Annotated in this window: 101 protein-coding genes, 1 other RNA gene and 3 pseudogenes (1 of these 105 running past the window's edge); 57 read left to right on the top strand and 48 right to left on the bottom strand. The window is 66.2% G+C overall.

Features of this window, described 5'->3' with window-relative positions; genetic code table 11:
- From DIE15_RS22015 to DIE15_RS21980, 8 genes are all read right to left on the bottom strand, one after another.
- Positions 1-653 carry the 5' portion of a glycosyltransferase gene (locus DIE15_RS22015; RefSeq protein WP_124834337.1) on the bottom strand. Its footprint begins 1,792 nt before the window's first position, so the window shows 653 of its 2,445 coding nt (coding positions 1-653); it begins with the start codon at positions 651-653; its stop codon lies off the left edge, out of view.
- 19 nt (positions 654-672) lie between these two features.
- Complete coding sequence (locus tag DIE15_RS22010) at positions 673-1,257, bottom strand: hypothetical protein (protein WP_124834336.1); 585 nt, start codon at positions 1,255-1,257, stop codon at positions 673-675.
- Between the two features lie 67 nt (positions 1,258-1,324).
- A complete protein-coding gene (locus tag DIE15_RS22005) occupies positions 1,325-2,560 on the bottom strand; it encodes a glycosyltransferase family 2 protein (protein WP_124834335.1) in 1,236 nt (411 codons plus the stop codon).
- A gap of 63 nt (positions 2,561-2,623) precedes the next feature.
- Positions 2,624-3,280, bottom strand: a complete 657-nt coding sequence (locus DIE15_RS22000; RefSeq protein ID WP_124834334.1) for an ABC transporter ATP-binding protein — start codon at positions 3,278-3,280, stop codon at positions 2,624-2,626.
- A 1-nt stretch (position 3,281) separates the two neighbouring features.
- Complete coding sequence (locus tag DIE15_RS21995) at positions 3,282-4,097, bottom strand: ABC transporter permease (RefSeq protein WP_124834333.1); 816 nt, start codon at positions 4,095-4,097, stop codon at positions 3,282-3,284.
- An 11-nt stretch (positions 4,098-4,108) separates the two neighbouring features.
- Positions 4,109-5,113: a polysaccharide biosynthesis/export family protein gene (locus DIE15_RS21990; protein ID WP_260428302.1), complete on the bottom strand. Its 1,005-nt coding sequence runs from the start codon at positions 5,111-5,113 to the stop codon at positions 4,109-4,111.
- 144 nt (positions 5,114-5,257) lie between these two features.
- Positions 5,258-6,376, bottom strand: coding sequence for an ABC transporter permease (locus DIE15_RS21985; protein WP_124834331.1), 1,119 nt, complete (start codon positions 6,374-6,376; stop codon positions 5,258-5,260).
- Positions 6,377-6,419: 43 nt separating this feature from the next.
- Entirely contained in the window at positions 6,420-8,537 is a 2,118-nt protein-coding gene (locus DIE15_RS21980) for a glycosyltransferase family 2 protein (RefSeq protein ID WP_260428301.1), read from the bottom strand.
- A 128-nt stretch (positions 8,538-8,665) separates the two neighbouring features.
- On the opposite strand from DIE15_RS21980, the gene DIE15_RS21975 reads away from it, so the two are divergent.
- Entirely contained in the window at positions 8,666-9,997 is a 1,332-nt protein-coding gene (locus DIE15_RS21975) for a capsule biosynthesis protein (protein WP_260428300.1), read from the top strand.
- On the opposite strand, the gene DIE15_RS21970 is transcribed toward DIE15_RS21975, so the two are convergent.
- On the bottom strand, positions 9,939-11,999 hold the full coding sequence (locus tag DIE15_RS21970; protein WP_260428299.1) for a capsular polysaccharide biosynthesis protein: 2,061 nt from the start codon (positions 11,997-11,999) through the stop codon (positions 9,939-9,941). The two genes, DIE15_RS21975 and DIE15_RS21970, sit on opposite strands and share 59 nt — an antisense overlap.
- A 663-nt stretch (positions 12,000-12,662) precedes the next feature.
- Here DIE15_RS21970 and DIE15_RS21965 point away from each other — a divergent pair.
- Positions 12,663-13,769, top strand: a complete 1,107-nt coding sequence (locus tag DIE15_RS21965) for a hypothetical protein (protein ID WP_244104944.1) — start codon at positions 12,663-12,665, stop codon at positions 13,767-13,769.
- On the opposite strand, the gene DIE15_RS21960 is transcribed toward DIE15_RS21965, so the two are convergent.
- On the bottom strand, positions 13,672-14,454 hold the full coding sequence (locus DIE15_RS21960) for an SDR family oxidoreductase (RefSeq protein ID WP_124834327.1): 783 nt from the start codon (positions 14,452-14,454) through the stop codon (positions 13,672-13,674). The two genes, DIE15_RS21965 and DIE15_RS21960, sit on opposite strands and share 98 nt — an antisense overlap.
- 281 nt (positions 14,455-14,735) lie before the next feature.
- Here DIE15_RS21960 and DIE15_RS21955 point away from each other — a divergent pair, with 281 nt between their 5' ends.
- Positions 14,736-15,548: a mechanosensitive ion channel family protein gene (locus DIE15_RS21955; protein WP_057926693.1), complete on the top strand. Its 813-nt coding sequence runs from the start codon at positions 14,736-14,738 to the stop codon at positions 15,546-15,548.
- A gap of 77 nt (positions 15,549-15,625) precedes the next feature.
- Here the strand turns inward: DIE15_RS21955 and DIE15_RS21950 are convergent, their stop codons facing one another.
- On the bottom strand, positions 15,626-16,309 hold the full coding sequence (locus DIE15_RS21950; RefSeq protein ID WP_057926694.1) for a DedA family protein: 684 nt from the start codon (positions 16,307-16,309) through the stop codon (positions 15,626-15,628).
- Positions 16,310-16,484: 175 nt separating this feature from the next.
- Between DIE15_RS21950 and mutL the strand changes: the two genes are divergently transcribed.
- A complete protein-coding gene (gene mutL, locus DIE15_RS21945; protein ID WP_124834326.1) occupies positions 16,485-18,491 on the top strand; it encodes a DNA mismatch repair endonuclease MutL in 2,007 nt (668 codons plus the stop codon).
- Positions 18,488-19,462, top strand: coding sequence for a tRNA (adenosine(37)-N6)-dimethylallyltransferase MiaA (miaA, locus tag DIE15_RS21940; protein ID WP_124834325.1), 975 nt, complete (start codon positions 18,488-18,490; stop codon positions 19,460-19,462). The genes mutL and miaA overlap by 4 nt, the downstream gene beginning before the upstream one ends.
- A gap of 66 nt (positions 19,463-19,528) precedes the next feature.
- On the opposite strand, the gene DIE15_RS21935 is transcribed toward miaA, so the two are convergent.
- Both DIE15_RS21935 and purM read right to left on the bottom strand, forming a co-directional pair.
- Positions 19,529-19,924, bottom strand: a complete 396-nt coding sequence (locus DIE15_RS21935; protein WP_057926697.1) for an SgcJ/EcaC family oxidoreductase — start codon at positions 19,922-19,924, stop codon at positions 19,529-19,531.
- Between the two features lie 108 nt (positions 19,925-20,032).
- Positions 20,033-21,088, bottom strand: a complete 1,056-nt coding sequence (purM, locus tag DIE15_RS21930; RefSeq protein ID WP_057926698.1) for a phosphoribosylformylglycinamidine cyclo-ligase — start codon at positions 21,086-21,088, stop codon at positions 20,033-20,035.
- Positions 21,089-21,335: 247 nt separating this feature from the next.
- Between purM and hda the strand changes: the two genes are divergently transcribed.
- Genes hda through panB form a run of 6 tightly spaced genes read left to right on the top strand, consistent with a single transcriptional unit; the run spans position 21,336 to position 26,410 of the window.
- Entirely contained in the window at positions 21,336-22,070 is a 735-nt protein-coding gene (gene hda, locus DIE15_RS21925) for a DnaA regulatory inactivator Hda (RefSeq protein ID WP_057926699.1), read from the top strand.
- A gap of 11 nt (positions 22,071-22,081) precedes the next feature.
- Entirely contained in the window at positions 22,082-22,759 is a 678-nt protein-coding gene (locus tag DIE15_RS21920) for an HAD family phosphatase (RefSeq protein ID WP_124498266.1), read from the top strand.
- A 5-nt stretch (positions 22,760-22,764) separates the two neighbouring features.
- Entirely contained in the window at positions 22,765-24,291 is a 1,527-nt protein-coding gene (gene pcnB, locus DIE15_RS21915) for a polynucleotide adenylyltransferase PcnB (protein ID WP_124834324.1), read from the top strand.
- A 35-nt stretch (positions 24,292-24,326) separates the two neighbouring features.
- The gene (folK, locus tag DIE15_RS21910) at positions 24,327-24,869 is read left to right on the top strand and encodes a 2-amino-4-hydroxy-6-hydroxymethyldihydropteridine diphosphokinase (protein WP_057926702.1); all 543 of its coding nucleotides are present in this window, start codon (positions 24,327-24,329) and stop codon (positions 24,867-24,869) included.
- On the top strand, positions 24,866-25,552 hold the full coding sequence (locus tag DIE15_RS21905) for a deoxynucleoside kinase (protein ID WP_057926703.1): 687 nt from the start codon (positions 24,866-24,868) through the stop codon (positions 25,550-25,552). Before folK ends, DIE15_RS21905 begins: the two co-directional genes overlap by 4 nt.
- A 42-nt stretch (positions 25,553-25,594) precedes the next feature.
- Complete coding sequence (gene panB / locus DIE15_RS21900; RefSeq protein ID WP_124834323.1) at positions 25,595-26,410, top strand: 3-methyl-2-oxobutanoate hydroxymethyltransferase; 816 nt, start codon at positions 25,595-25,597, stop codon at positions 26,408-26,410.
- A gap of 149 nt (positions 26,411-26,559) precedes the next feature.
- Here panB and DIE15_RS21895 read toward each other — a convergent pair whose 3' ends face one another.
- The 5 genes from DIE15_RS21895 to grpE all read right to left on the bottom strand — a co-directional run bounded on the left by DIE15_RS21895 (position 26,560) and on the right by grpE (position 32,997).
- Positions 26,560-28,479 carry a chorismate-binding protein gene (locus DIE15_RS21895; protein WP_057926705.1) on the bottom strand — a complete coding sequence of 640 codons (1,920 nt, stop codon included), beginning with the start codon at positions 28,477-28,479 and terminating at the stop codon, positions 26,560-26,562.
- Positions 28,480-28,483: 4 nt separating this feature from the next.
- Positions 28,484-29,620: a molecular chaperone DnaJ gene (dnaJ, locus tag DIE15_RS21890; RefSeq protein WP_057926706.1), complete on the bottom strand. Its 1,137-nt coding sequence runs from the start codon at positions 29,618-29,620 to the stop codon at positions 28,484-28,486.
- Positions 29,621-29,873: 253 nt separating this feature from the next.
- On the bottom strand, positions 29,874-31,826 hold the full coding sequence (gene dnaK, locus DIE15_RS21885; protein WP_057926707.1) for a molecular chaperone DnaK: 1,953 nt from the start codon (positions 31,824-31,826) through the stop codon (positions 29,874-29,876).
- A gap of 147 nt (positions 31,827-31,973) precedes the next feature.
- A complete protein-coding gene (locus DIE15_RS21880; RefSeq protein WP_124834322.1) occupies positions 31,974-32,441 on the bottom strand; it encodes a thioredoxin family protein in 468 nt (155 codons plus the stop codon).
- Positions 32,442-32,451: 10 nt separating this feature from the next.
- Positions 32,452-32,997 carry a nucleotide exchange factor GrpE gene (grpE, locus tag DIE15_RS21875; RefSeq protein WP_057926709.1) on the bottom strand — a complete coding sequence of 182 codons (546 nt, stop codon included), beginning with the start codon at positions 32,995-32,997 and terminating at the stop codon, positions 32,452-32,454.
- Positions 32,998-33,348: 351 nt separating this feature from the next.
- Here grpE and DIE15_RS37090 point away from each other — a divergent pair, with 351 nt between their 5' ends.
- Positions 33,349-33,510: a hypothetical protein gene (locus DIE15_RS37090; protein ID WP_006476841.1), complete on the top strand. Its 162-nt coding sequence runs from the start codon at positions 33,349-33,351 to the stop codon at positions 33,508-33,510.
- Here the strand turns inward: DIE15_RS37090 and DIE15_RS21870 are convergent.
- The 3 genes from DIE15_RS21870 to hrcA all read right to left on the bottom strand — a co-directional run bounded on the left by DIE15_RS21870 (position 33,482) and on the right by hrcA (position 36,119).
- Positions 33,482-33,889, bottom strand: coding sequence for an RNA-binding S4 domain-containing protein (locus DIE15_RS21870; RefSeq protein ID WP_057926710.1), 408 nt, complete (start codon positions 33,887-33,889; stop codon positions 33,482-33,484). The two genes, DIE15_RS37090 and DIE15_RS21870, sit on opposite strands and share 29 nt — an antisense overlap.
- A gap of 5 nt (positions 33,890-33,894) precedes the next feature.
- Positions 33,895-34,959: a ferrochelatase gene (gene hemH / locus DIE15_RS21865; RefSeq protein WP_124834321.1), complete on the bottom strand. Its 1,065-nt coding sequence runs from the start codon at positions 34,957-34,959 to the stop codon at positions 33,895-33,897.
- A 137-nt stretch (positions 34,960-35,096) separates the two neighbouring features.
- Positions 35,097-36,119, bottom strand: a complete 1,023-nt coding sequence (gene hrcA, locus DIE15_RS21860) for a heat-inducible transcriptional repressor HrcA (RefSeq protein ID WP_011544637.1) — start codon at positions 36,117-36,119, stop codon at positions 35,097-35,099.
- A gap of 130 nt (positions 36,120-36,249) precedes the next feature.
- Between hrcA and DIE15_RS21855 the strand changes: the two genes are divergently transcribed.
- Both DIE15_RS21855 and recN read left to right on the top strand, forming a co-directional pair.
- Positions 36,250-37,152 (top strand): NAD kinase, encoded by a 903-nt coding sequence (locus DIE15_RS21855; RefSeq protein ID WP_057926712.1) that lies wholly within the window; start codon positions 36,250-36,252, stop codon positions 37,150-37,152.
- A gap of 19 nt (positions 37,153-37,171) precedes the next feature.
- Positions 37,172-38,821, top strand: coding sequence for a DNA repair protein RecN (recN, locus tag DIE15_RS21850; RefSeq protein ID WP_124834320.1), 1,650 nt, complete (start codon positions 37,172-37,174; stop codon positions 38,819-38,821).
- 137 nt (positions 38,822-38,958) lie between these two features.
- Here the strand turns inward: recN and glnE are convergent, their stop codons facing one another.
- Complete coding sequence (gene glnE, locus DIE15_RS21845) at positions 38,959-41,760, bottom strand: bifunctional [glutamate--ammonia ligase]-adenylyl-L-tyrosine phosphorylase/[glutamate--ammonia-ligase] adenylyltransferase (RefSeq protein ID WP_124834319.1); 2,802 nt, start codon at positions 41,758-41,760, stop codon at positions 38,959-38,961.
- Between the two features lie 228 nt (positions 41,761-41,988).
- Between glnE and DIE15_RS21840 the strand changes: the two genes are divergently transcribed.
- The 3 genes from DIE15_RS21840 (at position 41,989) to tldD (ending at position 48,627) form a co-directional block, all read left to right on the top strand.
- On the top strand, positions 41,989-46,185 hold the full coding sequence (locus DIE15_RS21840) for a YhdP family protein (protein WP_124834318.1): 4,197 nt from the start codon (positions 41,989-41,991) through the stop codon (positions 46,183-46,185).
- Between the two features lie 54 nt (positions 46,186-46,239).
- Positions 46,240-47,067: a carbon-nitrogen hydrolase family protein gene (locus DIE15_RS21835; RefSeq protein WP_124834317.1), complete on the top strand. Its 828-nt coding sequence runs from the start codon at positions 46,240-46,242 to the stop codon at positions 47,065-47,067.
- Between the two features lie 93 nt (positions 47,068-47,160).
- Positions 47,161-48,627: a metalloprotease TldD gene (gene tldD, locus DIE15_RS21830; protein WP_057926717.1), complete on the top strand. Its 1,467-nt coding sequence runs from the start codon at positions 47,161-47,163 to the stop codon at positions 48,625-48,627.
- Positions 48,628-48,737: 110 nt separating this feature from the next.
- On the opposite strand, the gene DIE15_RS21825 is transcribed toward tldD, so the two are convergent.
- Positions 48,738-49,025 (bottom strand): hypothetical protein, encoded by a 288-nt coding sequence (locus tag DIE15_RS21825; protein WP_185734528.1) that lies wholly within the window; start codon positions 49,023-49,025, stop codon positions 48,738-48,740.
- Here DIE15_RS21825 and aroG point away from each other — a divergent pair.
- The 3 genes from aroG (at position 49,024) to DIE15_RS21810 (ending at position 50,874) form a co-directional block, all read left to right on the top strand.
- The gene (gene aroG, locus DIE15_RS21820) at positions 49,024-50,097 is read left to right on the top strand and encodes a 3-deoxy-7-phosphoheptulonate synthase AroG (RefSeq protein WP_057926718.1); all 1,074 of its coding nucleotides are present in this window, start codon (positions 49,024-49,026) and stop codon (positions 50,095-50,097) included. The two genes, DIE15_RS21825 and aroG, sit on opposite strands and share 2 nt — an antisense overlap.
- 136 nt (positions 50,098-50,233) lie before the next feature.
- Complete coding sequence (locus DIE15_RS21815) at positions 50,234-50,488, top strand: type II toxin-antitoxin system Phd/YefM family antitoxin (protein WP_124834316.1); 255 nt, start codon at positions 50,234-50,236, stop codon at positions 50,486-50,488.
- On the top strand, positions 50,485-50,874 hold the full coding sequence (locus tag DIE15_RS21810) for a type II toxin-antitoxin system VapC family toxin (protein ID WP_124834315.1): 390 nt from the start codon (positions 50,485-50,487) through the stop codon (positions 50,872-50,874). The genes DIE15_RS21815 and DIE15_RS21810 overlap by 4 nt, the downstream gene beginning before the upstream one ends.
- Positions 50,875-50,952: 78 nt before the next feature.
- Here DIE15_RS21810 and hmpA read toward each other — a convergent pair whose 3' ends face one another.
- Positions 50,953-52,161 (bottom strand): NO-inducible flavohemoprotein, encoded by a 1,209-nt coding sequence (gene hmpA / locus DIE15_RS21805; protein ID WP_124834314.1) that lies wholly within the window; start codon positions 52,159-52,161, stop codon positions 50,953-50,955.
- 95 nt (positions 52,162-52,256) lie between these two features.
- Positions 52,257-52,808 carry a cob(I)yrinic acid a,c-diamide adenosyltransferase gene (locus DIE15_RS21800; protein ID WP_057926722.1) on the bottom strand — a complete coding sequence of 184 codons (552 nt, stop codon included), beginning with the start codon at positions 52,806-52,808 and terminating at the stop codon, positions 52,257-52,259.
- 140 nt (positions 52,809-52,948) lie between these two features.
- Between DIE15_RS21800 and DIE15_RS21795 the strand changes: the two genes are divergently transcribed.
- The 6 genes from DIE15_RS21795 to proC all read left to right on the top strand — a co-directional run bounded on the left by DIE15_RS21795 (position 52,949) and on the right by proC (position 60,074).
- The gene (locus DIE15_RS21795; protein WP_124834313.1) at positions 52,949-54,358 is read left to right on the top strand and encodes an FAD-binding oxidoreductase; all 1,410 of its coding nucleotides are present in this window, start codon (positions 52,949-52,951) and stop codon (positions 54,356-54,358) included.
- Positions 54,359-54,395: 37 nt separating this feature from the next.
- Positions 54,396-55,889 carry an FAD-linked oxidase C-terminal domain-containing protein gene (locus DIE15_RS21790; protein ID WP_057926724.1) on the top strand — a complete coding sequence of 498 codons (1,494 nt, stop codon included), beginning with the start codon at positions 54,396-54,398 and terminating at the stop codon, positions 55,887-55,889.
- Between the two features lie 182 nt (positions 55,890-56,071).
- Positions 56,072-57,160, top strand: coding sequence for a glycolate oxidase subunit GlcE (gene glcE, locus DIE15_RS21785; RefSeq protein ID WP_124834312.1), 1,089 nt, complete (start codon positions 56,072-56,074; stop codon positions 57,158-57,160).
- A 3-nt stretch (positions 57,161-57,163) separates the two neighbouring features.
- Complete coding sequence (glcF, locus tag DIE15_RS21780; RefSeq protein ID WP_057926726.1) at positions 57,164-58,390, top strand: glycolate oxidase subunit GlcF; 1,227 nt, start codon at positions 57,164-57,166, stop codon at positions 58,388-58,390.
- Positions 58,391-58,512: 122 nt separating this feature from the next.
- Complete coding sequence (locus DIE15_RS21775; protein ID WP_057926868.1) at positions 58,513-59,211, top strand: YggS family pyridoxal phosphate-dependent enzyme; 699 nt, start codon at positions 58,513-58,515, stop codon at positions 59,209-59,211.
- Positions 59,212-59,261: 50 nt separating this feature from the next.
- Positions 59,262-60,074: a pyrroline-5-carboxylate reductase gene (gene proC / locus DIE15_RS21770; protein ID WP_057926727.1), complete on the top strand. Its 813-nt coding sequence runs from the start codon at positions 59,262-59,264 to the stop codon at positions 60,072-60,074.
- Positions 60,075-60,172: 98 nt separating this feature from the next.
- Here the strand turns inward: proC and ubiA are convergent, their stop codons facing one another.
- From ubiA to recG, 6 genes and pseudogenes are all read right to left on the bottom strand, one after another.
- Positions 60,173-61,036, bottom strand: a complete 864-nt coding sequence (gene ubiA / locus DIE15_RS21765; protein WP_124834311.1) for a 4-hydroxybenzoate octaprenyltransferase — start codon at positions 61,034-61,036, stop codon at positions 60,173-60,175.
- A 281-nt stretch (positions 61,037-61,317) separates the two neighbouring features.
- A pseudogene (dpsA, locus tag DIE15_RS21760) lies at positions 61,318-61,805 on the bottom strand (non-specific DNA-binding protein DpsA).
- A 120-nt stretch (positions 61,806-61,925) separates the two neighbouring features.
- Complete coding sequence (locus DIE15_RS37085; RefSeq protein WP_162840560.1) at positions 61,926-62,072, bottom strand: hypothetical protein; 147 nt, start codon at positions 62,070-62,072, stop codon at positions 61,926-61,928.
- Between the two features lie 104 nt (positions 62,073-62,176).
- Positions 62,177-64,363 (bottom strand): catalase/peroxidase HPI, encoded by a 2,187-nt coding sequence (gene katG, locus DIE15_RS21755; RefSeq protein WP_124834310.1) that lies wholly within the window; start codon positions 64,361-64,363, stop codon positions 62,177-62,179.
- A 541-nt stretch (positions 64,364-64,904) separates the two neighbouring features.
- Complete coding sequence (locus tag DIE15_RS21750) at positions 64,905-65,864, bottom strand: hydrogen peroxide-inducible genes activator (protein WP_057926731.1); 960 nt, start codon at positions 65,862-65,864, stop codon at positions 64,905-64,907.
- Positions 65,865-66,013: 149 nt separating this feature from the next.
- A complete protein-coding gene (gene recG / locus DIE15_RS21745; protein WP_124834309.1) occupies positions 66,014-68,380 on the bottom strand; it encodes an ATP-dependent DNA helicase RecG in 2,367 nt (788 codons plus the stop codon).
- Between the two features lie 167 nt (positions 68,381-68,547).
- Between recG and queA the strand changes: the two genes are divergently transcribed.
- The 5 genes from queA (at position 68,548) to secF (ending at position 74,615) form a co-directional block, all read left to right on the top strand.
- Positions 68,548-69,615, top strand: a complete 1,068-nt coding sequence (gene queA, locus DIE15_RS21740; protein WP_057926733.1) for a tRNA preQ1(34) S-adenosylmethionine ribosyltransferase-isomerase QueA — start codon at positions 68,548-68,550, stop codon at positions 69,613-69,615.
- Positions 69,616-69,785: 170 nt separating this feature from the next.
- Positions 69,786-70,973: a tRNA guanosine(34) transglycosylase Tgt gene (gene tgt / locus DIE15_RS21735; protein WP_057926734.1), complete on the top strand. Its 1,188-nt coding sequence runs from the start codon at positions 69,786-69,788 to the stop codon at positions 70,971-70,973.
- Positions 70,974-71,194: 221 nt separating this feature from the next.
- Positions 71,195-71,518 carry a preprotein translocase subunit YajC gene (gene yajC, locus DIE15_RS21730; RefSeq protein WP_006476868.1) on the top strand — a complete coding sequence of 108 codons (324 nt, stop codon included), beginning with the start codon at positions 71,195-71,197 and terminating at the stop codon, positions 71,516-71,518.
- Positions 71,519-71,624: 106 nt separating this feature from the next.
- Positions 71,625-73,646, top strand: a complete 2,022-nt coding sequence (gene secD / locus DIE15_RS21725) for a protein translocase subunit SecD (protein WP_057926735.1) — start codon at positions 71,625-71,627, stop codon at positions 73,644-73,646.
- A gap of 18 nt (positions 73,647-73,664) precedes the next feature.
- The gene (gene secF, locus DIE15_RS21720) at positions 73,665-74,615 is read left to right on the top strand and encodes a protein translocase subunit SecF (protein ID WP_124834308.1); all 951 of its coding nucleotides are present in this window, start codon (positions 73,665-73,667) and stop codon (positions 74,613-74,615) included.
- 155 nt (positions 74,616-74,770) lie between these two features.
- Here the strand turns inward: secF and DIE15_RS21715 are convergent, their stop codons facing one another.
- From DIE15_RS21715 to DIE15_RS21695, 4 genes are all read right to left on the bottom strand, one after another.
- A complete protein-coding gene (locus DIE15_RS21715; RefSeq protein WP_057926737.1) occupies positions 74,771-76,048 on the bottom strand; it encodes an MFS transporter in 1,278 nt (425 codons plus the stop codon).
- Positions 76,049-76,221: 173 nt separating this feature from the next.
- Complete coding sequence (locus DIE15_RS21705; RefSeq protein ID WP_057926869.1) at positions 76,222-76,803, bottom strand: YceI family protein; 582 nt, start codon at positions 76,801-76,803, stop codon at positions 76,222-76,224.
- A 65-nt stretch (positions 76,804-76,868) separates the two neighbouring features.
- Positions 76,869-77,429, bottom strand: coding sequence for a YceI family protein (locus tag DIE15_RS21700; RefSeq protein WP_124834307.1), 561 nt, complete (start codon positions 77,427-77,429; stop codon positions 76,869-76,871).
- An 8-nt stretch (positions 77,430-77,437) separates the two neighbouring features.
- Positions 77,438-77,998, bottom strand: a complete 561-nt coding sequence (locus DIE15_RS21695) for a cytochrome b (protein WP_057926738.1) — start codon at positions 77,996-77,998, stop codon at positions 77,438-77,440.
- A 258-nt stretch (positions 77,999-78,256) separates the two neighbouring features.
- Here DIE15_RS21695 and DIE15_RS21690 point away from each other — a divergent pair, with 258 nt between their 5' ends.
- The 8 genes from DIE15_RS21690 (at position 78,257) to DIE15_RS21655 (ending at position 87,424) form a co-directional block, all read left to right on the top strand.
- The gene (locus DIE15_RS21690) at positions 78,257-78,922 is read left to right on the top strand and encodes a paraquat-inducible protein A (RefSeq protein WP_057926739.1); all 666 of its coding nucleotides are present in this window, start codon (positions 78,257-78,259) and stop codon (positions 78,920-78,922) included.
- Positions 78,919-79,548: a paraquat-inducible protein A gene (locus DIE15_RS21685; protein WP_057926740.1), complete on the top strand. Its 630-nt coding sequence runs from the start codon at positions 78,919-78,921 to the stop codon at positions 79,546-79,548. The genes DIE15_RS21690 and DIE15_RS21685 overlap by 4 nt, the downstream gene beginning before the upstream one ends.
- Entirely contained in the window at positions 79,541-81,160 is a 1,620-nt protein-coding gene (locus tag DIE15_RS21680; protein WP_057926741.1) for an intermembrane transport protein PqiB, read from the top strand. The genes DIE15_RS21685 and DIE15_RS21680 overlap by 8 nt, the downstream gene beginning before the upstream one ends.
- Complete coding sequence (locus DIE15_RS21675; RefSeq protein ID WP_057926742.1) at positions 81,157-81,879, top strand: membrane integrity-associated transporter subunit PqiC; 723 nt, start codon at positions 81,157-81,159, stop codon at positions 81,877-81,879. The genes DIE15_RS21680 and DIE15_RS21675 overlap by 4 nt, the downstream gene beginning before the upstream one ends.
- A 494-nt stretch (positions 81,880-82,373) precedes the next feature.
- The gene (locus tag DIE15_RS21670; protein WP_124834306.1) at positions 82,374-84,497 is read left to right on the top strand and encodes a site-specific recombinase; all 2,124 of its coding nucleotides are present in this window, start codon (positions 82,374-82,376) and stop codon (positions 84,495-84,497) included.
- Between the two features lie 154 nt (positions 84,498-84,651).
- Complete coding sequence (locus tag DIE15_RS21665) at positions 84,652-85,950, top strand: class I SAM-dependent RNA methyltransferase (protein ID WP_124834305.1); 1,299 nt, start codon at positions 84,652-84,654, stop codon at positions 85,948-85,950.
- A 297-nt stretch (positions 85,951-86,247) separates the two neighbouring features.
- Positions 86,248-86,664, top strand: coding sequence for a VOC family protein (locus DIE15_RS21660; protein ID WP_124834304.1), 417 nt, complete (start codon positions 86,248-86,250; stop codon positions 86,662-86,664).
- Positions 86,665-86,737: 73 nt separating this feature from the next.
- Positions 86,738-87,424, top strand: coding sequence for a YafY family protein (locus DIE15_RS21655; protein WP_124834303.1), 687 nt, complete (start codon positions 86,738-86,740; stop codon positions 87,422-87,424).
- Between the two features lie 68 nt (positions 87,425-87,492).
- Here the strand turns inward: DIE15_RS21655 and DIE15_RS21650 are convergent, their stop codons facing one another.
- The gene (locus DIE15_RS21650) at positions 87,493-88,416 is read right to left on the bottom strand and encodes a carbon-nitrogen hydrolase family protein (protein WP_124834302.1); all 924 of its coding nucleotides are present in this window, start codon (positions 88,414-88,416) and stop codon (positions 87,493-87,495) included.
- Positions 88,417-88,496: 80 nt separating this feature from the next.
- Between DIE15_RS21650 and DIE15_RS21645 the strand changes: the two genes are divergently transcribed.
- The 4 genes from DIE15_RS21645 to DIE15_RS21630 all read left to right on the top strand — a co-directional run bounded on the left by DIE15_RS21645 (position 88,497) and on the right by DIE15_RS21630 (position 93,156).
- Positions 88,497-89,417 carry a LysR family transcriptional regulator gene (locus tag DIE15_RS21645; protein ID WP_124834301.1) on the top strand — a complete coding sequence of 307 codons (921 nt, stop codon included), beginning with the start codon at positions 88,497-88,499 and terminating at the stop codon, positions 89,415-89,417.
- 339 nt (positions 89,418-89,756) lie between these two features.
- On the top strand, positions 89,757-90,266 hold the full coding sequence (locus DIE15_RS21640; protein ID WP_057926749.1) for an NUDIX hydrolase: 510 nt from the start codon (positions 89,757-89,759) through the stop codon (positions 90,264-90,266).
- A complete protein-coding gene (gene mnmA, locus DIE15_RS21635; protein ID WP_124834300.1) occupies positions 90,263-91,417 on the top strand; it encodes a tRNA 2-thiouridine(34) synthase MnmA in 1,155 nt (384 codons plus the stop codon). Before DIE15_RS21640 ends, mnmA begins: the two co-directional genes overlap by 4 nt.
- A 119-nt stretch (positions 91,418-91,536) precedes the next feature.
- The gene (locus tag DIE15_RS21630) at positions 91,537-93,156 is read left to right on the top strand and encodes an FMN-binding glutamate synthase family protein (protein ID WP_124834299.1); all 1,620 of its coding nucleotides are present in this window, start codon (positions 91,537-91,539) and stop codon (positions 93,154-93,156) included.
- Positions 93,157-93,249: 93 nt separating this feature from the next.
- Here DIE15_RS21630 and DIE15_RS21625 read toward each other — a convergent pair whose 3' ends face one another.
- Positions 93,250-93,864 carry a glutathione S-transferase family protein gene (locus DIE15_RS21625; RefSeq protein ID WP_057926752.1) on the bottom strand — a complete coding sequence of 205 codons (615 nt, stop codon included), beginning with the start codon at positions 93,862-93,864 and terminating at the stop codon, positions 93,250-93,252.
- A 185-nt stretch (positions 93,865-94,049) separates the two neighbouring features.
- Between DIE15_RS21625 and DIE15_RS21620 the strand changes: the two genes are divergently transcribed.
- From DIE15_RS21620 to DIE15_RS21575, 10 genes are all read left to right on the top strand, one after another.
- Complete coding sequence (locus DIE15_RS21620) at positions 94,050-95,447, top strand: aminopeptidase P N-terminal domain-containing protein (protein ID WP_124834298.1); 1,398 nt, start codon at positions 94,050-94,052, stop codon at positions 95,445-95,447.
- A gap of 72 nt (positions 95,448-95,519) precedes the next feature.
- Entirely contained in the window at positions 95,520-96,707 is a 1,188-nt protein-coding gene (locus DIE15_RS21615; protein WP_124834297.1) for a UbiH/UbiF/VisC/COQ6 family ubiquinone biosynthesis hydroxylase, read from the top strand.
- Positions 96,708-96,851: 144 nt separating this feature from the next.
- Positions 96,852-97,919: a tRNA dihydrouridine synthase DusB gene (gene dusB, locus DIE15_RS21610; RefSeq protein ID WP_057926755.1), complete on the top strand. Its 1,068-nt coding sequence runs from the start codon at positions 96,852-96,854 to the stop codon at positions 97,917-97,919.
- A complete protein-coding gene (locus DIE15_RS21605; protein WP_006476892.1) occupies positions 97,916-98,149 on the top strand; it encodes a Fis family transcriptional regulator in 234 nt (77 codons plus the stop codon). The genes dusB and DIE15_RS21605 overlap by 4 nt, the downstream gene beginning before the upstream one ends.
- A gap of 44 nt (positions 98,150-98,193) precedes the next feature.
- Entirely contained in the window at positions 98,194-99,759 is a 1,566-nt protein-coding gene (gene purH, locus DIE15_RS21600) for a bifunctional phosphoribosylaminoimidazolecarboxamide formyltransferase/IMP cyclohydrolase (RefSeq protein ID WP_057926756.1), read from the top strand.
- Positions 99,760-99,910: 151 nt separating this feature from the next.
- Positions 99,911-100,453, top strand: a complete 543-nt coding sequence (gene ruvC / locus DIE15_RS21595; RefSeq protein WP_057926757.1) for a crossover junction endodeoxyribonuclease RuvC — start codon at positions 99,911-99,913, stop codon at positions 100,451-100,453.
- Between the two features lie 176 nt (positions 100,454-100,629).
- Complete coding sequence (gene ruvA, locus DIE15_RS21590; RefSeq protein WP_057926758.1) at positions 100,630-101,211, top strand: Holliday junction branch migration protein RuvA; 582 nt, start codon at positions 100,630-100,632, stop codon at positions 101,209-101,211.
- Positions 101,212-101,331: 120 nt separating this feature from the next.
- Positions 101,332-102,399: a Holliday junction branch migration DNA helicase RuvB gene (gene ruvB / locus DIE15_RS21585; protein WP_057926759.1), complete on the top strand. Its 1,068-nt coding sequence runs from the start codon at positions 101,332-101,334 to the stop codon at positions 102,397-102,399.
- A gap of 24 nt (positions 102,400-102,423) precedes the next feature.
- Entirely contained in the window at positions 102,424-103,377 is a 954-nt protein-coding gene (locus DIE15_RS21580; protein WP_124834296.1) for an oxygenase MpaB family protein, read from the top strand.
- A gap of 138 nt (positions 103,378-103,515) precedes the next feature.
- On the top strand, positions 103,516-104,637 hold the full coding sequence (locus DIE15_RS21575; RefSeq protein ID WP_124834295.1) for a ParB/Srx family N-terminal domain-containing protein: 1,122 nt from the start codon (positions 103,516-103,518) through the stop codon (positions 104,635-104,637).
- Positions 104,638-104,697: 60 nt separating this feature from the next.
- On the opposite strand, the gene DIE15_RS21570 is transcribed toward DIE15_RS21575, so the two are convergent.
- From DIE15_RS21570 to tyrS, 3 genes are read right to left on the bottom strand one after another with little or no spacing between them, the layout of a single operon-like run.
- Positions 104,698-105,360, bottom strand: a complete 663-nt coding sequence (locus DIE15_RS21570) for a histidine phosphatase family protein (protein ID WP_124834294.1) — start codon at positions 105,358-105,360, stop codon at positions 104,698-104,700.
- A gap of 23 nt (positions 105,361-105,383) precedes the next feature.
- Positions 105,384-105,842, bottom strand: a complete 459-nt coding sequence (dtd, locus tag DIE15_RS21565) for a D-aminoacyl-tRNA deacylase (protein WP_006751891.1) — start codon at positions 105,840-105,842, stop codon at positions 105,384-105,386.
- Entirely contained in the window at positions 105,839-107,080 is a 1,242-nt protein-coding gene (gene tyrS / locus DIE15_RS21560) for a tyrosine--tRNA ligase (RefSeq protein WP_057926763.1), read from the bottom strand. Before tyrS ends, dtd begins: the two co-directional genes overlap by 4 nt.
- A gap of 142 nt (positions 107,081-107,222) precedes the next feature.
- Between tyrS and DIE15_RS21555 the strand changes: the two genes are divergently transcribed.
- Positions 107,223-108,371, top strand: a complete 1,149-nt coding sequence (locus DIE15_RS21555; RefSeq protein WP_057926764.1) for an anhydro-N-acetylmuramic acid kinase — start codon at positions 107,223-107,225, stop codon at positions 108,369-108,371.
- 113 nt (positions 108,372-108,484) lie between these two features.
- Here the strand turns inward: DIE15_RS21555 and erpA are convergent, their stop codons facing one another.
- Genes erpA through rplM form a run of 4 tightly spaced genes read right to left on the bottom strand, consistent with a single transcriptional unit; the run spans position 108,485 to position 109,894 of the window.
- Positions 108,485-108,856 carry an iron-sulfur cluster insertion protein ErpA gene (gene erpA / locus DIE15_RS21550; protein ID WP_006751888.1) on the bottom strand — a complete coding sequence of 124 codons (372 nt, stop codon included), beginning with the start codon at positions 108,854-108,856 and terminating at the stop codon, positions 108,485-108,487.
- Positions 108,857-108,875: 19 nt separating this feature from the next.
- Positions 108,876-109,052 carry a hypothetical protein gene (locus DIE15_RS37080; RefSeq protein WP_185734529.1) on the bottom strand — a complete coding sequence of 59 codons (177 nt, stop codon included), beginning with the start codon at positions 109,050-109,052 and terminating at the stop codon, positions 108,876-108,878.
- Positions 109,053-109,061: 9 nt separating this feature from the next.
- Positions 109,062-109,454 carry a 30S ribosomal protein S9 gene (gene rpsI, locus DIE15_RS21545; RefSeq protein WP_011883283.1) on the bottom strand — a complete coding sequence of 131 codons (393 nt, stop codon included), beginning with the start codon at positions 109,452-109,454 and terminating at the stop codon, positions 109,062-109,064.
- Between the two features lie 11 nt (positions 109,455-109,465).
- Complete coding sequence (gene rplM / locus DIE15_RS21540; protein WP_009687896.1) at positions 109,466-109,894, bottom strand: 50S ribosomal protein L13; 429 nt, start codon at positions 109,892-109,894, stop codon at positions 109,466-109,468.
- A 312-nt stretch (positions 109,895-110,206) separates the two neighbouring features.
- On the opposite strand from rplM, the gene DIE15_RS21535 reads away from it, so the two are divergent.
- Together DIE15_RS21535 and DIE15_RS21525 are read left to right on the top strand one after the other, a co-directional pair.
- Complete coding sequence (locus DIE15_RS21535; RefSeq protein WP_057926765.1) at positions 110,207-110,512, top strand: DUF1090 family protein; 306 nt, start codon at positions 110,207-110,209, stop codon at positions 110,510-110,512.
- A gap of 433 nt (positions 110,513-110,945) precedes the next feature.
- Positions 110,946-111,410, top strand: a complete 465-nt coding sequence (locus DIE15_RS21525; RefSeq protein ID WP_124834292.1) for an OsmC family protein — start codon at positions 110,946-110,948, stop codon at positions 111,408-111,410.
- A 69-nt stretch (positions 111,411-111,479) separates the two neighbouring features.
- Here the strand turns inward: DIE15_RS21525 and rnpB are convergent.
- The 3 genes and pseudogenes from rnpB to pyrC all read right to left on the bottom strand — a co-directional run bounded on the left by rnpB (position 111,480) and on the right by pyrC (position 113,848).
- Positions 111,480-111,891: RNase P RNA component class A (gene rnpB, locus DIE15_RS21520), an RNA gene on the bottom strand.
- Positions 111,892-111,903: 12 nt separating this feature from the next.
- Positions 111,904-112,787 (bottom strand): annotated as a pseudogene (locus DIE15_RS21515) (DUF3025 domain-containing protein).
- Complete coding sequence (gene pyrC / locus DIE15_RS21510) at positions 112,784-113,848, bottom strand: dihydroorotase (protein WP_057926767.1); 1,065 nt, start codon at positions 113,846-113,848, stop codon at positions 112,784-112,786. Before pyrC ends, DIE15_RS21515 begins: the two are co-directional and overlap by 4 nt.
- 203 nt (positions 113,849-114,051) lie before the next feature.
- Here pyrC and DIE15_RS21505 point away from each other — a divergent pair, with 203 nt between their 5' ends.
- On the top strand, positions 114,052-114,969 hold the full coding sequence (locus tag DIE15_RS21505) for a class II glutamine amidotransferase (RefSeq protein WP_057926768.1): 918 nt from the start codon (positions 114,052-114,054) through the stop codon (positions 114,967-114,969).
- 269 nt (positions 114,970-115,238) lie between these two features.
- On the opposite strand, the pseudogene DIE15_RS21500 reads toward DIE15_RS21505, so the two are convergent.
- A pseudogene (locus DIE15_RS21500) lies at positions 115,239-115,343 on the bottom strand (amino acid ABC transporter ATP-binding protein); the annotation flags it as partial.

The following is a 115,343-nucleotide window of genomic DNA, read 5'->3' as shown; positions in this document are numbered from 1 at the left end:
ATCAACTCCGCTGCATCCTGCCCGACAAACTTGGGATGCGATGCCGATATTTTATCGAGAAGTCGATTCAGAGCCACGCCATCCGACACTTTTTCGATCCCCAGCCAATCCAGGGAGAATGCGCCAGCGCACTCCATCGGATCAAATCGCAATCCGATAACCGGTTTCGCGAGATAAATTAGCCTTTCAGATCTGACAGTTGATTTATACCGAATCGGGAGAACATCGTTTTCCGAAAAGCCATCGCCGAAATCCAAATAAAATTTAGCACAGTTCGCAATATTTTCTGAATTTATTTCGACGGAAAATCTATACCAACCAGGCTCCGATACAAAAGCCAGATCGTTCTCCGCGAACATAAAAGCCGGATCATTCCCAGACGAAATCCAGGAATTTTCCGAGATGTAATCTAATTCCTGACGGGAGCCTGTCGAAATAAGCAAATAGTTTCGGTTATCGATAACACTGCTCGAGAACTCCGAGGATGCGTTCTCACCCTCTTCAACCCATTCCGCGCATGGCTTCCGATTTAGAAGCAATCCATATCGACGAAAATGATCAACCGGCGACAAGCCGCTCAGTGCAACATCAGTGTATTGTTGCAAATACCACGCAGCATCCAAATGCTGTAATTTTTTTAGAAAAACACCCATCTCTCACTCTCCAGTTTTATTATTTCGAATTCCGACCTTCCAACATTCCGTGTCGGATGAAATGCAGAAAAGGAGGAATTCCTGACATGGCGACATCTGGGTATTTGTCCACATATCTATCACAGCTAAAATCCGGACCCGGATCGTGCCACTTTGTGAGACCATAATTCATAAAATACTGAATCGGATCAATCTCACTTTCCACAACCTCTGGATGATGGCTAACGTACCAATCCGTGTCAAAATAAGACGATTTAGTGATTAGACTTTTTAAATAGAAAGCCGAATTCGCACTCTCCTTCGAATTCGAGAGATTTTTTACTGTTCTACTTATTGATCTAGCAACTCTCAAGGAAAATGAACTCAAAATCGCACTCATTTTTCCTTCAAGCGAAAGACACGCCGATGTTGCCAAGAAAACTTGATGATTCCGCGCCTCAAGCAGCTTAGTCAATGCAGCTAGCTCCGAGAATCGAGTTTCAATGTTATTCCTGCAACTAGCAACTTCCGCACGCAACGCTTCGTTTTCAGCCTTCACCTGCTTGTATTGCTCAAGAAGGGTGTCATAATCTCCACACCCACCAGAATCTGCACTATTATTCACGCCGGCCCCAACGAATCACGGAATTAAAATACAAAAACAAGCACTCGAACTTTTCAGATGCTCGCAATCATTTGATCTTATTTGCAAGCGAGATAATGGCCCCCAAATTTTGCCGGCCAACGCCAACACAAAGCTCAATCATTGGAGCACCCTCTCGTTGCTTCACGTCGGTATCGATATCGAAAGTGCAAACAAACCCGTAACGATATTCTGGATCTAGCTTGTATGCTCTCGCGACGTCGGGACGAACCATACGGTCGACGCGTGTAGCGCGCATGACGCTCTTGTAATCGACCAGAATTTTAAAATCGAGACCCTCACATCCATCACCAACGATCCATCCTTTACACTCCACCTTCCCTACCGAGAGGCTTGCAGTGTCAACGCATATTTTTAGCGTTGGATTTTTCGCGGAGAAGAACAATTCATCATCGACCGGATTATCGGTCGTGTAATCAACTTCCTGTGCGAGCATCATGTAAATTCGCTCTTTCTCTGCACGCACAGACTCCGCAAACGTCAACGGGAATGCGTCGTCCTCGTCATTCATATCGTGCTGAGAGAAAAACTCGACCGGTCGCAACGATCCATTTGGTCGACCACGCGGCCGTTTTTTCGTGAAAAACTCACTTCTCGATTTCACGACATAATGATTGATTCTGAGAACGTCCCAGTTCACGTCATCCGTCAGCCCTCCGAGTTCGCCGGGAAGCAATTCTTTACCCGCGGGGTCCGCGTAGACATAATCGTCGGTCAGCGCAAATACGTGCGGATTCGTCCCAACTTCCTTATACGCAGCGGTTCGGACAATAGTTTTATAATGCCGATTAACCCCTCTCTCACGTACGCCCCTTGCCACGAATCGTTCGATAACCGCCTTAGAATTTGCCGTCACCCAGTTCGATGAACCATATACGGCCCAATTAACTGCGATCGCGCCAATTTTCGGATTTGACAAAGCACCCTCGAGTGCGTCGACCAAGTTATCGTCACAAATAGCCGGCCGCATAAACTCATCAGCATCAATAAAACAAAGCCAGTCGACCTGATCTTTGAACGTCTCCATCAACAACTGATAAGCTGCCAACTGCGGCTTTACGTCCGGCACGGTTTTATAGTTTACGCACTGCACGAGACCGACATCGGACAACGCCTTCAATAATTCGGAGGTACCATCATCACTCTCATTATCAGCAATAAAGAACTCAGATATGCCTAACACCCGATGATAAGCAAGCCACTCAACGATGAATGGGAATTCATTTTTAAAAACTGCTGCAACTCCAATTTTGTTTTGCCTCATAACAAGCCTCAAACAATCTTTATTTAAACAGAGAAACTGACATCAGATAAACTTCTGCGAATACTATACTTTCTGATAAGCAGCAATTCCCTCTTCAACATCATCAAATACCGTGATCGCACCACCGTTGAGAAGCATGACTATGTCGCACAGTTTTCTGACTTGAGCCATTCCGTGCGTCACTAGAATCATATTTGCCCGACCAACGCGCCGTTTAAATTCCGCTTCGGCCTTTTCTCTGAAGTGTGCATCACCAACAGACATCGCCTCATCGATCATATAGTAATCGAAGTCAAAGGCAAGACTCATTCCAAACCGTAGTCGCGAACTCATACCCGAAGAGTAGGTCTTGACCGGTTGATCGAAGTAATCCCCTAGCTCGGCAAATTCCTCGACATATTGGATCACTTTTTTCATCTCGTCCCCTTCGGCCCCGAGGGAACGGCAGATGAATTTAACGTTTTGCTTTCCGGTCAGAGAACCCTGGAACCCGCCACCCAAGCCGACCGGCCACGATATTCTCTTATCCGTGATGATTTTTCCACTATCGGGAATATCGGTTCCGCATAACAGACGCATTAACGTACTCTTCCCCGCGCCATTCTTTCCAATCAGAGCGATATTTTTGTCTGGCGGAATAGCAAAAGAAAAGTCACGGAAGACATATTTCCGACCTTGTTTTGTCACATAAGATTTAGTTAACTTTGACAGTTCTATCATTTTACGGATTTGGCGTGCGCATAACTTGACGCATACGTCTGTATGCAACCATTACAAAGAAGGTAAGTACTAACGCGAAAAACAAAGGATACCCAGAACTCAACCCTTTGGTAAGCGGATAGTTATCAAAGGTTGCAGCGCGAATATTCTCAATAACCTCGGCATATGGATTCCAGGCAATCATGAATAATTTATCCGCCGGCAAATTCCAGACCGGAAAAAAAACACCAGCCGTCAAATACAGCGGTATGAAAGTCAATTTACATATCCGCCCGGAATTAGGGATCAAGCGAGCAATCATGCCAAAAGCTATTCCAAGCGAGAAGGACACGAGCATCCCTACTGCCAACGCCCAAACCCACATCAATGGATCGCTAATCGAAACATCACGTTGAAGCCAAAATCCCAGCGCAAAACAAATAATAAGATACGCACAGGCATATGCGCATAGCTCGACCATCAATCGGGCTGCAAATGTATCGAACGGCATCAACTGACGATATGCGAACAACCCTTGATTGGCCTGCAATGCGTCAGTTAGCCGCCATGCAATACTGCGCAACATGTGAAACGGAACAATTCCGCTCACCATGAACATGATGAAATCCATGTTCTGCATCGGACTTGCATGGACGAACGCATGGAACCCTAGAATGATCACTAGAATTGCCAGTGGTTCCAAGACAACCCACACAAAGCCCATTCGTCTAGCGCCAAATCGAGTCTGCATTTCACGCAGAAATAATGCAAACAACACGGAACGAAAAATCTTCCATGGTGACCGATTTGCCTTAAATGGAGACTCAAAATCCGACATGAGATCCCTTATCAATATTGGCTAACATCACGTCCTAAGAGCAATACCTGCACAATCGGTGTAATAATTTTTTGCATCTCGTATACCGCAGCATTGGTTACGTAAACCGTATCATCCGGCTGTACAGAGAATTTCTTTGCCAAGAACATCGAAACTGGTTCTCGCATATCGAGACGAAATACTTCAGCCTCCGGAGTACCGCTATTCGCATTCTCTACCAAGCGAAATACAAATACTCCGCTGGGATTCGCGGTGCGTTCGCTCAATCCTCCCACCGATCCCAGTACTTCCAAGAGACTCGGCGTGGCGGAAGGAAAGTCGTGGAGGCCAGGCTTGGCGACAGCTCCCATTGCCACAAAGCGTTTGCGTGCGCGCTCCAGAACGATCTCAGAATTCGGAGGGATGGAAACATTGCCGCCTGACAAAAGATCTTGGTAGTTGTAGCTCCGTGCTGCTTTCCCCGTACGAAGCGTTACGGTTGTCAGATAGGGCTCCAGTACAGGTCCGCCAGCAAGGTTGATCGCGTCCAGAATCGTCAACGGTCCCTGCGATGCAGAAAAGCGGCCAGGGCTTTTGACGGCTCCTGCAACGAGGACGGAGCGGGATAAATCACCTTGTAGTTCGACGTGCACCTGTGGCTCAATGGCACGCCCCTTCAGCCCACGTCGGATGATATTTTCGGTCTCTGCCAAAGTAGCGCCACGCACACTCTCAGTTCCCAGATACGGTAGAGTAATTTTTCCTTTCGTGTCGACTGGAACTTGCCCGAACACCGTTCCGCCTTTTGCCAAAGGTGCGAATAGCGTGTTGTCTATTCCACTGTCATCTGAAATCATGACCTTGAGTACATCGCCAGGCATCAAACGAACCTCAGGCTCTTCCGGCCGCGCGACACGGTTCAATAGAGCAGCCTCTGGAGGGCGCATATAGCGCTCTATATTGGTTGGCGAAAGCTCAATCAGTTGATACGGGTACTCCGGATTCTGAGCGTTAGTTGGAGAAGTAACTTCAGACATCCGAGGTCCTGCTCCGGAGAGTGCGCCACAGCCACTCAAAAGCAAGAGACTACCGAATAACACTGTGCCGCAACTATAGCGCGCTCGCTTTCCGGCATAAATCGACCATGCATTTTTTGTAAACATACCTAACACTCTATACCCTTAGTCTCGGTGATCATTGATAGTCGCAATGACGAATTGAGCGATACCATAAGTCAACAGCAACATAATCAAAATCGTCAGCAAGCTATATGCTCTACGAGGGAACAAAGCCTCGTCCGGCATATTCGGACTCACAACAATTACCAGACTCCGCAGCTTTTTTGTCGCCTCAATTCGAGCACTCTCCAATGCAGACACTGATGCTTTGTAGGCATCCTGTGCGATACCTGCATTCAGTTCAAGGCTTTGATAATTTGACGCAACCACGTTCAACTGATCATCGGAATTCTTTGCAATGAGCTTCTTATTTTCAGCGGCAATTTGCTGTTGAATCGCCTCGATCTGGAATTTTTGCTGACGGACCTGTGGCGTATCCTCTCTGAGACTTGCTCGCAGAGCGCGCAAAGTCGCTTGCGCCTTAGTCAAATCTGACTGCAACCCTGCAATTACGTCATTGCGAGCCACCGCAGCCCGTTGCGCATCCAGTACATTGTTAGCGCCCTGAAAATTCAACATCGCTTTCCGTTTGGCTTCGTAGTTGAGACGCGAACGTTCCAACTCTCCTTCCGCAAAACTGACCTGCTCCCGAGCCAACCGATGCGAGATTTCGTTTACGAAATGCTCACTTTCAGAAATAATTGCAGAGACTGTGTCGTCGGCAAATTTTCTATCAAACGCTTGCACAGATATAGTTAACAAGCCAGTGGTCGCATCAAACTGGGCCGTCACCATTTTCTGATAATACTTGAGCAACTCCTCACTTGTCGCATTTGGTGACAAGTAATACGATGGATCGCGCCATTGACCTGAATAATGCTGACTCCAATGCATTTTCTTCTGCAAAACATTCAGCATATCCTGGGAAATTACATATTGTCTGACGTAGAGAGTTTCAGACGAATTACCGCCCGACAACCCTCCGCCACCCATCAACGCCGCCAAACCTGGTATTGGCGAAGAATCACTGGCGCTTTCGGACCCAACCTTATGAACCACCACTTGAGATGAGCTCACATAGCGGTCACGCGCGAGAAAAACATAATACACAATTGCCACAATCATCGGCGCAACCACCATACCCCAAAACAACCGATGCTTTTTGATGTTACTGATAATCATTTTTTACAGTTCTATGTATTATAACCAGATAAAAAACATCTCTTCAGAAAAACGTAAATACCCCCCTCCTCTGCCGAGATATTTTCAATCCATTTCCCGCCACCCAAGGGCGCAATACGGTCGGCATTGCTGATAGCAGAAAATCTGGCTGCAAGTAATTTAAGTTCGGATTGTAAAAGGGATCGTGGTGCATGATGTGCCGCCATCGATTGCGCATGTACTGAACCTCAGATCTAAACCGACGCCGCTGCGCAGGTATTTCATCTTTTCCACGCGAAACCGATTCATGGTGGTACAGCAGTGCGTGCGGGGTCCACACCACCCGGAACCCCCGATCGCGCACGCGCAGACAATAATCGACGTCGTTAAATGCAACCTTCAGGTTGCGTTCGTTCAATCCACCAACGTGCTGATACAAAGATTTCTTGGTCAACAAACACGCCGCCGTAACCGCAGACAAATCCTGTGCAACCAACGCCCTATCCGCGTAGCCTGGCGCGTCCTTCCCGATCCCACTATGCAAGTGATTCGCACATCCACCGGGCCCCACGGTATCGCCGGCATGCTGCACAGTACCGTCGCCGTATAGCAACTTGGCTCCAACAGCGCCCACACCCGCACTCGACAACACGCCAACCATCTCATCCAACCAATCCGGCGAAATCACCTCCGTGTCGTTGTTGAGCAGACACACCAGTTCGCCCTTCGCCTCGGCGATCGCCATGTTGTTGATGCGCGAGTAATTAAACGGCTCATCAAACGGCAATACCCGAACATTGGCTACCTGCCTCAAGCTCTGCAGGTAAGCCAATGTGTCGGGTTCGATGCTTTGGTTATCAACAACGAGGATTTCATACGGTCCATAGCGCGTCTTTTCCAACACGCTGGAGATGCAACGGCGCAGGTGCCCCAACTGATCGCGCGTAGGAACGACGATACTGACCAACGGTGCCGGCTCGGCTACCGGATAACGTACCCGGCAACGGCCCGGCCCCGTGCTCTCAACTTCTGCCGACACGCCCATGCGCCGCAGATGCGCGACCACCGCACGAACCGTCCCGGCGCCATCATCCTGTTCGTCCCGAGGTGTCATATGCCAGAGCGGTGCGGGTACGTGAACCATCGGCGAGCCGAGTTCGCTCAGCGCCAACAGCAAAGCGTGCATCACGTTGGCCTCTGTCACATCCACGCCGAATCCATGCAAGCGGTCCGCATACCGGCTGTTCCAGACAAAAGCGTCGCCGACATAGTTAGTGGAACGCAGCAGTTCGGGAGACCAGTCTGGCTTGAAAACGGGATCGCGCAGTTGGCCGTCAGTCCCTACGACGTCGTGATCCGCATAAGCTACAGCAGCATCGGGTGTTTTGATGACAGCATCCGCGAGGCAAAACAACGCCTGCTCTGAGAGTGTCACTCCAGCCCGGATAGCGAGGTGCCAGGAATTCTCAGCGGCCGGTGTCGAAATCAACCGGGTTAAATCATCTGAGAAATCGTCTCGCACCTCGACTTTAAAGTGCTGATATGTCTGCGCCTGCAAACTGGCACGCGTAGCATCGATATCAGCCTGCGTAGTTTGCCGGCTCACCCAGAGCGAAATATTAAATATTGGTGAATATTGCCAACGCTTCACGCGACGAGCCATCAACGCACGGTCCGCTGGCGTAATAGCATAGAACTCCTGATACCACCCTGCGTAACCTGCGCGATACACGTTCGCGCGAAAGCGGCACGCCACGTCGTATGCGTGATCAAGATCGCGGAAAAGGGTGACCGGCGTAAGTCCTGCCCGGGCGCAGCGCCGCATGGGTTGCTTGTACAGCGTATTCGCCGCCCGCCAGAACTGCCGCAAGCGGTACTCCGCGACACTCAGGCGGCGATGCTGAAGGAATCGGACTTGAAGGGCGGGTTCATCGCTGCCCATGATCAAATGGACAGTCCGCACGGCAGCGGGAGTCCTGACCAGTTCCTGGATATGGCCCTTACTGCTGATTAAGACTTTTAACGCCTGCGTGCGATCATCATGCATCGTCAGCACGACAGTCGCTACGCAGGCGTTGGAATTACCTACCACCTGCCCCTCTACAAGCCAAGCCGTGGCAGCACGCCAACTCCCCTTATGTACGATTTTAGCCACCACTTCTTCACTACCTGCCTTAACCATGACGCAACTTTGGATCCGCGATTATAATTCACAGCCAGAAAAGGAAGACTAGAAAAAACCTAGAAGTCTCAAACATGCGCAGATCCATACTATTTCTCCAGGGGCCTCCGTCGCTTTTTTGGCGTCAGTTGAGCGACCACTTCGATGCCGCACTCGTGCGCACGCATCGAATCAATCTTTCCTTGGGGGACTGGGCCTACTGGCGCAAACCGGGCGCGGTCAACTACCGCGGCCGCTTTAGCCGCTGGGCGGATTTTCTGCGCGATTATCTGGTGCGCCACGAGATCACCGACATCTTCTACTTTGCCGACCGCCTGCCCTATCATGCGGTCGCGCGCGAAGTCGCCGAGTCGCTCGGCATTCGCACATACTCGATCGAATTCGGCTACTTGCGCCCCGACTGGCTCACCCTCGAGCGAGGCGGCATGGGCACGCTGTCACACTTCCCCACCGACCCGAAGGCGATCCGCGCAATTGCCCGCCGTGTCGGGCCATTCAAGCCGGACACCAAGCACTATTCGCACAGTTTCGGGCAAGAAGCGTTCAACGAGGTGCTTTATAACCTCCTGACCTCGCTGGTGCCATATTTTTTCCCGCTCTATCGTACCGACAAATATTACCTGCCATTACTCGACTATCTGCGCTGGCTGCCGCGCATGATCGGCCAACGTCTGCAAGAGCCCGCGCGGGCCGCCGCCGCCGACGTATTGCGCCACTCGGGCGCTCGCTACTGGATGCTCGCGCTGCAAATGCAGGCCGATTACCAGTTGCGCGCCAATTCCGCGTACAGCGATCAGCGGCAAGTAATCGAGGAAGTCATTGCGTCGTTCGCGCAGCACGCTCCGCAGGACGGCTCGCTGATCATCAAGCTGCATCCGCTCGACAATGGCATGGAGCGCTGGGAGAAATTCGTCGCGCGCACGGCAAAACGGTACGACGTGGCGTCGCGCGTCATTGCCGTGACGGACTGCGACCTCAAGCGCACGATCAAGCACAGCAAGGGTGTCATTGCGGTGAATTCGACCGTGGGCCTGCATGCCTTGCGCGCCAATTGCCCGGTGAAAGTGCTCGGCATGGCGATGTACGACATTGCGGGCCTCACGCACCAGGGTTCGCTGGAAACGTTCTGGACCAGGCCCGAGCGCGTCAATAAACCATTGCTCAACGACTTCGTGGCGGCGATTGCCGCCACCGTACAGATACATGGCTCGTTCTACAACCGTGCGGGCCGCGACGCAGCGTGCGTCGAAATCGTGCGCCGCGTGATGAACGACGAAGTCAACGGCCAGGGCGCCTTTGTCGATCCTCCACCGCGACTCGATCGCGCGCTGCGGTCGAACGTTCCGATCTTCGGTTCGTTGAAAGGCAGCGGCATTGAGCCGGCAGGTACACGCCCGGTCGCTAAGCCTCCCGAAACAGCCGCGCGACCCAGTGCCGCCAACGTGGCACCCGCGGCGTAGCACGCCATTCGACGAGTTCCTGCAGCGCACGCTCCGGCGTGGTGAAGCGTCTCGTCGTTCGGCTCACGTACGTGGGATACAGAATCAGCGCGGCGGCAACGAGCTCGTCGAGCGTCAGCATACGGTTGCGCCGCTGACGCACCGGTTCCGTCAATCCCGCATCGTGCGACACACCCCAGCCCGCATAGAACGGCTGCCCATAAGTCACCACCTTCACGCCGCGCAGCAGCGCCTCGAATCCGGCCAGCGACGTCAGCACATGGACTTCGTCCACGCTGCCGAGCAACTGGTGAAACGACACTGAGCCAATCGTCTCGTCGCACCACTGCGCCGCGTCGCTCTCGCCACGCCCGACCTTGCGCAGGCCGGCCATCACGTCCGGGTGCGGCTTGTACAGCAGATACGCATCGGGATTGGCAGCACGCACGGCCTGCAACAGATCCATATTGCCGCGAATCCCGGACGCACCGAAGCGAATCGACGCATCGGTCTCGACCTGTCCGGGCACAAGAATCACGCGCCTGCCCTCCGGACGAACCCAGTTCGCGTGTCCGGCGAGGTTGTATTTGGTAATGCCCGCGTCGCAAATGGCCTGGCGCAGACCCGCCGCGCGCTCGAGCAGTTCGGGCGTGAACGCGGTTTGCGCAAGCAGCGTTTCCAGCCGCGAAGGCCGCGTGGCGTCGTAATAGATACCGACGTCGTCCTGCACCCACGACAGCGGACGAGTCAGATCGGCCCCGAGACCGACGGAGCGCACGAAGCCGTCCTCGACGCGGATGACCTTTTGCGTTGTGGACAGCGCGGGCGCGAGCCGGTCGTCGAGCTTGCGCCCCCATGTGGCAACCGCGCGGTCGATCGCGCGCGGCACGCGCCACCGAAAACGAACGGCGCTGCCGCCGAAGAATTGACGCACGTAGTCCTTCTTCCAGCCGGAAAAGCCGAGCGCATCGATATCGACGGGAAATCGCTGTCGCATCCGCCGCTGCAACGCCAGCCATGCCAGCACGGTTTCGACCTCGCAGCGCTCGCCGGTTTCCGGATCGACGTAGCGGCAGTAATCGATCAGCGCCGCGTGAACCAGTTGTTCCAGCGTGGCCGCGCCACGTCGCGCGGGCGCCGGCAATGCGTCCCGCGTCAGTCCCCAGCCCGCATAGAACGGCATGCCGAAGACGCGCACCGGCACCCCCCACATCAGCGCCTCGAAGCCGAGTTGCGACGTGACGGTATACACCTCGTGCACCAGCGGCAGCAGGCTGGCCGGATGCACATTGTCGTCCAGCACCTGCACGCGCGGCATCGCCCGCACCGCATCGAGATCGAAGTGGCCGTGCTTGCGGCCGGACACGACGTCAGGATGGACCTTGAGCAGGATGGTGCGATCGGGATGCTCGTGCAGCGCGGCCGCGAGCATCCGGTGAAAACTGGCGGCATCGGCGAGACCGCAGGAGATCGATGCATCGCCGCGCGTCTGGTCCACGACCAATACGCATCCATCGGGCAATGCCCTGCCCAGGTCGCGACTATGGTTGTACTTGGACACGCGGCCGTCCCGCCACGCCGTGGCCAGTGCGCGGGCCCGTACGATCTGGTCGTCGCGCAGCGGCTGCGCGATCAGCGACTCGAGCCGCGACGGCTGACTCGCATCGAGATAAAGCCCGATATCGTCGAAAATGATCGCGAGCGGCGGATCGTCCTTGCCGAGTCCGACGGAGCGCAAAAAGCCGTCTTCGATGTGATAGACGGCGAGGCCGTGCTTCTGCGCATAGCGTTGAGCCGCCAGTGCGCTCGGGCGGCGCCCCCAGGCGAGCACGCCCGCGCCGGCCACCGGTTCGCCGACCGACCGGTAGTGCAACTGGAAATCGTCGAGCAACGCGGCGAGTGTCGGGATGCGGTTCACGCCCGGCGCCTGTGTATAGGCCGTCGGCAGCGAACCCGCCAATGCATCGGGCAGCGCCTGTCCGGCGACTTCGCCCCGGGCAACAGAAAAATCAGTCAAAGACACGAGCCTCGACAAATATGGCCGCAAGCGCCCGCACGATCCGGCAATTGCCGAAAGCGGTGGGTTTTGCCGCGAAGCCGGAATAATGGAATATCGGTGTGCTCATGTGGTTCTTCGTGTCGAGCGTGCAGTCGAGTATCGGTTCACGCAACCCGACGGCGGCGGCAGAGATGCTGCCCGTGGACGCAATTCACGCGATCGCTGCGCACTTCCTCACGCTGCTGACGCACTCGAATTGTACTTGTCCACTGTTCGCCGCTACCCGGCCGGCTCGTGGCCGGTATTTTAACGGGCCGGCCGCTCGAAGCTGCAGGAAATCCGATTTATTCGCTCGGGAGGCGCCTTTCCGCCGCTGGGCGGCCCTGGAGGCCCGCACGACACCCGCGTCGCGTCGCTTGCATAAACGCGGTCGGCTTTGGGATTTAAATCGTTACGAAGATGACCCCATATAAATTTGATGCCATCGGTAACGCACGCACAATCAAATGTCTTTAGAATCCTCGAATCACCGAAAAAACCAAAGTCGCCGCTCATGTCGAGACCGATTCTGCATAAGCTGCGACAACGCGCACCGACCAACCACACGTATTTAATATCCTGATGTTGCGCAGGCTCCTATACCGAAAATCGGCGCACGGCCCGTCTCACCTCCGTCACAACACGGCGGTGCAGCGCTGGCTGGTTTTGCATCAAGGCGAAAATCCGTCCACGGATTATTACGTGCTCCCGCGCCTGCGTGAGCTCGGGCTGCCCGTCGTCTACAAGAACCTGGACAGCGCATTTCCGGAGCCCGGCGACCTCGCGCCGGGAACGGCGGTCATCATCATCCGCTACCTGAATGCGCGATGGGCGCGGGCGCTGCGCATCCATCGCGTGCAACTGGCCCGCATCGTCTATTTCATGGACGACGACTTGCTGCATCCGCGGTCATGGAACGGGTTGCCGCGGCCGTACGTGAAAAAACTCCGCAAATACTGCCACGCGCATACTGACGACATCCGCGACCTTGCGACGGAATACTGGTTTTCCACGCAGGCGCTTCGCGATCGCTATCCGGATCGCGCAGCAACACTCGTGACGCCGCGCGCGCTGCCCGAAGATGCGCGCACGCAGCGGGTGCGCAGCGCATCGGCGGAATCGCCGATCCTCGTGTTCTATCACGGTAGCGCCGCCCACGAAGCCGAGATCTCGTGGCTGCAGCCGATCATGGCGCAAGTGCTCGCGCGCTGTTCGAACATCCATTTCGAGCTGATCGGCTCGCATGCGGTGAACGTGCTCTATCGCGGCCTGCCGCGCACCCGAGTCGTGCATCCGATGGACTGGGTCAACTACCGCGGCCATTGCCGTCTGCTCGACGGTCATATCGGCCTCGCCCCGCTGCTGCCGTCGGCATTCAACGCTGCCCGCGCACACGTAAAGGCCTACGACATCGCCCGCTGCCGGGCGGTGGGGCTGTATGCCGCTACCGGCCCGTATCACGAGGTGATTCGGCACGACGAGAACGGCCTGCTGCTCGACAACGATCCGCAAAGCTGGGTGGAAGCGTTATGCGCGCTGGCCAGCGATCCGGCCCGGCTCCATGCGCTGCGCGTAGCCGCACAGGCACTGCTGCAGCGGCCTGTCGGTCAGGCGGTGCCGATCGAACTTACCCGCACCGCGCCTGCGCAAATCACGCTTACTCGTAACCCAGCCGACTCAGGAACCAGCCGGACACGGCCGGATGTATTCCTGCCAGCAGGAAACATCCCAGATTCAGCGGGAATGGGAAGCTGATTCGCGCGCGATTGGCGCGCAGGCCGAGACGTATCACGCGTGCCGCCTTCGGCGCTCTCCACAGGAAAGGCTTCGGCCCGGGCATGTCGAAGCACATCTGCGATTCGACGTAACCGGGCATCACGACGTTGACCTTCACGCCCTCTGCCGCCAGCCCGTCACGCATCGCCTCCCCGTAAGCCTTCACCGCGGCCTTGCTCGCACTGTAGCTCGGCGTCTCGGGCAAGCCCCGCCATGCGGCAAGGGAACTGATCAACGCAATCTGCCCGCCGCGGCGCGCGCGCATCGCGGGCATTGCCGCATGAGCGGTGGCCATGCTGGCCTTCACGTTCACGTCCAGCAGACGGTGCATGTCTTCCCAGTCTTCGCCTTGATGTGCAGGGCCGGTATTGATGTTGACGCCGGCATTGGCAATCACGAGATCGGGCGCTTCGGCCGCGCTCATTTCGCTGATCCAGCTTCGCAGCCTGTCGTGGTCGCGAACATCGAATACCGCCGTGACGACGCGCGCACCGAGCGCGGTACACGCGTCGCTAACCTGCTGCAGCAGCGTGGTGTTGCGACCGTGCAAAATGAGTACGGCCGAGCCGGCTCGCGCATATTCCTGCGCCAGTGCTGAACCGATGCCGCCCGTTGCACCCGTAATCAGCACGCAGCGCGGAACCCCTTTTTTTTGTGTAGGCATGGTCGAGAAATATGGCTTTGGAAAGTGATATTTTCGGCAGCATTATCTGACATGCTTCACAAAAAACGCGCACGATTCATAGAATATTTTCCCCAAACAGCCGGCGCGGCAATCCGCTGGCTCCGGCAAGCCCGCGCGTCGGCATAAACGCCGGGAGACGTCTGCAATTCCCGCCACGCCGCTCGTGGTTTAACACTCTTTCATCCTCGGTCGTCTTCTCTTCGGTTATAACCCTTCGTCGCAAAGCCGCCTGCCGGCCCCTTTCCATTTATGGAGCCCCCATGCTGAACCTAGAATCCGCCCAGCAATTCCTGATGACCCGCGGCCTCGACTTCGGCCTCAACCTCCTCGCCGCGATCGTCCTGTGGTTCATCGGCCGCTGGGCGATCCGCATCGGCACCCGCCTGCTCGGCAAGGTCGTGCGCCGCAGCGGCAAGGTCGACCCGACGCTCACCGACTACCTGACTTCGGTCGTCAGCGTGCTGCTGACGATCCTGCTGATCCTCGCGATCCTGCAGGTCTTCGGCGTGCAGACCACGTCGTTCGCCGCGCTGCTCGCCGGCCTCGGCCTCGCGATCGGCACCGCCTGGGGCGGCCTGCTCGCGCACTTCGCCGCCGGCGTGTTCATGCAGGTGCTGCGTCCGTTCAAGATCGGCGACGTCATCAGCGCGGGCGGCGTCACGGGCACGGTGAAGGAACTCGGCCTGTTCGGCACGACGATCATCACCGCCGACAACATCGTGACGATCGTCGGCAACAACAAGATCTTCTCGGACAACATCGCGAACTACAGCGCGACGCCGCATCGCCGCGTCGACCTGACCGCGAAGATCGCGAACAGCGTCGACGCAGTCGATGCGATCAACCGCCTGAAGACGCAGATCCAGTTGATCCCGAACGTGATGAAAGTGCCGGCACCGGACGTCGGCGTGCTGCAGTTCACGCCGGAAGGCCCGCTGCTGTTCGTGCGCCCGTCGACGCAGCCGGAGAACTACTGGCAGGTGTACTGCGATACCAACCGCGTGATCCTCGAAACGTTCCGCGACGCGCAATACCCGACGCCCGAAACGCCGATCTCGCATCGCACTACCTGAACCGCACGGACGAAAAAAAAGCGTGGCAGTTCACAACCGCCACGCTTTTTTATTGCAAGAAAGGAAAACGCGCCGGCTCAGCGACCGCCTGTCTTCTGCGTGCTGTCCGAGTGCCGCCCGCGCACCAGCTTCCACAGCGCGCCGAGCACAACCGGCACGATCGCCGCGCCGATCCCCGCCAGCACGATCACGTTCAGGTACTGGCGGATGAACGGAATATTGCCGAAGAAGTAACCGAGCAGCACCAGCAGCAGCACCCAGACCAGCGCGCCGATCACGTTGAACAGCTGGAAGCGCGCGAAGCTCATCGACGACGCGCCGGCAACGAACGGCGCGAACGTACGCACGACCGGGATGAAGCGCGCGAGCACGATCGTCTTGCCGCCGTGCTTGTCGTAGAACGAGTGAGTCTTCTGCAGCGCCGCGCGATCGAGGAAGCGCTCGAGCACCGGGATATGAGTATTGAACACCTTCGGCCCGATCCAGCGGCCGATCAGGTAGTTCACGGTGTTGCCGGTAATCGCCGCGACGAGCAGCAGCATGATGAGCGCGCCGACGTTCATGTCGCCCGTCGCCGCGAACGCGCCGCCGATGAACAGCAGCGAATCGCCCGGCAGGAACGGCAATACGACGAGCCCCGTCTCGCAGAACACGATCAGGAACAACACCAGGTACACCCATGCGCCGTACTGCCGGATGAAGTCGCCGAGGAACGCGTCGATATGCAGGACCAGGTTGACGAAATGAAGCAGCGTATCCAAATGCGATTCCTCGAAGGCGAAAGGGCCGGAACGGCCGGAAAAAGCGGAAGTGCCCGCCGGACAAGGCGGCGCGCGCAACTGAGCCCCATGATACCGAAACTACCTTAAGGCTCCGTGAAAAAACGTAACCGTTCGCGGCCCCGGCACGCCCTCGCGGCCTCGCTATAATTCGGCCATGTCCGAAATCACCGAAACGGCCGCGGGCGCCGCGCCCGCCCCCGCTCCGCGCCCGCTGCGCGCGATCCAGCCCCTGCCCGACCAGCTGATCAGCCAGATCGCTGCCGGCGAGGTCGTCGAACGCCCGGCGTCGGTCGTCAAGGAGCTGCTCGAGAACGCGATGGACGCGGGTGCGATGACGCTGCGCATCGTGCTCGAGGAAGGCGGCGTCAAGCGCATCTCGATCACCGACGACGGCTGCGGGATTCCGCCCGCCGAGCTGCCGCTCGCGCTGATGCGCCACGCGACGAGCAAGATCCGCTCGCTCGAGGAGCTCGAGGCCGTCGCAACGCTGGGTTTTCGCGGCGAAGCGCTCGCGTCGATCGCGTCGGTCGCCGAGATGTCGATCACGAGCCGCACGGCCGAACTCGCGCATGCGACGAAAATCGACGCGACCACGGGTGCGCTGTCGCCGGCCGCCGGCGCGGTCGGTACGACGATCGAAGTGCGCGAGCTGTACTTCAACACGCCCGCGCGCCGCAAATTCCTGAAAAGCGAGCAGACCGAGTTCGGCCACTGCCTCGAAATGATCCGCCGCGCGGCGCTCGCGCGGCCGGACGTCGCGATCTCGGTGCTGCACAACGGCAAGGCCGTCGAGCACTGGAACGCGACCGAACCCGCGCAGCGCGTCGCGAAGATCCTCGGCGACGGCTTCGCGACCGCGCACCTGCCACTCGACGAACAGGCCGGGCCGCTCGCCGTCTACGGCTGCGCGGGCCTGCCGACCGCGAGCCGCGGCCGCGCCGACCAGCAATACTTCTTCGTCAACGGCCGCTTCGTGCGCGACAAGCTGCTCACGCACGCGGTGCGCGCCGCTTACGAGGACGTGCTCCACGGCGATCGCTACCCGTCGTACGTGCTGTTCCTCGACCTGCCGCCCGAAGCGGTCGACGTGAACGTGCACCCGTCGAAGATCGAAGTGCGGTTCCGCGATTCGCGCTCGATCCACCAGTACGTCTTCCATGCGGTGCAGCGCGCACTCGCCCGTCATGCGGGCGCGTCGCCGGAAACCACCGCGGGCGGCCATGCCGCGCAACTCTCACCCGCGTCGAGCGGCCCCGCGTCGTTCCTGAATACCCCGCTCGGCCAGGGCACAGCCACCGGCACGGGCGGCAGCGGCTTCTCGCCCGCCTCGCCGTCGTCTTCGTCGTCTTCGCCGGCGGGCAACACGTGGATGCGCCAGGCGCGCATGACGCAGGGCACGCTGCCGGTCGCGCAACCGCTCGCACTCTACGACGCGCTGTTCGGCCGCAAGGACACGGGCGCGGGCACACCGGGCGGCACGACGATCGTCGCGCGCGATTCGGCGGATGCAGCCGACGCACCGGTCGCGCCGCTGCCGGGTTTCGTCGCGTCGCCGCTCGCTGCCAGCGCGCACGACGAGCAGCCGCTCGGCTTCGCGCTCGGCCAGATCCACGGGATCTACGTGCTCGCGCAGAACGCGCACGGCCTCGTGATCGTCGACATGCACGCGGCGCACGAACGGATCCTGTACGAACAGTTCAAGAACGCGCTGGCCGACCGCACGGTCGCCGTGCAGTCGCTGCTGCTGCCGGTATCGATGACGGCGACGCCGGTCGAGATCGGCACGGTCGAGGAAGAACGCGACACGCTCGAATCGCTCGGCTTCGACCTCGCGGTGCTGTCGCCGACGACGCTCGCGATCCGCGCGGTGCCCGCGCTGCTGAAGGACGCGGACCTGCAGTCGCTCGCGCGCGCCGTGCTCGCCGACCTGCACGCGTTCGGCGGCTCGCGCGTGCTCACCGAGCGCCAGCACGAGCTGCTCGGCACGCTCGCGTGCCACCACGCGGTGCGCGCGAACCGGCGTCTGACGCTCGACGAGATGAATGCGCTGCTGCGCCAGATGGAAGCAACCGAGCGCGCGGATCAATGCAATCACGGCCGGCCGACGTGGTATCAGCTCACGCTGAACGATCTCGACCGCCTCTTCATGCGCGGGCAATGAGCGATTCACCGCAGTCCCGTCCGACGACGATCGCCTGCCTGCTCGGCCCCACCGCATCGGGCAAGACAGCCGCCGCGCTGGCGCTCGCCGCGCGCCGCCCGATCGAGATCGTCAGCGTCGATTCGGCGCTCGTCTACCGCGACATGGATATCGGCACCGCGAAACCGACGCGTGACGAGCGCGCGAGCGTGCCGCACCATCTGATCGACATCATCGACCCGGCCGATGCATATTCGGCGGCCGAATTCCGCGCGGACGCGCTGCGCCTGATCGGCGAGATCGCCGCGCGCGGCCGCACGCCGTTGCTCGCGGGCGGCACGATGCTGTACTACAAGGCGCTGACGCAAGGCCTCAACGACCTGCCGACCGCCGATCCGGCCGTGCGCGCGGCGCTCGACGCCGACGCCGAGCGCGACGGCTGGCCCGCCCTGCATGCGCGGCTCGCGCAGGTCGATCCCGCGACGGCCGCGCGGCTCGCGCCGAACGATTCGCAGCGGATCCAGCGCGCGCTCGAAGTGTTCATGCTGAGCGGTCAGCCGATGTCGGTGCTGCTCGCCGCGCCGCGGCGCGCGGACGACGAGGCCGCCGCGTACCACTTCGTGCCGGTCGCGCTCGAACCGTCGGACCGCGCGGTGCTGCACGCGCGCATCGCGCAACGCTTCGACGCGATGCTCGACGCGGGCTTCATCGACGAGGTCGAACGTCTGCGCCGCCGCGAGGATCTGCATCTCGGCCTGCCGTCGATGCGTTGCGTCGGCTACCGGCAGGCATGGGAATTCCTCGACGGCGACACCGACTACCGGACCATGCGCGACAAGGGCATCTTCGCGACGCGCCAGCTGTGCAAACGGCAGATCACGTGGCTGCGCGCGATGCCCGAGCGGATCGTCGTCGACTGCGTCGCGCCGGATGCGACGGCGCAGGCACTCGACACGCTCGAACGCGTGCTGGACGAGCGCCTGCCGGCCTGATTCGCCGCTCGCGGCCCAGCCGCGTGCACGGCGGCCAGCCGCCCGGAGGCACTCACGCCGCCTCGCTCAGTGCGCGAGCGTCACGAGATTGGCGTCGCGCGTGAGCTGCCAGCGGCCGTCCAGCTTGCGGAAGATCGTCAACGTATGGCCGGAGCGGCGCACGGTATCGCCACCGGGCGGCGTCACGTCGATCTCGAGGAAATTGCGCAGGTACGCCCAGTCGCCCATCACGCGCAGCTCGTCGATCCGGTAACGGCCGTCGATTTTCGGCCCGTTGCCGGCCGCCGCATGCGCGTCGCGCGACACGGCCGCGAACGCCGCCTTGTCGAACGGCGGCTTGCCGGCCACCATGAAAATCGCGTCGTCGGCGATCAGGTCGAGCACGGTCGCCAGATCGCCGCGCCGGCTCGACACGAACCAGGTTTCCACCAGATCGCGAATCGCGCGTTCGTCTTCGGTCATCGTCGCTCCTCCTTGGGCGGTGCGCTACCACGCCAGGCCGCACCCAGAAAAAAAGCCGCCCGGATCGACTCCGGGCGGCTTTCCTTGCTGCATCCTGCTTGCGGTGCGTCAGACCACGACCGTCTGCGCCTCGCCTTCGCGGCTCGCACGCACGGTGCCGATCTTCCACACCTGTTCGCCGGCGGCCGTCAGGTCGGCGATCGCCGCGTCGGCGTCCGCCGCCGACACGATCACGGCCATCCCGATCCCGCAGTTGAACACGCGATGCATTTCCGCATCGGCGACGCCGCCGTGCTCCTGCAGCCACTTGAACAGCGGCGGCAGCGGCCATGCGTTCTGGTCGAGCTCGGCCGTGAGGCCTTCGCGCAGCACGCGCGGAATGTTCTCGACGAGGCCGCCGCCGGTAATGTGGGCCATGCCCTTCACCGACAGCTTCTGCATCAGTGCGAGCAGCGGCTTCACGTAGATGCGCGTGGGCGCCATCAGCGTGTCGGCCAGCGAGCGGCCGTGGAAGTCGGCCGACAGGTCGGGATTCGCGCGCTCGATGATCTTGCGCACGAGCGAGAAGCCGTTCGAGTGGATGCCGCTCGACGCGAGACCGAGCACCACGTCGCCTTCGGCGATCGTGCTGCCGTCGATGATCTTGCTCTTCTCGACCGCACCGACCGCGAAACCGGCCAGATCGTATTCGCCGTCCGGGTACATGCCCGGCATTTCGGCCGTTTCACCGCCGATCAGCGCGCAGCCCGACAACTCGCAGCCATGCGCGATGCCCTTGACGACCGTGGCGGCCGTGTCGACGTCGAGCTTGCCGCACGCGAAGTAATCGAGGAAGAACAGCGGCTCGGCACCCTGCACGAGGATGTCGTTCACGCTCATCGCGACCAGATCCTGGCCGACGGTGTCGTGTTTGTTCAGATGAAAGGCCAGCTTGAGCTTGGTGCCCACGCCGTCGGTGCCCGACACGAGCACGGGCTCCTTGTACTTCTTCGGCACTTCGAACAGCGCGCCGAACCCGCCGATGCCGCCGAGCACGCCGTCGCGCAGGGTTTTCTTCGCAAAAGGCTTGATCTTGTCGATGAGCGCGTCGCCCGCGTCGATGTCGACGCCTGCGTCGCGGTAGGACAGACCCTGAGCGTCGGGAGCGGATTTCGGAGGATTCATGGGGGAATGCGAGAAGGTCGGTAAAATGCGATTTTACCCGAAGCCGGCCCGTTGGCCGGAATTCCCAGCACCGAATCGTCAGGGATTGCATCTTGGTCGACACGTCCCCGTTTTCTTCGCTACGCGAGCCGCGCCGAAACCCGCGCGCCGCCGTGCGTGCGGCCGCGTGTGCAGGCACCGGAGCAGCCCCTCGCGCGTGCCCGCCGTACGGCGCGCGTTTCATCAACCGACCCGCATTGTGACTGTTGTGTCCCGTCAACTGACGCTCGATCTCGGCACGCCGCCGCCGGCCACGTTCGACAACTTCATCATGAATGAGGAGAACGACGAGCTCATCTCGCGGCTCCAGAAGCTCGACCTCGCGCTCGCGGCGGGGCCCGTGCCCGACCGGTCGTTCTACATCTGGGGCGAGCCCGGCTGCGGCCGCACCCACCTGCTGCAGGCGCTCGTGAGCGACGCGTCGTACGGCTACGCGCGCTATCTCACGCCGCAGAGCCCGCTCGGCGCGTTCACGTTCGACCCGCGCATCGGCATCTACGCGATCGACGACTGCGACCGGATGAGCGATACGCAGCAGGTCGCGCTGTTCAACCTGTTCAACGAGGTCCGCGCGCACCCGTCGAGCGCGTTCGTCGCGGCGGGCCCCGCGGCACCGCTCGCGCTCGACGTGCGCGAGGATCTGCGCACGCGCCTCGGCTGGGGGCTCGTGTTCCACCTGTCGCCGCCGTCCGACGCCGGCAAGATCGCCGTGCTGAAACTGGCCGCGAAGGAGCGCGGGATCGCACTCACCGACGATATCGCCGCTTACCTGCTGACCCATTTCCGCCGCGACATGCCGAGCCTGATGGCGCTGCTCGACGCGCTCGACCGCTTCTCGCTCGAGCAGAAACGCGCCGTCACGCTGCCGCTGCTGCGCCGGATGCTGGCACGCCCCGGCGACGACATCGCACCACCGGGCACAGGCCCGAACCGCTTCGAGTAAAATGCCCTCCCATGACTAATCTGGCACTCTTTGACCTCGATCACACGCTGATCCCGACCGATAGCGACCACGAATGGGGTCGCTTCATGGTGAAACTCGGCATCGTCGACGCGGAAAGCTTCTCGCGTCAGAACGACCAGTTCTTCGCCGACTACAAGGCCGGCAAGCTCGACATCCATGCGTACCTGTGCGCGATGCTCACGCCGCTCGCGAAGTACTCGCGCGCGCAGCTCGCGCAATGGCACGAGCAGTACATGCATGAAGTGATCCGCCCCGCGATGACGCCCGCCGCGCTCGAACTCGTGCGCAAGCACCTCGATGCCGGCGACCTGTGCTGCGTCGTGACCGCCACCAACGAATTCATCACGCGTCCGATCGCGACCGCGTTCGGCGTCGACACGCTGATCGCGTGCGAGGTCGAAACGACCGACGGGCATCCCGACTCGCCGTACACGGGCCGGCCGACCGGCACGCCGAGCTATCGCGAAGGCAAGATCGTGCGCACCGAAGCGTGGCTCGCGTCGCTCGGCAAGCACTGGGACGACTTCGAACACAGCTACTTCTACAGCGACTCGCACAACGACATCCCGTTGCTCGAGAAAGTCACCGACCCGATCGCGACCAACCCCGACGACACGCTGCGCGCGCATGCAAGCGACCGCGGCTGGCGCATCCTCGATCTCTTCTGAACGTCGTGATCAAAAAATTCATTCGCAAGCTGCTCGGCCAGGACGGCGCCGAACAAACGACGCCCGCCGCCGACACGGCCCCCGCTCCGCGCGCCGCGAAGGGTAGCCGCAGCAGCGGCGCCGCCAGGAAATCGCGCAGCAATCACGAACCGACCGTCGTGCCGGCCAGCGTGCACCGGATCGATCCGGCACTGATCTCGAAGAACGCGGTACGCGTGACCGACACGCTGCAGCAAGCGGGCTTTCGCGCGTTCATCGTCGGCGGCGCCGTGCGCGACCTGCTGCTCGGCATCGCGCCGAAGGACTTCGACGTCGCGACCGATGCGACGCCGACCGAGGTTCAGCGCCTGTTCCGCCGCGCGCGCCTGATCGGCCGCCGCTTCCAGATCGTCCACGTGCAGTTCGGCCAGGAACTGATCGAGGTGTCGACGTTCCGCGCACTGGTCGACGCGCCGCCCGAAGCGGCCGCCGCCGAGCCGCCGAAGCGCCTGAAGCGCGACGAACTCGACCGCCGCACGCACGCGGTGGACGCCAGCGGCCGCGTGCTGCGCGACAACGTCTGGGGCGAACAGCACGAAGACGCCGCGCGCCGCGACTTCACGATCAATGCGATGTACTACGACCCGTCGACGCAGACGGTGCTCGACTACCACGACGGGATGGCCGACATGCGCGCCCGTCTGCTGCGGATGATCGGCGACCCGGCCACGCGCTTCCGCGAGGATCCGGTGCGGATGCTGCGCGTCGTGCGCTTCGCGGCCAAGCTCGGCTTCGAGATCGAGCCGCACACGCGCGAGCCGATCAACGCGCTCGCCGACCTGATCAACAACGTGCCGGCCGCGCGCCTGTTCGACGAAATGCTGAAGCTGCTGCTGTCGGGTCACGCACTCGCGTGCCTGAAGCAGTTGCGCAAGGAAGGCCTGCACCACGGGCTGCTGCCGCTGCTCGACGTCGTGCTGGAACAGCCGCAGGGCGAGAAGTTCATCACGCTCGCGCTGAACAACACCGACGCGCGCGTGCGCGCCGGCAAGCCGGTATCGCCGGGCTTCCTGTTCGCGACGCTGCTGTGGCACGACATGCGCCAGCGCTTCGAGCAATACACGGCCGAAGGCGAATTCCCGGTGCCGGCGCTCCATCGCGCGATGGACGACGTGCTCGACATGCAGACCGAGAAGCTCGCGATCCACAAGCGCTACTCGGCCGACATGCGCGAGATCTGGGGCTTGCAGCTGCGCCTCGAAAAACGCTCGGGCCGCAGCGCGATGCGGCTGCTGGAACACCAAAGGTTTAGAGCGGGGTATGATTTCCTCCTGTTACGCTGCGAATCCGGCGAGCTCGATGCGGAAGTCGGACAGTGGTGGACGGATTTCATCGAAGGCGACGCGGCCGCCCGTGAGACACTCCTCACGCAGGGCGGCTCGAAGGAAAAATCGCCCCGCAAGCGGCGCCGCCGCGGCGGTGCGCGAAACCGCAAGCCGGACGAAGGCGCAGCCGAGCAGGCGCCGGACACCGCAGACGGTTCCGACGACTGACGCGCTCGCCGGCGAACGACGTAGGAAGTGATGCCATGACGGTTGCATATATCGGACTGGGGGCGAATCTCGGCGATGCGCGCCAGACCCTGAAGGACGCGGTGGTGTGCCTTGCGCAGCAGCGCACCATCTCGATCCTCGGCAAGTCGAGCCTGTATCGCACGGCGCCCTTCGAAGCCGGCGGCGACGATTACTACAACTGCGTCGTCAAGCTCGACACGACGCTGTCGGCCCGCGAGCTGCTCGCGCTCTGCCAGAAGATCGAACATCACTTCGGGCGCGAGCGCCCGTATCGCAACGCGCCACGCACGCTCGACCTCGACATCCTGCTGTTCGGCACCGATTCGATCGACGAACCCGACCTGATCGTCCCGCATCCGCGCCTCACCGACCGCGCATTCGCGCTCGTGCCGCTCGTCGAAATCGACCCGGCGCTCGACATCCCCGCGCGCGGCCGCGCCGATGCGTTCCTCGCCGCCGTCGCCGATCAGCGCGTCGAGAAGGTGCAGACCTGCCAATGCCTGATGCAGAAGGCCCTTGCCGCCGGCGCAGATGCCGACAAGAACCGCTGCCGATGAACACTACTCCGCTGACCGTCACCGCCCCCGACCTGCGCGCCCCGCATCGCTATCTCGTGATCGAAGGCCCGATTGGCGTCGGCAAGACGACGCTCGCGCGCCTGCTCGGCGAGCGCTGGTCGATGCAGACGCTGCTCGAACGCCCGCAGGACAACCCGTTCCTCGAGCGCTTCTATCGCGACACCGCGCGCTACGCACTGCCCGCGCAGCTGTCGTTCGCGCTGCAGCGCGCGCAGCAGGCACGCGAACTGATCGGCGCGCTCGAAACGGGCCGCCCGGTCATCGCCGATTTCATGCCGCAGAAGAACGACATCTTCGCGCGGCTGAACCTGCCGGAAGACGAATGGCAGCTGTACCGGTCGGTCGCCACGCACGTCGACGTGCCGCAGGCCCCCGCGCCCGATCTCGTCGTCTACCTGCAGGCGAGCCCCGAGGTGCTGTTCTCGCGCATCCAGAAGCGCGGGCTGCCGATGGAGCTGCAGATCAGCGACGCGTATCTGCGCTCGCTCGTCGACGCCTACAACGAATTTTTCTATCACTACGACCGCACGCCGGTACTGACGGTCGCAGCCGAACACCTGAACCCGCTGGATTCCCCCGAAGACCTCGCGCTGCTGATCGAGCGCATCGAGACGATGCGCGGCCGCAAGGAATTCTTCGTCAAGGGCGAGACGACGCGCTGACGCGTCCTCGCCCGTCGTTTTCATCATCGAACCGGATTACCCATGACCTATCTCCAGGACTCGAGCCGGCCTGCCGTCACGGTGCCCAAGCTGCAGGCAATGCGCGACGCCGGCGAGAAGATCGCGATGCTCACCTGCTACGACGCGAGCTTCTCGTCGCTGCTCGATCGCTCGGGCGTCGACGTATTGCTGATCGGCGACTCGCTCGGCAATGTGCTGCAGGGTCACACGACTACGCTGCCCGTGTCGCTCGACGACATCGCGTACCACACCGCGTGCGTCGCGCGTGTGCAGCCGCGCGCACTAATCATGGCCGACCTGCCGTTCGGCACGTACGGCACACCGGCCGAGGCATTCGCGAGCGCCGTCAAGCTGATGCGCGCCGGTGCGCAGATGATCAAGCTCGAAGGCGGCGAATGGCTCGCCGAAACGATCCGCTTCCTCGTCGAACGCGCGGTGCCCGTGTGCGCGCACGTGGGCCTCACGCCGCAGTCGGTGCACGCTTTTGGCGGCTTCAAGGTACAGGGCAAGACCGAGGCCGGCGCCGCGCAGCTGCTGCGTGACGCGCGCGCGGTCGAGGAAGCCGGCGCGCAGGTCGTCCTGCTCGAGGCCGTGCCGACCCTCATCGGTTCCGAGGTCACGCACATGCTGCGCGTGCCGACGATCGGCATCGGTGCGGGCGCCGACTGCTCGGGCCAGGTGCTGGTGCTGCACGACATGCTCGGCATCTTCCCCGGCAAGCGTCCGCGCTTCGTGAAGGACTTCATGCAGGGCCAGCCGAACATCCAGGCAGCCGTCGAAGCCTATGTGCGCGCGGTGAAGGACGGTTCGTTCCCGGCTGCGGAACACTCGTTCTGACACGCGGCCGGCGGCTCGCTCGCCGGCGCTCCCCGATACAAGAAAAGCGCGGCGCCCTTCCGGGGCGCCGCGCTTTTTTGTCGGGATGCCGTGTTGCCGACGGCGGCCGGCACCGGTGCTTCGTGCTCGCGGCCCGAACCCTCATTGCGTCATTTCAATACCGCGTCGAGCGCGCCGCGCAATGCATTGGTCAGCAGCAGCGCTTGCGCGCGCGCAAGATCGTCGCGCGTGACGACACGCTCCACCGCGCCGAACGCGCGGTCGTCGAGCAGCACGCCGCGCATCACACCCGGCAGCACGCCGCACGACAACGGCGGCGTCACCCACACCCCATCAAGCTTCACGAACACATTCGAGCGCCCACCTTCGGTCAACTCGCCGCGCTCGTTAAAGAACAGCATGTCGAAGCCGCCGAGCGCTTCCGCCGCCTGCCATGCACGGTCGAATTCGGCGCGGCGCGTCGTCTTGTGCAGCAGCAATGCATCGTCCGTGCGGGTCGGCGCGAAGCCGTGCCCGGACGCGAGCATCACGCCAACCGGCCCCGCGGGCAGCGGCTTCAGTACGGCGGCCGTGATGTCGACCGTGCCGTCCTTCGCGAGCGCGAGCTTCATCCGGTACGGACCGTCGCCGTCGAGCGCCGCACAGCGCGCGTCGATCTCGCGGCGCAACGCATCGGCGTCGAGGCGGAAGCCGAATGCATCGGCACTGCGCTGCAGCCGCGCGAGATGGCGCTCGAGATGCCGGATGCCGTCCGCGCGCGTCGCGGCGGTCGTCTCGAACAACTGGAAGCCGGGATCGGCGTCGGTCAGGAATCGTGCTTTCAATTCGCACTCCGCATATTCGTCGGCGGCGACGCTGTCGAGCACGATGCCCGCGCCAACGCCCATCGTGCCGCGCCGCCGGCCGGCAGCAGTCATTGCCGCGTCGCGCGGGTTGATCGTTGCCCCGGCATCGACATCGGCCGCTTCGAGCGTCAGCGTCCGGATCGCGACCGACAGGCAGAAATCGCCGCAGCCGGCCGCACCGTCAGGCGATGCATCGCCTGTCGAGCGGCTTTCCTTCGGCGCATCGAGCCAGCCGATCGCGCCCGTATAGAGCCCGCGCGGCGTCGACTCGATCGCATCGATCAATTCCATCGTCTTGTGCTTCGGCGCACCGGTGATCGATCCGCACGGAAACAGCGCGCGCAGCATCTGCGCGAACGTCGTTCCATCGCGCCAGCCGGCCTCGACCGTCGACGTCATCTGCCACACCGACGCATACGGCTCGACCGAGAACAGCGCCGGCACCTTGACGGTGCCCGTGCGCGCGATCCGCGACACGTCGTTGCGCAGCAGATCGACGATCATCACGTTTTCCGCGCGGTTCTTCGGATCGTTCGCGAGGAACGCGGCCGCGGCCGCATCTTCGCGCGGATCGGCCGAGCGCGGCGCGGTGCCCTTCATCGGTCGCGCGCGCAGCACGTCGCCGCGCTTCTCGACGAACAGTTCCGGCGAGCACGACACGACCCACGCGCCGTCGGGCAGCGCGATCAGCGCGCCGTAACGCACCGGCTGACGCGCGCGCAGCCGCCGGTACAGCGCGAGCGGCGTGCCGAACATGTCGAAATTCAGCCGGTACGTGTAGTTGATCTGATACGAATCGCCTGCGCGCAGCGCGTCGTGCACCGCGGCGATTGCCGCGTCGAACGCGTCGCGCGACACGCTCTTCGCGACGTGCGCGACGCCCGCGATCGACGGCGGGCCGCCGCCATCCTGCTGCGCGAGCCATGCGTCGACTTCGTCACGCGACAGCCGCTCGCAGCGCGCATACAGCAAAAAGCGCAGCGGGGCATGGCCCGGCTGCGCTCTTTCCAGATTGCGTCCGAATTCGTAATCGCCGACGACGACCGCATGCAGCCCGTCGCGCAGGTCCTGCGCCACCGCCGCATCGACTTCGTCGAGCCGTGCCGGATCCGTGCATACGCGTTCGCGTACGAAACCGGAATACAAACGACTCGACCGCGCGGACGCGGTCGAGTCGCAATCATCCAAGAGCGCGAATGACGCGCCCTCGTTGCCTTCAGTCATGCCGTTACTCGAAGAAGCTCTTCACTCGGTCGAACCAGCTCTTGCTCTGCGGGCTGTGACGCGCACCGCCCTCGGCCAGCGACTTCTCGAACTGCTTGAGCAGGTCGCGCTGCTGGTCGGTCAGCTTCACGGGCGTCTCGACCTGCACGTGTACGTACAGATCACCCGCGATGCTCGAACGCAGACCCTTGATCCCCTTGCCGCGCAGACGGAACGTCTTGCCCGACTGCGTGCCTTCCGGCACCGGGAACGACGCACGGCCGGCCAGCGTCGGCACCTCGATCTCGCCGCCGAGTGCGGCGGTCGTGAACGGGATCGGCATCTGGCAGTGGAGATCGTCGCCGTCGCGCTCGAACACCGAGTGCGGCTTGATGTGGATCTCGACGTACAGGTCGCCCGGCGGCCCGCCGTTGATGCCCGGCTCGCCGTTGCCGGCCGAGCGGATCCGCATCCCGTCGTCGATACCGGCCGGGATCTTCACTTCGAGCGTCTTGGTTTCCTTCACCTTGCCCGACCCGTGGCAATGCGCGCACGGTTCGGGGATGTAGGTACCGGTGCCGTGACACTTCGGGCAGGTCTGCTGGATGCTGAAGAAGCCCTGCGACATGCGCACCGTGCCCTGGCCATGACAGGTCGGGCAGGTTTCGGGCTTCGTGCCGGGCTTCGCGCCCGACCCGTGACAGACTTCGCACGATACCCAGCTCGGCACGCGGATCTGCGTGTCGTAGCCGTGCGCGGCCTGTTCCAGCGTGATTTCCATGCTGTAGCGCAGGTCGGCACCGCGATACACCTGCGGGCCGCCGCGGCCGCCGCGCGCGGCACCGCCCGCGGCCTGACCGAAGATGTCGCCGAAGATGTCGCCGAACGCATCCGCGAAACCGCCGAAACCCTGGCCACCCGCACCACCCATGTTCGGATCGACGCCCGCGTGACCGTACTGGTCGTACGCCGCGCGCTTCTGGTCGTCCGACAGCATTTCATAGGCTTCCTTCACCTCCTTGAAATGCTCTTCCGCATCCTTGTTGTCCGGATTGCGGTCAGGATGATACTTCATCGCAAGCTTGCGATATGCCTTCTTGATTTCGTCGTCGCTCGCATTCTTTGCGACGCCCAGAACCTCGTAGTAATCCCGTTTCGCCATATCGATTCACTGTGCCGTCGCGCGTCACGCACGCGGCGGCTCCTTTCGCCCGCAGTAAAGTCTCTCGACTCGTCTGGCGCTGCGCCGTCCGCGGACGGCTCGCGCAGCACCCGCCAAAAAACAAATGTGCCCGGAGGGCCGCGAAGCCCGCCAGGCGTGGAGTCGATCCGGCCATCCGGAAGGAAAGACAGACCGCTGTTCAGCCGCGCCGCGCGCGTCTCGCGCGCGGCGTGCGGTGCCATGGCAACCCGGCTTAGTCCTTCTTCACTTCCTTGAACTCGGCGTCGACGACGTCGTCGGCAGCCTGCTGCGCACCGCCCGCGTGGGCCGCGCCTTCCGCTGCACCCGCCGCACCGGCCGCACCGGCCTGCTGCGCCTGCATGTCGGCGTACATCTTTTCGCCGAGCTTCTGCGAAGCCTGACCGAGTTCCTCGACCTTCGCGTCGATCGCCGCCTTGTCGGCCGACGTATCCTTCAGGACGTCCTCGAGCGACTTCAGCGACGCTTCGATCTTTTCCTTCTCGCCCGCGTCCAGCTTGTCGCCGTACTCGGTGAGCGCCTTCTTCGTGCTGTGGACCAGCGCGTCGCCCTGGTTGCGCGAATCAGCCAACTCGCGCAGCTTGTGGTCTTCCGCTGCGTTCGCTTCCGCGTCCTTGATCATCTGGTCGATTTCGGCGTCGGACAGGCCCGAGTTCGCCTTGATCGTGATCTTGTTTTCCTTGCCGGTCGCCTTGTCCTTCGCGCCGACGTGCAGGATGCCGTTCGCGTCGATGTCGAAGGTCACTTCGATCTGCGGCACGCCGCGCGGCGACGGCGGGATGCCTTCGAGGTTGAACTCGCCGAGCAACTTGTTGCCTGCCGCCATCTCGCGTTCGCCCTGGAACACCTTGATCGTCACGGCCGACTGGTTGTCGTCCGCCGTCGAATACACCTGTGCGTGCTTCGTCGGGATCGTCGTGTTCTTGTTGATCATCTTCGTCATCACGCCGCCGAGCGTCTCGATACCGAGCGACAGCGGGGTCACGTCGAGCAGCAGCACGTCCTTGCGGTCGCCCGACAGGACCTGGCCCTGGATCGCCGCGCCGACTGCGACGGCTTCGTCCGGGTTCACGTCACGGCGCGGATCCTTGCCGAAGAACTCCTTCACCTTCTCCTGCACCTTCGGCATGCGGGTCTGGCCGCCGACCAGGATCACGTCGTCGATGTCCGACACCTTGACGCCGGCGTCCTTGATCGCGATGCGGCACGGTTCGATCGTGCGCTCGACGAGATCCTCGACCAGCGCTTCCAGCTTCGCGCGGGTGATCTTCAGGTTCAAGTGCTTCGGACCCGATGCGTCGGCCGTGATGTACGGCAGGTTGATTTCGGTCTGCTGGCTCGACGACAGCTCGATCTTCGCCTTTTCGGCCGCTTCCTTCAGGCGCTGCAGCGCGAGCACGTCCTTCGACAGGTCGACGCCCTGCTCCTTCTTGAACTCGCCGATGATGTAATCGATGATGCGCTGGTCGAAGTCTTCGCCGCCGAGGAACGTGTCGCCGTTGGTCGACAGCACTTCGAACTGCATTTCGCCGTCGACGTCCGCGATCTCGATGATCGACACGTCGAACGTGCCGCCGCCGAGGTCATACACGGCGATCTTGCGGTCGCCCTTCTCTGCCTTGTCGAGGCCGAACGCGAGCGCGGCAGCGGTCGGCTCGTTGATGATCCGCTTGACTTCCAGGCCCGCGATGCGGCCGGCGTCCTTGGTTGCCTGGCGCTGGCTGTCGTTGAAGTACGCCGGCACCGTGATCACGGCTTCCGTGACCGGCTCGCCGAGGTAGTCTTCAGCCGTCTTCTTCATCTTGCGCAGCACTTCCGCCGAAACCTGCGGCGGCGCGAGCTTCTCGCCGTGCGCTTCGACCCATGCGTCGCCGTTGTCGGCCTTGATGATCGCGTACGGCATCAGGCCGATGTCCTTCTGAACTTCCTTCTCTTCGAAGCGGCGGCCGATCAGGCGCTTCACCGCGAACAGCGTGTTCTTCGGGTTGGTCACGGACTGACGCTTGGCCGGCGCGCCGACGAGCACTTCGTTATCGTCCATGTAGGCGATGATCGACGGCGTCGTGCGCGTGCCTTCCGAGTTCTCGATGACCTTGACCTGGTTGCCTTCCATGATGGCGACGCACGAGTTCGTGGTGCCGAGGTCAATACCGATGATCTTTCCCATTTTTCCTAATCTCCAGAAATGCTTGTTTGCTGCGCGAAACCCGACGTTTTTGGGCGGTTTCGCGCGCCAGAATTCAACTCTGTTCCCGAAATGCGTCCGGCCGATCCGTTTTCAAGACCCGCCAGGCGATGCGGATATTAAATTTTTTCAATCGCCGCCGGTAGCCGGATCGTGCGGGCCGCCATCGCGCTCCGACGGCGCACCGGCCGCCGCCACGATCTTCGCGCGCGCCGCCGACACCGCCGCCTGGAACTGCGCGAGGCCATGCCAGCCGGTCGCGCGGCCGAGCCGCTTGCCACGGTGAAAGAAAAACCAGGTCGGCACGCCGTGCAGGCCGAAGCGGCGCCCCAGCTCGTGGTGTTCGTACACGTTGCAATGGAACCACTTCAGGCCCAGCGCGCGGATCGCGTCCGGCTGGGCGAGCATCGCCTTCTTCGCGATCTCGCAGTTGAAGCAGTCGACGCCCCAGAAGAACACCACGGCGAGCGCATCCCCCAAGGGGACTTCCTGCGGGGCGTCGCCGGCGCCAGCAATCGCGGCGTCGAACGTGTCGGGCGCCAGCGCCTGCATGCCGAACGCGTCGAACGCGGCCGGATCGACGCCGGCGGGAACCATCGCAGCAGCCTTACTTCGGCTGGGCGACCGTGACGAGCGCCGGGCGCAGCACGCGGTCGGCGATCATGTAGCCCTTTTGCAGCACGGCGACGACGGTGTTCGGCTCCTGCTCGGCCGGCACCATCGAAATCGCCTGGTGCTGGTGCGGATCGAACTTCTCGCCGACCGGGTTGATCGCGACGACGCGGCCCTTCTCGAGCGCGCTCGTCAGCTGGCGCAGCGTCAGCTCGACGCCTTCGCGCACCTTCGCGATGTCGCCGGACGTGTCGCCGACGGCGGCCTCGAGGCTGTCCAGCACGGGCAGCAGGTGCTCGGCGAAGCTCTCGATCGCAAACTTGTGCGCCTTCGAGACGTCTTCCTGCGCGCGGCGGCGCACGTTCTCGGTCTCGGCCTTCGCCCGGAGGAAGCTCTCCTGCAGGTCGGCGACCTTGGCTTGAGCCTCCGCGAGCGCCGCGTCGGCTGCTTCGGCGGCGGGAGCAGCGCCTTGCGCCGCCTGCTTCTCGCTGCCGATGTCTTCGGCCGATTGGGTAGCCGGGTTCTCTTGCGTGTTTTCCATGTCGCTGAAAGTCGATTAGAGGTTGAAGCCAAATCGGCAACCGCCGGCCGTATACCCGGCGGCACCGTACATTGTTGGTGCAAATAAGGGCGAAAACTGCAATTTCAAGAGGGTTATTCGCCGGCATTCGCCAATGCCGCGAAACAACCGCGCCGCGCGCCGCCCAATTACGCGCATTTGCCGCCAGATCGACGGAAACGGCCGGTAACAACGCTTACCAGGCAAGTACTAGCTCGGCCCTAGAGGCTGCACTACACTCGACTCAAGCGTCGGAAAAGCGTGTTTACCCTAGCTGACCGCCGCCTGACATCCACCTGGCGCCGCATTCACCCGTCCCGAGAGGCGAGTACCGTGAAACTGACCTTTGCCATATCGGTGGTCGCGCTGGTACTGATTGCCGGCACCACCACCATCTGCCTGTCCGGAGCCGTCACCGACCGCACGACCGAATACGGAAGCGCGCGGGCGACGTTCGACCAGATGTTCAGCTCCCACCAGAAAATCTGTCGATGATGCGCCGGTCGCGCTTGGTCGGCCGGCCGTGCAGTTCGGCCGCCGGCTCGCGATACGTGCGCCGCCGCTCCAGTTCGGCGAGCCGCGCGACGCGCCCCGCTTCCGTTTCCTGGTAAAGCGTCTGCGCGATGCTCGCGGGCCCGCGCACGTCGCAAATGCCCAGCACGGCAATGTGCCAGACGACACCGTCGATCGCAATCTCGACCTCGTCGCCGACGCGCACGTCCTTTGCCGGCTTGACCGCCGCGCCGCCGATCTTCACGTGGCCCTTGTCGACCGCGTCCGAGGCGAGCGAGCGCGTCTTGAAAAAGCGCGCCGCCCACAGCCATTTGTCGATGCGCAGCTTCGCGCCGGGTTCCGTCGAAATCCTGTAGTTCATCGCGTTCAACTCACCGTTTCGGGCTGCGCGGCCTTCACCGGCCAGCCCTGCAGATTCTCGGCGACGATCTCGCCCACCGCGCCGATCCACGCGGGCGCGCCGTTCAGGCACGGAATCCGGTGGAACGCCTGGCCGCCGCCCGCGATGAACTCGTCGCGCACCTCCATCCCGATCTCCTCGATCGTCTCCAGACAATCGGCCGTAAAACCGGGACAGAACACGTCCGCACGCCGCACGCCGGCCTCGCCGAGCTCGCGCAGCGTCGGTGCCGTGTACGGCTGCAGCCATTCGGCCTTGCCGAAGCGCGACTGGAACGTCACGCGGCATTCGAGCGTCGACAGCCCGAGCGCGGCCATCAGCAGCGCGCCCGTCTGCTGGCATTGGTCGTGATAGGGGTCGCCCAGGTCGAGCGTGCGTTTCGGCACGCCGTGAAAGCTCAGCACGAGTTTGTCGCCGGCCGCGAAGTCGGGCCGGCCGTGCTGCGCCCAGTATTGGCGCACCTGCTCGGCCAGCGCGTGAATGTAGGCCGGATGGTCGGCGTACTGGCGCACCGTACGCACTTCCGGCTGGTTGCGCATCCGCGCGAGCGCGGCGAACGCGGCATCGAATGCCGTCGCGGTGGTGGACGCCGAGTATTGCGGATACATCGGCATCAGCAGCACGCGCTCGACGCCGGCGCGCTTGAACTGCGCGAGCGCGTGCGCAATATTCGGACTGCCATAGCGCATTGCGTAGTCGACCATCACCTGATAGCCGTTCGAGGCGAGCAGGTGGCGCACGCCTTCGGTCTGGCGCTCGGTGTACACGCGCAGCGGCGAGCCCTCGGGCATCCAGACGGCCGCGTATTTCTTCGCGGACGCGCGGCCGCGCAGCGGCAGGATCAGCGTGCGCAGCAGCACCTGCCAGACGGCCTGCGGGATTTCGACGACGCGGGGGTCCGACAGGAATTCGGCCAGATAGCGCCGCACCGCGCGCGGCGTCGGGGCGTCCGGCGTGCCGAGATTGATCAGCAGCACGCCGATGCGATGGGCAGCCGCGACGCTCGAAGGCGGCTCAAGATCGAAACGCATGGGCAGGAACGTGCTCGGGGCACGCAGTCGGACGGCCCTCAATTATAGCGGGCCGCCTCGCTCGGGTCGGCTGACCGTTCGGCCGACTGGCGGCACACGCTGCGCCGCGGCACGATGGCGGGGCGGTGTCGGTCAGGTTACTGCTGGCTCAGCGTGAGCGACAACAGGCGCGCGGTGATGTCGACGATCGGAATCACGCGGTTGTACGCCATGCGGGTCGGGCCGATCACGCCAAGCGTGCCGACGATCTGGCCATTCACCTCGTACGGTGCGGTAACGACGCTCATTTCCTCGATCGGCACGAGCGTCGATTCACCGCCAATGAAGATCTGCACGCCCTGGGCGTGGCTCGACACGTCGAGCAGTTGCAGGAGGCCCGTCTTTTGGTCGAACACGTCAAACAGCTTGCGCAGCCGTGCCATGTCGGACGACAGGTCCGCCACTTCGAGCAGGTTGCGCTCGCCGGAAATGAGCACGGTGTCCTCGGTATCGGGCACCTCGGTGCTGGCCGTCACGGCGGCATGCATCAGCGTGGTCATGTCGCCGCGCAGCTGGTCGATCTCGTCGCGCAGGCGGCGGCGCACCTCGTCGAACGACAGCCCGGCGAAATGCGCGTTGATGTAGTTGGACGCCTCGGTGAGCTGCGACGGCGAATAGTCGCGCGGCGTCGCGAGCATCCGGTTCTGCACGTCGCCCTCGGGCGTGACGATGATCAGCAGGATGCGCTTGTCCGACAGGCGCATGAACTCGATCTGCTTGAACACGTGGCTGCGGCGCGGCGTCAGCACGACGCCCGCGAACTGCGACAGGTTCGACAGCACGCTCGCCGCGGCCGCCACGACCCGCTGCTGCGGCTCGCCGGCCTGCAGCGTGTTCTGCACCTGGCGCGCGACGGCCTCGGCGTCGATCGGCGCCTCGACCGTCAGCATCGTGTCGACGAACAGGCGATAGCCGCGCGGCGTCGGCACGCGGCCGGCCGACGTGTGCGGGCTCGACACGAGGCCGAGTTCCTCCAGGTCGGACATCACGTTGCGGATCGTTGCCGGGCTCAGCTCGAGGCCGGAGTAACGGGACAACGTGCGCGAGCCGACCGGCTGACCGTCGGCGATATACCGTTCGATCAGGGTTTTCAGGAGGGTTCGTGCGCGAGGATCTAGCATGGTAGAAAATTTTAGCGCAACCGCGCGAGCACGGCGAGTGGCCGCGGCCACAGTCGCGCGGGCTGACCGATCCGGCCCCGTGTGCGCACAGCTGGTTCTTTTCGTCAACGAGCTATGGTGTAATGCCGGCATGAAAACCGGTAATCAGTTCAATACTGTCGCGCTCGTCGGCCGGAGCAACACGCCCGGCATCGCCGAGCCGCTCGCCACGCTGGCTGGCTGCATCGCGAAGCTCGGCTTCGAGGTCGTGTTCGAAGCCGACACCGCGCGCGAGATCGGCATCGCCGGCTATGCGGCGCTCACCCCGGCGGAAATCGGGGCGCGCGCGGACGTGGCGGTCGTGCTCGGCGGCGACGGCACGATGCTCGGCATCGGCCGCCAGCTCGCGCCGTACAAGACACCGCTGATCGGGATCAACCACGGGCGGCTCGGCTTCATCACCGATATCGCGGCGGCCGACATGCAGGCGCTCGTCCCGGTGATCCTGTCGGGCAAGTTCGAGCGCGAGGAGCGCGCGCTGCTCGAGGCCCGGATCATGCGCGACGGCGAACCGATCTACCACGCGATCGCGTTCAACGACGTCGTCGTGAACCGCAGCGGCTTTTCCGGGATGGTCGAGCTGCGCGCATCGGTCGACGGCCGGTACATGTACAACCAGCGCTCGGACGGCCTGATCGTCGCCACGCCGACCGGCTCGACCGCGTACGCGCTGTCGTCGGCCGGCCCGATCCTCCATCCGCAGCTGGCGGGCATCGTGCTCGTGCCGATCGCGCCGCACGCGCTGTCGAACCGGCCGATCGTGCTGCCCGACGATTCGAAGATCGCGATCCAGATCGTCGGCGGCCGCGACGTCAACGTGAACTTCGACATGCAGTCGTTCACCGCGCTCGAACTGAACGACACGATCGAGGTGCGCCGCTCGAAGCACACCGTGCCGTTCCTGCACCCGGTCGGCTACAGCTACTACGCGACGCTGCGCAAGAAGCTGCACTGGAACGAACACGCATCGAACGAAGACGACAAGGCGTCCTGACGCACCACCGCCCGACACCATGCTCCGCCACCTCTCGATTCGCGACTTCGTCATCGTCGCCGCGCTCGATCTCGAATTCGACAGCGGCTTTACCGTCTTTTCCGGCGAAACCGGCGCCGGCAAATCGATCCTGATCGACGCCCTCGCCCTCGCGCTCGGCGAACGCGCCGACGCGAGCGTCGTGCGCGCCGGCTGCGGCCGCGCCGACATCACCGCCGAATTCACGCCGCACGACCGCGTCGCGCGCTGGCTCGACGAACACGCGTTCGACGCCGAGGACACCGTGATGCTGCGCCGCGTGATCGACGCGAACGGCCGCTCGCGCGCGTTCATCAACGGCACCAGCGCGACGCTCGCGCAGTTGCGCGGGCTCGGCGAGATGCTGGTCGACATCCACGGCCAGCACGCGCACCAGCTGCTGATGCGGCCCGACGCGCAGCGCGAGCTGTTCGACACGCACGCGGGGCTCGTCTCCGATGCCGCGAACGTCGCCCGCGCGTGGCGCGTATGGCGCGACGCAACGCAGGCGATCGACGCCGCGAAGGCGCACGAGCGCGAACTGCAGCTCGAACGCGAAAAACTCGCGTGGCAGCTCGCCGAACTCGACAAGCTCGCACCGCAACCGGGCGAATGGGACGAAGTCGGCAGCGAGCACAAGCGGCTGTCGCACTCGGCAAACCTGATCGCCGGCGTGCAGGGCGCGCTCAACGCGCTGTCGGAGGCCGACGACGCGATGCTCCCGCAGCTCGGCGCGATCGTGTCGAAACTGCGCAGCCTGGCCGACTACGACACGGGGCTCGGCGATGCGCTCGCATCGCTCGAACCGGCCGAGATCCAGCTGCAGGAAGCCGTCTATTCGTTGTCGCACTACGCGCAGCGCCTCGATCTCGACCCGGCCCGGCTCGCGCAGGTCGAAACGCGCCTCGACGCGCTGCACTCGACCGCCCGCAAGTTCCGGCTGCCGCCCGACACGCTGCACGAGGAACATGCGGCACGCCGCGCGCAGCTGGCCGCGCTCGACGCGGCCGCCGATCTCGGCGCGCTCGAAGCCGCGCAGGCGAAGGCATGGGAAGCCTATCTCGCCGATGCGAAGCAGCTGTCGAAGGCACGCGCGCAGGCCGCGAAGACGCTCGGCACAGCCGTCACGGCCGGCATGCAGGAACTGTCGATGGCGGGCGGCAGCTTCGAAGTCGCGCTCGTACCGCTCGCCGACGGCGGCCCGCATGGGCTCGAGCAGGTCGAATTCCGGGTCGCCGGGCACCCTGGCGTGCCGTTGCGGCCGCTGGCGAAGGTTGCGTCGGGCGGCGAACTCGCGCGGATCAGCCTCGCGCTGGCGGTGATCGCGAGCGCGGCAAGCCCGACGCCGACGCTGATCTTCGACGAAGTCGACACGGGGATCGGAGGCGGTGTCGCCGAAGTGGTCGGCCGCCTGCTGCACCAGCTCGGGCGTGACCGCCAGGTGCTGTGCGTGACGCACCTGCCGCAGGTCGCCGCGCGCGGCGACCATCACTTCCAGGTCGCGAAGGGCGCCGACGACCGCGGCGGCACCGTCTCGTCGGTCGTCCCGCTCGACAAGACGAGCCGGGTCGAGGAAGTCGCGCGGATGCTCGGCGGGCTCGAGATCACCGCCACGACGCGCAAGCACGCGAAGGAAATGCTGGCGGCCTGACACGCCCCCCGTTGACCGAATGCAAGAAGACCGGCGCATGCGCCGGTCTTTTTTTGCGGAAGGCGGCCGCTCGATCGCGCCCGCCCTGCCCCGCGGATTCGAAGCCTCGAGTCACAGCCTCGACTCGAACGCCCGACTCAAACACCCGTTTCGGCTGCCCCGAACACCCGCTCCCACAGTGCCGTCACCGCCGCCCGCTCGTCGGCCACCAGGGCCGGATCGACCCGTGCCTTCTCCATCCCGTCGAGCCGCAGCTTGTGCTGCAGCTTCCGGTACTTGCGGTAGGCCGCGCCGACGCGCTCGGCTTCGTCCTCGCCCATCAGCCCGAACCGGGCGACCTCGCGCAGCAGTGCGATGTTGCCGGTGTTGCGGATCAGCTCGGCATCGCTCGACGCATGCAGCAGCACCCAGTACTGGACGATGAACTCGATGTCGACCATCCCGCCGCGATCGTGCTTCAGGTCGAACAGTTCGGTCTGGTTCGGATGGCCCGCGAACACCTTGCCGCGCATGTCGACGATTTCCTTCGCGAGCACCGCCCCGTCGCGCGGCGTCGTCAGCACCTGCTGGCGAATCGCCTCGAAATCCGCGCCGATCTGCGTGTCGCCCGCGCTGTAGCGGGCGCGCGTCAGCGCCTGATGCTCCCACACCCACGCCGTGTTCGCCGCATCGCCCTCGCGCAGCTGGTAGCGACGGAACGCGTCGAGATCGGTCACGAGCAGCCCGGCCTCGCCGTTCGGCCGCAGCCGCAGGTCGATGTCGAACAGCGCGCCCGCGCCGGTCGCGGTCGTGAGCCACGTGATCAGCCGTCGCGTGAACGTCGTGTAGACGTCCGCCGAGCGCTCGTCGGGGTCGTCGTACAGAAAGATCAGGTCGAGATCCGATGCGTAGCCGAGCTCCTTGCCGCCGAGCTTGCCGTACGCGATCACCGCGAACTTCGGCACGTCGCGATGGCGCTTCGCGAGCTGCGACCAGACCACTTCGATCGTCACGTCGAGCACCGCGTCGGCGAGCTCGGACAGGCGGTCGCTCACGTGCTCGACCGACAACTGGCCCGCCAGGTCGATCAGCAGGATGCGGAACACCTCGGCGTGCTGCGCATGCCGCAGCAGGTCCATCTGCTGCTCGGGGCCGTCGGCTGCCGCAAGGCGCGCGCGCAATGCATCCTTGAATGCGGGCCAGTCGAACGGGCTCGCGATCGCTTCGTCGTCAAGCAGTTCGTCGAGCAGTTGCGGATGGCGGATCAGGTAGCCGCCGCCCCAGCGCGTCGCGCCGAGCACCGACAGCACGCGGTCGAGCGCGGCCGGATACTCGGTCAGGAGCGCGAGATAGACGCCGCGCCGGCTGACCGTCTCGAGCAGGTCGAACAGCCGCACGATGGTGTCGTCGCGGCGCGCGGCATCGATTCGCGGCGCGGCCTCGAGCGCGCGCTGCGCGACGCTGTCGAAGCGCTGCCGGCTCTTTTCCGGCAGGCCCGCGTAGCGCGACGACTGCCAGATCGCGCGCAGCCGCGCGAGCACGGTTGCCGGATCGGTGAAACCCAGCCCGTCGAGACGCGCGAGCAGCGCATCGTCTTCGCCGTCGTCGGCGAGCGCCCCGCTCCAGATCCACGCAGCCGCCGTGTCCTCGCCCGCCGCGCAGGGGCCGCCGCTCACCTTGTCGGCGAAAATCTGGTCGAACTGTGCTTCGACGAAGGTGCGGTAGCCATCGAGCACCGTCATCAGCGCCGCGTAGTCGGCAAAACCGAGCGACGCGGCCAGCGCCGTGCGCTCGCCGGGATCGACCGGCATCGCATGCGTCTGCGCGTCGTCGCGGTACTGCAGCCGGTGCTCGAGCGTGCGCAGGAAGTTGTAGGCGTCGGTCAGCCGCTCGCGCACGTCTTCGCCGATCAGCCCGCGCGCCTGCGCGTGGCGCAGCACCGCGAGCGTCGGCCGCACGCGGAATTCCGCATCCTGGCCGCCGCGGATCAGCTGGAACACCTGCGCGCTGAATTCGATCTCGCGGATCCCGCCGCGCCCGAGCTTGATGTCGTCGGCCTTGTCGGGCCGCATCGACGCGCGGCGCGCGGCTTCGTGGCGAATCTGCTGGTGCAGCGAACGGATCGCGCCGATCACGCCGAAGTCGAGATAGCGGCGGTACACGAACGGCTTGACGATCGATTCGAGCTGCGACTCGAGCCGCTGCGCCGCGTCGCTGTCGCCCTCCGACACGAGCCGCCCCTTGATCCACGCGTAGCGCTCCCATTCGCGCCCCTGCACGTAGAAATATTCCTCGAGCATCCCGAGGCTGCAGACGAGCGGCCCCGAATCGCCGTTCGGGCGCAGCCGCATGTCGACGCGAAACACGTAGCCGTCGGCCGTGACCTCGGACAGCACGCCGATCAGGCGCCGGCCGAGCCGCGTGAAGTATTCCTGCGTGGACAGCGGCGAGCGCGTGCCGCCGGCCGTCTCGCCGTCGTCCTCGTAGACGAAGATCAGGTCGATGTCCGACGACACGTTGAGCTCGCGGCCGCCGAGCTTGCCCATCCCGACCACGCCCAGCACGACGCGCTGGCCGTCGGCGCCGCGCGGCTCGCCGTACATCGCCTCGAGTTCCGCCGACAGCAGCGCGAGCGAGCGTTGCACGGCCACTTCGGCGAGATCGGTCATCGCGCCCGTCACCTCGGCGACGTCCGCGAAGCCGCGCAGGTCGCGCTCCGCAACCGCGCCGAACACCTCGACACGCAACTGCCGCAGCGCGCGCTTCAGTTGCTCGTCGTTCGGCGCGGCCGTGCCGGCCGGTAGCGCGAGCAGCTCGCTCAGGCGCGCGTCGAGCTGCGCGCGGGAGAGCGGCGCGGCGGCCCACGCGGCGATCTGGTCGGACAGCGCGGGCCGCGCGGCGGCCGCGCGGGCGATGTAGCGGGAATAGGACTGGCTGATCAGGGCGGAAGCGTCGGTCATCGAAAAGCGGGCCTGGCGGTAAGGCCCGCCGCCGCGGGACGACGCATGCGCGCCCCGCTGCCGACAGGCCCCTTGGACTCGGCGCGGTGTCGCGACGCAGGTGCGCCGCCGCGAAAACCGCGCGCCGGAAAGCCCGTGCCGTGCTGCCGCAACGGCCGCCGGCACGAACCCGTGTGATACATTTCAACGTCAGTCTGCAAAACTACCATATCGCCGCCCTTCCGCCGCATGTCCGACCGTCAGGAATCCGCCGTAGCTGCGCCCGAAGCGGGACCTCCGAAGCACGATCATCCGGTCTTGCGTCGCGTATTCAGGGTGACGCTGGCAGTCGGGATCGGCACCTACTTCGTCGCGTCCGGCGCGCTCCTCGGGCTGCGCTACGTGCTGCTGCCGCGCATCGACGAATTCCGCCCGCGCATCGAGCGCGCGGTGTCCGACAAGCTCCACGCGCAGCTTTCGATCGGCAAACTGTCACCCAACTGGTCCGGCATGCAGCCGGGCGTCGAAGTCACCAACCTCACCATTCGCGGCCGCGACGGCCGGATCGCGCTGTCGGTCCCGCACGCGACGGCCGCGTTGTCGTGGATGTCGCTGCTGCGGCTGTCGCCCGCGCTGTCGAGCCTGATCGTCGATCACCCGGACCTCGTCGTCGCGCGCGCGGCCGACGGCTCGCTGAGCGTCGCGGGCGTCGGCGTCGCGACCACCCATGGCGGCAACGACACGTTCAGCACGTGGCTGCTGAAACAGGAAGCGATCGTGCTGCGCAACGGCACGCTGCGCTGGCGCGACGCGCAGCACGCCGCGCCGGAGCTCGCGCTGTCGGGCATCCGTCTCGCGGTGCTCAACCACGGCCGCGAGCACAAGGCCGCGCTGCAGGCGCCCGCGAACGGCACGCTGCTGCTCGGCCCGCTCGATTTCCGCGCGCGCTTCCGGCACAAGCCGCTCGCGCCGATCGGCAAGCCGACGAACTGGACGGGCGACGCGTATCTGTCGACCGGCCCGGTCGACCTGCAGACGCTCGGCCGCTATCTCGACCTGCCGCTCACGGTCCACGCGGGCCGGATCGACAACGCGATCTGGGCGACCTTCCAGGACGGCCACCTGCGCTCCGCCGGCGGCGACCTGCAGGGCGCCGACGTCGTGCTGCGCGTGCGGCCGACCCAGCCGCGCCTCGACGTGCCGACGGTCGGCTTCGGCTGGGACATGGCGCTGAACGCCGGCCGCGACTACACGCTGCACCTCACGCGCTTCAACGCGGAGCTCGGCCAGCCGCCGCTGCCGGACGGCACGCCGCTCGCCCGCTCGCTCGCGCTGTCGACGCTGACCGCCCGCTACCGCGTGCCGGCCGCCGACCAGGGGCAACTGCTGAGCGTCGTCGGCGATCGCGTCGATCTCGGCATCCTCAGCGAGTTCATCCGCGGGCTGCCGCTGCCGGCGCGCCTGCGCAACGAGCTGATCAAGCTCGACCCGCGCGGGATGGTGTCGAACTATCACATCGAGGTCGAACGCGCGAAGCCCGCGCGGGCCGACCTCGCCGACGAAGAACGGCGCACGGGCGCGGCGCCGATCGTCCGCTACCGCTTCCTCGGCGATCTGCAGGGCATCAGCGTCGCCGCGCAGGAGCCGCCGCCGGGCCTGTCCCCGCGCGGTCACCCGCGCGCCGGCTGGCCGGGCGTCGAGAATTTGTGGGGCCACATCGACGCGAACGAAACGGGCGGCAGCGCGCACTTCGACACGGTCAACGCGGCCGTGACGGTGCCCGGCGAATTCGACGAGCCGCGCCTGACTTTCGACCGGCTGCGCGGCAACGCGAAATGGGTGATCACGCCGGCGCCGGGCGAGAAGCACGCGCGCGTCGACGTGACGTTGCCCGACTTCTTCGTCGCGAACCCCGATGCCGAAATCGCGGTGTCGGGCTCGTACACGAACCCCGGCCACGGCCGCGGCTCGCTCGACCTGCGCGCGGATTTCGCGCGTGCGTCGGTGGCGCGCATTCCGCGCTACCTGCCGACCGGGATGTCCGAGCATCTGCGCGACTATCTCGGCCATGCGCTACAGGACGGCCGGGTGACCAAGGGCGCGTCGATCGTCGCGCGCGGCCCGCTCGAGAAATTCCCGTTCGAACACGAGCCGGATGCCGGCGTGTTCCATATCGTCGCGCCGTTCACCGGCGGGCGCTTCGAGCCGACGCCGTACCCGCCGCGCAAGCTCGCGAACGGCACGCCGAGCGTCTGGCCGGCTCTCGACGGGATCGACGGCGTGTTCGAGCTCGCGCAGAACAAGCTGCGCTTCGACATCGCGCGCGCGCACTACAAGCGCGTCGCGCTGACGAAGGTCGCCGGCCGGATCGACGATCTCGGCAACCCGTCGAAGTCGCCGCTCATCATCGACGGCCATGCGCAGGGCCCGCTCGCGGACCTGATCGACTATGCGGACAACAGCTCGCTCGGCACGATGAGCGGGCACATCGGCCAGCGGATCGATGCACAGGGGCCCGCGGCGCTCGCGCTCAAGATCACGATTCCGCAGCACGTACCGCATCCGCATACGCACATCGAAGGCGCACTCGCGTTCGGCGGCAACACGCTGTCGACCGACGGCGTGCCGCCGCTGTCCGCGCTGCGCGGCAGCGTGCGCTTCACGGAAGCCGGCGCATCGCTGCGGGGCCTGTCGGGGCGTTTCCTCGGCGGCCCGGTACGCGCGAACGGCAACTTCCAGTCGCATGGCCCGTACGCGGTGGACGTCGACGGCAAGCTCGCGCTCGACGCGGCACGCGGCCTGAACCTGCGCGGCACGGCCGCGGCGCTGCTCGAGCACGTGGTCGGCGACGCGCCGTACCAGCTCGCCGTGCGCGGCGCGCCGGGCCGCCTGCCCGAGGTCACCGCACATTCCGACCTGACGGGCGTCGCGCTGAATTTCCCGGCGCCGTTCGCGAAACCGGCCGGCACGCCGATGCCGTTCCGCTTCACGCTGCAGCCCGCCGCCCAGGAGAACGGCAAGCGCCTCGAGCATGCCGACCTGACGCTCGGCCCCGTGTCCGCGACCTACCTGCTCGACGCGACGCGCGGCCAGCCGCTGCGCGCGGTGCGCGGCGCGATGGGCATCCACCGGATGCCCGACCTGCCGCAGGACGGCGTGAGCGCCGCCGTCGACGTCGACGAACTGGACGCCGACGCATGGCTCACCCTGGCCCGCACATTGCAACGCGACACGCCGCGCGCGCCGGAGCAGGCCGCGCCGCGCATCGACATCGCGAGCTTCACGCCGAAGCGCTTCGCGCTCCACTTCGGCACGCTGAAGCTGCTCAAGCGCAACTGGGAAAACGTGATCATCGGCGCGTCGCACGTCGACGAGCTGTGGCAGGCGAACATCGCGTCGAACCAGGTCTCGGGCTACCTGTCGTGGGAGCCGGGCGGCGGCCATAACGGTGCGGGCGTGCTGAACGCGCGGCTCGCGAAGCTCGTGATTCCGCAGAGCGCGCAGCACGACCTCGTCGGCCGCGCGATGAACCTGCCGACGCCGACCGACCGGCCGATGCCGTCGGTCGACCTGATCGTCGACCAGGTCGTCGCGCGCGATCACGACATCGGCCGGCTCGTCGTCAATGCGCGCAACATCGAGGAAGACGGCGCGCCGGTGTGGCAGCTCGACAAGCTCGAGCTGGCGAACCCGGCCGCGAAGCTGACGGCGACCGGCAACTGGCGCACGTCGCGCCGCGCGCTGGCCCGCGGCGTCGACGAAAACGATGCGCCACGCCGCAGCGTGTTCGACTTCAAGCTCGACGTCGGCAACGCGGGCGCGCTGCTCGGCCTCGTCGGCCTGCCGCGCACGCTCGCGGACGGCCACGGCACGGTGACCGGCAAGGTCGGCTGGCGCGGCGGTCCGACCGCGGTCGATCTCCCGTCGCTCGGCGGCCAGGTCGCGCTCGACCTCGAGCACGGCCAGATCCTGAAGGTCGATCCGGGTGCGGCGAAACTGCTCGGCGTGCTGAGCCTGCAAAGCCTCGCGCGCTTCCTGACGCTGAATTTTCGCGATGTGGTCGGCAAGGGGCTGCCGTTCGACAAGATCACCGGCACCAGCCGGATCTCGAACGGGATCGCACGCACCGACGACTTCTCGATGACGACGGCGCCAGCGAACGTGACCGTGCGCGGCGCGGTCGACCTCGGCACCGAGACGCAGGACCTGCACGCGCACGTCGCGCCGAAGATCGGCGCCGGCACGGCGGCGATCGCGGCCGCGATCATCAATCCACTGCTCGGCGTCGGCGTGCTGGCCGCGAACTACGCGCTGTCGGAGACGCTGTCGCACGCGTTCGCGCTCGACTACGCGATCACGGGCTCGTGGGCGCATCCGCACATCGAGCGGGTGCGGGGCGATCAGGGTAAGATGAATCACGGTCCGGCCGACGCGGCGACCCATTGATGATCGCTCGATGATGCCGGGCCGCACCCCATTTATGACGCAACCGATCCTGCGATGACCGATCACACCCGTTCCGCCACGCCCTTTCAGGTCGCCGCGCTGCAGATGGTGAGCACGCCGGACGTCGCGCGCAATCTCGCCGAAGCCGGCCGCCTGATCGCGGAAGCGGCGAGCGATGGTGCACAGCTCGTGCTGCTGCCCGAGTATTTCTGCTTCATGGGCCACCGCGACACCGACAAGCTCGCGCTTGCCGAACCCTACCGCGACGGTCCGATCCAGCGTTTTCTCGCGGAGGCCGCGCACCGCCACGGCATCTGGGTGATCGGCGGCACACTGCCGCTGAAGGCGCCGGAACCCGATCGCGTACTGAACACGACGCTCGTGTTCGACCCGAACGGCCACGAGGCGGCCCGTTACGACAAGATCCACCTGTTCAACTTCGAGAAAGGCGACGAATCGTTCGACGAGGCGCGCACGATCCGCGCGGGCGACACGGTCGTCACGTTCGACGCGCCGTTCGGGCGGGTCGGCCTGTCGGTCTGTTACGATCTGCGCTTTCCGGAGCTGTATCGCAGGTTGGGCGACTGCGCGCTGATCGTCGTGCCGTCCGCGTTTACGTATACGACGGGCCGCGCGCACTGGGAAATGCTGCTGCGCGCGCGGGCCGTCGAGAACCAGTGCTACGTGCTCGCGGCCGCGCAGGGCGGCAAGCACGAGAACGGCCGGCGCACCTGGGGCCACAGCATGCTGATCGACCCGTGGGGCGAGATCGTCGCGGTCCACGACGAAGGCGCGAGCGTCGTGACCGGCGCGCTCGATCCGCAGCGCATCGCCGAGGTGCGCCAGAGCCTGCCCGCGTGGCGGCATCGCGTGCTGGCCTGAACCGCTGAACCGCCGCGGCGCTTGAAACCCCGCCCGGCCAACCCATCTGCCCAGAACGCACCCGACAACTTTTTGAGAACCCTCGATACCCGCATGAACATCATCGAACCCGGCATCCGCAATCTTGCGCTGGCGAAGGACATCCTCCTCACGCCGTACGGCCTCGACGAGAGCCTGCTCACGCGCACGATCGCCGACATCTTCACGCATCGCGTCGACTACGCGGATCTGTACTTCCAGGCGACCCGCAGCGAAGCGTGGAGCCTCGAGGAAGGCATCGTGAAGTCGGGCAGCTTCAGCATCGACCAGGGCGTCGGCGTGCGCGCGGTCGCGGGCGACCGCACCGCGTTCGCTTATTCGGACGACCTGTCGCCGGAAGCCATCGCGCAGGCGGCCGCGGCCACCAAGGCGATCGCGGCGGCCGGCGGCGGCCGCCAGAAGATCAAGGCCGCGACGTCGCTGAAGGGCATCTCGGGCCGCGACCTGTACCTGCCGTCCGATCCGCTCGCATCGCTCGACGCGACCGCCAAGGTCAAGCTGCTCGAGCGCATCGAGCAGATGGCGCGCGGCCGCGATCCGCGCGTCACGCAGGTGATGGCGGGCCTTGCCGGCGAATACGACGTCGTGCTGGTCGCGCGCAGCGACGGTGCGCTCGCCGCCGACATCCGCCCGCTCGTGCGCGTGTCGGTCACGGTGATCGCCGAACAGAACGGCCGCCGCGAGATCGGCTCCGGCGGCGGCGGCGGCCGCTTCGACTACGGCTACTTCACCGATGACGTGCTGTCGCGCTACGTCGACGACGCCGTGCACGCGGCGCTCGTCAACCTCGACGCGCGCCCCGCGCCGGCCGGCGCGATGACGGTCGTGCTCGGGCCGGGCTGGCCGGGCGTGCTGCTGCACGAAGCGATCGGCCACGGCCTCGAGGGCGACTTCAACCGCAAGGGTTCGTCGGCGTTCGCCGGCCGGATCGGCGAGCAGGTCGCCGCGAAGGGCGTGACCGTCGTCGACGACGGCACGCTGCCGAACCGCCGCGGCTCGCTGAACATCGACGACGAAGGCAACCCGACGCAGTGCACGACGCTGATCGAGGACGGCATCCTGAAGGGCTACATCCAGGACACGCTGAACGCGCGCCTGATGAAGATGCCGGTCACCGGCAACGCGCGGCGCGAATCGTACGCGGCGCTGCCGATGCCGCGCATGACCAACACGTACATGCTCAACGGCGACAAGGATCCGCAGGAAATCATCGCGTCGGTGAAGAACGGCCTGTACGCGGTGAACTTCGGCGGCGGCCAGGTCGACATCACGAACGGCAAGTTCGTGTTCTCGGCGTCCGAGGCGTACATGATCGAGAACGGCAAGATCACCTACCCGGTGAAGGGCGCGACGCTGATCGGCAGCGGCCCGGAATCGCTGAAGTACGTGAGCATGATCGGCAACGACATGTCGCTCGACTCGGGCGTCGGTGTGTGCGGCAAGGAAGGCCAGAGCGTGCCGGTCGGCGTCGGCCAGCCGACCCTGCGCATCGACAAGATGACGGTCGGCGGTACGGCATAACCGCATCGCGGCGCACACAATCCGCGCGCCTCGACGAATGCGTGCGGATTATCCGCATTTTTGAGCACCCCCGGTTGCCAGCCGCGCGGCGACCGGGTATAAATTCCGAATCAACTTTTTTGACGAACCGAATCTCCGTCATGTCCGCCAAGTTTTATTTTTACTTTTTTTGGCATCTCAGACCGCTGGCGGATCGAGAGGGTTGATGGCGCGTAAAGCGCAACCGAAATTCCCGAAAAACCGCCGGCGAACCCGGCGGTTTTTTTTCGCCCTTCGCCATCCGGTCGCCGCCGCAGCGGATTCCGCGGCCCCGACCGAAACCACTGAATCGCTTGAATTGATGAATCTGCCGCACGCGCATTGACCGAACGGCGCCCGGAACCAAGGAGAAACAACATGCCCCCGCACAATACCGACGACGTCCGCATCCGCGAACTCAAGGAACTGACGCCGCCCGCCCACCTGATCCGCGAATTCGCGTGCTCCGAGGCCGCGTCCGAGCTGATCTACAACTCGCGCCAGTCGATGCACCGCATCCTGCACGGGATGGACGACAGGCTGATCGTCGTGATCGGGCCGTGCTCGATCCACGATACGAAGGCGGCGATCGAGTACGCGGGGCGGCTCGTGAAGGAGCGCGAGCGCTTCAAGGGCGAACTGGAAATCGTGATGCGCGTGTACTTCGAGAAGCCGCGAACGACGGTCGGCTGGAAGGGGCTCATCAACGATCCGCACCTGGACAACAGCTTCAAGATCAACGAAGGGCTGCGCACCGCGCGCGAACTGCTGCTGCAGATCAACGAGATGGGGCTGCCGGCCGCGACCGAATACCTCGACATGATCAGCCCGCAGTACATCGCCGACCTGATCTCGTGGGGCGCGATCGGCGCGCGCACGACCGAGTCGCAGGTGCACCGCGAACTGGCGTCGGGGCTGTCGTGCCCGGTCGGCTTCAAGAACGGCACCGACGGCAACGTGAAGATCGCGGTCGACGCGATCAAGGCCGCATCGCAGCCGCACCATTTCCTGTCGGTGACCAAGGGCGGCCATTCGGCGATCGTGTCGACGGCCGGCAACGAAGACTGCCACGTGATCCTGCGCGGCGGCAAGGCGCCGAACTACGACGCGGACAGCGTGAACGCCGCGTGCGCGGACATCGGCAAGGCCGGCCTCGCCGCACGCCTGATGATCGACGCGAGCCACGCGAACAGCTCGAAGAAGCACGAGAACCAGATTCCCGTGTGTGCGGACATCGGCCGCCAGGTCGCGGCCGGCGACGAGCGCATCGTCGGCGTGATGATCGAGTCGCACCTCGTCGAAGGGCGCCAGGACCTGAAGGAAGGCTTCCCGCTGACCTACGGCCAGAGCATCACCGACGCATGCATCGCGTGGGACGACAGCGTGAAGGTGCTCGAAGGCCTCGCGGAATCGGTGAAGGCACGCCGCGTCGCGCGCGGCAGCGGCAACTGACGCACACCAACAGGCCGACCGCATGACCCCGCCTGGCGTGGGGTTGGCCATGCGGTCAGCCTGCGGATGTCGTTTCGCCCTGCTAGACTAGCTAACATTATCTAGCTAACCAGGGACGATCACGCCGACCATCAACATGCACGACGCCAAGTCGAGGCTCTCGAGCCTCGTCGAAGCACTTGAATTGGGGCGTGAATCCGAAGTCGTGATTGCCCGCAACGGTCATCCGGTCGCCCGGATCGTGCCTTACGTGGCGCCGAAGCGGATCGGCGCCGCCCGCCAGTTGCTTGCCGGGCTCAACATCCCGACGACGGTCGAGGCATTCAATGCCGGCGATGAATCGATCGCCGCCGACTTCGACGCCAGTTCGGAGCAGGGACTCGCACCGTGAAGCTGCTGCTCGATACGCATATCGCACTATGGGCCGCCGAAGGGGCGCCTCAACTTTCGGCGACCGCGGTCGCGTTGATCGAGCATCCCGAGAACACGCTGTACGTCAGCCCCGCGTCCATCTGGGAAATCGCGATCAAATATCGCAAGGGCAATCTACCTGTTCATCCGCGCGATGCACGTTCAGCGTTCCGGCTCGCAGGATTTTCGGAGTTGCCGATCAGCAGCGATCACGTCGAAGGCGTCGCCGCACTACCGGATTTTCCGGATCATGTCGATCCGTTCGACCGCGTGATGGTCGCGCAGGCGCTCCATGAAGGCATGCCGCTCGTCAGCGCCGATCCCAAAGTGTGGCGCTATCACGCCACGCTGATGCTGCGCGCCTGATGCGCTGCCCGCTACACAAGCAAAGCCCGGCTCGCGCCGGGCTTTTCATTGCGTTGGCCGAAACCGGCCGTCAGGATCTCACTCGAGCGCGCCCGAGCCGAAGATCTCGGTATTGATGCGTTCTGGCGCGACGCCGAGCGCGACCAGCGCGTCGCGTTGCGCCTTCATGAACGCGATCGGGCCGCAGATGTAGTAGTCGGCATCCGGCACCAGCGCATATTGCTTCACGCGCTCCTGCGTCAGGCGCCCCTCGAGATCGTAATCGACGCCGACACGGTCGTTCGGGCCGACCAGCTCGTACAGCACCGTGCGCTTCACGTTCGCGTGTTCGCGCACCGTATCGTTCAGCCAGTCGCGGAACGCATGCACCGCACCCGACCGGCATGCGTGGACGAACCGCACCTCACGCTTGCTGCCTTCGCCGACCAGCGTCGATGCCATCGACACCATCGGGGTCAGGCCGACACCGCCGGAGATCAGCACGACCGGCGTATCGACGCCGCGCTTCAGCGAAAACTCGCCCATCGGCGCCGTCACCTCGACGATCGCGCCCTCCTCCACGCCGTCATGCATCAGCGTCGACACCTTGCCGGCCGGGATCGCTTCCGGCTTGCCGGCCTCGCGCTTCACCGAGATGCGCAGCCACTTGCCGTGCGGCGCGTCGGACAGGCTGTACTGGCGCGGCTGGTCGACACCGAGGTCGCCGACGAAGCGCTTCACGGTGATGTACTGGCCCGGCTCGAAGGTCGGCGCCGCGCCACCGTCGGCCGGGCTCAGGTAGAACGACGTGATCTCGTCGCTCTCGCGCACCTTGCGCGCCACCTTGAACGGACGGAAGCCGCTCCATGCAGCCCCCGCGTACAGGTTGGCCTCGACGCCGATCAGGATCCGCGCGAGCTGGCCGTACGCGACGCGCCATGCCTCGAGCGTTTGCGCATCGACCGCGTCACCGAGCACCTCGACGATCGACGCGAGCAGGTTCTCGCCGACGATCGGGTAATGCTCGGGGCGAATGTTCAGGCTCGCGTGCTTGTGCGCGATGTGCGACACCGCACCGCCGAGCGCGCCGAGATTGTCGATGTTCGCCGCATACGCGTAGACCGCCTTCGCGAGCGTTTCCGGCTGGCTGCCGCTCTTCTGGTGCGTCTGGTTGAACAGGTTCTTCAGTTCCGGATGGCGCGCGAACATGCGCTGGTAGAAGTGCTTCGTGATCGTCGCGCCGTGCACGGCGAGGACAGGGGCAGTGGCCTTCACGCGAGCCATCTGATCAGCGGTGATATCGGTCATGTTCGTTCTCCGTTAAACATGCACATACGATACATCTTTAAAAATCGATGCCCCTCGGGCAAATTGTCGCAGTGCGGAAAAAACGACAGCAGGCGTCAGCGGACGCGGCCGCGCTCCCACAGCACGTCCGAGCCGCCATCTGCGCGGTTCAGCACGCGCGCCAGCACGAACAGCAGGTCCGACAGCCGGTTCACGTATCGCCGCGGCGCATCGTTGAGCGTCTCGGTGCGCCCGAGCGCGACGATCGAGCGCTCGGCGCGGCGGCACACCGTCCGGCAGACGTGCGCAAGCGACGCCGCGCGCGAGCCGGCCGGCAGGATGAATTCCTTCAGCGGCGGCAGCGTCGCGTTGTAGTCGGCGAGCCACCGGTCGAGGCGCGCGAGGTGCGTATCGTCGAGCACCGTATGACCCGGAATGCACAGCTCGCCGCCCAGATCGAACAGGTCGTGCTGGATCGTGACGAGCGCGGTGCGGACGTCGTCCGGAAGCGGCTCGGCGAGCAGCACGCCGAGGGTCGAGTTCAGTTCGTCGACGTCGCCGATCGCGGCGATCCGCGCGTCGTCCTTGCCGATGCGCCGCCCGTCGCCGAGACCGGTGGTGCCGTCGTCGCCCGTGCGCGTGGCGATCTTGCTCAAGCGGTTGCCCATGCGAATGTCCTCTCGTGCGCGGCCGCAACGCGGCCCGGTTGCATTGGAACGCGATTATCGCAGCCTGCGGCGGGGGCCGCAGCAGGCGTTGCAGCGTAGAATGAGCCGAAAGTTCGACAAGCCGCCGTCAGGAGACATTCGTGAATCATCCCGCCACGCCGGCCGCCACGCGCCGTCCCCTTCCGCCCGCGATGCTCGATGCGCTGCGCGCCGCCTTCGGCGAGCGCGTGTCGACCGCCGACGCCGTCCGCGCCCACCACGGCCGCGACGAATCGCCGTTCGATCCGCAACTGCCCGACGCCGTCGTGTTCGCCCGCAACGCCGATGAAGTGCGCGAAGTCGTGTCGCTGTGCGCGCTCTACAGCGTGCCGCTGATCCCGTACGGCGCCGGCTCGTCGCTCGAAGGCCACCTGCTCGCCGTGCGCGGCGGCGTATCGCTCGACCTGTCGGAAATGAACCGCGTGCTGTCGATCAACGCGGAAGACCTGACGGTCACGGTCGAACCGGGCATCACGCGCAAGGCGCTCAACGAGGCGCTGCGCGACACCGGCCTGTTCTTCCCGATCGATCCGGGTGCCGACGCGAGCATCGGCGGGATGACCGCGACCCGCGCGTCGGGCACCAACGCCGTGCGCTACGGAACGATGCGCGAGAACGTGCTCGGCCTGAGCGCCGTGCTCGCCGACGGCCGCGTCGTGAAGACGGGCTCGCGCGCGCGCAAGTCGTCGGCCGGCTACGACCTCACGCGCCTGTTCGTCGGCTCCGAAGGCACGCTCGGCGTGATCACGGAGATCACGCTGCGCCTCCATCCGCTGCCCGAGGCCGTGTCGGCCGCGATCTGCGCGTTCCCGTCGATGGGCGACGCGGTGCGCACCGTGATCGAGACGATCCAGATCGGCGTACCGATCGCACGCGTCGAATTCGTCGACTCGCTCGCGGTGCGCTCGATCAACCGCCACTCGAACCTGACGCTCGCCGAAGCGCCGACGCTGTTCTTCGAATTCCACGGCACCGAGGCCGGCGTGAAGGAGCAAGCCGAGCTCGTGCAGGCGCTCGCGGGCCAGAACAATGGCCAGGGCTTCGAATGGGCGACCCGCCCCGAGGACCGCACGCGGCTCTGGGCCGCGCGCCACAACGCGTACTTCGCGATGCTGCAGCTGAAGCCCGGCTGCCGCGCAGTGACGACCGACGTGTGCGTGCCGATCTCGCAACTCGCCGCGTGCGTCGAGGAGACCGAAGCCGACCTGCGCGCGTCGTCGCTGCCCTGCCCGATCGTCGGCCACGTCGGCGACGGCAATTTCCACGTCGCGATCCTGATCGATCCCGACAAGCCCGAGGAAATCGACGAAGCCGAACGCATCAACGACCGGATCGTCGAACGCGCGCTGCGCCTCGGCGGCACCTGCACCGGCGAACACGGCGTCGGGCTGCACAAGATGCGCTTCCTGCCGAAGGAGCACGGCGAGAACGCGATCGACGCGATGCGCGCGATCAAGCTCGCGCTCGATCCACGCAACCTGATGAATCCCGGCAAGATCTTCACGTGCTGACACGGCGGCGCGCCGCAGCGCGCCCGCAGGAGACTCAATGAACGCTTCCGTCGAACTGTCGAGCGCGACCCGCGCGCAGCGCCAGCGCGAAGTCGTGCAGGCTCTGATGGCCGTGCTGCCGACGCATTGCCTGCTGTTCCGCGACGAAGACACCGCACCGTACGAATGCGACGGCCTGTCCGCGTACCGGCGGCTGCCGCTCGCGGTCGCGCTGCCCGAAACCGAATCGCAGGTGCAGCGGATCGTGCAGATCTGCCGCCGCATGGAAGTGCCGATCGTGCCGCGCGGCGCGGGCACGAGCCTGTCGGGCGGCGCGCTGCCGATCGCGAACGGCGTCGTGCTGTCGCTCGCGCGCTTCACGCGCATCGTCGAGGTCGATCCGTACGCGCGCACGGCCACCGTGCAGCCCGGCGTGCGCAACCTGGCGATTTCCGAAGCGGCCGCACCTTACGGGCTCTATTACGCACCCGATCCTTCGTCGCAGATCGCCTGCACGATCGGCGGCAACGTCGCGGAAAACTCCGGCGGCGTCCACTGCCTGAAATACGGGCTGACCGTGCACAACGTGATGCGCGTGCGCGCGGTCACGATCGACGGCGAGATCGTCGAATTCGGCTCGCTCGGCCTCGACACGCCGGGCCTCGACCTGCTCGCGGTGATGATCGGCAGCGAAGGGATGTTCGCGATCGTCACCGAGGTCACGGTGAAGCTGATCCCCAAGCCGCAGACCGCGCAGCTCGTGATGGCGAGCTTCGACGATGTCGTGAAGGGCGGCGAGGCAGTCGCCGCGATCATCGCGTCGGGCATCATCCCGGCCGGGCTCGAGATGATGGACAAGCCGGCCACGCAGGCCGTCGAGGCATTCACGCACGCGGGCTACGACCTCAACGCGAAGGCGATCCTGCTGTGCGAATCGGACGGCACGCCAGAAGAAGTCGCGGAGGAGATCGTCCGCATGACGGCGGTGCTGCGCGAACATGGCGCGACGCGCATCCAGGTCTCGCGCAACGAACACGAGCGGCTGCGCTTCTGGTCGGGCCGCAAGAACGCGTTTCCGGCCGCCGGGCGTATTTCCGCCGACTATTACTGCATGGACGGCACCGTGCCGCGTCGCGCGATCGGCCCGCTGCTCGCGCGCATCGAGCAGCTCGAGACGCGCTACGGGCTGCGCTGCATCAACGTGTTCCACGCCGGCGACGGCAACATGCATCCGCTGATCCTCTACAACGCGAACGATCCCGACGAGTTGCACCGCGCCGAGCAGTTCGGCGCGGAAATCCTCGAATGCTGCGTGGAATTCGGCGGCAGCGTGACCGGCGAGCACGGCGTCGGCATCGAAAAGCTCAATTCGATGTGCGTACAGTTCTCGCCGCAGGAGCGCGACGCGTTCTTCGCGGTCAAGCGCGCGTTCGATCCGGCCGGGCTGCTCAATCCCGACAAGGGCATCCCGACCCGCGCGCGCTGCGCGGAATACGGCCGCCAGCACGTGCGCGGGGGGCTGCTGCCGCACCCCGACCTGCCGCGCTTCTGAGCGCCGCGCGGTTGCGCGGCCCGTGTCGACACGCGAGCCGCGCCGCACCGCCCTGCCCGCGCCTGCCGTGCGCGCGGCGGCGCCTGCATGCTTCGTTATACGGGGCTTAGGGATAGTCGCGATGTGGATTCGCGCCACCCCGGTACAATCGACCGGACAACAAGACGAGGCAGCAACAGAACATGGAAGAGGACGACATCGTCGCCGGATGGGCCGAGCGCATCCGCGCCGCCAGTGCCGACGGCCGGCCGCTGCGGATTCGCGGCGGCGGCACCAAGGACTGGTACGGCCAGGCGCTGGACGGCGAAATACTCGACACGCGTGCGTATCAGGGCATCGTGTCGTACGACCCGGCCGAACTCGTCGTCACGGTCCGCGCGGGCACGCCGCTCGCGCAGCTTGAAACCGTCCTCGCCGAGTGCGGTCAGATGCTGCCGTTCGAGCCGCCGCACTTCGGCCGCTCGGCCACCGTCGGCGGCTGCATCGCGGCCGGCCTCGCGGGCCCGCGCCGCGCGACCTGCGGCGCCCCGCGCGATTTCGTGCTGGGCGTCACGCTGATGAACGGGCGCGGCGAGCTGCTGCGCTTCGGCGGCCAGGTCGTGAAGAACGTCGCCGGCTACGACGTGTCGCGGCTGATGGCCGGCTCGCTCGGCACGCTCGGGCTGATGCTCGACCTGTCGATCAAGGTGCTGCCGGTGCCGGTCGCGGAAGTCACGCTGAAGTTCGAGATGACCGCGACCGACGCGGTGCGCAAGCTCAACGAATGGGGCGGCCATCCGCTGCCCGTCAGCGCGAGCGGGTGGCGCAACGGCACGCTGGTGCTGCGGCTGTCCGGCGCCGAGGCCGCCGTGAAATCGGCGAAGACGCTGCTTGGCGGCGAAGTCGTCGACGCGGTCGAGGCCGAGCGCTTCTGGGCCGGCCTGCGCGAACACACCGACCCGTTCTTCAACGGCATCCCGCCCGGCTATGCGCTGTGGCGCCTGTCGCTACCGTCGATCACCGAACCGATGCACCTGCCCGGTACCCAGCTGATGGAATGGGGCGGCGCACAGCGCTGGTGGATCAGCGACGCCGACGCGCAGACGGTGCGCATGAGCGCGAAGCAGGCCGGCGGCCATGCGACGCTGTTCCGCGCGGGCGAGTCCTACGACCGCAGCGCGGGCGTGTTCACGCCGCTGCCCGCGCCGCTGATGAAGATTCACCGCGGGCTGAAGGCCGCATTCGATCCCGCACGCGTCTTCAACCGCGGCCGGCTCTATCCGGATCTCTGAGCGATGCAAACGAACCTCGCCGATTTCATCCGCAACACGCCCGACGGCGACGAGGCCGACGCGATCCTGCGCAAGTGCGTGCATTGCGGCTTCTGCACCGCGACGTGCCCGACCTACCAGCTGCTCGGCGACGAACTCGACGGCCCGCGTGGGCGCATCTACCTGATCAAGCAGATGGTCGAAGGCGCGCCCGTCACGCGCAGCACGCAGCAGCACCTCGACCGCTGCCTCACGTGCCGCAGCTGCGAGACGACCTGCCCGTCGGGTGTCCAGTACGGCCGGCTCGTCGAGATCGGCCGCAAGCACGTCGAGGCACAGGTGCAGCGCCCCATCCAGCAGCGCCTCGTGCGCCGCGTGCTCGCGAGCCTCGTGCCGAATGCGGCGCTGTTCTCACCGTTGATGCGGCTCGGCCAGCACGTGCGGCCGCTCTTGCCGAAACGGCTGCGCGACAAGGTGCCGCCGCGCACGCGGCTGCTCGAATGGCCGCAGCGCACGCATCGGCGCAAGATGCTGATGCTCGGCGGCTGCGTGCAGCCGTCGATGCTGCCGAACATCAACATCGCGACCGCGCGCGTGCTCGACGCGCTCGGCGTCGAGACGATCGTCGCACCCGACGCAGGCTGCTGCGGCGCGATCCGCCTGCACCTGAACTACCATGACGAAGCGCTCGACGACGCGCGCCGCAACATCGACGCATGGTGGCCGCATGTCGAGCAAGGCGTCGAGGCGATCGTGATGAACGCGTCGGGCTGCGGTGCGACGGTGCTCGAATATGCGCACCTGCTGCGCGACGATCCGGCCTATGCGGAGAAGGCGCGGCGCGTCGTCGCGCTGACGCGCGACATCTCCGACGTATTGCTCGCGTTCGAGGCCGAGCTCGCGACGCTCGCGCGGCGCCGCGCGATCCATACCGTCGCGTACCACCCGCCGTGCACGCTGCAGCACGGCCAGCAGTCGCGCGGCAAGGTCGAGCGCCTGCTCGAGACGCTCGGCATCGACGTGCGGCTGCCGGCCGACAGCCATCTGTGCTGCGGGTCGGCCGGCACCTATTCGCTCACGCAACCGTCGCTGTCGTACCGGCTGCGCAAGCAGAAGCTGCTGAAGCTGCAGGCACTCGAGCCGCAGATGATCGTGTCCGGCAACGTGGGCTGCATCGCGCATCTGCAAAGCGGCACGCAGATCCCGGTCGCGCACTGGATCCAGCTCGTCGAGCATCTGCTGTACGGCTAGTACGGCGCCGGTCCGGCCGGTCGCGCACGGCATCCCGTCCGTATAATGGGCGAATCGATGCGGTGCGTGCCGTGCCGCATCCGCTGCCGTACTCGCTTCCCGCGCCTGCTTCCGTGCCCGTCATGTCCGATTTCGCCGCCCGTCTCGACTCCGTTCACCGCCGCATCGCCGACGCCGCCCGCGCGGCCGGCCGCGATCCCGCCACCGTCTCGCTGCTCGCCGTGTCGAAGACGTTTCCTGCCGACGACGTGCGCGCCGCGCATGCGGCCGGACAACGCGCGTTCGGCGAAAACTACGTGCAGGAATCGATCGACAAGATCGACGCGCTCGCGGATCTCCGCGCCGGGCTCGAATGGCATTTCATCGGGCCGCTGCAATCGAACAAGACGCGCCCGGTCGCAGAACGCTTCGACTGGGTCCATTCGGTCGACCGGCTGAAGATCGCACAGCGCCTCGCCGAACAGCGCCCCGCCCACCTGCCGCCGCTGAACGTGTGCGTGCAGGTGAACATCAGCGGCGAGGCGTCGAAGAGCGGCGTCGCGCCGGCCGACGTGGCCGAAGTCGCGCGCGCGGTCGCCGCGCTGCCGACACTGCGGCTGCGCGGCCTGATGGCGATTCCCGAACCGGCCGGCGATATCGACGCGCAACGTGCGCCGCATCGTGCGCTGCGTGCGCTGTTCGATACGCTGCGTGCCGACGGCCTGCCGCTCGATACGTTGTCGATGGGCATGTCCGCCGATCTCGAGGCCGCGGTGCTCGAAGGCGCGACGATCGTGCGCGTCGGCACCGCGATCTTCGGCGCACGCGACTATTCGCACTGAGCGCCGCCCTTTTTCGTCTTTCCGTTCACTCACTCGCTCAATCCGACATCATGAAAATCGCATTCATCGGCGGCGGCAACATGGCCGCGGCCCTGATCGGCGGCCTGATCAAGCGCGGCGTCGCCGCTGACGGCCTGTATGCCATCGACGTCAACGAAGAGGTACGCACGCGCGCCGCGCAGCAATTCGGCGTGCGCACCGGCGCGGCCATCGACGCGACGCTCGCCGGCTACGACGCGATCGTGCTCGCGGTGAAACCGCAGGTACTGAAGGACGTCGCGCAGGCGCTCGCGCCGCACCTGAAGTCGCAGCTCGTGATCAGCATCGCGGCCGGCATCCGCGGCACCGATCTCGCGCGCTGGCTCGGCGGCTACGCGCGCATCGTGCGCACGATGCCGAACACGCCCGCGCTGGTCGGCATGGGCGTGACGGGCCTCGCCGCGCTGCCGGGCGTGGATGCGGCCGGTCGCGAACTCGCGTCGAACGTGCTGGGTGCGGTCGGCGAAATCGTATGGTTCGACGACGAGTCGAAGCTCGACGCCGTCACGGCCATTTCGGGCAGCGGCCCCGCGTACGTGTTCTATTTCATCGAAGCGCTGCAGGAAGCCGCGCGCCAGCTCGGCATGAACGACGAACAGGGCCGCGCACTCGCGGTCGCAACGTTCACGGGCGCCGCGCAACTCGCCGCGCAATCGGGCGAACCGGCGAGCGTGCTGCGCGAGCGCGTGACGTCGAAAGGCGGCACGACGGCCGCTGCGCTCGCGTCGTTCGACGCGCAGGGCGTGAAGGAAGCGATCGTGCGCGGCGCGCTCGCCGCCGAGGCACGCGCGAAGGAAATGGGCGACGAGCTCGGCCGCGCGTAAGCGCGACAGCGGTGCCGGTTGCTCCGGCACTCGACGTAAAAAAAGCGGCCGCCCGGCCGCTTTTTTGTTGGCATCGCGCACCGGGTGCGCCATTTCGTTCAGTTGCCGGCCAGCAGGTAATGCATCGCAATGCCCGCGAACAGTACACCGCCGAGCCAGTTGTTGTGCCGGAACGCCGCGAAGCACGGCATCCGCTCGCGGCCCTTGATCAGCGTGTAGTGATACAACGCGCAGCCGACCGCCGCGGCCCAGCCGGCCCAGTATGCGAGACCGAAGCCGAGCGTCACGCCGATCCACACGTAGATCCCGAGCGTCACCGCATAGCACGCCATCACGGCCGCGACGTCGAAGCGGCCGAACGTCAGCGCGGACGTGCGAATGCCGATCTTGATGTCGTCGTCGCGGTCGACCATCGCGTATTCGGTGTCGTACGCGACCGACCAGAAGATGTTCGCGACCAGCATCACCCATGCGATCGCCGGCACTGTGTCCTGCACGGCCGCGAATGCCATCGGGATGCCGAAGCCGAACGCAATGCCGAGATACGCTTGCGGAATCGCGAAGAAACGCTTCATGAACGGATACGAGCCGGCGACGAACAGCGCGACGACCGACAGCTCTTTCGTCAGCGTATTGAGCGGCAGGATCAGCAGGAACGAGATGAAGGCCAGCACCACCGCGATCGCGACGGCTTCCCATGCGCGGATCTTGCCTGACGTCAGCGGCCGGTCGGCCGTGCGCTTCACGTGACGGTCGAAATCGCGGTCGGCATAGTCGTTCATCGCGCACCCGGCCGAGCGCATCAGCAGCGTGCCGAGCGCGAAGATCACGAGCAGCGGCCAGCGCGGATGGCCGTCCGACGCGATCCACAGTGCGTTGAGCGTCGGCCAGAGCAGCAGCAGGCTGCCGATCGGCTTGTCCATCCGGACGAGCCGCAGATACAGGGGAAAGCGGGCAAGCATGGCGAAGCACCGGGAAGATAATCCCGGCATTTTAGAGCCGAGCGGCGGTCCGCGTCATGTCGGAGCGGCCCTCGATCGGGTGCCGCGGCACGCGCGGCGGCCGCCCGGGCCCGCTGCAAGCGGCCGGGCGGTCCCGCGCGTCAATGAAGGGACAGATGCATGGCAGGTGCGTACCCGGCCCTCGCCGGCATTCGATCCCGATGCGGACACCCCAGACTCCGGTTTGTAGTCGGGACACCCGCTCATGCCGGCCACAGCGCATGCGACCGGCCTCACCGGATTTACGCGAGCAGCGACCGCAGCATCCACGCGGTCTTTTCATGCGTCTGCAGGCGCTGCGTCAGCAGGTCGGCGGTCGGCTCGTCGCTCGCCGCGTCGGCGATGGGGAAGATCTCGCGCGCGGTGCGCACGACGGTCTCGTGCCCTTCGACGAGCTGCCGGATCATCTCTTCGGCCGCCGGCACGCCGTTCGCCTCAGGCACCGACGACAGCTTCGCGAAATCCGCGAACGTGCCCGGCGCGACAACGCCGAGCGTGCGAATGCGCTCGGCGACCAAGTCGACCGCGAGCCACAGTTCGTTGTACTGCTCCTCGAACATCAGGTGCAGCGTGTTGAACATCGGACCCGTGACGTTCCAGTGGAAGTTGTGGGTCTTCAGGTACAGCGAAACGTATCGGCAAGCAGGCGCGACAGGCCGTCCGCGATTTTCCTGCGGTCCTTGTCGCTGATGCCGATGTTGATCTGCGTGGCGTTGCCTTTCCTGGCCATCTTCGGGACTCCTCATTCGAAATGTTGAACCGGCGAAAATGCGTCGAGCAATCCGCATGCCGCGTCGTGCGGCATCCGTTCGCGACTTGCCGGTCTGGCGCGGCGAGCGAATCGCCGCGCTCAACCGCCGGCACGCGAGACGATCGGCGCGAGCGCGTGCAGCGCCTGCGCGGCCAGCTCGGCCGCACCGCCGATGACGATCGCGAAACCGACGATGCGCCGCGCCCACTCGGCCGGCGCGCGCATGTTCAGCATCATGTGCGTCATGGTCGTCACTCCTTCGACAAGACCTTGAACCGGAAGAAAAAACGGCCGGTCGGGCGACCGGCCGTTTCACGTTGCAACGCGACCGCGCTAGCGCGTCACGACGTTCACGCGAGGTCGAAGCGGTCGAGGTTCATCACCTTGTTCCAGGCCGCGACGAAATCGCGCACGAACTTCTCGTTCGCATCCGCGCTGCCGTACACCTCGGCCAGCGCACGCAGCTGCGAGTGCGAACCGAAGATCAGGTCGACGCGCGTGCCGGTCCACTTGACCTGGCCCGTCGCACGATCGCGCCCTTCGAACACGTCGTTGGCGGCCGACACCGGCTTCCACTCCGTGCCCATGTCGAGCAGGTTCACGAAGAAGTCGTTGGTCAGCGTGCCCGGACGATCGGTGAACACGCCGTGCTTCGTATCGCCGACGTTCGCGCCGAGCACACGCAGGCCGCCGACCAGCACCGTCAGCTCCGGCCCGCTCAGCGTCAGCAGCTGGGCCTTGTCGACCAGCAGTGCCTCGGCCGGCGTCTTGTACGCGCCCTTCAGGTAGTTGCGGAAACCGTCCGCAACCGGCTCGAGCACGGCCATCGCCTCGACATCGGTCTGCTCCTGCGACGCGTCCATCCGGCCCGGCGCGAACGGCACCGTTACCGCGACACCCGCGCTCTTCGCGGCCTGCTCGACGCCGGCTGCACCCGCCAGCACGATCAGGTCGGCGAGCGACACCTTCTTGCCGCCCGTCTGCGCATCGTTGAACGCCTTCTGCACGCCTTCGAGCGTCTCGAGCACCTTCGCGAGCGCCGCCGGCTGGTTCACTTCCCAGTCCTTCTGCGGTGCCAGGCGGATGCGCGCACCGTTCGCGCCGCCGCGCTTGTCCGAACCGCGGAACGTCGAGGCCGACGCCCATGCGGTCGACACGAGCTGCGCGACCGACAGGCCCGACGCAAGCACCTTCGCCTTCAGCGCCGCGACGTCCGCGTCATCGATCAGCGTGTGGTCGACGGCCGGGATCGGGTCCTGCCACAGCAGTGCCTCGGCCGGCACATCCGGGCCGAGATAGCGCGAACGCGGACCCATGTCGCGGTGCGTGAGCTTGAACCAGGCGCGCGCGAACGCGTCGGCGAACTCGGCCGGGTTCTCGTAGAAGCGGCGCGAGATCTTCTCGTAGGCCGGATCGAAACGCAGCGACAGGTCGGTCGTCAGCATCGTCGGACGATGCTTCTTCGACGCGTCGAACGCGTCGGGAATCACTTCGTCGGCGCCCTTCGCGACCCACTGGTGCGCACCGGCCGGGCTCTTCGTCAGTTCCCATTCGTAGCTGAACAGGTGCTTGAAGAAGTCATTGCTCCATTTCGTCGGCGTCGACGTCCACGTGACTTCGAGGCCGCTCGTGATCGCATCGTGGCCCTTGCCCGACGCGTACGCGCTCTTCCAGCCGAGACCCTGCTGCTCGATGCTCGCCGCTTCCGGCTCCGCACCGACGTCCGATGCGGGGCCCGCGCCGTGCGTCTTGCCGAACGTGTGGCCGCCGGCGATCAGCGCGACCGTCTCTTCGTCGTTCATCGCCATCCGCGCGAACGTCTCGCGGATGTCACGCGCCGCCGCGACCGGGTCGGGGTTGCCGTCCGGGCCTTCCGGGTTCACGTAGATGAGGCCCATCTGCACGGCCGCGAGCGGGTTCTCGAGATCACGGTCGCCCGAGTAACGGCTGTTCGGGCCGCCGCTCAGTTCCAGCCAGATCTTTTCCGAACCCCAGTAGACGTCGTCCGGTTCCCACGTGTCGACACGGCCGCCCGCGTAACCGAAGGTCTTGAAGCCCATCGATTCGAGCGCGACGTTGCCGGTCAGGATCAGCAGGTCGGCCCACGAGATGTTGCGGCCGTACTTCTGCTTGATCGGCCACAGCAGCCGGCGCGCCTTGTCGAGGTTCGCGTTGTCCGGCCAGCTGTTCAGCGGCGCGAAGCGCTGCTGCCCGCCGCCCGCGCCGCCGCGGCCGTCGGCGGTCCGGTACGTACCGGCGCTATGCCAGGCCATCCGGATGAACAGGCCGCCGTAGTGGCCGAAGTCGGCCGGCCACCAGTCCTGCGACGTCGTCATCAGCGCCTGCAGGTCGCGCTTGAGCGCCGCGAGGTCCAGCTTTCCGAATGCTTGCGCGTAGTCGAAATCCTTGTCCATCGGATCGGACAACGCCGAGTGCCGGTGGAGGATGTTGAGGTTCAGCTGGTTCGGCCACCAGTCCTTGTTCGACGTGCCGCCGGCCGCCGTGTGGTTGAACGGACATTTCGATTCGGTCGACATGCTTTTTCTCCTTTACTTGCTCGTAGGCCCCCACTTGCCGGGCGCGGTTCGTGGAGCACTGCGGGGGGGTGAAACGCAACAGGGTGTTCTGTCGTGCTACGGGGTGTCAGGCGCGGCTTTCGATGCGGCTTTCGGGACTTCGGACATGCCATGCTCCCTGATGGCTGAACGGCGGGCACATCGGGGAACACTGACCGGCGTGCGACGGCACTCATCCGCCGTACACACGGTCCGCCAGGTACGCGAACGCAATCGGGCGCAAGCTGCGGGCCGCCGCCTTGGCACGATTTACGACCTCGTTGCGCGACGGGATGTTCCGCTGCGCGTGCTGCAATACCGACCGCATCATGACATCCTCCTTTGACGCTTGCATTCAGCGTGCGAATCGGGCTTTCGATCCGACGCCGATCCATGTAGCGCATTCTATTTACATCTATCAAATTATTGAATTTGATAAATTTAATCTATGCAATAGGAAAAAATAAACGGGGCCGCAAGACCCCGTTCATCGCGCTGTCACGCATGCATGCAGCAGTTGTGGTCAGTTCATCGTCGCCGGCATGTCGAGCTTCGCGACGCCCGGCAGGTCGCACGCGGCGATCGCCTCGCTGATCGCGTCGATCGCGGGCATCCGCGTGAAGCTCTTGCGCCACACCAGCACGACGCGGCGATCCGGCACCGGTTCGTTGAAGGGCACGTACGACAGCAGCTCGGCGTCGGGGCCGTTCGCGCGCGGGCCGACCTCGGCGACCGACATCCGCGGCAGCACCGTGATGCCGACGCCACTCGCGACCATGTGGCGAATCGTCTCGAGCGACGAGCCCTCGAAGGTCTTCTGGATGCCGTCGGCCGTCTGCGAGAAGCGCATCAGTTCCGGGCACACGCCCAGCACGTGGTCGCGGAAGCAGTGGCCGTTGCCGAGCAGCAGCATGGTTTCCTGCTTCAGGTCCTCGGCGTCGATCTCGGCGCGCTTTTCCCACGGATGTCCTGCCGGCAGCGCGACGACGAACGGCTCGTCGTACAGCGGCCGCACCATCAGGCCGGTTTCGGGGAATGGCAGCGCCATGATCGCGGCGTCGATCTCGCCCTGCTTCAGCAGTTCGAGCAGCTTCAGTGTGTAGTTCTCCTGCAGCATCAGCGGCATCTGCGGCACGCGCTGGATCATCTGCTTGACGAGCGTCGGCAGCAGGTACGGCCCGATCGTGTAGATCACGCCGAGACGGAACGGGCCGACGAGCGGGTCCTTGCCCTGCTTCGCGATCTCCTTGATCGCGAAGGTCTGCTCGAGCACGCGCTGCGCCTGCGTGACGATCTGGTCGCCGATCGGCGTCACGCTCACTTCGCTCGCGCCGCGCTCGAAGATCTGCACGTTGAGCTCGTCTTCCAGCTTCTTGATCGCCACCGATAGCGTCGGCTGGCTCACGAAGCATGCTTCGGCCGCGCGACCGAAATGCCGCTCGCGCGCGACCGCGACGATGTATTTCAGTTCAGTCAGGGTCATTGTGGGTCAATCAGGGATATACAGGCGATAGGTTTAATTTATACACCCACTGGCACCGGTTCGCCAAGTTTCTCAGCATCGCAATGCGCCGATTACGCGCCGAATGGCGGTTTTGAATCCGTCCCCGAATGCGCCGGCCAGGTCTTCGATCACGCCTTCAGATACTGCTCCCGCGCGCCGAGCCAGCGGGCGAGATGCTGCGTGACCACGTCGGGATACGCGGCGATCAGCCGCGCCGCGGCGTCGCGGGCCGGGTCGATCAGCCAGCCGTCGGTCTCGAGGCTCGCGAAGCGCAGCATCGCCGCGCCGGACTGGCGCGCGCCGAGGAATTCGCCTGGGCCGCGAATCTCGAGGTCGCGTCGCGCGATCTCGAAGCCATCGGTCGTCTCGCGCATCGTCTTCAGCCGCTCGCGGCCGGTGAGCGACAGCGGACCCGTATACAGCAGCACGCACACCGACGCCGCGGTGCCGCGCCCGACACGCCCGCGCAGCTGGTGCAACTGCGCGAGGCCGAAGCGCTCCGCGTGCTCGATCACCATCAGCGACGCGTTCGGCACGTCGACACCGACCTCGATCACGGTCGTCGCGACGAGCAGCTGCACGTCGTTGCGCGTGAACGCTTCCATCACGGCCGCCTTGTCGGCCGGCGACAGCCGGCCGTGCACGAGCCCCACCTTCAGTTCGGGGAGCGCCTCGGCCAGCGTCTCGTAGGTTTCGACGGCCGTCTGCAGCTGCAGCGTCTCGCTTTCCTCGATCAGCGGGCACACCCAGTACACCTGGCGCCCGGTCAGCGCGGCCTCGCGCACGCGGGCGATCACCTCCTCGCGCCGCGCGTCGCCGACGAGGCGCGTCAGCACCGGCGTGCGGCCCGGCGGCAGTTCGTCGATCGTCGAGACTTCGAGATCCGCGTAGTACGTCATCGCGAGCGTGCGCGGAATCGGCGTGGCCGACATCATCAGCTGGTGCGGCTGGAAATCGCGCGCGCCGTTGGCCGCGTTCGCGGCCTTCGCGCGCAACGCGAGACGCTGCTCGACGCCGAAGCGATGCTGCTCGTCGACGATCACGAGGCCGAGCCGCGCGAACTCGACGGTGTCCTGGATGATCGCGTGCGTGCCGATCACGAGCTGCGCGGTGCCGAGCGCCGCGGCCTCGATCGCCGCGCGCTTCTCCTTCGCCTTCAGGCTGCCCGCGAGCCATGCGACCGACACGCCGAGCGGCTCGAGCCATGCGCGCAGCTTGCGCGCGTGCTGTTCCGCGAGGATTTCGGTCGGCGCCATCAGCGCGGCCTGGTAGCCGGCGTCGATCGCCTGCGTCGCGGCCAGCGCCGCGACGACGGTCTTGCCGCTGCCGACGTCGCCCTGCAGCAGCCGCTGCATCGGGTGCGCGAGCGTGAGGTCACGCGCGATCTCGTCGACGACACGCGACTGCGCGCCGGTCAGCGTGAACGGCAGCGCCGCGTAGAGACGGGTCGTCAGCGCATCGGCATCGGCCGCGGTGCGGCGCGGCATCGCGGGCGCCGCGCGCGTGCGGCGCTCCTCGTGCGCGCGCTTGAGCGACAGCTGCTGCGCGAGCAGTTCCTCGAACTTGATGCGCGTCCACGCCGGATGCGAGCCGTCCATCAGCGCGGCTTCGTCGGAATCGACGCCCGGGTGGTGCAGGATGCGCACGGCCTGCGCGAGCGTCGGCACGCCGAGCGGCTTCAGGTAGTCGCGCTCGATCTCGGGCGGCAGCAGCTCGGGCAGCGGCGTGCGCTCGACCGCGTTCTCGATCGCCTTGCGCAGATACGCCTGCGACACGCCGGCCGTGCTCGGATAGACGGGCGTGAGCACCTGCGGCAACGGCGCATCGGCCTCGACGACGCGCACGGCCGGATGCACCATCTCCATCCCGAAGAAGCCTCCGCGCACGTCGCCGCGCACGCGCAGCCGCTGGCCGACGGCCATCTGCTTGACCTGCGAGCCGTAGAAATTCAGGAAGCGCAGCACGAGCTGCTCGCCGTCGTCGTCCTGGATCTTCACGACGAGCTGGCGCCGCGGCCGGTACGCGACCTCGTTGTCGAACACGACGCCTTCGGTCTGCGCGATGCCGCCCGGCAGCAGCTCGCCGATCGGCGTAAGCGTGGTTTCGTCCTCGTAGCGCATCGGCAGATGCAGCACGAGATCGATCGAGCGCGTGAGGCCGAGCTTCGCGAGTTTGTCGACGGTCTTCACGGGTTTGTCGGCGGCCGGCTTCTTCTTGCGCTTCGCGCCGGATGCGCCCACGGCACCCGCCCCGCCCGCTTCGTCGCTGCCCGCGCCCGGTTCGACGTCGGGCGCGGCGGCGGCCGGCTGCGCGAGCCGCCCGTCGGTGCCGCGCTTCGGGCCCGCGCGACGCGGCGCGGCACTTTGCGGCGCGGTGCCGCGCGCCGTTGAATCGCGCTCCCCCGTGCTTCGCGCGGGTGACGCGGCATCGTCCGCGTCGAACGGATCGGCGGAATCGGCAACGGCGGCGGAGGAACGGCGTGGTGACACAGGCATCGGATCGTCTGGGTGCTTCGCAAGGCAAGTACAATAGCGGCTTTCACGTCGTCCGAACGAACGACGCCGGCCAGGCCGCGCATCCCGCCATCATAGCGGCTCGCGCGCCCCATTTATGCGTTTCCGCCCTGTCGGCGGCGCCCGCCGGCCGTTTCGAACCAGCCCGCATGTTCACGCTTTCCGATTTCGATTTCAATCTGCCGCCCGAGCTGATTGCGCAAACCGCGCTGCCCGACCGCACCGCGAGCCGCCTGCTCGAGGTCGATGGCACCGCCGAGCCCGCGCGCCTCGTCGACCGCCGCTTCGCCGAGCTGCCGTCGTGCATCGCACCCGGCGACCTGCTCGTGTTCAACGATACCAAGGTGCTGAAGGCGCGTTTCTTCGGCCAGAAGGCCAGCGGCGGCAAGATCGAGGTGCTGATCGAGCGCGTGACCGGCACGCACACGGCGCTCGCGCAGATCCGCGCGAGCAAGTCGCCGGGCGCCGGCACGACGCTGCGCCTCGCCGACGCGTTCGACGTGACGGTCGGCGAGCGCGTCGAGCCGTTCTTCACGCTGCACTTCCCGCAGCCGTGCCTCGCGCTGATCGAGCAGCACGGCCGCCTGCCGCTGCCGCCGTACATCGAGCACGACGCCGACGCGAACGACGAGACGCGCTACCAGACCGTCTACGCGAGCAACCCGGGCGCGGTCGCGGCGCCTACGGCCGGGCTCCATTTCGACCAGCCGCTGCTGGAGAAGCTCGATGCGATGGGCGTCGAGCGCGCGACGCTGACGCTGCACGTGGGCGCCGGCACGTTCCAGCCGGTGCGCGTCGAGAACCTCGCCGAGCACAAGATGCACAGCGAGTGGTACGACCTGCCGCAGTCGCTCGTCGACAAGATCGCCGCGACCCGCGCGCGCGGCGGCAACGTGATCGCGGTCGGCACGACGTCGATGCGCGCGCTCGAAGCCGCGGCGCGCAGCGCCGACGAAGCGGGCCGCCCGCTCGCGGCGGCGCAGGCGGAGACCGACATCTTCATCACGCCCGGCTACCGTTTTCGCGTGGTCGACCGGCTCGTCACGAACTTCCACCTGCCGAAGTCGACGCTGCTGATGCTGGTGTCGGCGTTCGCGGGCGTCGAGACGATCCGCGCCGCGTACCGGCACGCAATCGACGAACGCTACCGCTTCTTCAGCTACGGCGACGCGATGCTGCTCACGCGGCGCGACACGCCGGAGTCGCCGCGCGTGTAAGCGCCACGACACGACCGGCACGACGGCCCGCGCACAGCGCGGCCGCCGTGCCCCCGGTTTCCCGCTGCGCGCGCTACGATGGCGCGCATCCGCTTTCCCCCGCCGCCGGGTTCCCGGCGGCGTTTCCAACATGCGCCGGACTGTTCTCCGGTGGCAAGGAGAATGACGCGATGACCGAAGGTTCATCCCACGATACGCACGCGCCCGTGCAGGACCGCCCCGCCAACGGGCTCGAATTCGAACTGCTGACGACCGACGGCCATGCACGCCGCGGCCGCGTGAAGCTCAACCATGGCGTGGTCGAGACGCCGATCTTCATGCCGGTCGGCACGTACGGCACCGTGAAGGCGATCCAGCCGCGCGAGCTGCACGAGATCAACGCGCAGATCATCCTCGGCAACACGTTCCACCTGTGGCTGCGTCCGGGCCTCGACACGATCGACGCGCACGGCGGCCTGCACGGCTTCATGGGCTGGAACAAGCCGATCCTGACCGACTCGGGCGGCTTCCAGGTGTTCTCGCTCGGCGACCTGCGCAAGATCACCGAGGACGGCGTGACGTTCGCGTCGCCGATCAACGGCGACAAGCTCTTCCTGTCGCCGGAAGTATCGATGCAGATCCAGAAGGTGCTGAACTCCGACATCGTGATGCAGTTCGACGAATGCACGCCGTACGCGACCAACGGCGTGCCGACGACGCACAAGGAAGCGGCCGAGTCGATGCGCATGTCGCTGCGCTGGGCGAAGCGTTCGCTCGACGAGTTCGACCGGCTCGGCAACCCGAATGCCCTGTTCGGGATCGTCCAGGGCGGGATGTTCGAGGACCTGCGCGACGAATCGCTCGCAGGCCTGTCGGAACTCGGCTTCCACGGCCTCGCGATCGGCGGGCTGTCGGTCGGCGAGCCGAAGGAAGACATGATGCGCGTGCTGCGGCACGTCGGCCCGAAGCTGCCGGCCAACAAGCCGCACTACCTGATGGGCGTCGGCACGCCGGAGGACCTGGTCGAGGGCGTCGCGAACGGCATCGACATGTTCGACTGCGTGATGCCGACCCGCAACGCGCGCAACGGGTGGCTCTTCACGCGCTTCGGCGACGTGAAGATCCGCAACGCGACGCACAAGAACGCGCTGAAGCCGCTCGATGCGAGCTGCACCTGCTACACGTGCCAAAACTTCTCGCGCGGCTACCTGCATCACCTGCACCGCGTCGGCGAAATCCTCGGCGCGCAGTTGAACACGATCCACAACCTGCACTACTACCTGCAACTGATGAGCGAGATCCGCGACGCGATCGAGACCCATACGTTCGATGCGTTCCGGCAGCGCTTCGCGGAGGACCGCGCGAGAGGGGTCGACTGACGGGCCGGCTGCCCACCATATGGGACGTGTACTAAATAACGCGTTCCAGGTACCAGTCACGACCGCCGAATATTACAATTGCCTTTCCAAACGAGTCGCAACGGTGTCGTTTCATGCTTTAACAGCTTGATCCGAAAGCGCATTTGCTGCGCCGTTCGCGCATGGGGCCGGTGGTAGAATAACCGGCTTATTTTTCGATCTTCCCCTACGGAGAGACCAACGTGCCGTTCATTTCCAATGCCTTCGCGCAAGGTGCCGGTGGCGCCGAATCGAGCCTGATGAGCTTCCTGCCGCTCATTCTGATGTTCGCGGTGCTCTACTTCATCATGATTCGTCCGCAGATGAAGCGCCAGAAGGAACACCGCAACATGCTCGCGGCCATGGCGAAGGGCGACGAAGTCGTCACGAGCGGCGGCCTCGTCGGCAAGGTGACGAAGGTCACCGAAGGCTACATCGGCGTCGAAATCGCCGAAGGCACCGAAATCACCGTGCAGAAGGCTGCCGTCACGACCATTCTGCCGAAGGGCACGATCAAGTCGCTGTAAGGCTTTCACCGAGCGTCCGGCTCCCCGCGCCGTGCCCGCCTGAGAGAGCGGGCCGCCGCGGCGCCGGACGCGACGCTTTCACGCCAACCACCCGTTCGGCCCCCTCATGAATCGTTATCCACTCTGGAAATATGTCGTGATGGTCGTGGCGCTCGCCATCGGCTTTCTGTACACATTGCCCAACTTCTTCGGCGAAGCGCCGGCGGTGCAGGTATCGAGCGGCAAGGCCACGGTCAAGCTCGACTCGACCACGCTGACCCAGGTCGAATCCGCGCTCGCGTCCGCACAGATCAAGCCAGACGACGTCACCTTCGAGAACACGGCGTCCAACGCGAACATCCGCGTGCGCCTGAAGGACACCGATACGCAGCTGCGCGTCAAGGACCTGCTGCAGAAATCGCTGAACGCCGATCCGAACGATCCGCAGTACGTCGTCGCACTGAACCTGCAGAGCGCGTCGCCGCGCTGGCTGACCGCGCTGCACGCACTGCCGATGTATCTCGGCCTCGACCTGCGCGGCGGTGTCCACTTCCTGCTTCAGGTCGACATGACGGGCGCGCTCACGAAGAAGCTCGACTCCGACGCGTCCGACGCGCGCACGCTGCTGCGTGACAAGAACATCCGCGACGGCGGCGTGAGCCGCGTCGACCAGTCCGTCGTCGTCAACTTCAGCGATGCGCAAACGGCCGAAGACGCCCGCAAGGTGCTCGCCGCGTCGGTCACCGAACTGCAATGGGCGACCCAGCCCGGCGGCGGCGGCACGCAGGTCGTCGGCACGTTCACGCCGGCCGTGCAGAAGGCCGTCGAGGACGCCGCGCTCAAGCAGAACCTGACGACGCTCCACAACCGCGTGAACGAACTCGGCGTGTCCGAGCCGATCCTCCAGCAGCAGGGCAGCGACCGTATCGTCGTCGAACTGCCGGGCGTGCAGGACACCGCGAAGGCGAAGGACATCATCGGCCGCACCGCGACGCTCGAGGCACGCCTCGCCGATCCGATCAACACGCACCCGAACCCGAACGACCCCGTGCCGCCGGGCGAGGAGCTGTTCACGCAGGGCAACCAGGCGCCCGTGCTGCTGAAGAAGGACGTGATCTTCACCGGCGACCGCATCATCGACGCGTCGGCCGGCTTCGACGAACACCAGCGTCCGTCGGTCAACATCCGCCTCGACTCGGCGGGCGGCCGCTCGGTGCGCGCGGTGTCGCGCGAGAACATCGGCAAGCCGATGGCGATGGTGCTGTTCGAGAAGGGCAAGGGCGAAGTGCTGACGGTCGCGACGATCCAGTCGGAACTCGGCGACCGCTTCCAGATCACGGGCCAGCCGACGCCGCAGGCCGCGGCCGACCTCGCGCTGCTGCTGCGCGCCGGTTCGCTCGCCGCCCCGATGGACATCATCGAGGAACGCACGATCGGCCCGAGCCTCGGCGCGGACAACATCAAGATGGGCGTGCACTCGGTGATCTGGGGCTTCTGCGCGATCGCCGTGTTCATGATCGCGTACTACATGCTGTTCGGCGTGATCTCGGTGATCGGCCTGTCGGTGAACCTGCTGCTGCTCGTCGCGGTGCTGTCGCTGATGCAGGCAACGCTGACGCTGCCGGGTATCGCGGCAATCGCGCTCGCGCTCGGTATGGCGATCGACTCGAACGTGCTGATCAACGAGCGCGTGCGTGAAGAACTGCGCGCCGGCCAGCCGCCGCAGCTCGCGATCCAGTCCGGCTACGCGCACGCGTGGGCGACGATTCTCGACTCGAACGTCACGACGCTGATCGCCGGCCTCGCGCTGCTCGCGTTCGGCTCGGGCCCGGTTCGCGCGTTCGCGATCGTGCACTGCCTCGGCATCCTGACGTCGATGTTCTCCGCGGTGTTCTTCTCGCGCGGGATCGTCAACCTCTGGTACGGCGGCCGCAAAAAGCTGAAGTCGCTCGCGATCGGCCAGGTGTGGAAGCCGGAAGGCGCCACCGCCGGCGCATCGTTCGCCGCGGCCGACGAATCGACCGACACCGCGCGCGCCGCGAAGCTCGCCGCACCCGCGAAGGGCAACGCACCGCGCGCCGGCAAGCCGCAACTGCGCAACCGCGCGCAGCAAGGCGTGTCGCCGAAGAAACCGGGCTCGACCCAATAAGGCCCCGGAGACGAAGCCATGGAATTTTTCCGCATCCGTAAAGACATTCCGTTCATGCGGCACGCGCTGGTGTTCAACGTGATCTCGCTGGTCACGTTCCTCGCCGCCGTGTTCTTCCTGTTCCACCGCGGGCTGCACCTGTCCGTCGAATTCACCGGCGGGACGGTGATCGAGGTCCAGTACCAGCAGGCCGCGCAGCTCGAACCCGTGCGCGACACGCTCGGCAAGCTTGGCTACGCCGATGCGCAGGTGCAGAACTTCGGCACGTCGCGCAACGTGCTGATCCGCCTGCAGCTGAAGGAAGGCCTCACGTCCGCGCAACAGAGCGACCAGGTGATGACCGCGCTGAAGGCGCAGAGCCCCGACGTCTCGCTGCAGCGCGTCGAGTTCGTCGGCCCGCAGGTTGGCCGCGAACTCGCGACCGACGGCCTGCTCGCACTCGCGTGCGTGGTGATCGGCATCGTGATCTACCTGTCGATCCGCTTCGAATGGAAGTACGCGGTCGCCGGCATCATCGCGAACCTGCACGACGTCGTGATCATTCTCGGCTTCTTCGCGTTCTTCCAGTGGGAGTTCTCGCTGGCGGTGCTCGCGGCGATCCTCGCGGTGCTCGGCTACTCGGTCAACGAGTCGGTCGTCATCTTCGACCGGATCCGCGAAACGTTCCGCCGCGAACGCAGGATGAGCGTGCCGGAGGTGATCAACCACGCGATCACGACCACGATGTCGCGGACGATCATCACGCACACGTCGACGGAAATGATGGTGCTGTCGATGTTCTTCTTCGGCGGTCCGACGCTGCACTACTTCGCGCTCGCGCTGACGGTCGGCATCATGTTCGGCATCTACTCGTCGGTGTTCGTCGCGGGCTCGCTCGCGATGTGGCTCGGCATCAAGCGCGAAGACCTGATCAAGGACAAGAAGACCGCGCACGACCCGGACGATCCGAACGCGGGCGCGCAGGTTTAAGCGCCGCGCCGTTTCGGCTGATACCGCAAGGCCGGTCCCTCATGGACCGGCCTTTTTTCATGTGCGCGCCGCGCCCTCCTCCCACGGCGCGACGGCGTGCTGCCGCGATACTGCGAAGTCGATCTCTCCCGCGCGACGGATGCCTACGCACGCGATCACCGGAACCCGAACCGCCGCCGCAGCACGACCAGCGCCGCGAGGCTCAGCACGGCCGCGAACATCAGGTAGAAACTCGGCGCGGTCTTCATCCCGGTCGCGCGGATCAGCCACGCGATGATGAACGGCCCGAAGCCGCCGAAGATCGTCACCGCGACGTTATAGGCGAGCGACATCCCGGTCGTGCGCGTCTGCACCGGAAACACTTCGGACAGCAGGCCCGGCAGCGCCGCGAAATAGCCGGTCATCAGGAACGCGAGCAGCACCTGCAGCGCGATCAGCGTGCCGAAGCCCGGATGCGCGACCAGATACGCGAACGCCGGATAGATCAGCACGAGAATGCCGACCGCCGGCGCGAACATCACCCGCACGCGGCCGTAACGATCCGACCAGTGGCCGACGAGCGGCGCGAACGCCATCTGGATCACGCCGACGACGAGGATCGCCGCGAACGCGGCCGACGGCGCGAGGCCGAGCTGCTTCACGCCGTAGGTCGGCATGAACAGCACGAGATAGGTCGCCACGGTGCCGAGCACCACCACGCCCATCGCGGCGACGAGCCGCGCCTTGTGCGTCGCGAACGTGTCGCGCAACGGGCTCGCGGTGCTTTCGGCCGCGAGGAACTCGGGCGTCTCGTCGACCTTCGAGCGGATGTAGTAAGCGACGGGCCCGAGCAGCAGCCCGAAGAAGAACGGAATGCGCCAGCCCCACGCGGCCATCTGGTCGGCCGTAAGCTGTGCGTTCAGCACGGTGCCGAAGCCCGCGGCGAGCAGCGTCGTGAGACCCTGGCTCGCGACCTGCCAGCTCGCGAAGAAGCCGCGCCGGCCCGGCACGTGTTCGGCGAGGAACGCGGTCGCGCTGCCGAACTCGCCGCCCGCCGAGAAGCCCTGCATCAGCCGCGCGGCGACGAGGATCAGCGGCGCGGCGACGCCGATCGTCTGGTAGGTCGGCAGCACCGCGATGACGAGCGTACCGGCCATCATCAGCAGGATCGACAGCGTGAGTGCGGCCTTGCGGCCCGCGCGGTCGGCGTACGCGCCGAGCACGATCGCGCCGAGCGGGCGCATGAAGAACGACACGCCGAACGTGCCGAGCGTGAGCAGCAGCGACACGGTGTCGTTGCCTGCCGGAAAGAACAGCTTCGAGATCGTCACCGCGAAGAAGCCGTAGACGACGAGATCGAACCATTCGAGCGCGTTGCCGATCGACGCGGCGACCACCGCGCGCCACACGCGCGGCGACGAAGCAATGGAGCTGGACTGCGTGACGGCGTGCATCGGCGATCTCCTTGTCGTTGTACGTTCTGTCCGACGCGTCCGATCTCGCGCCGCGAGCTGTGCCGACGATTATAGGCGCGCAAAAAAAAACCGCCGCGCCCCCGGAAACGGGAGCGCGGCGGCTGGCACGCGGCGGGCCGGCGGCGTGACGCGAGCCGGCCCGGTCGGGCGCGTTACTGCTGCTTGACGGCTTCGGCCGTGATCAGCAGCTTCGTCTTCATCTTGAAGCCGTACTGCTTGCCATAGTCGAGGCCGAAATCGTCGCGGCTGAATTCGCCGACCGCATCGACGCCACACACTTCACGCTTGAGCATCGGGTGCGGCATGCACTTGAGCGAATCGATCTTCAGCGTCAGCGGCTTGGTGACGCCGTGCAGCGTCAGGCTGCCGACCACCGACACCGGCTTGTCGCCGTCGAACTTGATCGTGCCCTTGTAGTTTGCTTGCGGGAACTTGGTTGCGTCGAAGAATTCGGCCGTCTGCAGGTGCTCGTCGAGCTTCGCGCTGCCCGTGTGGATCGATGCGATGTCGGTCGTCACGTCGACCGTACCCGTCTTCGCCGCGCGGTCGAGCGTCACGGTGCCGCTCGACTTGTCGAACTTGCCGCGCCAGACCGACAGGCCGCCGAAGTGGTCGGCCTCGAAGCTCGGGTACGTGTGGCTCGGGTCGAACTGGTACGTCGCACTGTCGGCGAACGCCGAGAACGACAGCGACGCGGCCAGCGCGCCCGCGGCGATGATCAGATGCTTTTTCAAACTCATTCTCCTTGGAACAGCGCCGCGCCCTCGCGCGGCATTCGGGTGATGCGACAGCCCGCCGCTCACTTCGTGGCGACGAGATGGAACTTGATCTGCACGTCGTCGGCGACGATCGACGTGTCCTTCCACTCGCCGGTGCCGACGTTGAACGCCGAACGCTTGATCGGCAGCACGCCGTCGAAGGTCTGCGTCGCGCCGTTCTGCGTGACCGTGACGGGCACCGTGATGGTCTCGGACTTGCCCTTGATCGTCAGCTTGCCGGTCACGTTGTATTTGTTGCCGCCGGCCGGCGCGATCGCCGACGACGCGAAGGTCGCCTGCGGATACGCCTTCGCGTCGAACCAGTCCTTGCCCGCGACCTGGTCGTTGTACATCTTGTCGCCGAGATCGAAGCTCGCGATGTCGATCGTCATTTGCGCGCTGCCCTGCGCGGCCTTCGCCGGATCGAACTTCACCTGCGCGGAAAACTTCTTGAATGCGCCTTCGGTCGGCACGTTCATCTGCTTCGAGACGGCCGACACCTTGCTCTTCGCGAGGTCGACGTCGGCGTGCGCCGCGGCCGACGCGACAAGTGACACCGCGGCGAACGCGGTCAGCATGGAGCGGGAGAAAGACACTTTCATGGGATCCTTCATTTGGCAAAGGGAAGCATCCGCGACAGCAAGCCGTCGCGGTCCAACATCTGGTGCTTGAGCGCCGCGAGCACGTGCAGCGAGACGAGCGCAAGCAAAATGTAATTCAAGGACACGTGAAGCGTCTTGAAGGTTTCCTTCAGCACCGGATCGGGATCGATCAGGCGCGGCAGCGGCACGATGCCGAGGTACACGACCGGGATGTTCGACGCCGAGCTGTACAGGTAGCCGGTCATCGGAATCACGAGCATCAGCACGTACAGCAGGATGTGCACGCCGTGCGACGCCGCACGCTGCCACGCCGGCGTATCGCCCGGCAGCGCGGGCGCCGCGTGAGTCGCACGCCACAGCACGCGCACGACGGCCAGCGCGAATGCCGTCACGCCGATCCACTTGTGCCACGAGAAGTACTTCAGCTTGGTCGGCGTGAAACCGGGGATGTCGGTCATCACCCAGCCGAGCGCGAAGCCGCAGATGATCAGCAGCGCGATCAGCCAGTGCAGCGCGATCGCGGTCTGCGTGTAACGTGCCGGCCTGGCCGGCAGCGAATTCGATGCCATCTTGGATTCCTCAGTTGAGCGAACGGCTGCGCCGGTAAATTCGTCCGACGCTTGTCAAGGGCGCCATGCTACCGCAACCTTTTGTCACGCGCGGACTCTGAGGACAGGCTCGCCAGCCGGCTGCCACGTTCGCGTCAGGTTACCGAACGGTCACAATAAACACGGGCGTTGACACCGCGAAAAGGCCGTTTTGGTAAGATTGGCGCGGGTTCCGGCCCCGTCGACGCACGCATCTGCCGTCACGCAACCACCTTCTCCATGCAACGATACGACCTGATTGCCTGCCACGAATGCGACGCACTGTTGCATAAACCGCGCCTCAGCGGCCGCGAAATCGCGCGCTGTCCGCGTTGCGACGCGCTGCTCTATCGCAACAGCACCACGCAGATCGAGCGAATCACCGCGCTCGCGGTCGCGGCGCTGGTCACGTTCGTCATCGCGCAGACGTTCCCGATTCTCGAAATGGACCTGAACGGCACCCGCGTGCAGACGACGCTGATCGGCGCGATCGATGCGCTGTGGCACCAGGACATGGCGGTCGTCGGCGTGATGGTGTTCTGCTCGACCGTGCTGTTCCCGCTCGTCGAGATGGCCGCGCTGCTTTACGTGCTGCTGCCGATCCGCCGCGGTGTCGTGCCGCCTGGCCTCAACCTCGTGCTGCGCATGATCCAGCTCGTGCGGCCGTGGGGCATGATCGAGGTGTTCATGCTCGGCATCCTCGTGACGATCGTGAAGATGGTGAGTCTCGCAAGGGTCGTTCCCGACGCCGCGCTGTTCGCGTTCGGCGCGCTCACGCTGATGACCGCCGTCGTGCTGATGTTCGATCCGCGCACGCTGTGGGACATCGCCGACGACCTGCGCGCCGGCCGCTCGCCCGCGCGGCCCGACGACGCCACGCCGCTGCCGCAAGGTCCCCGCCGATGACGACACCGACCGCCGCCCGCGAGGGCTACGCCAGCTGCCACGCGTGCGGGCTCGTGCAGACGATCGATCATCCGCACGCGCATTGCGCGCGCTGCGGCAGCGCGCTCCATTTCCGTACGCCGAACAGCATCATGCGCACCTGGGCGCTGCTGATCGCGGCCGCGATCCTCTATATCCCGGCGAACCTGCTGCCGATCCTGCACACGTCGTCGATCGTCGGCTCGCAGGAAGACACGATCATGAGCGGCGTCATCTATTTCTGGACATCGGGCGACTGGCCGCTCGCCGTCGTCGTGTTCGTCGCCAGCGTCCTCGTGCCGATGCTCAAGCTCGGCGTGCTGACGATCCTCGTGACCAGCGCGCAGCGGCGCGCCGCGTGGCGGCCGCTGCAGCGCACGCGCCTGTTCCGGATCGTCGAGCGGATCGGCCGCTGGTCGATGCTCGACATCTTCGTCGTGACGCTGACCGTCGCGCTCGTCCATTTCCGTTCGCTCGCCGTGATCACGGCCGGCCCCGGCGCGCTCGCGTTCGGCTCGGTCGTGATCCTGACGATGCTCGCGTCGATGCAGTTCGATCCCCGCCTGATCTGGGATCCAGTCGAAACCTCAGGGAAACACCATGAATAGTCCGCAAGGCCCGCAGCACGACGCGTCCCGGCCACCCGATCCGGCGATCTCGACGAAAGGCGGCTGGCTGCCGTCGCTCGTCTGGCTCGTGCCGCTGATCGCCGCGCTGATCGGCATCGGCCTCGTGATCAAGTCCGTGCGCGAGCGCGGCCCGGAAATCTCGATCAGCTTCCACAGCGCGGAAGGGCTCGAGCCGGGCAAGACGCAGGTCAAGTACAAGGACGTCGAGATCGGCATGGTCAAGACGATCAAGCTGTCGAAGGACCTGTCGCGCGTGCTCGTCCAGGTGCAGCTGAAGAAGGAAGCCGAGGACTTCGCGGTCAAGGGCTCGCGCTTCTGGATCGTGCGTCCGCGCGTCGGCACGACCGGCGTGTCGGGGCTCGGCACGCTGCTGTCGGGCGCGTACATCGGCGTCGACGCCGGCCACGGGCAGGACACGCAGAGCGACTTCACGGGCCTCGAGACGCCGCCGGCCGTGACCGGCGACCAGAAGGGCACCCAGTATGTGCTGCGCGGCGATTCGCTCGGCTCAGTCGACATCGGTTCGCCCATCTACTACCGCCGCGTGCAGGTCGGCCAGGTGGTCGGCTTCTCGCTCGACAAGGACGGCACGGGCGTCACGTTCAACGTGTTCGTCAACGCGCCGTACGACCAGTACGTCGGCGTGAACTCGCGCTGGTGGCAGGCGAGCGGCGTCGACCTGCGGCTCGATTCGAGCGGCCTGAAACTGAACACGCAGTCGCTCGCGACGGTGATCCTCGGCGGCATCGCGTTCCAGACGCCGCCGAACCAGGACAGCGGCGCAACCGCTCCGAACAACACGACCTTCCGCCTCGGCTCCGACGAGGCCGACGCGATGCGCGACCCGGACGGCCAGCCGCTGCAGGTCGTGATGAACTTCAACCAGTCGCTGCGCGGGCTTGCCGTCGGCGCGCCGGTCGATTTCCGCGGCATCGTGCTCGGCGAAGTGACGAACATCGGCATCGACTTCGATCCGAAGACCAAGAACTTCCTGATGCCGGTGACGATGAACATCTATCCGGAGCGGCTCGGCCGGCGTTTCCGCGAAACGATCGAGAGCAAGGGCGAACCGGCCCGCCGCGAGATCGTCGAGCGCCTCGTCAAGCACGGGCTGCGCGGCCAGCTGCGCACCGGCAACCTGCTGACGAGCCAGCTGTACGTCGCGCTCGACTTCTTCCCGAAGGCGCCGGCCGTGACGATCGACGCGGCGCGCCAGCCGCTCGAGCTGCCGACCGTGCCGAACACGCTCGACGAGCTGCAGCTGCAGGTCGCCGACATCGCGAAGAAGCTCGACAAGGTGCCGTTCGACCAGATCGGCGCGAACCTGAACAGCGCGCTGTCGAACGCCGACAAGCTGTTCAAGCAGCTCGACACGCAGGTCGCGCCGGAAGCGCGCGACACGCTGTCGGCCGCGAAGCAGACCTTCTCGACCGCCGAGGCGACGCTGCAGCAGGATTCGCCGCTGCAGTCCGACGTGCGCGGCGCGCTGAAGGAGCTCACGCGCACGCTGCAATCGCTGAACGCGCTCGCCGACTATCTGGAGCGCCATCCCGAATCGCTGCTCAAGGGCAAGCCAGGAGACCAACAATGACGACACGCGTGAACGGTTTCGCGAGCGGCGCGGCGGCGGCCTTCGCCGCACTCGCGCTCGCCGCGTGCAGCTCGCCGCCCGCGCGGTTCTATACGCTGAGCCCGGCCGACGCCGCGGCGCCCGTGCGCACCGCGCCCGCCAATCCGGCGTTCCTGATCGAGGTGCCGTCCGTCGGCGTGCCCGAGCAGGTCGCGAAGAACCAGCTCGTCGTGCAGAAGAACGCCGCGCAGGTCGACGTGCTCGAGCAGGAGCGCTGGGCCGCGCCGCCCGCCGACGAGATTCGCCGCGCGCTGTCCGACGATCTCGCCGCGCAGCTCGGCACGATCGACGTCGCGAATTCCGCGTATCCGGCCGGCGTGCCCGTCTATCGGATCAGCGTGAACGTGCAGCGCTTCGAGTCGTGGCCCGGCAAGCGTGCGGCGATCGATGCGGTGTGGAGCGTGCGCGCGCTCGGCACGCAGGCGGTGATGACGTGCCGCACGAGCGTCGCGGAACCGGTCGCCGACGGCTACGACGCGCTCGTTGCCGGACACCGGCGCGCACTGGACGTGATTGCAGCGCAGGCTGCGTCCGGCGTGCGCGCAATGGCCGCGCGGGGCGGTGCGACGGCGGCCTCGACCGCGTCCGGCAAGGCAACGTCCGCCGCGCCTGCCGTGCCCTGCCCGGCCAATCCGACGCCCGGCGACGACGCAGGCGCGACCGGCAAGTCCGGCGCGTAAGCGCACGGCGCGCGGCCCGGTGCATTCGCGCATGCGACCGCATGCGGCATGCGCCGCCCGATAGCCGTCATCGGCGGCGAACCGCGTGCGCGCGGCGCCGCGCACGCCAATTCGCCGCCATCGCCGTTCGGCCGACGCCGCACGGCATCCATCGGCCGAACGGCGGCTTTGCATTGTTTGTCAAAATCCGCCGGAACCGGCGCCACACACCGCGGTCGGCTTGCGTTTTCGCGCCCGATTGACGATCCTACGCACTTCCCGGCTTGCGCCGCCCGTCGTGCGCGCGAGCCAGCGGCGATCCGCCCGCGTCCGATCCGATCGCCACGCCTCCCGGGGCTCGCGCGCATCCGCGCGCGGCGCATCGGGGCAGCCGCATCGCGGATCGCCACGCGTCGTCCGGCTACGCGACCAGCCTCACCGTTCTCCCCGGCGCCGCGCCGTGTTCCCGGCCGGCATCCCGAACCCGCCCGTCCAGGGCTTTCGCTATTCCGTTTATGTTTCGTTCCCTGACGACCCTGATCAAGAAGTGGCGCGCGTCGCGCAATGCGGGCCACCAGCTCGATGCGCTGCTCGCGCATGCCGACGCGGACGTGTCGTACGCCGAGCGCAGCGAATGGCTGATCGAGCTCGCGCACTGGCTGCGCCGCAACGGCGCGATGCAGGCCGCGCAGGATGCGCCGGCCGAGCGCGATGCCGACACGCGCGCGTACCCGGCCCACGCGCGGCTGCGCTACCTGTTCCACGTGCTCGATCGCAATCCCGCGTGGAAATCGCATGCGGCGCGCATCCTGCGCGGGATCCTGCGCGAATGCGACGGCATCTCGCTGCTGTGCGATGCTGGGATGCCGGTGCATTCCGGCTTCTTCGGCGCGCTGTTCGAGCGGATCGACGCGTCGCTGATTCCGCCCGCGCCGAACCGCCGCGAGCTCGCGGCGCTGTTCACGCTGATGTTCCCGACGCCGGAAGACGCGCAATGGATCGATGCGCTGCCCGACGACCTGCTCGCGCGCCTCGCCGAGCTGATCTCGTTCGACGTCACCGACGAAGAGCGCCACGAGCCCGGCTCGTTCTCGCGCGACCTGCTGGCCGCGCTGCACAACCTGACCTGCCAGATCAGTTCGACCGGCCTGTCGCAGACGGTACGCAGCCGGCTGTCCGACGACGACGCGCGCAAGCCGCTCGAAACGCAGCCGTTCTATCGCCTGACGCGCGCAATGCTCGCGGTCGAAACCGCGCACGCGGCCGCCGAGGACGGCGGCGACGCGAGCAAGCTGCTGCACGAGGTGAACTACCTGCGCGTGCTGCTCGACGAATGCCGGATCGCGGTCGACGACGTGTTCGCGCACCTGTACCGCAATGGCGTGTCGGTCGACATCGTGTTCCAGGTCGAACGGATGCGCATGCGCATCCTGCGCGCGGAAATGCTGCTCAACGCATGGATGGCACGCGACGACCTGCGCGGGATGGCGCGCCTGACGGCCGAGCTCGTCGACGCGAACCAAAACAGCCAGAGCGTCACGCACCTCGTGCGCAGCAACTTCTCGCTGTTCGCGCGCAAGCTCGTCGAGACCAATGCCGACACCGGCGAGCACTACATCTCGCGCGGTCGCGCCGAGTACCTGAAGATGCTGCGGATGGCCGCGGGCGGCGGCCTCGTGACCGTCGCGACCGTGTGCGTGAAGTTCGCGATCACGGGCGCGCACCTGCAGTCGATGCTCGAAGGGCTGCTCGCGGGCGTCAACTACGCGGCCAGCTTCATGCTGATGCACTTCCTGCACTTCACGCTCGCGACCAAGCAGCCCGCGATGACCGCGCCGACGCTCGCACGCGAGCTCGACGACACCGGTCACGAGGAAGGCGTGAAGGCGTTCGTCGCGTCGGTGATCGCGCTGATCCGCACGCAAGCCGCGGCGATCTCCGGCAACGTGCTCGTCGTGCTGCCCGTGTGCCTGCTCGTGCAGCTGTTCGCGGGCAACCTGCTGCACGCGAACCTGATCTCGCCGGACAAGGCGCACGCGACACTGCATTCGTTCTCGCTGCTGGGCCCGACGCCGCTCTACGCAGCGCTCACGGGCGTGCTGCTGTGGGCGTCGAGCCTGCTCGCGGGCTGGGCCGACAACTGGTTCGTGCTGCACCGGGTCGGCGACGCGCTCACCTACAACCGCCGGCTGCGGCTCACGCTCGGCGCGTCGGGCGCCGCGAAGCTCGCGCACTTCTGCCGGTCGAACGTCGCAGGCGTGGTCGCCAACGTCGGCCTCGGCCTGATGCTCGGCCTGATCCCGGCGATCGTCACCGTGTTCCTGTTCCCGTTCGAGGTGCGGCACGTGACGCTGTCGGCCGGCTCGATCGGGATCGCGCTCGGCGTGCTCGGCAAGGATGCGTTGAGTACGCCCGAGCTGTGGTGGGCCTGCGCCGGCGTGCTGAGCATGGCGATCCTCAACGTGCTCGTGAGCTTCGCGCTCGCGTTCACGATGGCCGTGCGCTCGCGCAGCCTGCGCCGCACCAAGGTGCGCGCGCTGGTCGGCGCGATCGCGCGCACGGTCCTGTCGAAGCCGTCCGCGCTGTTCTGGCCGGCCGCCGTCCCGGCCGCGCGGGCCGGCCAGCCGGACTCGCACTGACCGTTCGACGCCGGCGCGGGCGCCGCCGCGCGGGCCGAGCGGCCCGCCGTCACGGCCGGTGCGCCCGCGCCGGCGCCCCAAATCGGACGCAACGCCCGCTCCAGCCGCCCGCGCCGCGTACAATAGTGGACTTTTGCACGTCCTCACCCGCCTTATGTCCTCGCCCACCCTGTACGAATTCTTCGCTCCCTGCCCGCGCGGCCTCGAAGCGGCGCTTGCCGCCGAGCTGGCCGAAATCGCCGGCCGCCATCTGGACGGCGCGCCGTTCACCGCGGGCGCGCAGGTGCCGGGCGGCGTTCATTTCCGTGGCGGCTGGGCCGCCGGCATGGCCGCGAACCTCCATTCGCGGATTGCGAGCCGGATCCTGCTGAAGATCGCACACCGCCCGTACCGCAACGAACAGGACGTCTACGCGCTCGCGCTCGAGCAGCCGTGGGAACGCTGGTTCGCGTCGACGCAGACGCTGCGCGTCGACATCACCGCGATCAAGTCGCCGCTGAAGAGCCTCGAATTCGCGACGCTGCGCGTGAAGGACGCGATCTGCGACCGGATGCGCGAGAAGACCGGCTCGCGGCCGAGCATCGACACCGGCGCGCCGGACGTGCGCGTGTTCGCGTTCCTGACGGCCAACGAGTGCACGCTGTACCTCGATACATCGGGCGAGCCGCTGTTCAAGCGCGGCTGGCGCCTCGACAAGGGCGCCGCGCCGCTGCGCGAGAACCTCGCGGCCGGCATCCTGCGCCTGACGGGCTGGACGCCCGGCACGCCGCTGTACGACCCGATGTGCGGCAGCGGCACGTTCCTCGCGGAAGCCGCGCAGATCGCGCTCGGCGTCGCGCCGGGCGTCGAGCGCCGCTTCGGCTTCGAAAAGCTCAAGCAGTACGACATCACCGCATGGCAGGGCCTGAAGGTCGCGGCGCTCGACGTGAAGCGCGCGGCGCGCGGCAAGCGCGATGCGCTCGGCGTGTACGGCAGCGACATCTCGGGCGACATGCTCGAGAAGGCGCGCGCGAACCTCGAGCGCGCGGGCGTGCCGTCGGTATGGCTCAAGCAGGTCGACGCGCGCGGGATGACGCCGCCGTGCGACGGCCCGGGCATCATCCTCGCGAACCCGCCGTACGGCGAGCGGATCGAGGTGCGCGGCCGCAGCGCGCGCGGCGAGGTGCGCGAGACGGGCCGCAACCGCGGCAACGACGACGCATTCCGCCGCACGCACACCGATGCGCCCGACAGCGAGTTCTTCAACGCGCTCGGCGATGCGCTCAAGCAGCGCTTCACAGGCTGGCAGGCGTTCCTGCTGACGTCGGACCGGTCGCTGCCGGGCCAGCTGCGGCTGCGCGAATCGGCGAAAACGCCGCTGTTCAACGGCGCGCTCGAATGCCGGCTGTTCCGCTTCGACCTGATCGCCGGCAGCGTGAAGGCACGCCCGGCCGCGCCGGAAGGCGACGCCTGACGCGCCCACACCCCGCGCCGGCCGCTGCGGCCGCCCGCTGACACCCAGACGATGCCCGGCCGATCCGCCGGGCATTTTTTCTTTCTGCCGCCCCCATGCGGGCAGCCCCCCGCGTGGCGCCCCGCCACCCGCGCGCCGCCGAGGTTTCGCACGGCGCCTGTGCCGACGAAGCGGCGTTTTGTCAGCACCGCCATGACTACTGACAGCACGCTGTCAGCAGCCCCCGATCACACTGCAATCCCGGCGCAATGCAAGGCTGGTTTCCCTCAAGAACCCGAACAAAACAAGGAGCTCGTCATGACGTCCGCAACTGCAACTGCAACCGAAACCGCAACGCTGGAACGCGCGATCGCATGGTTCGACATCCCGTCCCTCGATTTCGACCGGGCGATCCGTTTCTACGAAACCGTGCTGCAAACGACGCTGCAGCGCGAAGTCATCGGCGGCGTGCCGATGGCCGTGTTCGATCACGAAGCGTCGAGCACGGGCGGCAGCATCGTGTTCGATCCGCAGCAGATGAAGCCGAGCGCGAACGGCGTGCTCGTGTACCTGAACGCCGGCGAGTCGGTCGTCGCGGCGCTCGAACGCGCGAAACGCGCGGGCGGCGTCGTGCAGGGCTCGGTCATCGAGCTGCCGAACAACTACGGCTACATAGGCTACCTGATCGACACCGAAGGCAACCGCGTCGGCCTGCACGCACCGAAATGCCACTGAGCGCATCCACGATCCGGCCGGCGCGGCGCTATCATCGCGAAGTCCCCGTCGCCGTTGGAGTCGAGGTGCAGCCATGACGCGCCGTGCCGACCGCCTGTTCCAGATCGCCGAGCTGCTGCGCGGGCGTCGTCTCACGACCGCACAGCAGCTCGCCGACTGGCTGTCGGTGTCGCCGCGCACGGTCTATCGCGACGTGCGAGACCTGCAACTGTCAGGGGTACCGATCGAAGGCGAAGCCGGTATCGGCTACCGGCTGAACCGCAACGCGAGCCTGCCGCCGCTCACGTTCACGGCCGAGGAACTCGCGGCGCTCGCGGTCGGCGCGCGGATGCTCGAGACCTGGGGCGGCGCGCGCTTCGCGGGCGGTGCGCGCTCGGCGCTCGCGAAGATCGCGTCGGCGATGCCGGCCGACAAGCGCACCGCGCTCGATCGCCTGCCGGTGTTCGCGCCGTCGTTCCACATCGACGAGACGTTCTGCGCGAAGGTCGATGCGATCCACCAGGCGGTCGACACGCACCACGTCGTCAGCTTCGACTACCGCGACCGGCTCGGCGCGCACACGCAGCGCCGCGTGTGGCCGCTCGGGCTCGTCTACTGGGGCGGACGCTGGACGATCGGCGCGTGGTGCGAACTGCGCGGCGACTTCCGCACCTTCGACATCGCGCGGATGGGCGACATCACCGTGCACGAGCAGTTTCCGGACATGGAAGGCCGGCGGATCGCCGACTATATGCGGATCGCGGACGCGCCGATGCGCTGAAGCGCACGCGGCGACAGCAAGCCGCAAGCCTGCCCCCTGCACCGGGGCGTGCGCCCCGGCAACACCCGTCAGCCCTCGAACACCACTGGCCGCTTCGGCCGCTCGTCGACGTGCAACGAAAACACGTCGGCGCGCGCATAGTGCCCCACAACGTCGAAGTCGTAACGCGCACGCACGAGTTCGTCGGTATCGATGCGCGCGGTCACGAGCCCGGCCTCGCCGATCAACGGCTCCGTCAGCAGGTCGCCGAGCGGCCCGACGATCACGCTGCCGCCGCGGATCAGCGGCCGCTCGGGATCCCAACCCGGCACGTCGATGCCGAGCGAGCGCGGCGACGGCTGCACCTGGCACGCACTCACGACGAAGCAGCGCCCCTCGTGCGCGATGTGCCGCATCGAGCTTTGCCACAGGTCGCGCTCGTCGACGGTCGGCGCGCACCAGATCTGCACGCCTTTCGCATACATCGCGCAGCGCAGGAGCGGCATGTGGTTCTCCCAGCAGATCGCGGCGCCCGCGCGGCCCGCGGCCGTGTCGACCACCGGCAGCGTCGAGCCGTCGCCCTGCCCCCAGATCAGCCGCTCGGTGCCGGTCGGCATCAGCTTGCGGTGCTTCGCGACGAGTCCGTCGCGCGGATCGAAGAACAGCGCCGTGCAATACAGCGTGCTGCCGCCGCGCTCGATCACGCCGACCACGAGGCTCGCGCCCGTGCGCTGCGACAGCGCGGTCAGTTCGTCGGTTTCCGGCCCCGGCACGTCGATCGCCTGCGCGGCGTAGCGCGCATAGGCGTCGCGGCCCTCGGGCAGCCGGTAGCCGAGCCGCGTGCCGAAGATCTCGCCTTTCGGATAGCCGCCGAGCACGGCCTCGGGCAGCACGACAAGCGACGCGCCGCTGTCGCGGATCGCGGTTTCGTAGCCGAGGATCGTGTCGAGCGTGGCGCGCGTGCCGGCGGGCGACGCGCCGATCTGCAGCGCGGCGATGACTGAGGTGGACATGAAGGCGTCTCCGGTGAATGGGGTAACGCCATCTTTGTCGATATCATTTCATCGATCAAATCGATACAACGATAACTGACATGAATGCGGATGATATCGCCGGGCTCGACCTGAACCTGCTGAAGGTGTTCGAGGCGCTGTACGAGGAAGGCGGCGCGAGCCGCGCGGCGCTGCGGCTCGACCTCACGCAGTCGGCGGTCAGCGCGGCGCTCGCGCGGCTGCGCGTGATCTACGCCGATCCGCTGTTCGTGCGCACCGGCCGCGGCCTCGCGCCGACGCCGCGCGCGGACGAGCTGAAGCCGATCCTGTCCGACGCGCTCGACCGCTGCCGCGAAAGCCTCGCCATTGCGGCCGACGGCGGCGAGCGGGTCGGCCGCACGATCTCGATCGGGCTGTCGGACGACTTCGAGATCGCGCTCGGCCGCGCGCTGATCGACGCGGTCGCGCGGGAAGCCGCGGGTATCCGGCTGATCTTCCGGCAGACCCATAGCGGCATCGCCGGCGACGCGCTGCTGCGGCACGGCGTCGACCTCGCGATCGCGTCGGGCGGGTTTTCGGCGAACGGCCTCAGCCGGCGGGCGGTCGCGACGGGCGGCTACGCGTGCCTGATCGATCCGGCCGGCCGCGCGCGATCTCCGCGCACGCTCACGCTCGCCGATTTCCTGCAGCGCGATCACCTGCTCGTGTCGTCGGGCGGCGTGATCGGGATCGTCGACGAGGCGCTGGCCGCGCTCGGCCACAAGCGGCGCGTCTCGGCCTCGACCACGCACTTCGCTGCGCTGCCGTACCTGCTCGCAGGATCCGACGCCGTGGCGACGATTCCGGCGCACGCTGCACGCGCGATCGCGCAGTCGACGTCGTTGCGCGCGCTCGCGTGCCCGGTCGAGCTGCCACGCTACCCGGTGGAAATCGGCTGGCGAACGAGCACGCAGCGCGACCCGGCGATCGTGCGCGTGCGGGACACGATCGCCGCCTGGGTCGCGACGATCGTCGCGCCGTAAAAATGGGGTGCGACTCTGCTGGTGCCGGTGAGCTGGTGCCGGTGAGCTGGTGCCGGTGAGCTGGTGCCGGTGAGCTGGTGCCGGTGAGCTGGTGCCGGTGAGCTGCTGCCGGTGGGCTGCTGCCGATGGACTGTCGCGACGGGCTGCTGGCCGGCGGGCTGTTGCCGGTAGGCCTATGGCCCCCTCCGCCCGGCCCGCGAGCCGATCGATGCAGGCCGCGCCGCCGATACACCTCGCTGCAACCGGGGCGTTCCGTCGTCGCCATACGAATGACGAGGGTCGGATTCGTCTAACGAAGGGACCGGCAGCGTCCGGGCGCAACCGGTAAAATGCCGAACCATGAAACCCGAAATCTGGACCCCACATGTGACCGTCGCGGCGCTCGTCGAGCGCGACGGTCGCTTTCTCGTGATCGAGGAAGAAACGTCGACGGGCCTGCGCATCAACCAGCCGGCCGGCCATCTCGAAGCCGGCGAGACGCTCGCCGACGCCGTGATCCGCGAGACGCTCGAGGAAACCGCGCATCCGTTCGTCCCCGATGCGCTCGTCGGCGTGTATCTCGCGCACTACGACCGCCCCGGCAGCGCCGGCGCGACCTACCTGCGCTTCACGTTCTGCGGCACGGCCGGCGAGCCGCTGCCGGGCCACACGCTCGACGACGGCATCGTCCGCACACTGTGGATGAGCGCCGACGAACTGCGCGCGTGCAGCGAGCGCCACCGCTCGCCGGCGGTGATGCGCTGCGTCGACGACTATCTCGCCGGGCGGCGCATTCCGCTCGATTTCGTGCATACGCATTCGGTCGCGCCACGTCCGGAAGCATTCGACCGTCAGGCGGTGAACAAATGAGCAAGCGCCGTGTAGTAGTGGGCATGTCGGGCGGCGTCGATTCGTCGGTGACCGCATGGCTGCTGAAGGAACAGGGGTACGACGTGGTCGGCCTGTTCATGAAGAACTGGGAAGACGACGACGACGGCGAATATTGCTCGACGCGCCAGGACTGGATCGACGTCGTGTCGGTCGCCGACCTGATCGGCATCGACGTGGAAGCCGTGAACTTCGCGGCCGAATACAAGGACCGCGTGTTCGCCGAATTCCTGCGCGAATACTCGGCCGGCCGCACGCCGAACCCGGACGTGCTGTGCAACGCCGAGATCAAGTTCAAGGCGTTCCTCGATCACGCGATGTCGCTCGACGCGGAAATGATCGCGACCGGCCACTACGCGCGCGTGCGCGAGCGCGACGGTCGCTTCGAACTGCTGAAGGCATTCGATCATACGAAAGACCAGTCGTACTTCCTGCACCGGCTGAACCAGGCGCAGCTGTCGAAGACGATGTTCCCGCTCGGCGAGATCCCGAAGACGAAGGTGCGCGAGATCGCCGCGCAGATTGGCCTTCCGAACGCGAAGAAGAAAGACTCGACCGGCATCTGCTTCATCGGCGAACGGCCGTTCCGCGACTTCCTGAACCGCTATCTTCCGACGAAACCCGGCCCGATGAAGACGCCGGACGGCAAGGTGGTCGGCGAACATATCGGCCTCGCGTTCTACACGTTCGGCCAGCGCAAGGGCATCGGCCTCGGCGGCAGCAAGGACGGCAGCGGCGAGCCGTGGTTCGTCGCCGCGAAGGACATCGCGTCGAACACGCTGTACGTCGTGCAGGGCCACGACCATCCGTGGCTGCTGTCGCGCGAGCTCGTCGCCGGCAACGTGAGCTGGGTCGCGGGCGAGCCGCCGGCCGACGGCTTCTCGTGCGGCGCGAAGACACGCTACCGGCAGGCGGATGCGGCATGCTCGTTCGGTCGGGCCGACGAAGGACACTTCTCGCTCGCGTTCGACGACGCGCAATGGGCGGTCACGCCCGGCCAGTCGGCCGTGCTGTACGACGGCGAAATCTGCCTGGGCGGCGGCATCATCGAATTCGCGGCCACCGGCCAGCCCGGCCAGACGGCGCCGGCCGCGGCGGCAACCCACCCGGGCACGCTCGCCGGAGCACGCTGACATCCATTCGGTTTAGACTTGCGGCACGCCGCGCCCGGCGGAACACGATTCCGCCGCGGCCGGTGCGCCGCCTTCGCAGCGTACGCATGGCGGCATTTCAAGATGCTTACGGAGCCCCCATGCTTTCACGACGCTACCTCGCGATGTGGTGTGCCGTCCTGCTGCTCGTCGCGGCGGCCGCACTCGCGTCGATCCACGTGCTTTCCTGGCTGTGGATCATCCTCCCCGTCGCCCTCGTCGCACTCGGCCTGTACGACCTGAACCAGGACCGCCACGCGATCCTGCGCAATTACCCGCTCTGGGGCCATTTCCGCTTCCTGTTCGAGTTCATCCGCCCCGAGATCCGCCAGTATTTCGTCGAGGACGACACCGACGAGAAGCCGTTTTCGCGCGCGCAGCGCAGCCTCGTCTACCAGCGCGCGAAAAACGTCGCCGACAACCGCCCGTACGGCACCGAACTGAACGTGAAGGCCGTCGCGCACGAATGGATCAGCCACTCGCTCGCGCCGACGAAGTTGCCGAACCACGACTTCCGCATCCGGGTCGGCGTGAACCGCGCGCAGCCGTACGACATCTCGATCTTCAACATCTCGGCGATGAGCTTCGGCTCGCTGTCCGCGAACGCGATCCGCTCGCTGAACCTCGGCGCGAAGAAAGGCGGATTCGCGCACGACACGGGCGAAGGCTCGCTGTCGAAATACCACCGCGAGAACGGCGGCGACATCATCTGGGAAATCGCGTCCGGCTACTTCGGCTGCCGCAACGACGACGGCACGTTCAACCCCGACAAGTTCGCGAAGCAGGCCGCCGATCCGCAGGTCAAGATGATCGAGATCAAGCTGTCGCAAGGCGCGAAGCCCGGCCACGGCGGCGTGCTGCCGGCCGCGAAGATCACGCCCGAGATCGCCGAGACGCGCGGCGTGCCGATGGGCAAGGACTGCATCTCGCCCGCGACCCACTCGGAATTCTCGACGCCGCGCGGGCTGCTCGAATTCGTCGAGCGGCTGCGCACGCTGTCGGGCGGCAAGCCGACCGGCTTCAAGCTGTGCATCGGCCATCCGTGGGAATTCTTCGGGATCGCGAAGGCGATGATCGAGACGGGCATCGTGCCCGACTTCATCGTCGTCGACGGTGCGGAAGGCGGCACCGGCGCGGCGCCGCTCGAATTCACCGACCATGTCGGCGTGCCGCTGCAGGAAGGGCTGCTGCTGGTGCACAACACGCTCGTCGGGATCGGCGTGCGCGAGCGCGTGAAGATCGGCGCGAGCGGCAAGATCATCACCGCGTTCGACATCGCGCGCACGCTCGCGATCGGCGCCGACTGGGTGAACTCGGCGCGCGGCTTCATGTTCGCGGTCGGCTGCATCCAGGCGCAGCATTGCCATACCGACCGCTGCCCGACCGGGGTCGCCACCCAGGACCCGGTGCGCCAGCGCGCCCTCGTCGTGCCCGACAAGGCCGAGCGCGTGTACAACTTCCATCGCAATACGCTGCACGCGCTTCAGGAACTCGTGCAGGCGGCCGGCCTCGGCCATCCGTCCGAGCTGCGCGCGCATCACATCGTGCAGCGCGTCGCGCCGCACGAAGTGCGGCTGATGTCGCAGCTGCTGAAGTACCTGAAGCCCGGCGCGCTGCTCGACGGCCGGACCTGCGGCTATACGCTGTACGACAAGTGGTGGCCGATCGCTCGCAGCGATTCGTTCGTGCTCGGCGAGACCGTCTACACGTCGATCGAATGACGCGCGATCGCCCGTCACACGGGCGATCCGCCCAAAAAAAGCGCCCCGCGGGGCGCTTTTCTCTTGCCTGCTCGATCCGCAGCCGGTGGCCGGTCAGCCCTGCGGCAGCGTGTCGGCGAACGTCTGCCGCTGCGACAGCTTCACGAAATGCTTGTCGAGATTCGGATGGCGATCGCGCCAGTTGAGCTCGGGCATCCGGAAGTCGAGGTAGCCGAGCGCGCAGCCGAGTGCGATGTCGGCGAGGGTGTAATGATTACCGACGCACCACGTCTTGCCGCCGAGGCCCTGCGACATCGCGACGAGACCGTCGTCGATCTTGCGCTGCTGGCGCGCGATCCAGCTCGCGCTGCGCTGCGCTTCGTCACGCAGCGTGTGTTCGAGACGGATCGCGACAGCCGCGTCGAGCACACCGTCGCCCAGCGCTTCCCAGCAACGCACTTCGACACGTTCGCGCCCCGACGGCGGAATCAGCTTGCCGACCGGCGACAGCGTATCGACGTATTCGCAGATCACGCGGGAATCGAACACCGCGGCACCATCTTCCATCACGAGACACGGGACCTTGCCGAGCGGATTCGATGCATGAATGTCCGTCTCCGGCGCCCACACGTTTTCGAGCTCCAGCTTGTAGTCGATCTTCTTTTCAGCAAGCACGATCCGCGCCTTTCGGACGTACGGGCTGCTGAGCGAACCGATTAATTTCATCATCTGCCTTTTTAAGGGAACCGCCGAGAGTATACGTTGTCGCCGATCATAACCGGCCGGCGTGGCCGGGTAGAAAATCGCCCGTCCGGCCTGTGGATGGTTTGCAACAGCCATCGCCGAGCCCCGTCCGGCGTGGCTTGCGGCCACCCCACTCACGCACCGCGTCCGGCGGCGCTACAATCGCACGAATGAATGCGCCCCTCGATACCGCCATCGCCGTCGACGTCTACCGCCAGCGCCGCGAACGCGTGCTTGCCGCACTGCGCGCCGCGGGCGGCGGCGTCGCCATCGTCCCCACCGCGCCGGAAATGCTGCGCAACCGCGACACGGCCTTTCCGTACCGGTATGACAGCTACTTCCATTACCTGACGGGCTTCACCGAGCCGGACGCCATGCTCGTGCTGAATGCGGCCGGCTCGCACGGCGCGCCGGAATCGATCCTGTTCTGCCGCGCGAAGAATGCCGACCGCGAGATCTGGGAAGGTTTCCACTACGGGCCCGAGGCCGCGCGCGATGCGTTCGGCTTCGACACGGCCTACGCGGTCGACGTGATCGACACCGAAATGCCGCGGCTGCTCGCCGATGCGGGCACCGTGCACTACCGGTTCGGCGCATCGGCCGAGTTCGACCGCCAGCTCGCCGGCTGGATCGATGCGGTGCGCACGCAGGCGCGTGCGGGTGTCGCCGCGCCGGACGCGCTGCTCGACCTCACGCCGCTGCTCGACGACATGCGGCTCATGAAGGACGAACACGAACTCGCGATCATGATGCGTGCCGCGCACATCTCCGCGCTCGCGCATCGCCGCGCGATGCAGGTGTGCCGCCCGGGGATCCGCGAATACGAACTCGAGGCCGAGCTGCTGTACACGTTCCGCAAGCATGGCGCGCAGGCGCCCGCGTACGGCTCGATCGTCGCGGCCGGCGCGAATGCGTGCGTACTGCACTACCCGGCCGGCAATGCGGCCGCGCAGGACGGCGACCTGATCCTGATCGATGCCGCGTGCGAGCTCGACGGCTACGCGTCGGACATCACGCGCACGTTCCCGGCCAACGGGCGCTTCTCGCCCGCGCAGCGCACGCTGTACGACATCGTGCTCGCCGCGCAGCAGGCCGCGATCGACGCGACGCGCGCGGGCGTGCCGTTCGAGGCGCCGCACGACGCGGCCGTGCGCGTGCTCGCGCAGGGGCTGCTCGATACCGGCATCATCGCGAAGACGCGCTTCTCGAGCGTCGACGACGTGATCGCCGAGCGCGCATACGCACGCTTCTACATGCACCGCACCGGCCACTGGCTCGGTATGGACGTGCACGATTGCGGCGACTATCGCGAGCGGCTCGCCGCGCGCGACGCCAACGGCGCGCTGCCGTGGCGCACGCTGAAACCCGGCATGACACTCACCGTCGAGCCGGGCCTGTACGTGCGGGCAGCCGACGACGTGCCGTCCGAATACTGGAACATCGGCATCCGCATCGAGGACGACGCGATCGTGCGCGAGCACGGCTGCGAGCTGATCACGCGCGACGTGCCGGTGGCGGCCGCCGAGATCGAGGCGCTGATGCGTGCGGGCGCGGCGCACGGCACCTGAGCGCGCCGCAGGCTGCTGTCGCGCCTCTGCCGACCCGCCGCCGTTGACCGTTACTTCGTTTCACGAACACTGATGACGACCGCTTCCTCCCCGGCCACGCCGGACTACGACCTCGCCATCGTCGGCGCGGGCCCCGTCGGGCTCGCGCTCGCCGGCTGGCTCGCGCGGCGCAGCGCGACGCAGCACGCGTCGATCGCACTGATCGACGCACGCGAGCCGGCCGCGAGCGCGAACGATCCGCGCGCGATCGCCGTATCGCACGGCAGCCGCGTGCTGCTCGACACGCTCGCGTGGCCCGGCGACGCGACGCCGATCGAACACATCCACGTGTCGCAGCGCGGCCATTTCGGCCGCACGCTGATCGACCGCGACGAGCACGATCTCGCCGCGCTCGGCTACGTGGTGCGCTACGGCTCGATCGTGCAGGCGCTCGCGCAGGTGGTGCGCGGCACGCGCGTCGACTGGCTCACGTCGACCACCGCGCGCGCGCCGCAACAAGACGCCGACGGCGTCACGCTGATGCTCGACGGCCCGCAAGGCGAGCGCACGCTGCGCGCGCGCATCGTCATCAATGCCGAGGGCGGGCTGTTCCACGAGCAGCAGGCCGATGCCGGCAAGCATCGCCGCGACTACGGTCAGACCGCGATCGTCGGCACGGTCACCGTCTCGGCGCCGCGCCCGAACGTCGCGTGGGAACGCTTCACGCACGAAGGCCCGCTCGCGCTGCTGCCGCTCGGCGGCCCGCGCCAGGCCGAGTATTCGCTCGTCTGGTGCTGCACGCCCGACGAGGCGGCCCGCCGCGCCGCCCTCCCCGACGACGCGCTCCTGCGCGAGCTTGGCACGGCCTTCGGCGAGCGGATGGGTCAGTTCGTCGCGATCGCGGGGCGCGCATCGTTCCCGCTCGGGCTGAACGCGGCGCAGACGCTCATCAACGGGCGCATCGCGATCGTCGGCAACGCCGCGCAAACACTGCATCCGGTCGCCGGCCAGGGGCTCAACCTCGGGCTGCGCGATGCGCATACGCTCGTCGACACGCTGTCCACGCAGGGCTTCGAAGCGACGGCGCTCGCCACCTTCAACGCGCGGCGCGCGCTCGACCGGCGCTTCACGATCGGCGCGACCGACACGCTCGCGCGCCTGTTCACGGTCGACGCCGGCCCGCTTCCGCTGCTGCGCGGCGCAGCGCTCACCGTGCTCGAATTCGTGCCGCCGCTCAAGAAGGCGATCGCGCGCCAGATGATGTTCGGCCAGCGCAACTGACGCGCGACGCACACCGCGCATTGCGCGCAGCCGGACCACGCAAACCGGGTCAAATCGGCGGGGCATGGGAATACGGTAAAATGCGCGTTTTCCCTCCGCCTTTTTTGCCCGCGACGCCCGGCGCTCGCGGGCGGTGCCATTGCGATGCCCGTTATCGGCTCTCACGTTTTGCGTAACAACCTGTTCGTTGCCCCGATGGCCGGGGTGACGGATCGTCCGTTCCGCCAGCTGTGCAAGCAGTTGGGGGCCGGATACGCCGTGTCCGAGATGGTCGCGTCCAATGCGCAGCTGTGGAAAAGCGCGAAGACGATGCGGCGGGCGAACCACGAAGGCGAAGTCGAGCCGATCGCCGTGCAGATCGCCGGCGCCGATCCGGCGATGATGGCCGAAGCGGCCCGCTACAACGTCGACAACGGCGCGCAGATCATCGACATCAACATGGGTTGCCCGGCGAAGAAGGTCTGCAACGTCGCGGCCGGTTCCGCGCTGCTGCAGAACGAGCCGCTCGTGCAGCGGATCGTCGAGGCAGTCGTCGCGGCGGTCGGCACGGGGCCGGATGCGGTGCCCGTCACGCTGAAGATCCGCACCGGCTGGGATCGCGAGCACAAGAATGCGATCACGGTCGCGCGCCTCGCCGAAGCCGCCGGCATCTCGATGCTGACCGTGCACGGCCGCACCCGTGCCGACCTGTACCGCGGCGACGCGGAATACGACACCATCGCGGCCGTGAAGGCGGCCGTGCGCATCCCGGTCGTCGCGAATGGCGACATCACGTCGCCGGCGAAAGCGAAGGCCGTGCTCGACGCAACCGGCGCCGATGCACTGATGATCGGTCGCGCCGCGCAAGGCCGGCCGTGGCTGTTCCGTGAAATCGATCATTTCCTGCAAACCGGTGAGCTGCTGCCCCCGCCGCGGATCGACGAGATCCAGCACGTGATGAACGAGCACCTGGAAGACCACTACGCGTTCTACGGTGAATTCACGGGCGTCCGTACTGCGCGCAAGCACATCGGCTGGTACACTCGCGGCCTTTCCGGTGCCAACGGGTTCCGGCACAAGATGAACACGCTCGATTCCACCCGCGAGCAGCTCGCCGCCGTCAATGCATTCTTCGAGGCGCAAAAGGCGCTGTCGGACCACCTCGTCTACGTCGATGACGAAGAGGAAAACGGCCAGGGCGAGTCGGACGACCATAACCAGTTAGCAGCATGAGCAAGCACAACATCGAACAATGTGTCCGCGAGAGCCTGGACGTGTATTTCCGGGATCTAGACGGCTCCAATCCGCACGACGTCTATGAAATGGTGATGTCCTGCGTCGAAAAGCCGATGCTCGAGGTCGTGCTCGTACAGGCCGGCGGCAACCAGTCGCTCGCCGCGGAGTACCTCGGCATCAATCGCAATACGCTGCGCAAAAAGCTGCAGCAGCACGGCCTGCTGTAGGCGGCCGTCCCGTCCCCGTTTCCCTGGCTATTGGTGGTTCCATCATGATCAAGCAAGCGCTCATTTCCGTTTCCGACAAGACCGGTATCGTCGACTTCGCAAAGTCGCTGTCCGACCTCGGCGTCAAGCTGCTGTCGACCGGCGGCACCGCAAAACTCCTCGCCGATGCAGGCCTGCCCGTTACCGAAGTGGCCGACTACACGGGCTTTCCGGAAATGCTCGATGGGCGCGTGAAGACGCTCCACCCGAAGGTGCACGGCGGCATCCTCGCCCGCCGCGACCTGCCCGAGCACATGCAGGCGCTGGAGCAGCACGGCATCCCGACGATCGACCTGCTGGTCGTGAACCTGTACCCGTTCGTCGCGACGATCGCGAAGGACGACTGCACGCTCGCCGACGCGATCGAGAACATCGACATCGGCGGCCCGACGATGCTGCGCTCGGCCGCGAAGAACCACCGCGACGTGACGGTCGTCGTCGATCCGGCCGACTACGCGGTCGTGCTCGACGAAATGAAGGCGAACGGCAACGCGATCGGCTACGCGACCAACTTCCGCCTCGCGACGAAGGTGTTCGCGCACACCGCGCAGTACGACGGCGCGATCACGAACTACCTGACGAGCCTGACCGACGAGCTGCAGCACGCATCGCGCAGCGCGTACCCGGCGACGCTGAACATGGCGTTCGACAAGGTGCAGGACCTGCGCTACGGCGAGAACCCGCACCAGAGCGCCGCGTTCTACCGCGACCTCGCGGCGCCGGCCGGCGCACTGGCGAACTACCGCCAGCTGCAGGGCAAGGAACTGTCGTACAACAACATCGCGGATTCGGACGCGGCGTGGGAATGCGTGAAGACGTTCGACGCGCCGGCCTGCGTGATCATCAAGCACGCGAACCCGTGCGGCGTCGCGGTCGGCAACGACTCGGCCGACGCGTACGCGAAGGCATTCCAGACCGACCCGACGTCGGCGTTCGGCGGCATCATCGCGTTCAACCGCGAAGTCGACGAGACGGCCGCGCAGGCGGTGGCGAAGCAGTTCGTCGAAGTGCTGATCGCGCCGTCGTTCACGGACGCCGCGAAGCAGGTGTTTGCCGCGAAGCAGAACGTGCGCCTGCTCGAGATCGCGCTGGGCGAAGGCCATAACGCATTCGACCTGAAGCGCGTGGGCGGCGGCCTGCTCGTGCAATCGCTCGATTCGAAGAACGTGCAGCCGAGCGAGCTGCGCGTCGTCACGAAGCGCCAGCCGACCGCGAAGGAAATGGACGACCTGCTGTTCGCATGGCGCGTCGCGAAGTACGTGAAGTCGAACGCGATCGTGTTCTGCGGCAACGGCATGACGCTCGGCGTCGGCGCAGGCCAGATGAGCCGCGTCGATTCCGCACGCATCGCGAGCATCAAGGCGCAGAACGCAGGCCTCACGCTGGCCGGCTCGGCCGTCGCGTCGGATGCGTTCTTCCCGTTCCGCGACGGTCTCGACGTCGTCGTGGCGGCAGGCGCGACCTGCGTGATCCAGCCGGGCGGCTCGATGCGCGACGACGAGGTGATCGCGGCAGCCGACGAGCACGGCATCGCGATGATCCTGACGGGCGTGCGTCACTTCCGTCACTGATCGCACGCGGCCCGCGCGGCCGCCGCACGCAAACCCGGCGGCATCGCACCCGCCGGGTTTTTTATTGCGCGGCGCCGGCGCACGCGACCGTGCGGCCGGTGCCGCGCACCATTCGTTGTAGTATCGCTGCATCAGGTTTTTCTCCTCACTCATGCGAATTCTCGGCATCGACCCCGGCCTGCGCGTCACCGGCTTCGGCGTCATCGACGTCAGCGGACACCGGCTCGCCTATGTCGCAAGCGGCGTGATCCGCACGCCGACGGCCGACCTGGCCACCCGGCTCGGCACGATCTTCCAGGGCGTATCGACGCTCGTGCGCGAACATGCGCCCGACCAGGCTGCGATCGAACAGGTGTTCGTCAACGTGAACCCTCAGTCGACACTGCTGCTCGGCCAGGCGCGCGGCGCCGCGATCTGCGGGCTCGTCGCGGGCGGCCTGCCCGTCGCCGAATACACCGCGCTGCAACTGAAGCAGGCCGTCGTCGGGTACGGCCGCGCAACCAAGTCGCAGATGCAGGAGATGGTCACGCGACTGCTCAATCTCACCGGCCAGCCCGGCAGCGACGCGGCCGACGCGCTCGGGATGGCGATCTGCCATGCGCACAGCGGCAATACGCTCGGCACGATCGGCGGCCTTGCGCCGGCGCTCGCGAAAAAGGGGCTGCGCGTGCGGCGCGGACGGCTCGTCGGCTGATACGACCGCACGCAGCCGCCCGGCGCGGCGCGCGCATTGCGCCTGCCGCAGCCCTGTCCGCCTGATCGACCCGCGTCGCGCACGCGCGGCGCATCGCCCCGACCTGATGGCCGACCCATCGGCATCGCGCCGCACCTGCGCTACACTCGCGCTTTCTTCCTCGCATCCCGCCATCCATGATCGGTCGCATCGCCGGCATCCTGCTCGAAAAGAACCCGCCTCACCTGCTCGTCGACTGCAACGGCGTCGGCTACGAAATCGACGTGCCGATGAGCACCTTCTACAACCTGCCGCAAACGGGCGAGCGCGTCGTGCTGCTCACGCAGCAGATCGTGCGCGAGGATGCGCACCTGCTGTACGGCTTCCTGACGCCGCAGGAGCGCACGACCTTCCGCGAACTGCTGAAGATCACCGGCATCGGTGCACGCATGGCGCTCGCCGTGCTGTCCGGCATGAGCGTGCAGGAGCTCGCGCAGGCGGTGACGATGCAGGACGCCGCACGCCTCACGCGCCTGCCCGGCATCGGCAAGAAGACCGCCGAGCGCCTGCTGCTCGAACTGAAGGGCAAGCTCGGCGCGGACCTCGGTGCGCTCGCCGCTGCCGCGTCGCCGTCCGACCACGCGACCGACATCCTCAACGCGCTCGTCGCACTCGGCTATTCCGAAAAGGAAGGCCTCGCCGCGATCAAGAACGTGCCGGCCGGCACCGGCGTGTCCGAGGGCATCAAGCTCGCGCTCAAGGCGCTGTCGAAGGTGTAACGGCGGCCCGGGCAGGCGCCCGAACCGGCTGTCGGAGCCAGTGTCGCGCCGCGATGCGGCGCGCGCCAGTCGGCCGTTCGGCCAGTTCGGCCGCGTGACGGTGCGCGGTACAATGGCCGCATGATTGAAACCGACAAACTCGCCGCCGAGCGGATCATCGCCGCCACGCCCACCTCGTCGCACGAGGAGGTGTTCGAACGCGCGCTGCGGCCGCGCCAGCTCGACGACTACGTCGGCCAGGAAAAGGTGCGCGGCCAGCTCGAGATCTTCATCGAGGCCGCGAAGCGCCGCTCCGAGCCGCTCGACCACGTGCTGCTGTTCGGGCCGCCGGGCCTCGGCAAAACCACGCTCGCACACATCATCGCGCGCGAGATGGGCGTGAACCTGCGCCAGACGTCGGGCCCCGTGCTCGAGCGCGCGGGCGACCTCGCCGCGCTGCTGACCAACCTCGAAGCGAACGACGTGCTGTTCATCGACGAAATCCACCGGCTGTCGCCGGTCGTCGAGGAAATCCTGTATCCGGCGCTCGAGGATTACCAGATCGACATCATGATCGGCGAAGGGCCGGCCGCGCGCAGCGTGAAGCTCGACCTGCAGCCGTTCACGCTGGTCGGCGCAACCACGCGCGCGGGGATGCTGACCAACCCGCTGCGCGATCGTTTCGGGATCGTCGCGCGCCTCGAGTTCTACGATGCCGACCAGCTGTCGCGCATCGTGCGGCGCTCGGCATCGCTGCTGAACGCACAGATCGATCCGAACGGCGCGCTGGAGATCGCGAAGCGCTCGCGCGGCACGCCGCGGATCGCGAACCGGCTGCTGCGCCGCGTGCGCGACTATGCGGAAGTGAAGGCCGACGGCCAGATCACAGCGGCCGTTGCCGACGCCGCGCTCGCGATGCTCGACGTCGATCCGGTCGGCTTCGACCTGATGGACCGCAAGCTGCTCGAGGCGATCCTGCACAAGTTCGACGGCGGCCCGGTCGGCATCGACAACCTCGCGGCGGCGATCGGCGAGGAACGCGACACGATCGAGGACGTGCTCGAGCCATACCTGATCCAGCAGGGCTTCCTGCAGCGCACGCCGCGCGGGCGCGTCGCGACGCTGCTCACGTATCGCCACTTCGGGCTCTCTACACCCGATGCCGGCAACGCCGAACGCGGGATGTGGGATACCCCCGACGGGAAGTAGCACGCTGCCCGCACCAAGCCAGCCATGACCACGCCGCCCAGCCCTCACCACGCCGCCCCCGCACCGGGCCCGCGCTGGGCCGAGCCGATCCGCAAGCGGCTCGTGGCCGGCATCACGCATCTGACAGCAGGCGGCGGTGGTCCGTCGATCGATCTCTCGTCGCCGCCCGGCGATCCTGGGCTGTTCGGCCCCGACGCCATCTGCTGGCGCGTGCATGCCGATTTCACGTCGATGATGACGGGCGGCATCGCCGCGCTGCTGCTGCAGGCGCTTCATCCGCTCGCGCTCGCGGGCGTCTGGGATCACTCGTCGTTTCGCACCGACATCCTCGGCCGCTTGCGGCGCACCGCCACGTTCATCACGGGCACGACGTTCGGCAGCCGCGCGGACGCACTCGCGCTGATCGAGCGCGTGAAGGCGATCCACGCGCGCATATCGGGTACCGCGCCCGACGGCCGGCCGTACCGAGCCGACGATCCGGCATTGCTGACGTGGGTGCATGTCGCCGAAGTATCGAGCTTCCTCGCCGCGCATTTGCGCTATGTGAATCCGTCTCTGTCGGGCGAGTCGCAGGACGGCTACTACGCCGAAACGGCCTTGATCGCCGAGCTGCTCGGCGCCGAGGATGTTCCCCGCTCACGGGCCGAGATAGCGGCCTATCTCGCGCGCATGCAGCCCGAACTCGCAGCCGGGCCGCGCACCTTCGACGTGATGGACATCCTGCTGAATGTGCCGGTCGCAACGCCCGCGCTGCGGCCGGCCGCGTCGCTGATGATGCATGCGGGGATCGACCTGCTGCCGCCCTGGGCGCAGCGCATGCTCGGTGTATCGACGTTCGCACCGCTGCGACGCGCCGTGGTCCGGCCCGGCATCCGGGCCGTCGCCCCCGTCCTGCGCTGGGCGCTCGTCAACGGCGCGTCGAAACGCGCACGCCGCCGCGCAACTGCGACACCGCCCGACGGCAACCCGCCCGCCTGACGATCCTTCATATCATTTCAATTTGCTGTCAAATACTTGTGACAAGCTGACGGACTTGCCTGCGCGCACGCTCGCACGTCCTGCACGTCGGTCGTCCGCGCGGCGTTCCGCCCACCCGACCGACTTCCGATGCCAGCGATGCCACGCCTGCCGATCCGTTTCGCCCTCGCCGCCAGCCTGTCCACCGCTCTCGCCCTCGCCGCGTGCGGAGGCGACGATGTCGCCGCCGTCGCCCGTTCGGATGCGCAAACGCCATCCGACGGCAACACCGCGGCACCCGCGCCGCCCGCGACCGTCACGCCGCAGCCAGGCAAATGGAAGGCCGCGCGCGCAGGCGAGCTGATCGACGTGACGCTCGGCGATCTCCATCCGACGCAAGGCGCGATCGGCTACGACCAGATCTACTACAAGCTCGGCCGCTACGAACTGCAGCCCGACAAGAAGTTCGACGACTTCTGCGCGGACGAAGGCCTCGGCGGCGTCGCATCGAGCGGCTACAGCGCGCAATCGACGCTGCGCGAACCAGCCAGCTACACGTGCACGACGACCGACGCGAATGCGCGCGACCGCTCGGTGCTGAGCCCGGTCGTGATCGGCCCGAACGGCGACACGCTGTACGTGACCGACGGCCATCACGGCCTGTCGACCTACTACGAAACGCCCGACGGCGGCCCGACGCTGCATGTGCACGTCGTCGTGAAGGACAACCTGAGCGACTACTCGGGCGATGCGTTCTGGCAGCAGATGCAAAGCCGCGGCTACGTGCGCCTGAAGGACGGCGAAGGCAACGCGATCACGAGCACGCAACTGCCGAGCGGCCTCGGCCTGAAGCTCGGAATGACAAACGACCGCTACCGGTCGCTCGTCTATTTCACGCGCGACATCGGCTACGGCAAGCCCGCGCAATCCACCGACTACCTCGAGTTCTACTGGGCCGACTGGCTGCGCGCGCAGCCGGGCACGTTCTCGCTCGCGAGCTACGACCTGACGCGCGCGGGTGCAACCGATCCCGATCCGGCCAAGGCCGATACCGGCTATCTGAACGCGGTGTGGAATGCGTCGACGCGCATGGTCGCGGCCACGGATCCCGTGATCGACGGCAAGACGGGCGCCGATCTCGGGCGCGCGGGTGCGATCAACGGCGGGAAGAAGTACGGCAAGGGGGAATTCGACAAGCTGCGCCAGCCGATCACGGCCGACAAGCCTGGCAAGATCGCGTATGCGCTCGACTACAAGACGCGCCACGCACTGCCGCAGTAAGCCCGACGCGGAAGACGGCTCCGGCCGGCCACGCCGGGCGGGGCCGCCGATGCGATCGAATCAGAGTACCTTGCGATACCCGTCGTCGTCGCTCGTGGCATCCAGATGCGACACGTCGGCCCATTGCACGACCTGCGCGCGGCCATCGACGTAATCGACGACGTTGATGCTCGTGTTGAGCAATTGATAGCTGCGCGGCGCGGACAGGTCGAGACCGTTTGCAAAACGGTACACGCAGTCGAGCACGCCGCCGTGCGCGACGCATGCGATCCGGCCGCCAGGATGCGCGGCGACGATCGGCTCGAGCGCGTGCAGCACTCGGTGATAGAACTCGCGCTGCGACTCGCCGCCGTCGGGCGCGAAACCCGGGTCGCGGGTCTGCCACGCGGCGTAGGCATCCGGAAACAGCGCCTCGATCTCGGTGCTGTCGTGCCCCTGGAACACGCCGTACGCGCGTTCGCGCAGCCCTTCGCGCAATTGCAGCGGCCGCCCGAGCGCATCGGCAAAGGGTTGCGCGGTCTGCTGCGCGCGCATCAGGTCGCTCGAATAGATCGCGTCGATCCGCTGCCCTTCGCGCGCTTCCCGCGCAAGCCGGACGGCCAGCCGCTGCGCCTGCGCGAGCCCCGTGTCGGCCAGCGGAATGTCAATATGGCCCTGGATGCGCTTGATGCGATTCCAGGCCGTCTCACCATGGCGAATGAACAGGATCTGCGTGGTGGCCATCGCGGCGCGTCTCCGGGAAAGAATCAGGGCCGCACTTGCAGCCAGAACGTCACGGGGCCGTCGTTGACGAGCGACACCTGCATGTCGGCGCCGAACTCGCCCGTCTCGACGACCGGATGGCGCTCGCGCGCAGCCGCGACGAAATAGTCGAACAGCCGCGCGCCTTCGTCGGGCGGCGCGGCCGGCGTGAAACTCGGCCGCAGCCCGCTGTTGGTATCGGCCGCGAGCGTGAACTGCGACACGAGCAGCAGGCCGCCGGCGCCGCCGGCGCCATCGATGTTCGACACCGGCAGGTTCATCTTGCCGGCCGCGTCGCTGAACACCCGATAGCCGAGCAGCTTCGCGAGCAGCTTGTCGGCCGCGGCCTCGGTGTCGCCGCGCTCCGCGCAGACGAGCGCGAGCAGGCCCGCGCCGATCTCGCCCGTCGTGCGGTCGCCGACGCGTACGTCGGCGCGCTTCACGCGCTGGATCAGCGCGATCATGCGGTCAGCGTGACGCGCGCGAAGCGGCGCTTGCCGACCTGAATGACGAACTCGCCGGCCTCGACCTTCAGGCCCTTGTCGGACACGGTCGCACCGTCGATCTTCACGCCGCCCTGCTCGATGTTGCGCAGCGCCTCGCTCGTCGACGGCACGAGGCCCGCCTGCTTCAGCAGCTGGCCGATCGCGAGCGGCGCGCCCGCGAGCGTGACCGACGGGATGTCGTCCGGCACGCCGCCCTTCGCGCGGTGGTTGAAGTCCTCGAGCGCGCGCTCGGCGTCGGCCTGCGAGTGAAAGCGCGCGACGATTTCCTGCGCGAGCAGCACCTTGAAGTCGCGTGGGTTGCGGCCGCCTTCGGCGTCGCGCTTGAAGCCGGCGATCTCGTCGAGGCTGCGGAACGACAGCAGTTCGAAGTAACGCCACATCAGCGTGTCCGAGATGCTCATCAGCTTGCCGAACATGTCGGTCGGCTTCTCGCTGATGCCGACGTAGTTGCCCTTCGACTTCGACATCTTCTCGACGCCGTCGAGACCTTCGAGCAGCGGCATCGTGAGAATGCACTGCTGTTCCTGGCCGTACTGCTTCTGCAGTTCGCGGCCGACCAGCAGGTTGAACTTCTGGTCGGTGCCGCCGAGTTCGAGGTCGGCATTCAGCGCGACCGAGTCGTAGCCCTGCATCAGCGGGTACAGGAATTCGTGGATCGAGATCGGCACGCCGCCCTGGAAGCGCTTCGTGAAATCCTCGCGCTCGAGGATCCGCGCGACCGTGTAGCGCGACGCGAGCTTGATCATCCCGTCCGCGCCGAGCGGCATCGACCATTCGCTGTTGTAGCGGATCTCGGTTTTTTCTCGATCGAGCACGAGCGCGGCCTGCTCGAAATAGGTCTTCGCGTTCGATTCGATCTGTTCGCGCGTAAGCGGCGGGCGCGTCGCGTTGCGGCCCGACGGGTCGCCGATCAGCGACGTGAAATCGCCGATCAGGAAGATCACGGTATGGCCAAGGTCCTGCAGCTGGCGCATCTTGTTCAGCACGACCGTGTGGCCGATGTGGATGTCGGGCGCGGTCGGATCGAGGCCGAGCTTGATGCGCAGCGGCTTGCCGGTGGCTGCGCTGCGCGCGAGCTTCTGCGCGAACTCTTCCTCGATCAGCAGCTCGTCGACGCCGCGCTTCGTGACGGCGAGCGCATGGCGGACTTCGTCGGTAATCGGGAAAACAGGCTTGGAACTGGGTTCGGTGCTCATCGGTGCCAGGAAGAATGTCGCAAAGACAGGGATTTTCCCATAACTTGCGCGTGCATCGCTTAACGACGCGTCAGGTTGCGCGGATAATCGGGCGCAAGGCGCGTGGCACCGGCCCGCGCCGCTCGATCCAGGAGAACCCAACGTGCCGCAACGACATCCGCAACCCGCCCATCCGGCCGACGGCATCTACTTCGGACTGATGTCGGGCACCAGCATGGACGGCGTCGACGGCGTCGCCGTGCGTTTCGAGACCGGCCGTGCGCCCGTCGTGCTCGCGGAGGCGTTCGTGGGCTTCGCGCAATCGCTGCGCGACGCGCTGTTCGCGCTGCAGCAGCCCGGCGACAACGAGATCGACCGGGAATCGATCGCGGCGAACGCGCTCGTCGCACGCTACGCGGTGTGTTGTCACGAACTGCAGCGCACGGCCGGGCTGTCGCGCGACGAGATCCGCGCGATCGGCGTGCATGGCCAGACGGTCCGGCACCGTCCCGAGCGCGGCTACACGCGCCAGCTCAACAATCCGGCGCTGCTCGCCGAGCTTGCCCATGTCGACGTGATCGCCGATTTCCGCAGCCGCGACGTCGCGGCCGGCGGCCACGGCGCGCCGCTCGCGCCGGCATTCCATGCGACGGTGTTCGGCGCGCCGGGCGAGACGCGGGTCGTCTGCAACCTCGGCGGCATCAGCAACATCACGATCCTGCCCGGCGAAGGCGGCGACGTGCGCGGCTTCGACTGCGGGCCCGCGAATGCGCTGCTCGACGCGTGGGCGATGCGCCACCTCGGCAAGCCGTTCGACGACGGCGGCAAGTTCGCCGCGCGCGGCACCGTGCACGCGCCGCTGCTCGACGCGCTGCTCGACGAGCCCTACTTCGACGCGCTGCCGCCGAAGAGCACCGGCCGCGACCTGTTCAATCCTGCGTGGCTCGATGCGAAGCTCGCCGGGTTCGCGCAGGTCGCGCCGGAAGACGTACAGGCGACGCTGACGGCGCTCACCGCCGTCTCGGTCGCCCGCGAGATCGCACGGCACGCGGCCGGCTGCACGGCCGTGTTCGTCTGCGGCGGCGGTGCCCGCAACCCGGTGCTGCTCGCCGCGCTCGCGGATGCACTGCGCGAGGCCGGCGTGCCGGCGACGGTGAATACGACCGCCGCGCTCGGCGTGCCGCCGCAGCAGGTCGAAGCGCTCGCGTTCGCGTGGCTCGCGTATCGCTTCACCGCGCGCCAGCCCGGCAATCTCGCGAGCGTGACGGGTGCCGCGGGCGAGCGCGTGCTCGGCGCGCTCTATCCGCGCTGAAGTGAGATCCAGCTGCACGCACTCCGTGCGGCCCACGCCGCGCATGGACATGAAAAACGGGGCATGAAGCCCCGTTTTTCATTCCGGCGAACCGGACAGGATCCGTCGTGCGCTCAGACCGAGAACGACGAGCCGCACCCGCAGGTGGTCGTTGCGTTCGGGTTCTTGATCACGAACTGGGCGCCGTTGAGGTCGTCCTTGTAGTCGATCTCTGCGCCAACCAGGTACTGGTAGCTCATCGAGTCGATCAGGAGCTGGACACCGTTCTTGTTCATCACGGTGTCGTCCTCGTTGACTTCCTCGTCGAACGTGAAGCCATACTGGAAGCCCGAGCAACCGCCACCCTGCACGAATACGCGCAGCTTCAGGTCGGGATTGCCCTCTTCGTCGATCAGTTGCTTGACCTTGTCGGCCGCGGCGTCGGTGAAGACGAACGGTACCGGCATTTCGGCCGTCGTTGCTGCGGATTCGGTAACAGCGTTCATGCGAACTCTCCAAAAAGCTTTAGCCGCTATTGTAGGGCCGATCAGAAGATCGTGCTGATGTCCATGAAATCAATAGGTTCTTGTTGATTTCAATGCGCCCGGCCATGCGGGCGGCCGTCGCGCGGGCATAAAAAAACCGCCAGCGCGAAAGCTGGCGGTTTTTTCGGCGGACGCCGCCCGAAAGCGGCGCGGCCATGAAGCGGAATTAACGCTTCGAGAACTGCTTTGCGCGACGTGCCTTGCGCAGACCAACCTTCTTACGCTCGACTTCACGTGCATCGCGCGTGACGAAGCCTGCGTTCGACAGCGACGGCTTCAGCGTCGCATCGTAGTCGATCAGTGCACGGGTGATGCCGTGGCGCACTGCACCTGCCTGACCCGTTTCGCCGCCGCCATTGACGTTGACCTTGATGTCGAACGTCTGGCCGTGGTTCGTGAGTTCCAGCGGTTGACGCACGATCATCAGCGACGTTTCGCGCGAGAAGTAGTCAGCGATGGGCTTGCCGTTGACGATGATGTCGCCCTTGCCAGCCTTGATGAAGACACGTGCGACTGCGCTCTTGCGGCGGCCCGTACCGTAGTTCCAGTTACCGATCATGTGGGCTCCCCTTAGATCTCGAGCGCCTTCGGCTGTTGAGCCGAGTGCGGATGCGTCGCTTCTGCGTAGACCTTCAGCTTCTTGATCATCGCGTAGCCGAGCGGACCCTTCGGCAGCATGCCCTTGACCGCCTTCTCGAGCGCGCGGCCCGGGAAGCGTTCTTGCATCTTGCCGAACGTCGTTTCATAGATACCGCCCGGGTAACCCGAGTGACGGTAGTACTTCTTGTCCAGAGTCTTGTTGCCCGTGACCTTCAACTTGCTTGCGTTGATGATGATGATGAAATCACCAGTGTCGACGTGCGGGGTGAACTCAGGCTTGTGCTTGCCGCGCAGACGGCGTGCCACTTCGCTGGCAACACGGCCGAGAACCTTATCCGTCGCGTCAATCACGTACCATTCGCGCGTCACCTCATGGGCTTTTGCGGAAAACGTCTTCATGATCGATCCAAAAAAAATGCTTTGCCCGATGTGTTCTTCCTGCTTGTCTGTGTGCGCTTCGAGGCGCGGTGCAGGCTCTCCCTGTTCTTTTTCCGTGGGCATGAATGCGGAAAAGCCCTGAATTATAAAGGAAATAGCACGGCGCGGTCAAAGAGAATCCACGCCCCGTGCCGGTGGCGCCCGAAATGGGCCAAAATTCGGTCGTGCCCCAACACGCTAGGCGAACCGAGCGCCGGGAGAGGCACCCATCGACGCGCGGCACCTGACCTTGCCGCGCCAGACCGGCCGACAACGGAAAAACAACAAACAAGCATGATGAAACAACGACTTACGCCCTTTCTCGCGGCCGCCTTGCTGGCCGCTGCCGCGCCCGCCGTCGCCGCCCGGGCCGGCTGCGAGGCCAAGCTCGACGCCCTCGACGCCCGCATCGCCGATGCCCGCCGCGCCCATGCCGAAGATCGCATCGCCCGCCTGCGCGCGGTGCGCGAACGCGTGCGCCATTTCTGCGCGCGCGGCCACGGCCACGCGTCGGCCGCCCACGCGCCGGCGCCCGCCGCCCGTTCCAGCAACACGCCGCCCGACGCGGCGTCGCAGCCGGCCGTACGGCAGCACGCGTAATCGGGATCGATACGGGTGTCGGAGCGCGCAAACTGCGCGCCGAGGCTTGCATGGGACGAAAAAAAGCCCGAACGGCTGGTTCGGGCTTAATCCACCTTAGGAGGAGGGTGGAGGAGACATGCGGAGGTTGCCGCAGCGCGACAACCAATGAGGCTCATTATACGAACGCGTCGCCGACTTCACAAGAAAATTTGCATTGCGAAATCACGCACCACAATACGAAATTTGACGCGTTTCGCTAGCCAAGCATCTTTCCTCTTTAAAATCAAATAGCTGGATTGCACGCGCAGGAGACATAACACGTCGCATCTAGAGTAAAACCCCTAAAGGCGACAGGGAAATCGGCGTTCGACGCCCCGCCGGGCGCCGCACACGCAGACGCGACGTTTCGCGTCGTGCAGCGCATCAGCCGACCGTTGCGCAGCGGGCTACAATGCCGGATCGAATCCGAATCAGGCAACGCTGGAGTGCAAGCATGGAATGCAAAGTAAGCTGGATGGGTCCGGACGGCATGGCGTTTTCCGCCCAGACCGGAAGCGGACACCTCGTCGCGATGGACGGCGCGCCGGAAGGCGGCGGTCATAACCTCGCGCCGCGCCCGATGGAAATGGTGCTGGTCGGCACCGGCGGCTGCACCGCGTACGACGTCGTGCTGATCCTGAAGAAGAGCCGCCAGGAAGTCACCGGCTGCTCGGTCACGCTGAAGGCCGAACGCGCGAGCGAAGATCCGAAGGTGTTCACGAAGGTCCACTTCCACTTCACCGTCACGGGCCGCAACCTGAACCCGGCCACGGTCGAGCGCGCGATCAACCTGTCGCACGACAAGTACTGCTCGGCGTCGATCATGATCGCGAAGACGGCCGAACTCACGCATTCGTTCGACATCGTTGCGGACTGAGCCCGCGGCAGCCGCGGATGAAAAAAGGGCCGGCGCTCCCGATGGAACGCCGGCCCTTTCGCATTCGAACCGCAAAGCAGGCCGATAAGCCGGATTCTGTGCACGCTGCACGCCGAAGCGCGCAGCGCGTGGCAGCCATTCCTCTAGGCGCGCCATTGCTGACGCGCTCAAGCTTCCTACCCGCAGACGAGACGGGGGCCCCGTCCTGCATCCGAAAATGCGCGCCTGCCTACTTGGAATTGCTCCGGGTGGAGGTTACCGTGCCGGCGAACGTCGCCGTCGCCGCGGTGCGCTCTTACCGCACCGTTTCACCCTTACCTGATCCCGGCTTGCGCCGGGCCATCGGCGGTTTGCTTTCTGTTGCCCTGTTCCGCGTGTCGCCACGGATGGCCGTTAGCCATCACCCTGCCCTGTGGAGTCCGGACTTTCCTCGCCCCCGCCTGCCCGAAGGCGGCGAGGCCGCGACTGCCTAGCCTGCTTTGCGACGCGCATTCTAGCACTGCGCGCCGCCGCCGGCAGCGCGCGAACGACGGCCGCTGCGGAAAACCGCCGGATCGTCGTAGAACGGAACGCGGGCGCGGCATTCGCATCGCACCAGCCCGGCACGCCGAGCACCGGCAGCGGCGCGAAATCGCGGCTCGTCAGCTCGCGGGTCGCGAGTTCGCCGGCAATCCGCGCGTCGACATGCGCGGCGCGCTGCGCGTCGGGCCACGAGAAATAGTCGTCGCTCACTTCGACGATCCACGTATGCGCAGTGCAGGACTTGTAAGGCGCGACCAGCTTCTCGAGCAACGCATGCCCGACGAGCCGCGCCTCGCAGCGCGTGCCCCACGCGTCGCGCGCGGCCACCAGCAGTTGCTGCCAGCTGAAGCCGCGCAACGCGTCGGCGAGCGTGCGCTCGGCCGTCACGAACAGCGCGGCGTTCTCGTCGAACAGCGTCAGCGCATCGCGCAGCGTGCCGCGCACGGGCCCGACGCCGCCCGCCGCGTCGATCGTCGCGGCCTGGCGTGCGTTCAGCGCGGCCTTGGTGCGCGGATACGCGAACCAGACGAGCGCATTGAAGAAGTCGTGAAGATTGTGGCGGGTCGGGACGCCGCCCGTGTCGGCGATATGGGTTTCGTACGCGATGCCGGGCGGCAGCTCGGCCTGCGGCACGAAGCGCAGCGGCCTGCCGCGGCCGCTGACGCGCGCGCCGCCCTGCATCGCGCCATTCAGTGCATCGCGCAACGCGGCCTCGCCCGCGAGCGCGGCCGCCTGCAGCATACGGCCCGGCGCCGCGTAAGGCGCGAGCCACGGCGCGGACCAGTCGATCCGCGCGAACTCCGCCGCCCCGCCGCCGGCCGCCTGGCCGGCCCCGCGCGGCGGCGCGCCGGTCACGCGAACTTCCAGCCGATCGGTTCGCCGGCGCGCAGCGGCACGACCGGCGTATCGCCAGCGAAAACCTCGCGCGGCAGTTCCCAGGTCTCGCGACGCAGCGTGATCGTCTCGGTGCTGTGCGGCAGCCCGTAGAAATCGGCGCCGAAGCGGCTCGCGAAATTCTCCAGCTTGTCGAGCGCGCCGGCCTGGTCGAACGCTTCCGCATACAGCTCGAGCGCGTGCAGTGCCGTGTAGCAGCCCGCGCAGCCGCACGCGGTTTCCTTCGCGTCGCGCGCGTGCGGCGCGCTGTCGGTGCCGAGGAAGAAGCGCGGGTTGCCGGACGTCGCGGCTTCGACGAGCGCGACGCGATGCGTTTCGCGCTTCAGCACCGGCAGGCAGTAGTAATGCGGACGAATCCCGCCGACGAACAGCGCGTTGCGGCTGTACAGCAGGTGCTGCGGGGTGATCGTCGCGCCGAGCAGGCCGGGCGCCGCGTCGGCGTCGCGCACGTAGTCGGCCGCGTCCTTCGTCGTGATGTGCTCGAACACGACCTTCAGGCCGGGGAAATCGCGGCGCAGCGGCGTCATCACGCGGTCGATGAAGACTTTCTCGCGATCGAACATGTCGATCGACGGATCGGTCACCTCGCCGTGCACGAGCAGCGGCATGCCGGTTTCCTGCATGACCTCGAGCGTCTTCGCGCACTTGGCGAGATCGCTGACGCCATGGTCGGAGTTCGTCGTCGCGCCGGCCGGATACAGCTTCACACCGTGCACGAAGCCGCTGTCGCGCGCGCGGCGGATTTCGTCGGGCGCCGTGTTGTCGGTCAGGTACAGCGTCATCAGCGGCTCGAACGTCATCCCGGCGGGCAGCGCGGCCAGGATCCGCTCGCGATAGGCCTGCGCGTGCGCGGTGGTCGTGACGGGCGGCTTCAGGTTCGGCATGACGATCGCGCGCGCGAACTGGTGCGCGGTATGCGGCAGCACCGCGGCCAGCATGTCGCCGTCGCGCAGGTGCAGGTGCAGGTCGTCGGGACGGGCGAGCGTGAGCGTCGCCGGAGAGGAAGCGTTCGAGGCAGTCATAGGAGGCGTCGTGAGGAACGGGCTGGCCATCTGCGGGGCCGGAACGCGCGTGCGCGGGCCGACTGACGGCAAACCGCAACACGAGGCCTTCGGCCGGCGGAATCCGCTTTTTACCGCTCAAGGCTCGGTGATATGCTAGAAGCCACATTGTACCGGGGTTCACCCGGTTGGTTACCCTGCTTCCGCCCCCCGCCCCACGTAAAATGTGCCAACTCCTAGGAATGAACTGCGCCGCGCCGACGGACGTCACATTCTCCTTCACAGGTTTCGCGGCCCGGGGCGGCCTCACCGATCATCATGCCGACGGCTGGGGGATCGCGTTCTTCGAGGACAAGGCCTGTCGCCTCTTCATCGACCAGCAGGCGTCGGCCACGTCGCCGATCGCCGAAATGGTCAAGCGCTACCCGATCAAGTCCAAGAACACGATCGCGCACATCCGCAAGGCCACGCAGGGTCACATCCTGCTCGAGAACAGCCACCCGTTCATGCGCGAGCTGTGGGGCCGGCACTGGATCTTCGCGCATAACGGCGATCTGCAGGACTACGAACCCGACCTCGACGGCAGCGTCTACCATCCGGTCGGCACGACCGACAGCGAGAAGGCGTTCTGCGTGCTGATGCAGGGGCTGCGCGAAGCGTTCCCCGGCGCGCAGCCGCCGTTGCCGGAACTGTTCGAGCGCGTCGGCGAACTGACGCGCGGTATCACCGATCACGGCGTGTTCAACTTCCTGATGTCGAACGGCCAGGCGCTCTTCGCGCACTGCTCGACGCGGCTGCACTACCTCGTGCGGCGCTGGCCGTTCTCGACCGCGCATCTGGTCGACGAAGACCTGTCGATCGACTTCGCGAAATACACGACGCCCGAGGATCGCGTCGCGGTGATCGCCACGCAGCCGCTGACCGACAACGAGATCTGGACCTCGTTCGAACCAGGCGAGCTGATCATGTTCCAGTGCGGCGACGTCGCCGCGCGGATGCAGATTCCGGTGCCCGAACGCGTGCTCGAGAAGCTGCGCAACCCCGCGCTCGACGCGTCGGCGTCCGCGCCGTGTGGCGGTGTGCGTCGCGAAGCGCTGGCGGCCGGCGCCGCGGACGACGCCGACGATCCGATCGATTTCTGAGCCACGCGCACTCGCGCCCTTCCCGGTTCCCGTCGCCAGGCGACCGAACCGTTGACGGCCGCGCCCGATCGCCGTGCGCGTCTTCCGGCCTTTTGCGAACGGCTGGTACCTGCGTTCGCAGCTCGACCCGACGGGTCCCGGCAACCCGGTCGCCCCGTGCACCATCGGCGGCGACGGGCAACGAGCAGCGGGCGAAAAAAAAACCGCCCGGTGTTCAACCGGGCGGTTTTTTCATCAGCGTGCATGCAGCGCAGGCGCTGCACGCGCGCTCAGTGCAGGATTTTCGCGAGGAAGTCCTTCGCGCGATCCGACTTCGGATTCGAGAAGAAATCGTCCTTGCGGTCGTCCTCGACGATCGCCCCCTTGTCCATGAA

The organism is Burkholderia sp. Bp9031, assembly GCF_003857965.1.
GTDB classification, from domain to species: Bacteria; Pseudomonadota; Gammaproteobacteria; order Burkholderiales; family Burkholderiaceae; genus Burkholderia; species Burkholderia ambifaria_A.
This window is presented reverse-complemented; position numbering and strand designations above follow the sequence as displayed.

Excerpts from the sequence above, each read along its gene's own strand:
- DIE15_RS22005 (WP_124834335.1), bottom strand. The coding sequence starts at position 2,560 with ATGAGGCAAAACAAAATTGGAGTTGCAGCAGTTTTTAAAAATGAATTC.
- DIE15_RS22000 (WP_124834334.1), bottom strand. The coding sequence starts at position 3,280 with ATGATAGAACTGTCAAAGTTAACTAAATCTTATGTGACAAAACAAGGT.
- DIE15_RS21995 (WP_124834333.1), bottom strand. The coding sequence starts at position 4,097 with ATGTCGGATTTTGAGTCTCCATTTAAGGCAAATCGGTCACCATGGAAG.
- DIE15_RS21990 (WP_260428302.1), bottom strand. The coding sequence starts at position 5,113 with ATGTCTGAAGTTACTTCTCCAACTAACGCTCAGAATCCGGAGTACCCG.
- DIE15_RS21985 (WP_124834331.1), bottom strand. The coding sequence starts at position 6,376 with ATGATTATCAGTAACATCAAAAAGCATCGGTTGTTTTGGGGTATGGTG.
- DIE15_RS21980 (WP_260428301.1), bottom strand. The coding sequence starts at position 8,537 with ATGGTTAAGGCAGGTAGTGAAGAAGTGGTGGCTAAAATCGTACATAAG.
- DIE15_RS21960 (WP_124834327.1), bottom strand. The coding sequence starts at position 14,454 with ATGCCTACACAAAAAAAAGGGGTTCCGCGCTGCGTGCTGATTACGGGT.
- DIE15_RS21955 (WP_057926693.1), top strand. The coding sequence starts at position 14,736 with ATGCTGAACCTAGAATCCGCCCAGCAATTCCTGATGACCCGCGGCCTC.
- mutL (WP_124834326.1), top strand. The coding sequence starts at position 16,485 with ATGTCCGAAATCACCGAAACGGCCGCGGGCGCCGCGCCCGCCCCCGCT.
- miaA (WP_124834325.1), top strand. The coding sequence starts at position 18,488 with ATGAGCGATTCACCGCAGTCCCGTCCGACGACGATCGCCTGCCTGCTC.
- DIE15_RS21935 (WP_057926697.1), bottom strand. The coding sequence starts at position 19,924 with ATGACCGAAGACGAACGCGCGATTCGCGATCTGGTGGAAACCTGGTTC.
- purM (WP_057926698.1), bottom strand. The coding sequence starts at position 21,088 with ATGAATCCTCCGAAATCCGCTCCCGACGCTCAGGGTCTGTCCTACCGC.
- DIE15_RS21920 (WP_124498266.1), top strand. The coding sequence starts at position 22,082 with ATGACTAATCTGGCACTCTTTGACCTCGATCACACGCTGATCCCGACC.
- folK (WP_057926702.1), top strand. The coding sequence starts at position 24,327 with ATGACGGTTGCATATATCGGACTGGGGGCGAATCTCGGCGATGCGCGC.
- DIE15_RS21905 (WP_057926703.1), top strand. The coding sequence starts at position 24,866 with ATGAACACTACTCCGCTGACCGTCACCGCCCCCGACCTGCGCGCCCCG.
- panB (WP_124834323.1), top strand. The coding sequence starts at position 25,595 with ATGACCTATCTCCAGGACTCGAGCCGGCCTGCCGTCACGGTGCCCAAG.
- DIE15_RS21895 (WP_057926705.1), bottom strand. The coding sequence starts at position 28,479 with ATGACTGAAGGCAACGAGGGCGCGTCATTCGCGCTCTTGGATGATTGC.
- dnaJ (WP_057926706.1), bottom strand. The coding sequence starts at position 29,620 with ATGGCGAAACGGGATTACTACGAGGTTCTGGGCGTCGCAAAGAATGCG.
- dnaK (WP_057926707.1), bottom strand. The coding sequence starts at position 31,826 with ATGGGAAAGATCATCGGTATTGACCTCGGCACCACGAACTCGTGCGTC.
- DIE15_RS21880 (WP_124834322.1), bottom strand. The coding sequence starts at position 32,441 with ATGGTTCCCGCCGGCGTCGATCCGGCCGCGTTCGACGCGTTCGGCATG.
- grpE (WP_057926709.1), bottom strand. The coding sequence starts at position 32,997 with ATGGAAAACACGCAAGAGAACCCGGCTACCCAATCGGCCGAAGACATC.
- DIE15_RS21870 (WP_057926710.1), bottom strand. The coding sequence starts at position 33,889 with ATGAACTACAGGATTTCGACGGAACCCGGCGCGAAGCTGCGCATCGAC.
- hemH (WP_124834321.1), bottom strand. The coding sequence starts at position 34,959 with ATGCGTTTCGATCTTGAGCCGCCTTCGAGCGTCGCGGCTGCCCATCGC.
- hrcA (WP_011544637.1), bottom strand. The coding sequence starts at position 36,119 with ATGCTAGATCCTCGCGCACGAACCCTCCTGAAAACCCTGATCGAACGG.
- DIE15_RS21855 (WP_057926712.1), top strand. The coding sequence starts at position 36,250 with ATGAAAACCGGTAATCAGTTCAATACTGTCGCGCTCGTCGGCCGGAGC.
- recN (WP_124834320.1), top strand. The coding sequence starts at position 37,172 with ATGCTCCGCCACCTCTCGATTCGCGACTTCGTCATCGTCGCCGCGCTC.
- glnE (WP_124834319.1), bottom strand. The coding sequence starts at position 41,760 with ATGACCGACGCTTCCGCCCTGATCAGCCAGTCCTATTCCCGCTACATC.
- DIE15_RS21840 (WP_124834318.1), top strand. The coding sequence starts at position 41,989 with ATGTCCGACCGTCAGGAATCCGCCGTAGCTGCGCCCGAAGCGGGACCT.
- DIE15_RS21835 (WP_124834317.1), top strand. The coding sequence starts at position 46,240 with ATGACCGATCACACCCGTTCCGCCACGCCCTTTCAGGTCGCCGCGCTG.
- tldD (WP_057926717.1), top strand. The coding sequence starts at position 47,161 with ATGAACATCATCGAACCCGGCATCCGCAATCTTGCGCTGGCGAAGGAC.
- aroG (WP_057926718.1), top strand. The coding sequence starts at position 49,024 with ATGCCCCCGCACAATACCGACGACGTCCGCATCCGCGAACTCAAGGAA.
- DIE15_RS21825 (WP_185734528.1), bottom strand. The coding sequence starts at position 49,025 with ATGTTGTTTCTCCTTGGTTCCGGGCGCCGTTCGGTCAATGCGCGTGCG.
- DIE15_RS21815 (WP_124834316.1), top strand. The coding sequence starts at position 50,234 with ATGCACGACGCCAAGTCGAGGCTCTCGAGCCTCGTCGAAGCACTTGAA.
- hmpA (WP_124834314.1), bottom strand. The coding sequence starts at position 52,161 with ATGACCGATATCACCGCTGATCAGATGGCTCGCGTGAAGGCCACTGCC.
- DIE15_RS21800 (WP_057926722.1), bottom strand. The coding sequence starts at position 52,808 with ATGGGCAACCGCTTGAGCAAGATCGCCACGCGCACGGGCGACGACGGC.
- DIE15_RS21790 (WP_057926724.1), top strand. The coding sequence starts at position 54,396 with ATGAACGCTTCCGTCGAACTGTCGAGCGCGACCCGCGCGCAGCGCCAG.
- glcE (WP_124834312.1), top strand. The coding sequence starts at position 56,072 with ATGGAAGAGGACGACATCGTCGCCGGATGGGCCGAGCGCATCCGCGCC.
- glcF (WP_057926726.1), top strand. The coding sequence starts at position 57,164 with ATGCAAACGAACCTCGCCGATTTCATCCGCAACACGCCCGACGGCGAC.
- DIE15_RS21775 (WP_057926868.1), top strand. The coding sequence starts at position 58,513 with ATGTCCGATTTCGCCGCCCGTCTCGACTCCGTTCACCGCCGCATCGCC.
- proC (WP_057926727.1), top strand. The coding sequence starts at position 59,262 with ATGAAAATCGCATTCATCGGCGGCGGCAACATGGCCGCGGCCCTGATC.
- ubiA (WP_124834311.1), bottom strand. The coding sequence starts at position 61,036 with ATGCTTGCCCGCTTTCCCCTGTATCTGCGGCTCGTCCGGATGGACAAG.
- DIE15_RS37085 (WP_162840560.1), bottom strand. The coding sequence starts at position 62,072 with ATGACGCACATGATGCTGAACATGCGCGCGCCGGCCGAGTGGGCGCGG.
- katG (WP_124834310.1), bottom strand. The coding sequence starts at position 64,363 with ATGTCGACCGAATCGAAATGTCCGTTCAACCACACGGCGGCCGGCGGC.
- DIE15_RS21750 (WP_057926731.1), bottom strand. The coding sequence starts at position 65,864 with ATGACCCTGACTGAACTGAAATACATCGTCGCGGTCGCGCGCGAGCGG.
- recG (WP_124834309.1), bottom strand. The coding sequence starts at position 68,380 with ATGCCTGTGTCACCACGCCGTTCCTCCGCCGCCGTTGCCGATTCCGCC.
- queA (WP_057926733.1), top strand. The coding sequence starts at position 68,548 with ATGTTCACGCTTTCCGATTTCGATTTCAATCTGCCGCCCGAGCTGATT.
- tgt (WP_057926734.1), top strand. The coding sequence starts at position 69,786 with ATGACCGAAGGTTCATCCCACGATACGCACGCGCCCGTGCAGGACCGC.
- secD (WP_057926735.1), top strand. The coding sequence starts at position 71,625 with ATGAATCGTTATCCACTCTGGAAATATGTCGTGATGGTCGTGGCGCTC.
- secF (WP_124834308.1), top strand. The coding sequence starts at position 73,665 with ATGGAATTTTTCCGCATCCGTAAAGACATTCCGTTCATGCGGCACGCG.
- DIE15_RS21715 (WP_057926737.1), bottom strand. The coding sequence starts at position 76,048 with ATGCACGCCGTCACGCAGTCCAGCTCCATTGCTTCGTCGCCGCGCGTG.
- DIE15_RS21700 (WP_124834307.1), bottom strand. The coding sequence starts at position 77,429 with ATGAAAGTGTCTTTCTCCCGCTCCATGCTGACCGCGTTCGCCGCGGTG.
- DIE15_RS21695 (WP_057926738.1), bottom strand. The coding sequence starts at position 77,998 with ATGGCATCGAATTCGCTGCCGGCCAGGCCGGCACGTTACACGCAGACC.
- DIE15_RS21690 (WP_057926739.1), top strand. The coding sequence starts at position 78,257 with ATGCAACGATACGACCTGATTGCCTGCCACGAATGCGACGCACTGTTG.
- DIE15_RS21685 (WP_057926740.1), top strand. The coding sequence starts at position 78,919 with ATGACGACACCGACCGCCGCCCGCGAGGGCTACGCCAGCTGCCACGCG.
- DIE15_RS21680 (WP_057926741.1), top strand. The coding sequence starts at position 79,541 with ATGAATAGTCCGCAAGGCCCGCAGCACGACGCGTCCCGGCCACCCGAT.
- DIE15_RS21675 (WP_057926742.1), top strand. The coding sequence starts at position 81,157 with ATGACGACACGCGTGAACGGTTTCGCGAGCGGCGCGGCGGCGGCCTTC.
- DIE15_RS21670 (WP_124834306.1), top strand. The coding sequence starts at position 82,374 with ATGTTTCGTTCCCTGACGACCCTGATCAAGAAGTGGCGCGCGTCGCGC.
- DIE15_RS21665 (WP_124834305.1), top strand. The coding sequence starts at position 84,652 with ATGTCCTCGCCCACCCTGTACGAATTCTTCGCTCCCTGCCCGCGCGGC.
- DIE15_RS21660 (WP_124834304.1), top strand. The coding sequence starts at position 86,248 with ATGACGTCCGCAACTGCAACTGCAACCGAAACCGCAACGCTGGAACGC.
- DIE15_RS21655 (WP_124834303.1), top strand. The coding sequence starts at position 86,738 with ATGACGCGCCGTGCCGACCGCCTGTTCCAGATCGCCGAGCTGCTGCGC.
- DIE15_RS21650 (WP_124834302.1), bottom strand. The coding sequence starts at position 88,416 with ATGTCCACCTCAGTCATCGCCGCGCTGCAGATCGGCGCGTCGCCCGCC.
- DIE15_RS21645 (WP_124834301.1), top strand. The coding sequence starts at position 88,497 with ATGAATGCGGATGATATCGCCGGGCTCGACCTGAACCTGCTGAAGGTG.
- DIE15_RS21640 (WP_057926749.1), top strand. The coding sequence starts at position 89,757 with ATGAAACCCGAAATCTGGACCCCACATGTGACCGTCGCGGCGCTCGTC.
- mnmA (WP_124834300.1), top strand. The coding sequence starts at position 90,263 with ATGAGCAAGCGCCGTGTAGTAGTGGGCATGTCGGGCGGCGTCGATTCG.
- DIE15_RS21630 (WP_124834299.1), top strand. The coding sequence starts at position 91,537 with ATGCTTTCACGACGCTACCTCGCGATGTGGTGTGCCGTCCTGCTGCTC.
- DIE15_RS21625 (WP_057926752.1), bottom strand. The coding sequence starts at position 93,864 with ATGATGAAATTAATCGGTTCGCTCAGCAGCCCGTACGTCCGAAAGGCG.
- DIE15_RS21620 (WP_124834298.1), top strand. The coding sequence starts at position 94,050 with ATGAATGCGCCCCTCGATACCGCCATCGCCGTCGACGTCTACCGCCAG.
- DIE15_RS21615 (WP_124834297.1), top strand. The coding sequence starts at position 95,520 with ATGACGACCGCTTCCTCCCCGGCCACGCCGGACTACGACCTCGCCATC.
- dusB (WP_057926755.1), top strand. The coding sequence starts at position 96,852 with ATGCCCGTTATCGGCTCTCACGTTTTGCGTAACAACCTGTTCGTTGCC.
- DIE15_RS21605 (WP_006476892.1), top strand. The coding sequence starts at position 97,916 with ATGAGCAAGCACAACATCGAACAATGTGTCCGCGAGAGCCTGGACGTG.
- purH (WP_057926756.1), top strand. The coding sequence starts at position 98,194 with ATGATCAAGCAAGCGCTCATTTCCGTTTCCGACAAGACCGGTATCGTC.
- ruvC (WP_057926757.1), top strand. The coding sequence starts at position 99,911 with ATGCGAATTCTCGGCATCGACCCCGGCCTGCGCGTCACCGGCTTCGGC.
- ruvA (WP_057926758.1), top strand. The coding sequence starts at position 100,630 with ATGATCGGTCGCATCGCCGGCATCCTGCTCGAAAAGAACCCGCCTCAC.
- ruvB (WP_057926759.1), top strand. The coding sequence starts at position 101,332 with ATGATTGAAACCGACAAACTCGCCGCCGAGCGGATCATCGCCGCCACG.
- DIE15_RS21580 (WP_124834296.1), top strand. The coding sequence starts at position 102,424 with ATGACCACGCCGCCCAGCCCTCACCACGCCGCCCCCGCACCGGGCCCG.
- DIE15_RS21575 (WP_124834295.1), top strand. The coding sequence starts at position 103,516 with ATGCCACGCCTGCCGATCCGTTTCGCCCTCGCCGCCAGCCTGTCCACC.
- DIE15_RS21570 (WP_124834294.1), bottom strand. The coding sequence starts at position 105,360 with ATGGCCACCACGCAGATCCTGTTCATTCGCCATGGTGAGACGGCCTGG.
- dtd (WP_006751891.1), bottom strand. The coding sequence starts at position 105,842 with ATGATCGCGCTGATCCAGCGCGTGAAGCGCGCCGACGTACGCGTCGGC.
- tyrS (WP_057926763.1), bottom strand. The coding sequence starts at position 107,080 with ATGAGCACCGAACCCAGTTCCAAGCCTGTTTTCCCGATTACCGACGAA.
- erpA (WP_006751888.1), bottom strand. The coding sequence starts at position 108,856 with ATGAACGCTGTTACCGAATCCGCAGCAACGACGGCCGAAATGCCGGTA.
- DIE15_RS37080 (WP_185734529.1), bottom strand. The coding sequence starts at position 109,052 with ATGGCCGCGCCGCTTTCGGGCGGCGTCCGCCGAAAAAACCGCCAGCTT.
- rpsI (WP_011883283.1), bottom strand. The coding sequence starts at position 109,454 with ATGATCGGTAACTGGAACTACGGTACGGGCCGCCGCAAGAGCGCAGTC.
- rplM (WP_009687896.1), bottom strand. The coding sequence starts at position 109,894 with ATGAAGACGTTTTCCGCAAAAGCCCATGAGGTGACGCGCGAATGGTAC.
- DIE15_RS21535 (WP_057926765.1), top strand. The coding sequence starts at position 110,207 with ATGATGAAACAACGACTTACGCCCTTTCTCGCGGCCGCCTTGCTGGCC.
- DIE15_RS21525 (WP_124834292.1), top strand. The coding sequence starts at position 110,946 with ATGCCGGATCGAATCCGAATCAGGCAACGCTGGAGTGCAAGCATGGAA.
- pyrC (WP_057926767.1), bottom strand. The coding sequence starts at position 113,848 with ATGACTGCCTCGAACGCTTCCTCTCCGGCGACGCTCACGCTCGCCCGT.
- DIE15_RS21505 (WP_057926768.1), top strand. The coding sequence starts at position 114,052 with ATGTGCCAACTCCTAGGAATGAACTGCGCCGCGCCGACGGACGTCACA.